The organism is Arthrobacter sp. efr-133-R2A-63 (assembly GCF_030209795.1).
GTDB lineage: Bacteria > Actinomycetota > Actinomycetes > Actinomycetales > Micrococcaceae > Arthrobacter > Arthrobacter bambusae_A.
Map to the genome: position 1 here is coordinate 1 of NZ_JARVRG010000019.1, position 84,583 is coordinate 84,583.

At 63.9% G+C, this 84,583-nt stretch carries 79 protein-coding genes and 1 tRNA gene; 33 read left to right on the forward strand and 47 right to left on the reverse strand.

Annotated elements, in window-relative coordinates; all coding sequences use genetic code 11:
- Positions 1-170: 170 nt before the first annotated feature.
- Positions 171-1,217 carry an FUSC family protein gene (locus tag QRN45_RS09880; RefSeq protein ID WP_284763195.1) on the forward strand — a complete coding sequence of 349 codons (1,047 nt, stop codon included), beginning with the start codon at positions 171-173 and terminating at the stop codon, positions 1,215-1,217.
- 1 nt (position 1,218) lies between these two features.
- On the opposite strand, the gene QRN45_RS09885 is transcribed toward QRN45_RS09880, so the two are convergent.
- On the reverse strand, positions 1,219-1,995 hold the full coding sequence (locus QRN45_RS09885; RefSeq protein ID WP_284763196.1) for an SDR family NAD(P)-dependent oxidoreductase: 777 nt from the start codon (positions 1,993-1,995) through the stop codon (positions 1,219-1,221).
- Positions 1,996-2,170: 175 nt separating this feature from the next.
- Between QRN45_RS09885 and QRN45_RS09890 the strand changes: the two genes are divergently transcribed.
- The gene (locus tag QRN45_RS09890) at positions 2,171-2,506 is read left to right on the forward strand and encodes a hypothetical protein (protein ID WP_078106911.1); all 336 of its coding nucleotides are present in this window, start codon (positions 2,171-2,173) and stop codon (positions 2,504-2,506) included.
- 345 nt (positions 2,507-2,851) lie between these two features.
- Here the strand turns inward: QRN45_RS09890 and QRN45_RS09895 are convergent, their stop codons facing one another.
- From QRN45_RS09895 to QRN45_RS09935, 9 genes are all read right to left on the reverse strand, one after another.
- Positions 2,852-3,061 carry a YegP family protein gene (locus QRN45_RS09895; protein ID WP_241707213.1) on the reverse strand — a complete coding sequence of 70 codons (210 nt, stop codon included), beginning with the start codon at positions 3,059-3,061 and terminating at the stop codon, positions 2,852-2,854.
- 62 nt (positions 3,062-3,123) lie between these two features.
- Positions 3,124-3,945 carry a class C sortase gene (locus QRN45_RS09900; protein WP_284763197.1) on the reverse strand — a complete coding sequence of 274 codons (822 nt, stop codon included), beginning with the start codon at positions 3,943-3,945 and terminating at the stop codon, positions 3,124-3,126.
- A gap of 233 nt (positions 3,946-4,178) precedes the next feature.
- Positions 4,179-5,672, reverse strand: coding sequence for a SpaH/EbpB family LPXTG-anchored major pilin (locus tag QRN45_RS09905; RefSeq protein ID WP_350309763.1), 1,494 nt, complete (start codon positions 5,670-5,672; stop codon positions 4,179-4,181).
- 19 nt (positions 5,673-5,691) lie between these two features.
- On the reverse strand, positions 5,692-9,075 hold the full coding sequence (locus QRN45_RS09910) for a DUF7927 domain-containing protein (protein WP_284763199.1): 3,384 nt from the start codon (positions 9,073-9,075) through the stop codon (positions 5,692-5,694).
- Between the two features lie 229 nt (positions 9,076-9,304).
- A complete protein-coding gene (locus QRN45_RS09915; protein ID WP_284763200.1) occupies positions 9,305-11,908 on the reverse strand; it encodes a SpaH/EbpB family LPXTG-anchored major pilin in 2,604 nt (867 codons plus the stop codon).
- A gap of 107 nt (positions 11,909-12,015) precedes the next feature.
- On the reverse strand, positions 12,016-12,372 hold the full coding sequence (locus tag QRN45_RS09920) for a GNAT family N-acetyltransferase (RefSeq protein WP_241707208.1): 357 nt from the start codon (positions 12,370-12,372) through the stop codon (positions 12,016-12,018).
- Positions 12,369-13,715, reverse strand: coding sequence for an acyltransferase family protein (locus QRN45_RS09925; RefSeq protein WP_284763201.1), 1,347 nt, complete (start codon positions 13,713-13,715; stop codon positions 12,369-12,371). Before QRN45_RS09925 ends, QRN45_RS09920 begins: the two co-directional genes overlap by 4 nt.
- A gap of 144 nt (positions 13,716-13,859) precedes the next feature.
- Positions 13,860-15,065: a M20 family metallopeptidase gene (locus QRN45_RS09930; protein WP_284763202.1), complete on the reverse strand. Its 1,206-nt coding sequence runs from the start codon at positions 15,063-15,065 to the stop codon at positions 13,860-13,862.
- Complete coding sequence (locus QRN45_RS09935; RefSeq protein ID WP_284763203.1) at positions 15,062-16,483, reverse strand: MFS transporter; 1,422 nt, start codon at positions 16,481-16,483, stop codon at positions 15,062-15,064. Before QRN45_RS09935 ends, QRN45_RS09930 begins: the two co-directional genes overlap by 4 nt.
- Before the next feature lie 131 nt (positions 16,484-16,614).
- Between QRN45_RS09935 and QRN45_RS09940 the strand changes: the two genes are divergently transcribed.
- On the forward strand, positions 16,615-17,616 hold the full coding sequence (locus QRN45_RS09940; protein ID WP_284763204.1) for an Lrp/AsnC family transcriptional regulator: 1,002 nt from the start codon (positions 16,615-16,617) through the stop codon (positions 17,614-17,616).
- A gap of 323 nt (positions 17,617-17,939) precedes the next feature.
- The gene (locus QRN45_RS09945) at positions 17,940-20,693 is read left to right on the forward strand and encodes an aminotransferase class I/II-fold pyridoxal phosphate-dependent enzyme (RefSeq protein ID WP_284763233.1); all 2,754 of its coding nucleotides are present in this window, start codon (positions 17,940-17,942) and stop codon (positions 20,691-20,693) included.
- A 50-nt stretch (positions 20,694-20,743) separates the two neighbouring features.
- On the opposite strand, the gene QRN45_RS09950 is transcribed toward QRN45_RS09945, so the two are convergent.
- On the reverse strand, positions 20,744-21,136 hold the full coding sequence (locus tag QRN45_RS09950; RefSeq protein WP_241707203.1) for a DUF1304 domain-containing protein: 393 nt from the start codon (positions 21,134-21,136) through the stop codon (positions 20,744-20,746).
- 62 nt (positions 21,137-21,198) lie between these two features.
- Between QRN45_RS09950 and QRN45_RS09955 the strand changes: the two genes are divergently transcribed.
- The gene (locus QRN45_RS09955; protein WP_241707202.1) at positions 21,199-22,017 is read left to right on the forward strand and encodes an alpha/beta fold hydrolase; all 819 of its coding nucleotides are present in this window, start codon (positions 21,199-21,201) and stop codon (positions 22,015-22,017) included.
- A 28-nt stretch (positions 22,018-22,045) separates the two neighbouring features.
- On the forward strand, positions 22,046-22,747 hold the full coding sequence (locus QRN45_RS09960; protein WP_241707201.1) for a FadR/GntR family transcriptional regulator: 702 nt from the start codon (positions 22,046-22,048) through the stop codon (positions 22,745-22,747).
- Between the two features lie 87 nt (positions 22,748-22,834).
- Here QRN45_RS09960 and mmuM read toward each other — a convergent pair whose 3' ends face one another.
- The gene (gene mmuM / locus QRN45_RS09965) at positions 22,835-23,815 is read right to left on the reverse strand and encodes a homocysteine S-methyltransferase (RefSeq protein WP_264637183.1); all 981 of its coding nucleotides are present in this window, start codon (positions 23,813-23,815) and stop codon (positions 22,835-22,837) included.
- Positions 23,816-23,965: 150 nt separating this feature from the next.
- Here mmuM and QRN45_RS09970 point away from each other — a divergent pair, with 150 nt between their 5' ends.
- From QRN45_RS09970 to QRN45_RS09980, 3 genes are read left to right on the forward strand one after another with little or no spacing between them, the layout of a single operon-like run.
- On the forward strand, positions 23,966-24,415 hold the full coding sequence (locus tag QRN45_RS09970; protein WP_241707199.1) for a YqfO family protein: 450 nt from the start codon (positions 23,966-23,968) through the stop codon (positions 24,413-24,415).
- The gene (locus tag QRN45_RS09975) at positions 24,412-25,164 is read left to right on the forward strand and encodes a cyclase family protein (RefSeq protein ID WP_241707198.1); all 753 of its coding nucleotides are present in this window, start codon (positions 24,412-24,414) and stop codon (positions 25,162-25,164) included. Before QRN45_RS09970 ends, QRN45_RS09975 begins: the two co-directional genes overlap by 4 nt.
- A gap of 31 nt (positions 25,165-25,195) precedes the next feature.
- Positions 25,196-25,963: an IclR family transcriptional regulator gene (locus tag QRN45_RS09980; protein WP_241707197.1), complete on the forward strand. Its 768-nt coding sequence runs from the start codon at positions 25,196-25,198 to the stop codon at positions 25,961-25,963.
- 9 nt (positions 25,964-25,972) lie between these two features.
- Here the strand turns inward: QRN45_RS09980 and QRN45_RS09985 are convergent, their stop codons facing one another.
- The 3 genes from QRN45_RS09985 to QRN45_RS09995 all read right to left on the reverse strand — a co-directional run bounded on the left by QRN45_RS09985 (position 25,973) and on the right by QRN45_RS09995 (position 29,444).
- Complete coding sequence (locus tag QRN45_RS09985; protein ID WP_241707196.1) at positions 25,973-26,752, reverse strand: IclR family transcriptional regulator; 780 nt, start codon at positions 26,750-26,752, stop codon at positions 25,973-25,975.
- A gap of 37 nt (positions 26,753-26,789) precedes the next feature.
- Positions 26,790-27,932, reverse strand: a complete 1,143-nt coding sequence (gene alr, locus QRN45_RS09990) for an alanine racemase (RefSeq protein WP_241707195.1) — start codon at positions 27,930-27,932, stop codon at positions 26,790-26,792.
- A 72-nt stretch (positions 27,933-28,004) separates the two neighbouring features.
- A complete protein-coding gene (locus QRN45_RS09995; protein WP_241707363.1) occupies positions 28,005-29,444 on the reverse strand; it encodes an amino acid permease in 1,440 nt (479 codons plus the stop codon).
- Between the two features lie 321 nt (positions 29,445-29,765).
- Here QRN45_RS09995 and QRN45_RS10000 point away from each other — a divergent pair, with 321 nt between their 5' ends.
- From QRN45_RS10000 to QRN45_RS10010, 3 genes are read left to right on the forward strand one after another with little or no spacing between them, the layout of a single operon-like run.
- Complete coding sequence (locus QRN45_RS10000) at positions 29,766-30,818, forward strand: homoserine dehydrogenase (RefSeq protein ID WP_241707194.1); 1,053 nt, start codon at positions 29,766-29,768, stop codon at positions 30,816-30,818.
- Positions 30,811-32,232, forward strand: a complete 1,422-nt coding sequence (locus QRN45_RS10005) for an aldehyde dehydrogenase family protein (protein ID WP_284763205.1) — start codon at positions 30,811-30,813, stop codon at positions 32,230-32,232. The genes QRN45_RS10000 and QRN45_RS10005 overlap by 8 nt, the downstream gene beginning before the upstream one ends.
- The gene (locus QRN45_RS10010) at positions 32,229-33,638 is read left to right on the forward strand and encodes an aspartate ammonia-lyase (protein ID WP_284763206.1); all 1,410 of its coding nucleotides are present in this window, start codon (positions 32,229-32,231) and stop codon (positions 33,636-33,638) included. Before QRN45_RS10005 ends, QRN45_RS10010 begins: the two co-directional genes overlap by 4 nt.
- An 11-nt stretch (positions 33,639-33,649) precedes the next feature.
- Here the strand turns inward: QRN45_RS10010 and QRN45_RS10015 are convergent, their stop codons facing one another.
- Positions 33,650-34,108 carry an Lrp/AsnC family transcriptional regulator gene (locus QRN45_RS10015; RefSeq protein WP_241707362.1) on the reverse strand — a complete coding sequence of 153 codons (459 nt, stop codon included), beginning with the start codon at positions 34,106-34,108 and terminating at the stop codon, positions 33,650-33,652.
- A 74-nt stretch (positions 34,109-34,182) separates the two neighbouring features.
- Here QRN45_RS10015 and QRN45_RS10020 point away from each other — a divergent pair, with 74 nt between their 5' ends.
- Positions 34,183-34,902, forward strand: a complete 720-nt coding sequence (locus QRN45_RS10020) for an HAD hydrolase-like protein (RefSeq protein WP_241707191.1) — start codon at positions 34,183-34,185, stop codon at positions 34,900-34,902.
- A 62-nt stretch (positions 34,903-34,964) separates the two neighbouring features.
- Positions 34,965-35,174: a dodecin gene (locus QRN45_RS10025; protein WP_241707190.1), complete on the forward strand. Its 210-nt coding sequence runs from the start codon at positions 34,965-34,967 to the stop codon at positions 35,172-35,174.
- A gap of 92 nt (positions 35,175-35,266) precedes the next feature.
- On the opposite strand, the gene QRN45_RS10030 is transcribed toward QRN45_RS10025, so the two are convergent.
- The 3 genes from QRN45_RS10030 to QRN45_RS10040 form a co-directional block, all read right to left on the reverse strand.
- Positions 35,267-35,539: a hypothetical protein gene (locus QRN45_RS10030; RefSeq protein WP_078106927.1), complete on the reverse strand. Its 273-nt coding sequence runs from the start codon at positions 35,537-35,539 to the stop codon at positions 35,267-35,269.
- On the reverse strand, positions 35,536-35,739 hold the full coding sequence (locus QRN45_RS10035) for a hypothetical protein (RefSeq protein ID WP_241707188.1): 204 nt from the start codon (positions 35,737-35,739) through the stop codon (positions 35,536-35,538). Before QRN45_RS10035 ends, QRN45_RS10030 begins: the two co-directional genes overlap by 4 nt.
- Before the next feature lie 146 nt (positions 35,740-35,885).
- Positions 35,886-36,788, reverse strand: coding sequence for a helix-turn-helix transcriptional regulator (locus QRN45_RS10040; protein WP_284763208.1), 903 nt, complete (start codon positions 36,786-36,788; stop codon positions 35,886-35,888).
- A 164-nt stretch (positions 36,789-36,952) separates the two neighbouring features.
- Here QRN45_RS10040 and QRN45_RS10045 point away from each other — a divergent pair, with 164 nt between their 5' ends.
- From QRN45_RS10045 to QRN45_RS10065, 5 genes are read left to right on the forward strand one after another with little or no spacing between them, the layout of a single operon-like run.
- On the forward strand, positions 36,953-37,798 hold the full coding sequence (locus QRN45_RS10045) for an aldo/keto reductase (RefSeq protein WP_284763209.1): 846 nt from the start codon (positions 36,953-36,955) through the stop codon (positions 37,796-37,798).
- Positions 37,799-37,827: 29 nt separating this feature from the next.
- Positions 37,828-38,799, forward strand: coding sequence for an aldo/keto reductase (locus QRN45_RS10050; RefSeq protein ID WP_284763211.1), 972 nt, complete (start codon positions 37,828-37,830; stop codon positions 38,797-38,799).
- Positions 38,793-39,800: an NAD-dependent epimerase/dehydratase family protein gene (locus QRN45_RS10055; protein WP_284763213.1), complete on the forward strand. Its 1,008-nt coding sequence runs from the start codon at positions 38,793-38,795 to the stop codon at positions 39,798-39,800. Before QRN45_RS10050 ends, QRN45_RS10055 begins: the two co-directional genes overlap by 7 nt.
- 19 nt (positions 39,801-39,819) lie before the next feature.
- Positions 39,820-40,650, forward strand: coding sequence for an aldo/keto reductase (locus tag QRN45_RS10060; protein WP_241707183.1), 831 nt, complete (start codon positions 39,820-39,822; stop codon positions 40,648-40,650).
- 7 nt (positions 40,651-40,657) lie between these two features.
- A complete protein-coding gene (locus QRN45_RS10065; RefSeq protein WP_241707182.1) occupies positions 40,658-41,728 on the forward strand; it encodes a lactonase family protein in 1,071 nt (356 codons plus the stop codon).
- Between the two features lie 76 nt (positions 41,729-41,804).
- Here QRN45_RS10065 and malQ read toward each other — a convergent pair whose 3' ends face one another.
- The gene (gene malQ / locus QRN45_RS10070; protein ID WP_413542296.1) at positions 41,805-43,997 is read right to left on the reverse strand and encodes a 4-alpha-glucanotransferase; all 2,193 of its coding nucleotides are present in this window, start codon (positions 43,995-43,997) and stop codon (positions 41,805-41,807) included.
- A gap of 323 nt (positions 43,998-44,320) precedes the next feature.
- Between malQ and QRN45_RS10075 the strand changes: the two genes are divergently transcribed.
- Positions 44,321-45,343 carry a PHP domain-containing protein gene (locus tag QRN45_RS10075; protein ID WP_241707181.1) on the forward strand — a complete coding sequence of 341 codons (1,023 nt, stop codon included), beginning with the start codon at positions 44,321-44,323 and terminating at the stop codon, positions 45,341-45,343.
- Positions 45,344-45,538: 195 nt separating this feature from the next.
- Here the strand turns inward: QRN45_RS10075 and QRN45_RS10080 are convergent, their stop codons facing one another.
- The 9 genes from QRN45_RS10080 to QRN45_RS10120 form a co-directional block, all read right to left on the reverse strand.
- On the reverse strand, positions 45,539-46,594 hold the full coding sequence (locus tag QRN45_RS10080) for a HoxN/HupN/NixA family nickel/cobalt transporter (RefSeq protein ID WP_241707180.1): 1,056 nt from the start codon (positions 46,592-46,594) through the stop codon (positions 45,539-45,541).
- A complete protein-coding gene (locus QRN45_RS10085; protein ID WP_502870707.1) occupies positions 46,594-47,574 on the reverse strand; it encodes an urease accessory protein UreD in 981 nt (326 codons plus the stop codon). Before QRN45_RS10085 ends, QRN45_RS10080 begins: the two co-directional genes overlap by 1 nt.
- Complete coding sequence (ureG, locus tag QRN45_RS10090) at positions 47,571-48,188, reverse strand: urease accessory protein UreG (protein WP_284763214.1); 618 nt, start codon at positions 48,186-48,188, stop codon at positions 47,571-47,573. Before ureG ends, QRN45_RS10085 begins: the two co-directional genes overlap by 4 nt.
- 16 nt (positions 48,189-48,204) lie before the next feature.
- Positions 48,205-48,873, reverse strand: a complete 669-nt coding sequence (locus QRN45_RS10095; protein WP_284763215.1) for an urease accessory protein UreF — start codon at positions 48,871-48,873, stop codon at positions 48,205-48,207.
- Positions 48,874-48,930: 57 nt separating this feature from the next.
- Complete coding sequence (gene ureE / locus QRN45_RS10100; protein WP_284763216.1) at positions 48,931-49,410, reverse strand: urease accessory protein UreE; 480 nt, start codon at positions 49,408-49,410, stop codon at positions 48,931-48,933.
- A 19-nt stretch (positions 49,411-49,429) separates the two neighbouring features.
- Positions 49,430-51,175: an urease subunit alpha gene (gene ureC / locus QRN45_RS10105; protein ID WP_284763217.1), complete on the reverse strand. Its 1,746-nt coding sequence runs from the start codon at positions 51,173-51,175 to the stop codon at positions 49,430-49,432.
- Positions 51,172-51,576: an urease subunit beta gene (locus tag QRN45_RS10110; RefSeq protein WP_241707176.1), complete on the reverse strand. Its 405-nt coding sequence runs from the start codon at positions 51,574-51,576 to the stop codon at positions 51,172-51,174. The genes ureC and QRN45_RS10110 overlap by 4 nt, the downstream gene beginning before the upstream one ends.
- 9 nt (positions 51,577-51,585) lie before the next feature.
- Entirely contained in the window at positions 51,586-51,888 is a 303-nt protein-coding gene (locus tag QRN45_RS10115; protein WP_078106942.1) for an urease subunit gamma, read from the reverse strand.
- A gap of 205 nt (positions 51,889-52,093) precedes the next feature.
- Positions 52,094-52,702, reverse strand: a complete 609-nt coding sequence (locus QRN45_RS10120) for a DedA family protein (protein WP_264637178.1) — start codon at positions 52,700-52,702, stop codon at positions 52,094-52,096.
- Between the two features lie 96 nt (positions 52,703-52,798).
- On the opposite strand from QRN45_RS10120, the gene QRN45_RS10125 reads away from it, so the two are divergent.
- Positions 52,799-54,190 carry a CoA transferase gene (locus tag QRN45_RS10125; protein ID WP_284763218.1) on the forward strand — a complete coding sequence of 464 codons (1,392 nt, stop codon included), beginning with the start codon at positions 52,799-52,801 and terminating at the stop codon, positions 54,188-54,190.
- Positions 54,191-54,244: 54 nt separating this feature from the next.
- On the opposite strand, the gene QRN45_RS10130 is transcribed toward QRN45_RS10125, so the two are convergent.
- Positions 54,245-54,317 (reverse strand) — tRNA-Lys (locus QRN45_RS10130).
- Between the two features lie 218 nt (positions 54,318-54,535).
- On the opposite strand from QRN45_RS10130, the gene QRN45_RS10135 reads away from it, so the two are divergent.
- From QRN45_RS10135 to QRN45_RS10145, 3 genes are all read left to right on the forward strand, one after another.
- Positions 54,536-55,195, forward strand: a complete 660-nt coding sequence (locus tag QRN45_RS10135) for a hypothetical protein (protein ID WP_078106945.1) — start codon at positions 54,536-54,538, stop codon at positions 55,193-55,195.
- A 238-nt stretch (positions 55,196-55,433) separates the two neighbouring features.
- Positions 55,434-56,051 (forward strand): DUF47 domain-containing protein, encoded by a 618-nt coding sequence (locus QRN45_RS10140; RefSeq protein WP_078106946.1) that lies wholly within the window; start codon positions 55,434-55,436, stop codon positions 56,049-56,051.
- Position 56,052: 1 nt separating this feature from the next.
- On the forward strand, positions 56,053-57,066 hold the full coding sequence (locus QRN45_RS10145; RefSeq protein WP_241707173.1) for an inorganic phosphate transporter: 1,014 nt from the start codon (positions 56,053-56,055) through the stop codon (positions 57,064-57,066).
- Positions 57,067-57,160: 94 nt separating this feature from the next.
- Here the strand turns inward: QRN45_RS10145 and pstB are convergent, their stop codons facing one another.
- From pstB to pstS, 4 genes are all read right to left on the reverse strand, one after another.
- Positions 57,161-57,940 carry a phosphate ABC transporter ATP-binding protein PstB gene (gene pstB, locus QRN45_RS10150; RefSeq protein WP_078106948.1) on the reverse strand — a complete coding sequence of 260 codons (780 nt, stop codon included), beginning with the start codon at positions 57,938-57,940 and terminating at the stop codon, positions 57,161-57,163.
- A 48-nt stretch (positions 57,941-57,988) separates the two neighbouring features.
- Positions 57,989-59,098 carry a phosphate ABC transporter permease PstA gene (gene pstA / locus QRN45_RS10155; RefSeq protein WP_241707172.1) on the reverse strand — a complete coding sequence of 370 codons (1,110 nt, stop codon included), beginning with the start codon at positions 59,096-59,098 and terminating at the stop codon, positions 57,989-57,991.
- Positions 59,098-60,030, reverse strand: a complete 933-nt coding sequence (pstC, locus tag QRN45_RS10160; RefSeq protein WP_241707171.1) for a phosphate ABC transporter permease subunit PstC — start codon at positions 60,028-60,030, stop codon at positions 59,098-59,100. The genes pstA and pstC overlap by 1 nt, the downstream gene beginning before the upstream one ends.
- Before the next feature lie 139 nt (positions 60,031-60,169).
- Complete coding sequence (gene pstS / locus QRN45_RS10165; protein ID WP_284763219.1) at positions 60,170-61,288, reverse strand: phosphate ABC transporter substrate-binding protein PstS; 1,119 nt, start codon at positions 61,286-61,288, stop codon at positions 60,170-60,172.
- 282 nt (positions 61,289-61,570) lie between these two features.
- On the opposite strand from pstS, the gene QRN45_RS10170 reads away from it, so the two are divergent.
- Complete coding sequence (locus tag QRN45_RS10170; protein ID WP_078106952.1) at positions 61,571-62,701, forward strand: FUSC family protein; 1,131 nt, start codon at positions 61,571-61,573, stop codon at positions 62,699-62,701.
- Between the two features lie 41 nt (positions 62,702-62,742).
- Positions 62,743-64,116, forward strand: a complete 1,374-nt coding sequence (gene radA, locus QRN45_RS10175; protein WP_284763220.1) for a DNA repair protein RadA — start codon at positions 62,743-62,745, stop codon at positions 64,114-64,116.
- A gap of 130 nt (positions 64,117-64,246) precedes the next feature.
- Here radA and QRN45_RS10180 read toward each other — a convergent pair whose 3' ends face one another.
- Positions 64,247-65,860, reverse strand: a complete 1,614-nt coding sequence (locus QRN45_RS10180) for a peptide chain release factor 3 (protein ID WP_284763222.1) — start codon at positions 65,858-65,860, stop codon at positions 64,247-64,249.
- A gap of 335 nt (positions 65,861-66,195) precedes the next feature.
- Between QRN45_RS10180 and QRN45_RS10185 the strand changes: the two genes are divergently transcribed.
- Positions 66,196-66,456 carry a hypothetical protein gene (locus QRN45_RS10185; RefSeq protein ID WP_284763223.1) on the forward strand — a complete coding sequence of 87 codons (261 nt, stop codon included), beginning with the start codon at positions 66,196-66,198 and terminating at the stop codon, positions 66,454-66,456.
- Between the two features lie 235 nt (positions 66,457-66,691).
- On the forward strand, positions 66,692-67,768 hold the full coding sequence (disA, locus tag QRN45_RS10190; RefSeq protein WP_078106957.1) for a DNA integrity scanning diadenylate cyclase DisA: 1,077 nt from the start codon (positions 66,692-66,694) through the stop codon (positions 67,766-67,768).
- On the opposite strand, the gene QRN45_RS10195 is transcribed toward disA, so the two are convergent.
- On the reverse strand, positions 67,765-68,484 hold the full coding sequence (locus tag QRN45_RS10195; RefSeq protein ID WP_264637176.1) for a hypothetical protein: 720 nt from the start codon (positions 68,482-68,484) through the stop codon (positions 67,765-67,767). The genes disA and QRN45_RS10195 overlap by 4 nt on opposite strands.
- A gap of 160 nt (positions 68,485-68,644) precedes the next feature.
- Between QRN45_RS10195 and QRN45_RS10200 the strand changes: the two genes are divergently transcribed.
- Entirely contained in the window at positions 68,645-69,613 is a 969-nt protein-coding gene (locus QRN45_RS10200; protein ID WP_284763225.1) for an iron-sulfur binding domain-containing protein, read from the forward strand.
- A gap of 22 nt (positions 69,614-69,635) precedes the next feature.
- Here the strand turns inward: QRN45_RS10200 and QRN45_RS10205 are convergent, their stop codons facing one another.
- Positions 69,636-70,304 (reverse strand): class I SAM-dependent DNA methyltransferase, encoded by a 669-nt coding sequence (locus QRN45_RS10205; RefSeq protein ID WP_264637174.1) that lies wholly within the window; start codon positions 70,302-70,304, stop codon positions 69,636-69,638.
- Between the two features lie 182 nt (positions 70,305-70,486).
- On the opposite strand from QRN45_RS10205, the gene QRN45_RS10210 reads away from it, so the two are divergent.
- Positions 70,487-70,975 (forward strand): hypothetical protein, encoded by a 489-nt coding sequence (locus QRN45_RS10210; RefSeq protein ID WP_264637173.1) that lies wholly within the window; start codon positions 70,487-70,489, stop codon positions 70,973-70,975.
- 48 nt (positions 70,976-71,023) lie between these two features.
- Here the strand turns inward: QRN45_RS10210 and dhaM are convergent, their stop codons facing one another.
- The 10 genes from dhaM to lysS form a co-directional block, all read right to left on the reverse strand.
- The gene (dhaM, locus tag QRN45_RS10215; protein ID WP_284763228.1) at positions 71,024-71,719 is read right to left on the reverse strand and encodes a dihydroxyacetone kinase phosphoryl donor subunit DhaM; all 696 of its coding nucleotides are present in this window, start codon (positions 71,717-71,719) and stop codon (positions 71,024-71,026) included.
- Positions 71,716-72,366, reverse strand: coding sequence for a dihydroxyacetone kinase subunit DhaL (dhaL, locus tag QRN45_RS10220; protein WP_241707164.1), 651 nt, complete (start codon positions 72,364-72,366; stop codon positions 71,716-71,718). Before dhaL ends, dhaM begins: the two co-directional genes overlap by 4 nt.
- Positions 72,367-72,368: 2 nt before the next feature.
- Positions 72,369-73,370: a dihydroxyacetone kinase subunit DhaK gene (gene dhaK / locus QRN45_RS10225; protein WP_264637172.1), complete on the reverse strand. Its 1,002-nt coding sequence runs from the start codon at positions 73,368-73,370 to the stop codon at positions 72,369-72,371.
- Between the two features lie 162 nt (positions 73,371-73,532).
- Positions 73,533-73,739, reverse strand: a complete 207-nt coding sequence (locus tag QRN45_RS10230; RefSeq protein ID WP_264637171.1) for a hypothetical protein — start codon at positions 73,737-73,739, stop codon at positions 73,533-73,535.
- A 120-nt stretch (positions 73,740-73,859) separates the two neighbouring features.
- Positions 73,860-74,369 (reverse strand): amino-acid N-acetyltransferase, encoded by a 510-nt coding sequence (locus tag QRN45_RS10235; protein ID WP_241707162.1) that lies wholly within the window; start codon positions 74,367-74,369, stop codon positions 73,860-73,862.
- 28 nt (positions 74,370-74,397) lie between these two features.
- Positions 74,398-76,500 (reverse strand): S9 family peptidase, encoded by a 2,103-nt coding sequence (locus tag QRN45_RS10240; RefSeq protein WP_264637170.1) that lies wholly within the window; start codon positions 76,498-76,500, stop codon positions 74,398-74,400.
- A gap of 153 nt (positions 76,501-76,653) precedes the next feature.
- A complete protein-coding gene (locus QRN45_RS10245) occupies positions 76,654-79,146 on the reverse strand; it encodes an ATP-dependent Clp protease ATP-binding subunit (RefSeq protein WP_078106967.1) in 2,493 nt (830 codons plus the stop codon).
- 380 nt (positions 79,147-79,526) lie between these two features.
- The gene (locus QRN45_RS10250) at positions 79,527-79,853 is read right to left on the reverse strand and encodes a histone-like nucleoid-structuring protein Lsr2 (RefSeq protein ID WP_078106968.1); all 327 of its coding nucleotides are present in this window, start codon (positions 79,851-79,853) and stop codon (positions 79,527-79,529) included.
- 161 nt (positions 79,854-80,014) lie between these two features.
- Entirely contained in the window at positions 80,015-80,191 is a 177-nt protein-coding gene (locus QRN45_RS10255) for a hypothetical protein (protein ID WP_241707160.1), read from the reverse strand.
- A gap of 2 nt (positions 80,192-80,193) precedes the next feature.
- Complete coding sequence (gene lysS / locus QRN45_RS10260; RefSeq protein WP_241707159.1) at positions 80,194-81,723, reverse strand: lysine--tRNA ligase; 1,530 nt, start codon at positions 81,721-81,723, stop codon at positions 80,194-80,196.
- 77 nt (positions 81,724-81,800) lie between these two features.
- On the opposite strand from lysS, the gene QRN45_RS10265 reads away from it, so the two are divergent.
- The 3 genes from QRN45_RS10265 to QRN45_RS10275 are packed head-to-tail and all read left to right on the forward strand — an operon-like array spanning position 81,801 to position 84,417.
- The gene (locus QRN45_RS10265) at positions 81,801-82,688 is read left to right on the forward strand and encodes an alpha/beta fold hydrolase (RefSeq protein ID WP_264637169.1); all 888 of its coding nucleotides are present in this window, start codon (positions 81,801-81,803) and stop codon (positions 82,686-82,688) included.
- Positions 82,689-82,697: 9 nt separating this feature from the next.
- A complete protein-coding gene (locus QRN45_RS10270; RefSeq protein ID WP_078106970.1) occupies positions 82,698-83,552 on the forward strand; it encodes an alpha/beta fold hydrolase in 855 nt (284 codons plus the stop codon).
- Positions 83,553-83,583: 31 nt separating this feature from the next.
- Positions 83,584-84,417, forward strand: coding sequence for an alpha/beta fold hydrolase (locus QRN45_RS10275; protein ID WP_241707156.1), 834 nt, complete (start codon positions 83,584-83,586; stop codon positions 84,415-84,417).
- Positions 84,418-84,583: the final 166 nt, after the last annotated feature.

Genomic DNA, 84,583 nt, shown 5'->3' on the forward strand with positions numbered 1-84,583 from the left:
ACATGCACCAATATTAACAGCCCACCTCTAGCTATTTTGGAGACACACCACTAGTTGGGTGGGGACGCACAGAGAAACGTTGTGACCCAGCTAATGGCGCGGATCTCGGGGTGCTGATAACTTCCCAATGATCGGCTGAATTGATTGGTGGTGTCCCGTTGCGATCAATCATGGCCCATTTCCGTGCGCTCAATACCGTTCCACCGGCAAGCAACGATCACCTGGCTGCCGTCCGCGTCGCACTGAGCGTCGCCGTGCCGGCGCTGGTGCTTCTTGCGGTTGGCCGCGCGGACCTCATCATCTACGCCGTGTTCGGCGCCCTGACCGGCATGTACGGCCGTGCCGAGTCGCACCAATTGCGGCTCAAGCACCAGGCCCAGGCTGCAGCGGTGCTCCTGGCCGGTGTCTCGGTGGGCACGTTCTTGTCCGTCTCCCATATCCACTCGTGGGGATTGGTAGTGGTCGAGACGCTCTTGGCAGGCGTGGGCTCGCTGTTCTCGGACAAGGTGCGGCTCAAGCCCAACGGGCCCTTCTTCGGAATTCTGACATTGGGGGCATGCGCTTCCGTCCCCGCGCACATTCCATTTTTCGCTGCAGTCCTGATCTGCGCGGCATCGGCTGCGTTCTCGATGGTGGTTGGCTTCGCCGGATGGCTTCGGTACCGGGGGTGGGAACGCGGCGCCATCCGGGACATTCCGGCATTCAACACTCAGCTGCGGCAGGCAGCCGGGCTTCACGCGGCAAGGTATGTGCTCGCCGTCGGCGCGGCAGGTGCTTGCGGAGTGCTCACGGGCAGCGGGCACCCGCACTGGGCCATGTTCGCGGCAGCTGCCCCGCTGGCCGGTGCCGACACCCCGGGGCGGCTGCACCGCGGCATCCACCGCATCGTGGGGACGTTCCTCGGATTGGCGATTGTCGCCGTCGTACTCTTTCCGGGACCGCTCTCTCCGCTGCACTATTTCCCCGGGCAAACCACCATCATCCTGGCCCTGCTGGTGATCGGTTTCCAGTTCCCCACCGAGTTGTTCATGGCTCGGCACTACGGCTGGGCCATGGTGTTCTTCACTCCGTTCATCTTGCTCATGACTCAGTTGGCGGCGCCCGCGGATCCTGGAGTGCTCGTCCTGGAACGCGGAGTAGAGACGCTCGTGGGAGCCGTGATCGGGATCGCCGTGGCCGTGCTGGTCCAAGCGCCCCGGCTTACTTCGCGGGGCTGATCTATTTCAGGGGCCTCCGGGGCGGACCCGACGTAAGCTTCGTCGGCAGGAAACGCATGACGGCGGTGATCGCTTTGTACCGCTTCGTCGGGATGGATACCCCTTTGCCCTTGGCGTTGTCTTCCAGTCCTTCCCGGACAACGCGCTCGGCCTTGAGCCACAGGAAACGCGGAGCCACCGATTTGTCCATGCCCATGCGATCGTGGAATTCGGTGTGGGTGAACCCCGGGCACACCGCGGTGACCTTCACACCGCTGCGGGCATAAGCAGTGTTCGCCCAACGGCTGAAGCTGACTTGCCAAGCCTTGGCTGCCGAATAGCTTCCCCGGTTCGCGAACGCCGCAACGCTCGCGACGTTGATGATCCTCCCGGACTTGCGTGCCAGCATCACTTCCAAGGCCGCGTGGCACAGCTCCAGGGGTGTCTGGACATGCACTCGCAAATGCCGCTTTTCGTCTTCCACATCGTTCTTCTCGAAAGAATTCAGCAATCCGATTCCAGCATTGTTGACCAGCACGTCCACCGGCCGCGAAGCGTCACGCAGCCTGGCTGCAACAGCCGCAACCCCGACGTCGGAGGTCAAGTCCGCGGGCAGGACCTCCACCGAGATACTGAAGTCCCGCTCAAGCACCTCAGCGCTTGCCCGCAGCCGCCCCTCGTCGCGCGCCACGAGGACGAGGTGATGGCCGGATTCGGCCAGTTGGCGCGCGAATTGGGCGCCGAGTCCTGCAGTAGCCCCGGTGACCAAGGCGGTGAGTTCGTTGGCACGAGTTGTCATGCGCCCAGACTAGCCCCGTTAACCCTCCGTGTGGTGATGTCCGCCCCGGCCGTCAAGCGGCATCTTGACGGCGGTACTCGTTCGATTCCTGTGCTCGCGGTAGAGTGCCTCAAAATGCGCCCGTATAAACCGCCGAAGGGCGGGGCAGCGGCTGCCCAAAAAGGGGGAACAGACAGTGGACGAAGCTCATGCCAGGATTGAATTCCGCGAAATCGACGAGCACGGTAATTCACTGGAGCATCACCTAGAGACACCTGAGGCCGTCCGAGGGGGCTCGGTGAATCCGTTCATCATCGGGCTGTGGGCACTGGAGGTGGCGCTCGTCATAGGCATCATGGTGATCATCAACGAGGCTATGACCCCGTTCACCCCCAGTCCGGGAAATACGATGCCCCCCGCGTACTTCTTGACAATCATGATCCCGCAGCTTCTCCTGGCCGCAGCCCTGATCTTGGCGACGCTGCTGTTCTGGCACGCTTGGCAATGGCAGAAACGGAAGGCACAAAAGTAGGCACCTTCCCGGGATGGCAGGAAAGACGCCGCGCATTCGTCTCGCTTCAGCTAGGACTGAGGTGGCGTGCGGCTGGGGTCTCAGATCCAGCCGCACGCCGTGCAAGGATCCATTGATCCCCGCACGCGCCCCGGGCCGTGAGTCGCATGGGGGCGCACGGCCCCATGGGCACGGCCTGGCATGCGGTCCATCGGGAACGAGCTCCTTCGTTGCGGCCCCACAGGTCCGCCAGGAGTCTCATTCCATCCCATGCCAGGCACTAACTATGTGTCGCGGGGACATGAATCGTGTCGCGAACGTCGCAAGTTCTTTCCGAAAGAACCGTCGAAATGCCGGGTTCATGATTTATTCGGCGGGCCGGTCTTCCGGCATCGAAACGGTGAGATCAACGATGCGTCCCTTGGCCGCGGCTTCGCGCACTGACCAGATTGCTGCGATGGCCGCATCCTCGTCCTCAAAAGCCTTGGAAGTGAGCAGGACGTCTCCATTTTCAGTGACGAGTTGGAACCGGAGGTGGGCGTCCGCGTCAACGTAGAGTTTGAATTGTGAGGCCATTGCAGTGCTTTCTTGTCGGGGGGTAGGTGCGCTTCAGGCCTTGCGTTCCTCAAGCGTTTGAATCATCGGCTTGGCCGGCGGTTCCAAGCCCGGGAAGCCAGGTAGAAGGCGAGCAAGCCGCCGATGAAATAGACCACCCAGAACGGGAATCCGATGTTGGATTGGCGTCCCGCGAGGGTTTTCTGTTCCGGCGCGTCTTTGGGGATGTCCGCGATCCGGGAGGCGTGAACAAGGAGCCGGTGCGAGTTGACTCCAATGGGTGTGCACGTGACCAAGGTCACGGAGTCCTGGCCAGGGATGATTTTCAGTGAGGAGATGTCATCCGGCTTGACCACTTCGATCCTGTCCACTTTGTAGAGGAACGTGTGGTCCATGACTTCGGTGGAAAAGATGTCACCCGTTTTCGCGCTGTGGAGGGGATTGAAGAGTTCCGCGTTCGGGATTCCCGAGTGCGATGTGAGCACGCTGTGAGTGCCGGGGCCGCCGACGGGAAGGGAAGAACCATAGAGATGGCCGACTCCTTTGGCAAGGACGTCGTCGCTGGTTCCGTGGAAGATCGGCAGATCGATGTTCAGGGACGGGTAGCGGAATCTTCCGATCACCTCGTCGTTGGCGACGTTGAGCTGGCTCTGATAATCCCGCAGCTGCCCTTCCAAAGCCGGGGCCGGGGCGTGGGCGGAGTACGGGTCCCGCAGCTGTCCGGCAGGGATCCGGGAGTTGTATTCGCGTGCCCGGTCCAACACTTTCGTCCGGGCAGAGGGTTCAAGCTGTTCGACTTCCTGCGCGTAGCCGGAAAGTTGGTTGTTGTGGGATATCGAGCTGAACCAGTCGGCTGCCTGAGGGTAGAGGACCAGGCCCAGACCGATGGCGGCAACGACCATCATGGTCACAAATCTCCGGTCGGCATGGCCACGCCTGATGTTTGTGCGTCCACGCGTCCCTTTTTGGGGGCGCCGACGGCCGCCGTCCGGACCGGTTTCGGAACCCTCCATGAATTCTTTGAGGGTTTGGGGCATTGGGGCCTCTTGCTGTGATGGACGGGAGAGGTATGGGGCATCCACCATGCTGGCGGATGCCCCATACCCTGCATCAAGGGATGCGGGTCACCGAGGGGTGTTTACTTTGCCTCGTTGCGCTTCCGTCGGCCGGTGACCATGAAGAGACCGGCGCCTGCCAGCACGAGGATCCCTCCGGCGGTCAGGGCCCAGGTTCCCACACCACCGGTGAGGGGCAGCTGGAACCCGGCGTTGTGCGGGACGTTGTTGATCGTCACTGTGACCACTGACGGGTCGTTGCTGGTGACCATGGTCTCGACGGGCTGGGCGAGCAGCTCGTAGCCGGACGGGGCCTTGGTCTCCACAAGCCAGTAGCTCTGGTAGCCGGGCTGGCCCGGGGTCACTGTTGCCCCGTTGGCCCAGTTGGAGTAACGCAGTCCGGAGATCACCAGGTTGCCGCTGGCATCGGTGGTCCAGGAACTGGCACCTCCGACGCTGATCGCGTTCGTGCCGGCCAGGGCATCGGCCTGGGTCGGGTAGACCGCGAACACGGCACCGGCCAGGGCCGCGGAGCTCTGGGAATCCTTCTTGTGCAGCACGATGTCGCCCCACTTGGTAATAACTGGAGGAGTGACGACCGGACCGTTGGGCTGGCCCGGGGTGATGGTGAAGCTGGCCGCGTTCGGGTAGACAAGAGCCGTGTTCGCGATCTCACCGACCGTACTGACGGTGGAGTTCACCGTCACCAGGACCTTGGCCGTGGGGTTGGCCGCGAGCACGGCCCGGCCGGTGGCGGTGAAGTCGACCGTGAGGGTATTCGTGGCCGTGTCGAACACGACCGTGTAATCGGTGTTCAACACCAGTGCCGCGTTGTTCGAAAGCGCCACTGTCGAGCTGGTGTAGCTCAGCTTCGAATCGAGCTGGTCGACAATCCGGTATCCATCGATCGGGTTCACGTTGGGAATGTCGGACGTGATGGTCCACGTCACCGCGTCACCAAGCTTGATCGCGGAGGCGTCGTTCACGGTCTTCGTCGCTGTAGTCACGGCGTTCTTGGGATAGACGTTCACGTCATACAGCCAGCTGTTCCCGCCCGCGGGGTCCGTCATCGGAAGGGTCACCAGGAACGGGGCCGAGGGAGTGACACCGGCAGGATAGCCGGTCTCCGTCACCAGATACAGGCCCAGGGGAAGGTTCCCCAGGCTCGCCGTTCCGTTCGCGTCCGTCGTGGTCGTGGAGCCCGGGGTGGCCGCCTGCGCCGCGGCCTGGGCCGGCGTCAAGGCTGACGCGGCAGTCCAGCCCGCGTTGGTCGTCAGGTCAATGTTGTTGACCTTCTGCACTGTGAACGTCACCCCGGCCATCGGGGTCAGTGCCGCGGTCTGGGCCGGGGTCAGTGCCGTTCCATCGTTAGGCAGGTTCGTCGGCGTCGCCGGCTTCTCGTACTTATGGATGGTCAACGAACCCGTCTTGGACGGATCGATGTTCGCGGTGTTCGCCGCGTGTGCACCTCCGGCTCCGAGGGCGAGCATCCCAGCTGAGGCTATTGCGGCGAAAGAGGCTATTATGCCGCGCCTCACCTTCGATGATTTCATCGTGTTCCTTTCTTGTTCCCCCATTGATTTGCGCGGAGCTGCGCTAAGGAGTTTGGGTTTGTGGGGTCTTGTTCGCTCGCCTGAAGACGATGAGGGCGAGGGAAGTCATAAGGGCGAGGATCCCGAGAACCGTTCCGCCGAAGATGTCGGCAGTGCCTGGCCCACCGGCGAATGGAAGCTTGACGGACGCCATATCCAGAACGGTGATGGTCTGGTTGTTTGCTGTTACTGACGTTCCTGCGGTGGCCGGGTCCAAGGCGATGCTGCCGTTCGGCGCAATAGTGAACTTCACGGGGGTGGCCAGAAGCGAGTAGCCGTCCGGGGCTTTGGTTTCGAGCAGCCAGTAGGTCCCAGGAAGCAAATTTTTGACCTCGACCAGTCCGGGTGACCCGGATACTGGGCTGTTCACTCCGACGACGGTGGGGCCCATTTGCCCGGCGGCATCGTTGTGGATTTCAAAGGTCGAGCCGGTCAGCGGGACGGTGGAACCCTGGGTTGCCCCGGGTCCTGCCTTTTGCAGGAACAGGTGGCCAGTAGTGGGATTCGTGGTGAAACATGCAGGGTCAAGTGGCGCCGAGCCTCCGGTGACGCATCGTGCCGGAGGGACGATCCCGTTGCCGGTTGCCCCGTTCTTCACGATGACGAGCCATGCATTCGTGTTGACCGTCACCGAGTAGGTCAACACTGCCGTGCCGTTGCCGGGCAGAGTAAATGAAGGAGTCGCCAACGTGCTGCCGGTACCCGGATCCGGGACTGCGAGGGGTGTACTGCCATTGACGGTCAGGTTCGCGGACCCCGCGGTGAACGTGGCGTTGTTCAGTACCTGGCTCAGGTCATCGGTGAGGATGACACCTGTGATGGGGTTGGCGGTGGAGTTGGTGGCCGTCACCGCATACGTGATCACCCTGTTTGCGCTTGGATCGCCCGGGTTGATGGAGGTTCCGGAAGCAGGGGATGCTGTCTTGCCCAGGGTCCACACGCCCACGGGATTGACCGTGCAGGTGGCACTTCCAGCCGGGCAGCTCGTTGGCGGAGTGATGGTGGTTGATGGTGTCAGGTAGTTCTCGAGCGAAGCATCACCCAGATTGCCGGCGCTATTGACCTTCACCTGATACGTGACGACGCTCTTCGCGCCGGCAGCCACGGTGCCCGTGACGGCCAAGGTTTTCGGCGTTGCGCCCGAGTTGTTCGTGACAAGCAAGGGGGTCCCGCTCGTGGAGGTTGCGGTGATGGAGTTGGCCACGAAGCTCGAGGCGTCCAGAACGTCTCCGAGCCAGTCGGTGAAACTGACAGCGGCCGGGGCAGTACCGGTCGTGTTATCGAAGGTCAGCGAGTAGCTCAGAACCTGCCCGGGCTGGACCATGGTGCCGGCCACGGGGTCCACGCTCTTGGAGGCCACTAAATTGGGGGTGAGGGCGTCGCAGGCGGAGTTGTCCGTCGTCGGACCTTGCTCCTGGCCAGGCGGCAAGGCAACGGAGTTGAACAGACCCGTCCCCGGGCCGGCGCACGCCGGCACTGGTGTGGTGTTCGTGTAGTGGAACGTCACCGCGAGGTTGAAGGTCTGCGTGACCCCTGGACCGATGGCAGAACCCGCCGGAGCCAGGGTGTAAGGGCCGGCGGTCGACGACGATCCACCAGCAGGAGCGCCGGTCCCGGTAGTCGTCCAAGCAGCACTCGTTGCAGCCAGGTTCGGGGCGAACGCCGGAGTGTCGGCCAGGGTGCCGTAGGTCCCGGCCACCGAGCCGGTGTTGGCCACGGTGACGGTGTAGTTGGCGACCAAGTCGCCGTTCGCATCCGGACCGGTGACCGTGCCGGGCTGCTTGGCTACGTTGATGATCGGCTGGGCGGTGTTTGACAAGGTGCAGGTAATGTTCGCCCCGGCCACCGGGGTGATGGCCAGCGAACCGCTGAACGCGGCACCGACGGGCAAACCGGGCTGAAGGCCGAACGAGTCCGTACAGGTAATGGAGCCGGCATAGTTTGCAAGGTTGGCCGTACCGGCGGCCGCTTCGGTCAGGGTATACACAGTTCCAGCCGTGGCCACGTAGGCGCCGGTGGTGCCGGTTCCCGCAGTTACTGACGATCCCGTACCTGTCGTGGTCGAGTTGGTGGGGTTGTTGACTACCGCGCCCGCCGCCCCGCCGGTGCGGATCTGCACGGTGAACTGGTCCGTTGCCGCCTGACGCGGCGCTCCGAGAGCCTTGGTGAGTGCGATCCGCGGAGCTCGGACGGTCAGCGTGGCGTTCGCGGGCGGGTTGAGGTTGGTCACGATGTTCGCGGGACCGTTGACATACGTCCCCTCTCCAGCTGCCGTCACATTGAACGTGATGGTGCAGGATGCCTGCCCTACGGCAAGATCACCGCCCGTGGCCGTGAAGGTGTTCGATCCGGCGACTCCCGTTTTGACGAATGCGGCACCGGCCACCTGGGCACACGTCCCGCCGATCGTGGGGTTAGGGGCGATCACGACGCCGGCGGGCAGCGTATCGGTGATGCTCCAGTCGTTCTTCGCCTTCAGGTCGCTGGTATTGGTCACCGTGAGCGTCACGGTGGAGGCCTGGCCGGGGGCGATGAGCGCCGGACTGAACGACTTGTCCAACTGCGGGGTCACGTCGACGATCTGGGGCAGGTCGAACGCCACGTCGTTACCCGAGCCACTGGTCTGGGCGTTGTACAGAGACAGCCCGAGGTTCGCGGTCGTTCCGTTCGGAACCATGTACGCCGCCGACTGCAATTTGGTCACCTGGGTCGACCAGTCAGTGGAACTGGTGCATGGGTTCAGTCCGGAGCTCAGCACGATCGGAGTGCCGTTCACGAGAAGACTGAATGTCTCCTGCGGTTGACTGGCGCCGCCCTGGGCAGGACAGTTCACAGCCGCGAAATAGGCCGACACAGCGTAGTAGTGCCCGGCGATCGCGGGAATGGTCTTCACTGTGCGGAATTCCGTGCCGGCTGTGATGGAACCGCTCAAGGCATTCGTGTACTCCGTCAGAGCCTGATTCGTTTGTGCTTGCGCCGGGCTCTGCCCCTGCGCCACGCCGAGTGCTTGGGCCATGCTCCGTAGCGAGGGCCACGTGGTGCCGAGATTGCGCTGGCAACCAGCGTCTGAGGCCGGAGGGTTGGGCGTGGTCCAACTCATGATCCAGCCGTTGCACTGGTTTCCAGCCGGCGTCCATTGCGGGTCCGCCGTGTACGTCGAGAACGCGGCTGCCGCACCGCCGGTGTAGTTCAGGATGTTGATGGCAGCCGCCGAAGCATCCTGATTGCTGAAGTCCTCGGTGTAGACCGGCGTACCAGCCTGTGGCACTCCCGGGGTTCCGGGCGTCGTCGCATATGCGGGTGAAGGCACGGTGCCGCCTAAGCCAAGGCCGACAATCGTTGCGGTGAGGAGAATTGCCAGTAGCTTGGCTGGAAGGGACTGCTTCATAGGCTTTTCTTGCATCACTTTCGGGAGCGGGCACACAGGTGGTCTCTAGCCATCAAGTACGCGCTTCCCGCGATTCGTGTCGCAGAAAACAGATTCAAATTTTTGAATGAAGGAGGGAGAAACGGCCACCCACTGAAACAGTGGGAGCAATTCTCAGATCGTGACGCGGAAACGGGAACAAATTTTCGGAACGTGTCATCGGCGGGTCACGTTCCGGGCGGACCGTCGCCTATTTCGCTTCGGTTGGCCTCCGGCGCCCGGTGGCCATGAACAGGGCTGCGCCAGCCAGCACAAGGATCCCGCCCGCGGTCAGTCCCCAGGTTCCCGTGCCCGTGAGCGGCAGCTGGAATCCGGCATTCTGCTTGACATTGCCGATCGTCACCGTGACAGCGGAGGGGTCGTCGCTGATCACAGCGGTCTCGACCGGCTCGGTGAGGAGCGCGTACCCGGACGGGGCCTTGGTCTCGACCAGCCAGTACGACTGGTAGCCCGGCTGACCTGGGCTGACGGCCTTTCCGTTCGCCCTGTTGGAGTAGCGCAGGCCGGAGATCACCAGGTTCCCGCTGGCATCGGTGGTCCAGGAACTGGCACCTCCGACGCTGATCGCGTTCGTACCCGCCAGGGCATCGGCCCGGCTCGGGTACACCGAGAACACCGCACCGGACAGGGCAGCCGAACTCTGGGAATCCTTCTTGTGCAGGACGATGTCGCCCCACTTCGTCACCGCGACCGGAGGCGTGACCACCGGACCTCCGGGCTGGCCCGGAGTGATGGTGAAGCTGGCCGCATTGGGATACACGAGGGCGGTGTTCGTGATCTCACCGACCGTGTTCGCGGCGGTGTTCACCGTGACCAGGACCTTCGCCGCCGGATTCTCAGCCAGGACCGCCCGGCCACGGGCGGTGAAATCGACCGTGAGGGTGTTCGAGGCCGCATCGAACACGATCGTGTAGTCCGTATTCAACACCAACGCCGCGCTGTTCGAAAGCGCCACCGTCGAGTTCGTGTAGCTCAACTTCGGATCCAGCTTGTCCACGACCCGGTATCCATCAATCGGGCTGACATTGGGAATATCGGAGGTGATGGTCCACTGCACGTTGTCACCGAGCTTGACCACGGACGCATCGCTCACGGTCTTCGTGGCTGTCGTCACCGCGTTCTTCGGATAGACGTTCACGTCATACAACCAGCCCGTCCCGCCCGCCGGATCCGTCATGGGAAGGGTCACCAGGAACGGCGCCGAAGGAGTGACACCGGCCGGGTAGCCGGTCTCCGTCACCAGATACAAGCCCAAAGGAAGATTCCCCAGAGTCGCGGTTCCCGCGGCGCCGGTCGTGACCGACGAACCGGGCCCAGCCTGCGCCGCGGCCTGGGCCGGCGTCAAGGCAGCCGCGGCAGTCCAGCCCGCGTTGGTCGTCAGGTCAATGTTGTTCACCTTCTGCACTGTGAACGTCACCCCCGCCATCGGGGTCAGTCCCTCCAGCTGGGCGGCGGTCAGTGCCGTTCCGTCATTCGGCAGCTTGCTCGGAGTCGCCGGCTTCTCAAACTTATGGATCGTCAACGAGCCCATCCGCGAAACGGGGTTCGTGATGCCGGTCCCGGAATCAACCACCCTGGCCGTCTCGTGCGGCACGGGAACTGCTTCGGGAGCCATTGGCGCGGGCGCTGCGGGTTGCAGTTCGGCAACGGCCGGCGGGTCCGACGTCGGCACCGGGCTTGGCGGGGGTGCCGTCGGGGCGCGTTCCGGCGCGGACTGCTGGGCTGACGGTGGCGCGATGCTCGGGACTTCGGCTTCAGCGATGGGCGCCGGGCCGGTTTGTCCAAGCCACATGAGGATGCCTGCAATCGCGAGGCCCCCGAGGACCAGCGCGGCGACCGCAATCTTCCAGAATTCCCCCACCGAGCGCAGTCCGGCTGCGGCCGGTTCCGACTGTCCCGGAAGGAACGGCTCGGAAAGAAAAGGCTCCGGAAGAACCCCGCCGGGAAAAAGCGACTCCAGCAGCGCGGTTCCGGGGAGGAATCCGGCAGTCACCGCCGGCGTGAAGACCACTCCGACCACCAAGGGGAAGACAAGAGCCCTCATGCCCGCCTGGACATCGTTGAGTTCGACGAGCACAGCCGTGCACTTCGAACACTCATCCAAATGCGCCTTGACTTTTTCGTACGACGCACGTTTCAGGCCGCCGCGTGCGTACTTTCCGAGCTGGCTCGAAAATTCAACGCATGAGTCGTCGCTGACCACCGTGATGTGGTTTTGCAAGTAGGCCTGCCGGAGCCCTTCACGCGCCCGGATCACGAGCGAGGAGACGCCGTTGGGGCTCAACCCGATGAATGGTGCGGCTGCCGCAGGTTTCAGGCCCTCGATGTCCACATGCCAGAGGGCGGCCTGCCAGCGTTCCGGAAGCGATCTGAACGCCTTCGCCATGGTGCTGGACTCGAAGGCGTCCAATACGGTGTCCGCATCGACGGAAACCGTATCCAAGACGTCGACGTCGCCCACGATCTGGGTACGCCTGGCCTTCCGGTTCCGGTCGTAGGCAATTCGCCGGACGGCGGTCAGAAGATAGGAACGGAAAAACTGGTCAGGTCCTTTGCCCTCGATGAGGGCTTGGAAAATCGAAGCGAACGCCTCGGCCACTACGTCGTCGGCGTCACTGACATTGTCCGTCTGGGCGCGGGCAACAAACTGGGCCGCTGCCACATGTCGCCGGAACAGTACATCGAATGCGGAAGCGTCGCCTTCACGCACCATGGCCATGATTTGAGGGTCGCTGTGCCCGACAGCCAACGACGCGTCCCCGCCATTCGAACCGTCTTCTGAAACTTGCCCCATAGCAATCCAGTGTGACAGCCGAAATTGCATGTGACTTGAATCTTACGAAGGCCCGCCACAAGCAGCGATAGTTCCAGCACTCCGCCCTAGGTAGCTAGGCGGGCCCGCTACTCGTTGTCCGCTTCCCCTACGGGCGGTTCCGGCGGCCAATCGACGTCGAGCTCGTAACCCTCGTGCTTGCGCAGATAGGCGGCAATGAACGGGCAATGCGGGATGATCCGCTTGCCGGAGGCGACGACGTCGTCCAAGGCAAAGTGCGCGAGGACCTTGGCCAACCCGCGGCCTTTGAACTGCGGGCGCGTTTCGGTGTGGAGGAAATCAATGTGGCCGGGTTTGTCCATGAACTGTGAGATCACGGCTACTTCACCGTCAACCAGAAGCTCGTAACGGTGGAATTTGTCATTCCTGACCGTTGTCACGCCCGGGCTGAACGACTCTTCGGTTGAATCCGTGAACTCAGTCATGAGTCGAGATTCGCACGTAAACCGGGCTCTGGCAATGGCACCGCAGGCCCGTCGGGAACCGCCGCAGCAAGGACGCCGGCCGGCACCCGTCCCAGCAACAACACTCCCAGCGCGAAGCACGCGGCTCCCCCGCCGAGGAGGGTCAGCGTGAGTCCGTTGAAGGCGGCGTCCACCACCGGGATGAAGACCACGACGGCGGCAGTCACCACCGCGACGTGCGTCCTGCCGCGCGCGTGGATGGCCGCCGTCGGGCGCTCTTCGAGCCTGCCGCACAGGAGCAGGACCGGAAGCAAAAGCAGGAGGACGCCGAGCAGGACCAGCGGGCGGGCCCACCACCATTCGGCGGTACCGGCCGCCGGCTTGGGGAAGTCCGTGAGGAGAAGCAGCCCGGACATGCCCGCGAGTAGCGGCAAATGCCACAGATAGACCGTCATGGACCGCCGGCCCGCCACCGCCACTACCCATCGGATCCAGCGCACGCCGGCCGCCCAGTCAAGTCCGGGGCGCAGTAATTGCAGGGTTGCTGCCTGGGACAGGCCGAGTAGAAGCATGCAGAAGTTCGGCGGGTTGAGGTCGACGATCATGTTTCCGGAGTAGACCCCGATTCCGGTCACGAGCCCCAGCAGCAGGTTGCTGCCGACGATCAACCCGACGAACCAGCCCCGGCTGCGTCCGGCGAAGATGCCGTCGGCAATGAAGAAACCGAATTGCTGGACCGCGCACCACACAAAGAGCATGTTGACGAAGGCGAGCATCGGAAACGCCCCGCGCAGCGAGTCCAGGGTGATCACGGCCGCCACGAGCCCGCCGAGGGTCAACCACGGGGAATGTCCATGCAGCCGGGCCAGGACCGGAACGCTCAATTGCGTAGCGAGGTACGCGGCCAGGAACCACAAGGGCATGCCCGCGCCGGTCGCGATGAGCTGGACTACCTCCGGGTCGACGCCGAGGAGCCTCGCGGCCCACAGCCCGACGAACATTGAGGCCAGCAGCGCGGTTGCCGGACGGATGAGGCGCAAGAGCCGCAATTGCGCGTAGTCGATGCCGGAGCCGCCGCGCGAGCGTAACCGCCGCCAAGACTCCAGTCCCGTGATGCCGCCGAGGACGAAGAACAGCGGCATCACTTGGAACACCCACAGGACGGGTTCGAACCAGTGCTGTTCCATGAGCGTGTTTTCGGTGGTGACAGTGCCGTCGGGGTGCAGGACCGGGCTGACCATCATGCAGTGCGAGAGCACCACCAGGATGAGGCAGAAGAACCGGGCGAGATCGATCACGGGATCACGTGGGCGGCCAAATGCGGCCATGCCCGCCGACGTCTTTTGTTGCCCCGAGAATCCCATCGCGCTCCCTCGTGAACTGCTGAGATCATTGTCCCCCCGCTCGACGGCGGGAACCAGAGCATGCGAGGGTGTGAATTCGTGGGTGCGGCCCGGGGGCCTGCGTGCCGGTACGCAGCTGTGGAGCCGCACCCACGATCACGGCGTTTAGCGAAGCAGCCGTTCCCGCTGCCGCGGATCGCCCGCCGCTGCGCAGGCCGCCAGTGCCAGGCCGAAAGCGCCGTCCAGAACCGCACGATCCGCGGAGGCCGATGAGCCGTGGGCAGCAAACTCGGCGGTGTGGTGGGCGGCCCCGTGGACGTCGTAGCCGAGCAGCGGATGGATGCTTGGGACCAGTTGCGAGACGTTGCCCATGTCTGTTGAAGCCACTGGTTCTTCGTTGAACGCAACAGCCCTCCCCCGGGAGGACATCGCTTCCCGGTAGGCCTCGGAAAGGTACCGGTCCTGCCTAAGTTCTGCGTAGGCATTGCCCGTGGGCGTGACCTTGAGTGTGCTCCCGCTGGCAAGGGCGCCCGCTTCCAGACAGCGCCTCACGCGGTCCTCTATGGTTCGCAGGTTCTTGAGGCTCGGCGAGCGCATTTCGACGCTCGCCCGGGCCCGCTCCGGTATGACGTTGACGGCGCTCCCGCCTTCCGTCACTATCAGCGAAACAACCGAGCCGGGCGGAAGCTGTTGCCGCCCCAAGGCAATGGCCGTCTGTGCAATCACGAGTGCATCGAGAGCGTTGACCCCTTCGGACGGGGCGGCCGCGGCGTGGGCCGCGCGGCCTTCATAAAGCACGTCCCACATCCCCATGGCCAACGATGAGCCGCCGATGACGTCCTCGGCGCCGGCATGGGCCATCATCGCCAGGGATACGTCGTCGAAGAAGCCCTCGCCAATGAGATCGACCTTGCCGCCGCTCGTCTCTTCTGCCGGGGTGCCGAGGACCTTGACGGTGATCCCCAGCTCTTCAGCGACGGGAGCGAGCGCGAGTGCAGCGCCCACAGCAGACGCGGCGTTCACGTTGTGTCCGCAGGCGTGCCCGATGGTCGGCAACGCGTCGTACTCAACGCACAACGCGACCACCAGCTCTCCCGTCCCGAACCTCGCACTGAAGGAAGCGGGGAGCATCGGCTGCGGACCGTCAAAGCTGAAGCCCGCGCTCCTGAGCAGCCGGCTAACCCGCTTGGCTGCCCGGAACTCCTGCCCGCTGAGCTCCGGATCAGCGTGGATCGCGTGGCTCAGGCCTAGGATTTCCGATTCCCAGCGCTCAAGCGCGGCAGAGACGGAGCGCCCGACGGCGGTGGAGGAGGAGGCAGTGACGGGGATTGCGGTTTCCAGAGCCACGGCATTCGAGGCGGCGGCTTTCATACGGCGATTCCTGCGGTTGCGTGGCGCTTCGGGTAACGGGCTGCTAACGCAGCCGCGATCAGGGCCGCGATGGCGAGGGCAATCCAGATCGACAGGAGGCCGCCCTCGCTGATGTGGCCGGACTGGACCGAAGACGAGGAAATGAGCTTCACGACGGCGGCACCCACCGCGATGCCAACGGACAGCGCCAGCTCATTGAGTCCGGCCGCCGTCGAGGTTTCCTCGAGCGGAACGCCCTCAACGGACAGTGCGCGGGTCCCCGCCTGGTACATGCCAAGGCTGAGGTTGAACATGGCGAATCCGGTGCAGTAGCCGGCCAGGGAGCCGTGCGCAGCTGCCATGACCACGAAGCCGCCCGCCAGCAGGACGCCCGCAAATACCAGGGTGGCACGTTCGCCGAACAGTCTGAGGGCCTTTGAGGTCAGAAGCGAGGAGAGCAGCGAGAGCACCGATGCGGCGGCCAGGACGACGGCGATCATGAGAGGGCTCAGCGCGAAGCCGTAGCCGGTCTTGTCCGGGTTTGAATACAGGAAGATCCCATTGGTGCCGAAGTAGCTGATGGAGGCGAAACCGAAGAAGAAGGTGGCCAGCGAGACCGTCCGGATCCGCGGGATGGCAAGCATCCGCAGGTCCATGAAGCGCTTACCGTTCACGTTTCGAGAGTCCAGGACCGCCCAATAGGCCAACAAAGCGAGGCCGAGGATTCCGGAGCCGAGCGTCTTGGCATCCAACCAACCCCAGTCAGGGCCCATCGAAAGTGCCACTACGAAGCCGATCAGTCCGAGGGAACACGCCATGAGCGGCACCAGGGCGAGTCCCTCGCGGGTGGGGGTTCCGGCGTCGGGCAGGACGAAGGAGCAAAGCAGCCCCACGACCGCGAACGGCACCGCTACCCAGAATCCGAGGGTGGGATCGTCGACGCCGATGATCCCGCCGAACAGACCGCCTGCACCAACCATGATCATGAGCATGCCGATCATCACGCTGACTCCAGTGCGCGTCTGCGCCGGGCTGGTCACCCGCAAGATGCCCATCATGAGCGGGATGAAGCCTACAACGCACGTGAGCATAACGACGCCGATCGTCACCGTCCACAGCGACGGCCACAACGCCATCATGAGGACGCCTGCCGCGACGACCGCCGTCGACCAGCGGAGGACGAGCCGGTAGCCGTAGCTGTCGCCGAGCCGCGAAATGATCGGCGTGAGCACGGCAAAGCTCACGTTCGAGATCAGGAAAATACCGTTGATGGTGGGGTCGTCGATCGAAAACGCCGGCCCCAAGGCGGGGAGGATCGGGTTCAGGTAACCCTGGGTGACTCCGCTGAGCGATTCGATCAGGGCCATCGCCACGATCATTCCCGTGATGGTCCGGCGTGCGACTGCCGCCGTTGCTGGAGGTGCTGTCTTGCTTGCCATGTGCTTCCTTGAGTGGTGGGGGCTTTGGATGCGAGTGGGTGATGCGAGTCACAACGTTAGGTCTGCCGTCTACACTGGCTAGGAATTTGTTTGAAATCGTCTGAGAATCGTGAATTTTGAAGGAATCAGCCATGATCTCCGAAACTGATCTTGAAATCGTCAATGCCCTGCAGATCAATCCCCGCGCGGACTGGAGCCGTATCGGGGACGTCCTGGGGTTGTCCGGGCCTACCGTCGCGCGCCGCTGGAACGCCCTTGCTGAGCAGGGACTGGCGTGGATCACCCCGGCCCCGGGTCCGCGCTATCTGAGTGCGGGCTGGTCGGCGTTCATCAGTCTTTCTTCGCTGCCGAGCGAGAACGAAGCCCTCGTCCAGCGACTGTGCGTGGAGCCGGCATTCGGCACCGTGTCGCTGGTGTCCGGCTCGCACGACCTCTTCATCGACTGCTTCGCCTCAAGCCACGAAGAGCTCATGGATATCGTGACCGGCTCCTTCGCGGGCCTCCCCGGAGTGACGCACCGGGAGGTCGTTTTCGTCACCAAGCTGTACCGGCAGGCTTCCGATTGGCGCAGCGGCACCCTCGAACCTGTGCGGGCACGGCTCATGTCTGCAGAACCCCTGCCCGCGCCGGCCGCCTACGCGCCCGATCGGCTCGACGCGTCCCTCCTGGCGGAACTGGCCAAGGACGGACGCGCCAGTTGGGCGGAACTGGGGGCAGCCTGCAACGTCTCACCCCAGACGGCACGACGGCGGGTGGAGCGGTTCCTCGCGTCCGGCTACATGACGCTGAGGTGCGATACGTCCGTTTCCGCACAACAAGGATTAAGGGAAGTCAGTCTGATCCTGAACGTGCCCGCCCACCATGTTGACGCCGTCGGGCGCTATTTCGCGGCCCTGCCGAATTGCAGGCTCAGCGCCCAGGTTCTGGGCGCCCAGAATCTGCTCGTGACACTGTGGGTCCGCGACTATCTGGAGGTCCAGGGACACGAGCGCGAACTGGCGGAGCGCGCGTCGGGGAGCGCCGTGATCTCCCGGCAAGCCGTTGTCCGCAACTACAAACGCCTCGGGCACGTCTTGGACGAGTCCGGACGCAGCCGCAGTGTGGTCCCGTTGCCGCTGTGGCGTGAAGGATAGCTGCCCGCCCCGTTCCCAAACCCTCGCTCACGTATAGCGGGCATTTCCCAAACCCTCGCTCACCAGTGATGGGAAGTGCCGCTCCCATCTGGACACCCAGACGGCAACCCGGACAATTGCCGTGCGCCGGGACGGCTCGCGGCGTTTAGTAGAGAGTGCTATCAATCCATGACAAAGGAGTCATCGTGGCACGCGCCGATTTCGCGACAGTGCAGTCAGCCCCAATTCCGCCCGCTCCAGCCGCACTCCCCGGCGGCGCCTCGCTTGGCATCGCCTTGGCGGCAAGGCCAAACGCCGACGACGATTCAGGGTCCGGCGGCGAAGTGCCCAGCAGCGCGTGGCGGGTGCGTGCCGACGCCTGGGAATTCCTTGGGTATGCCGTCAAACAGCTGGCCGCCGCCACGTCGCGTTCCGGGGGCGCCGGCCGGACGCGCGAACTGCCGCGGGACGTCCGAAGGTTGTTGCCGCTGCTTGAGTCCCTCGAAATGTATTGGGCATCTCCGGGGCAGCAATATGTCATGGAATTGCGGCGAATCCTGGAGGCTGGAGAATACCTCGAGGCGCTGAACCTCATCGAACCGGTCGCGCGACGCGTCGCCGGCCACAACCACCACGCCCAGGAACCCGCACAGGACCCCGAACGCGAAACGGAACGGGTGGAAGAACCCTCCGAATCGCGCAAGCGGTTCGAGGTCCTCGTAATCGACGACGTCTCAAACGCCGATCGTGAAGCCCTTCAAACGGAACTGCATAGCCAGCGCCGCCCCGCAGACGCCTTCAATTACGAGCTCGCGTTCGTGCCGAGCTTCGAGGACGCCATCGTGGCTATCCTGCTCAACCCCGACATCCAGGCGTGCGTGCTGCGTCCGGGATTCGTCCCCAACAGCAGGCAGCGCTTCAGCCGGGACGTGCGCAGCTTCCTGGACCGGCTCATGGGGAAGTCGCTCCCCCAGCGTCCCTTGGACCGCATCTTGAGCTTGGCGGACAAGTTGGGCCAACTCCGCCCCGAACTTGATCTCTACCTCGTGGCGGGAGTCGGAATCGAAGAACTCGCCGGTTCCTTGACCCGCCAATTCCGTCGGATCTTCCGCCGCCAGGATGGGCTGGAGCTCCACTTGTCCTTGCTCGCCGGCATCGCTGAGCGATATGAGGCGCCGTTCTTCCACGCGGTCCAGCAGTACAGCCGTAAACCCGCGGGCGTTTTCCATGCCCTGCCGGTGTCCAGGGGCGGATCGGTCATCCATTCCAAGTGGATCAACGATCTTGGCGAGTTCTATGGCCTGAACCTGCTTCTCGCCGAAACCTCGACCACGTCCGGCGGGCTCGATTCGTTGTTGGATCCGCATGGTTCCCTCAAGCAGGCCCAGAAGCTGGCGGCCCGGGCATTCGGTGCCCAGAAGTCGCTCTTTGTCACCAACGGAACATCCACTGCCAACAAGATCGTGCACCAATCGATCCTGGCACCCGGCGATGTTGTGCTGGTGGACCGGAACTGCCACAAATCGCACCACTACGCCCTCATGCTGGCCGGCGCCAGGGTCTCCTATTTGGACGCCTACCCCTTGAATGATTTCTCCTTCTATGGCGCGGTTCCCTTGGAAAGCATCAAGCGGATGCTCCTGGATTACCGCCGGGCAGGGCGGCTCCACGAGGTCAAGATGATTGCCCTCACCAACTGCACGTTCGACGGCATTGTGTACGACGTCGAACGGGTGATGGAAGAGTGCCTCGCCATCAAGCCGGACCTGGTGTTCCTGTGGGACGAGGCCTGGTTCGCGTTCGCGGGCTTCCACCACATCTACCGCCGCCGTACGGCCATGGCTTCGGCCCGGGCGCTCGAGGCAAAGTTCGCGGATCCGGCCTACGCCCGGCGCCGCGCCGAGCAGTTGCGCGCGCTTGCGGCGGCGGGCGGGGCGGCCAACTCCGGTTACGACGGCGGCGGCGAGCCCGACGACGGCGGGCCGCGTTCCGGCGTCGGGCCCGTCAACGATGAGCTGCTCCTGGAGACGAGGCTGCTGGCCGATCCGGCAAGGGCCCGTGTGAGGGTCTACTCAACGCAGTCCACCCACAAGACCCTGACCTCGCTCCGGCAGGGATCCATGATCCACATCCATGACCAGGACTTCGGCCAGTTGAACGAGGAGAGCTTCCGGGAGGCGTACATGACGCACACCTCCACTTCGCCCAACTACCAGATCCTGGCTTCCTTGGACATGGGACGGAGGCAGGTCGAGTTCGAAGGCTACGAGCTCGTGCAGCGGCAGGCGGATCTCGCCGTTAGCATCGCCCAGGCCGTGGCGAGGCATCCCTTGCTGAAGAAGTACTTCCGCGTCCTCGGCACCAAGGACCTCATACCGGCGCAGTACCGCGAAACCAACCGGCAAATGCCGCTCCGCGACGGGCTGGCGGCCATGTCCGAAGCTTGGGATCGCGACGAATTCGTTGTTGATCCGAGCCGTTTGACCCTGCACATCGGCCTCACCGGCGTGGACGGCGATACCTTCAAGCATGACTACCTGATGGACAAATATGGGATCCAGGTCAACAAAACCTCAAGGAACAGCGTGCTTTTCATGACCAACATCGGCACCTCGCGGAGTGCCGTTGCTTACCTCGTCGAGGTCCTGGTCAAGCTGGCCGAAACCTTCGAAGACGAGCAATCCGGCCTGAGCGGCTTGGGGCAGCGGGCCCGCCGTGCGCGCGTCGCGGCTCTGACCAGCACGCCGCCGCCCTTGCCGGACTTCAGCCGCTTCGCGGAACGGTTCCGGGTAGATGCGCAGACGCCGGACGGCAACATGCGTGCGGCCTACTTCGAGAGCTACAAGGCCGGATCCTGCGAATACTTCAGCGCGGCCGAACTTGCGCGGAGGGTCGCCGCGGGAGAGGAAATGGTCTCAGCGTCCTTCGTCACTCCCTACCCGCCGGGCTTCCCTGTCTTGGTTCCCGGGCAGGTGATCACGGAGGAGATCCTGGCCTTCATGTCGGCGTTGGACACCCGGGAGATCCATGGATTCAATCCGGAACTTGGCTTCAGGGTGTTGACGGGTGAGCTAGCGTCACGCCAAAAGCCTGCATAAGTGAGCGAGCGACGGGATTGGAAGGCGCATACGTGAGCGAGCGTCCGGGTTCAGCCGAGCGCCACGGCCAGGATGCCGAGCACGACGGCGAGTAGCGGCGTCGTGCCCTGAAGAACCGCGGGGCGGAGATACTTTTTGCCGCTCAAGGCAAGCACGGTTGCCGCCAGCAGCATGGAGCCGCATGACGAGAAGACGAGGGTCCAGCCCACTTGCGGATGACCTAGTGCCACAAAGACGATCCCGGCGAGCGCCCCGACGGCAAGGAAGAGGTTGTAGAAACCCTGGTTGTACGCGAGGGGCTTGGTGGTTTCGGCGTCCGACTGGGAAGCGACGCTGAAGCGCTTCCACGTGGCCGGACGGGTCCACGTGATGGACTCCATGCTGAAGATGTAGACGTGCAACAAGCCGGCAATGAGGGCGAAAATCAGGGAGGCCACGATCATGTGCTGATCGTAGCCTCCCTGCATCGCTTCGAGCTGCCAGCGGGCCTCACTATGCTTGGCGCATGCTTCAAGAGCCTCCCGCCGTCGCGGCATTAAATGTGGACATGCGCCTTCCAGCGGCCGTCGCCAGCATGGATTTTCGGCCCGAGCCTCCCATTCTCTTGCTGCACGGTTGGGCCTCGACATCCGCCTATTGGGAGCCACTCGCCACCGAATTGCTCGACGCCGGGCGGACCGTATGGACCGTCGATTTGCCCGGGTATCACTGCGGGGATGTATTGCCTCAGGGGTTCAAGTGGACCTTGGAATCGGCAGCCGATGCCGTGGCTGCAGTTGCCGCCCGGAACTCATCGCCGGTCCACATTGTTGGCCACTCAATGGGCGGAAGCGTGGCGCTGACACTGGCCGCGCGGCACCCGGGGCTTGTGGCCAGCGTGGCCTTGATCGGCATGGTTCCGGCCCCGCCGAACGAAGGCTTCAAATCGATGCTCGAATCCCAGCTACGGCAAGGTTTCATCGACGACGCGACGCGCATCAAGTGCATGAAGGCCTGGTTTGGCGCGTTGCCCCCGGAGGAGCATCGCTTGCTGAGTCAAGGATTTGAACTGCCTTTCGAAGTCCTTGGCCCGAGCGGCCTAGCGGCGATGGCCGGCGTGGCCGCAGATGTCCCCGCAAAGGTGACTGCGCCGACGCTGGTGATTGCCGGCGTCGGGGACCGCTTGCGTTCGCTGGACCAAGCGGAAGCTTTCGTGGCGGCCAGTCCGCTACGGAGGCTCGTGGCAATCCCCGAGGCCGGACATAGCGTGCATTGGGAGCAACCGCGCGCTTGCGCCCTGGCGCTCCGCGCGTTTTGGAACGAAAGCCGGCAACCGCCAGCGTAAGATGTCGGACATCTAAGAACGGAGCACCATGGCACGCAAGTCGCTGGTCGGCATCGTCGCCGACGAGCTGCTGGACCGCATCGTCGCGGGCGAATTTCCGCCGGGCACGGTGGTTCCCGGCGAACTCGAGCTGAGCGCCAAGCACGAAGTCAGCCGGATGACCGTCCGCGAGGCCATGAAGACCCTCGAGGCCCAGCGAATCCTGAGCGTGGAGCGCGGCCGGGGAACGTTCGTCAACCCGCTCAACCGCTGGGCGTCCCTTGAAGCCGTGCTGCGTGCGGCTTCGGAAGGAAAGAACGACGCCGCAGCGGCCGTCCAGCTGATCGAGCTGCGCCGCATGCTTGAGACCGGCGCCTGCGAACTCGCAGCGTCACGGGTCTCCCCCGAAGAAATCGAGCAGCTGCAGGTTCTCGTGTCCGCGATGCAGGAGGCCCACGATTCCAACGACCTGAGCGCCTTCGTCGAGGCGGATCTCGGGTTCCACGATGCTATCCTTCACGCCTCGGGCAACGTCTTCGTGGCCGTACTCTTCGAACCCCTGCACCGCGTCCTGGAAACCCGGCGCACCCAGACCGCGCAAATCCCCGATATCCAAGGGCGCGCGATCGGACATCACCGGGCCATCCTGAAAGCCCTCGAAGCCGGAGACGCGCCCCGAGCCCGCGAGGCCATGAACGCACACATGCAGCAGACCCTCGACGACCTCAGGACCTACGTCCTGGAGGCTTAGGCCGGCGCTCCCTTCAGACGCCCGCTCACATATACGGGCCATCTCCCGAACGCCCGCTCACATATACGCGAAAACTGCGAGCGGGCATCACTGCAGAGTTCCTCGGTCCCGGTTTTGCGCGGACAGCTCGGCGACGGCGGCAATATCGCGCGGCGTCGTCCTGCAGCACCCGCCAATGAGCCGAGCACCGAGCGCTTGCCAGGCGGCGACATTTTCCGCAAGGCTCGAATGCCGCTTGCCGTCCGCGCCGTTCTCAGCCGCACCAGGCGCCCAAGTCTTGGTAACTGCGTCGTAGCTTTCTCCCGAATTCGGATACGCGATCAGCGGGATTGGGGTGACTTTGCTCAAGGCCTCGAGTGATGGGGAGACCAATTCCAACGGCACGCAATTCACCCCGATGGCAACTACGCGCGGCTGCGAGGAACAAAGCGTGGCCACCTCGGACAGTGGCGTGCCGTCGCTTATGTGCTCCCCGTCCCGGAGCGTGAACGAAAACCAGGACTCGACGTCGAATTCTTCCACGAGTGCCAACAGTGCCTCTGCCTCCGCGAAGGAAGGCAACGTCTCAATTGCGAGCAAGGCCGCTCCGGCCTCCACCAGCGCAGCGATCCGAGGCCTGTGAAACTCCATGAACTCGCCCCGGCCGAGGATGTAGTCACCGCGGTATTCCGATCCGTCGGCGAGGTAGGCGCCATAAGGGCCCACGGAGCCGGCAATCAGCAGGGGAACCGCATCCGAGTTTTCGTCCAGGTGCTCACGCCGCGCTTCGTCGGCCAACCGCACGCTCAAGGCCACCAAACCCAAGGCTTCTGCCTCACCAATCCCCCGCTGGACAAATCCTTGGGGCGTGGCCTGATAGCTCGCAGTGATGGCGATCGTGGCCCCCGCGTCGAAGTAGTCGCGGTGAATCTGTTTGATCAAGTGCGGCTCTTCCAGAAGGACTCTTGCCGACCACAGAGGGTCTTGCAAATCGCAGCCGCGCGCCTCAAGTTCAGTGGCGAGTGCACCATCCAGCGTCAGGTGTGAACCGGCGTCGAGCATGCGAGACAGCGTAGTACTAGCGGACATGTTTCAGGTCTCCAAAGCAGTTCGGTCTCACTCTTGCTTGTGAAGAGTGTGTGATCGTAATACGCATTTACTAATGCTTGTAATGATCATCACTCTATGTCACCATGGCAGTCAAGCAATCTGCGAGATCCGCAAGGAAGAGGCATTCCCGTGAACATTGAGATGAAATCAGTACGTAAGTTGCGCGTACATTGGCCCGTTACGTCCGAGACCTTCTCGCGGCTCGCTGCGGGCGAAGCCGAGGCGTTTAGGGATGACCAGGGCATCGCGGCGCTGCTCCGGGCTTTGACCGAATCCGGGGACCTGGGGGACTTCGGGAAGTACCGGCACGTCTTTGAGTCCGGCTTGGGTTTCGAAGGGTTTACCGTGACCGAGCACGCCAATCCCACGCTGGGCAAGGTGGGCCAGCAGACAATTTCGCCGACCTTCGTTTTCACGACGTATTTCGACGCAGCGCTGGACGACGCCGCGGTGGACCGGTTCACCCGTCGCATTATGGAAATCCACCCTTGGGAAGTTCCGGTCATCGAATTGTCCGGGCCCATCAGTGTCTCCAGCACCGCGCTTGCGGCAGCCTTCGGGACCGCGGCCGCGTCATGATCGAATCCACCTCCGCTGGTCTTTGGGACGGCCTGGGGCCCTTGCTTGCCGGACGATCATTTACCGACCTGACGCACGCGTTCCATCCAGGCCAACCGCACTTTCCTGCCTTCCCCGACGAGACACGGGAAGCCTTGTTCGACCTGGAAAAAGGCGACGGTTTCACAGCCCACCGCTACTCGATCGTCGGGCAATGGGGGACGCACGTTGATCCGCCCTCGCACTTCATCCGCGGCGGTCGGACCTTGGACCAAGTTCCCGTAGAGGACATGCTCCTTCCACTGGTCATCCTGGACATCGCCGAACGGGTCAAGGTCAACGCCGATGCCACCCCCACGCTGGAGGACATCCAAGCGTGGGAAAACCGAAACGGCGACATCCCCAAGGGCTGCTTTGTAGCATTGCGGACAGGTTGGAGCCAGCACTGGCCCGACGTGGCGGCCATGACGAACAAAGACAGCGACGGCGTCAGCCACACCCCGGGTTGGTCGCAGGAGGTGCTCACTTTTCTGATTGAACGGCGATCGGTTGCTGCCGTTGGTCACGAACAGACGGATACGGATCCGGGACTAGCTACCTCCCGCCACGATTTCAGCTTGGAGACCTACGTTCTCGCGCAGGACCGGTGGCAGATCGAGCTCCTGGCGAACTTGGACGGACTTCCCGAAAAGGGCGCCGCCCTCATTGCCACCTGGCCGAAACCTCTGGGGGGTAGCGGTTTTCCTGCAAGGGTCTTTGCCATCCATTAAGACGGACGCGCCCGCCGCTAGAATCGGATCCATGTCCAAGACATCCAGCATGGGCCGGGGAATCATGGCCCTCCTTGCAGTCGGCTCCCGCACCAAAGAAGGCCTTCCGGGCGGAACAGTCGCCGACGTGGCAGCCGATCTAGGCAAAGACCGCAGCCAGGTTTCGCGTAGCCTTCGGGGTGCGCAGCAAGAAGGCTTTCTGGAACGCACGGAACAGCGGTCGTACACCCTGGACTGGTCGCTCTTTACCGACGCCCAGCTATTGACCGAACGGCGGCTGCAGACCGACGGCGCCACGGCGCTAGAAGGCCTGGCGGCCGAGACGGACGAAGGCTGCTTCCTTGGAGTGCTCAACGGGGACAGTACGGTCACCGTCGGCGAGCGGGTCCCGGACGGTAGCGATCTGGTGGGTTCGTGGCTGGGCCGGCCGTACCCCGCTTACTGCAGTGATGCTGGCCAGGCACTGCTATGGCAGGCGTCAGATTCCGAGGTTCGGACCATCTTGGCGGATGTGGCATTCGTTGGCCATGGACCCAACACGCCTGTTGACATCGAGGACTTCCTGACCCGCCTGCATGCGGCTAGGCGGCGCGGGTATTCCATCGTTGATGAGGAGGCCGAGCCGGGCTTGTATTCCTTGGCCGTTCCGGTCCGGGACTTCAAAGGCGAAGTGGTTGCCGCGCTGCAGGTCGTGGGTCCCAAGGCACGCTTGGAGCCAAGAAGGGAGGCCAGCGCAGCAGCCCTGGTGTCCTGGGGAAGGTGGCTTGAGTCAGCCCTGGGTCACTCCTCGTCGCAGTAGCAAGGCTGGCTAGGACCGGTCCGCTGAACTGAGGTGACTGGTCCCGAGCCGATTTGCGGCCTCCATCAGAACTTTGGCGATTTTCCCTGCCCTGGGCTCGATCTCTGGCCGGCCGTCCAGGACACTAAGCGACGCGAGTATAGTTCCCTCGGGGTTGCGGACGGGAACGGCCAACTCGTAGACGCCGTGCTCGAACTCTTCCGCCGCCAGAATGAAGCCGCGGGCTCTGTCTCGGTCCATCAATTCGCAAACTTCCCCAGGCGAGTGGGCCGCGCCGGGGCCGCCGACTCCGATGAAGTTCACGTCCTTGAGCAGTTCTTGGAGGGCGGCCTGGTTGTGGTCCCACAAGAGTGCTCGGCCGGATCCGGTGCACCACGTAGGCGTCACCATCCCAGGTTTCACAAAGCTTCCGGGGAGAGCGTCATTGCTGGACGCGCGCAGGAGGGTTACCCGGAAGCCGCTCCGGACAGAAACCCTTGATCGGAGGCCGAACGAGGCGACCAAAGCCTCCAACTCGGTTCTTGATTCGCGAATCCACCCAGTATTGAGCGAAGCCGCGAGGGAGAAGAACCGTTGGCCCGTCCTGAACGGACCCCGTTCGACCCGTTCCAGAAGTCCCAGATCACATAATTCCTGAGTCAGGCGCGATACGCGACTTTGTTCCATGTCCAGCTCGGATGCGAGCTGGGAAACGCCGAGAAGCCGCCTGCCCCACTTCTCCCGATCCGCGACCAGCCGCACAATCCGGAGTCCTTGTGCCATGGACGACGCTTCCGAAGAAGTATCCATTCTCAATTCTCCTTCCGCCCGACAACCACGCCTATTCTCACACGCCCTTGTGGTTGGCCAAGATCCGGTTCCCACGGGCCCACACCGTGTAAAGGTCCGCGAGGATCGCCGAGTTCGCCGTTTCCATCTCCGTAATGGTGATTTCTTCGCTCCCCTGCTTTCCAAACAGCACCACTTCGTCTCCGGGAGAGACGTCCGCAATGTCGGTCACGTCCACAACCATGGAGTTCATTGAGACAAGGTCGACGACGGCGGCCCTGCGGCCCCGGACGAGGACGCCGCCTTCGCGGGCCAGGACGCGCCGGTAACCGTCGCCATAGCCTGCGGTCACCGATGCCAGCCTGGAATACCGTTGCAGGGTGTGAGTGAGCCCGTAGCCCACTTTGCTGCCGGCGGCATAGCTGTTGACGGAGGCCACCCTGGCCTTGAAGGCAAGGCACCGTTGAAACTGGCCTGCTGCCGGATCGGAATCACCGTAGAGCACAGCCCCCGCCCGGACCATGTCCAGCCAGGAGCCGGGTACGTGCAGCACCGCATAGGAGTTGGCGCAGTGAATCAGGACATCTTCCCGGGGCGTACCGGTGATCCGGAGCAGTGTCATCGCTTGGCTTTGAAAGCGACGGAGGGCTTGCTCGATATGCCGGTTGTCATCTTTGGGGAAGTGGGTCATGATTCCGGCCAGCCGGAGCCTCGGGTGGCTGAGGATTCCGGCCGCGCACGCCCGGCCGGAATCGGAAGAGACATCGAGGCTGTGCCTGCTGATTCCCGAAGAATTGATGTCGAGGTGGATCTTTATCGTTTTCCCCGCCTCGGCGGCGATATTCTGCATCTCCCAGGCGCTCTGCGGGTCGCAGACAAGTTCTTCGATGTCATGGTCCAAGCCGGCGGCAACCTCTTGGGGTGCGGCCGCACGGACGCGAAGGATCCTGCCGTCGAAACCGCAGCGACGCGCGACTGTCGCCTCCTCGTTGCTTCCGATTCCGAGGAACGGAACGCCAAGGCGAACAAGGGAGGGAACTAGGAGATCAGCGCCGTGGCCATAGGCATCAGACTTCACCACGGCGCAGAGAAGCGCCCGCTGGTCAATCATCCCCAGGACATTGCGGACATTCGACTCGAAGGCGTGGGCATCAATCTCCAACCAGTTGCCCACTTGTTGAATCAGGTGTTGTGAATTCATGAATTTTCCGTTGGACGGCTTCGCGGCCGGGATACGAAGGTCCCCGGCCGCGAAGCTGAATGGAAGATGCTGCTATGCCAACCCGGCTGCGCGTGCCTTGCGTCCGTACTTGAAATGGAAGAAGGCGTAACAGGCTCCCACAAAGGGGACTCCAAAGTAGAGCGCAGCGATCTGGTTAGGGTCGAACGCAATGCCGATCAACGAAATGAAGCAGAGCGAAAACGCCAAAATCGGAATCAGGGGGAACAGCGGGGCTTTGTAGGGCAGGCTGGCGACGTTGCCGCCGTTCTTGACGAAAGCCCTTCGGTGGAAGAAATGTGATGCGGCGATGGACATCCACACGCCGACGACGGCGAACCCTGCTACCGACACGAGGGCCAAGTACACCGTCTCGGGCGCGGCCACGCTGCTGATGAGTGAGGCTAGTCCACCCACCATGCTCACGGAGAGCGCAACCATGGGGATCCCCCGCCGGGTCAGCTTTCGCAAAGCCTTGGGCGCATGTCCCTCGTCGGCGAGCGAGTACAACATGCGCGCACAGGAGAAGAGCCCGCTGTTGCCGGCGGAAAGAAGGGCGGTGATGATGACAAAGTTCATCGCGTCGGCGGCAAAGGGGATACCGATTGAGGAAAAGACCGTCACGAACGGGCTCTGGTCCAGGCCGACTTGGTCGAACGGGATGGTGGCGGCGATGACCGCGATGGCTCCGACGAAGAAGATCAGCAGGCGGACAACAGTGCTGCGCATGGCTTTGGGAATGGTCTTGGCTGGGTCCGCCGTTTCGCCTGCGGCAACGCCGATGAGTTCTGAACCGGAGAAGGCGTAGAACACTGCAAGCGCCGTGACAAGAACACCGGTAAATCCGTTGGGGAAGAGGCCGCCTGTGGTGTTGAAGTTCTCAAGGAGGAAGGGATGATTGCCGGTCTCGCTCAGCGGGTGGAAACCAAACAGCGCAGCGCCGCCGAGCACGATGAGGACGATGATGGCGCCGACTTTGATGATGGCGAACCAGAATTCCGATTCTCCGAAGAATCGCGAAGAGACGGCGTTGAGACCGAAAAGCACGGCCGCAAAGATCACGCACCAAACCCACACGTCGATGCTTGGAAACCAACGCTGCATGAGGAGGCCTGCCGCCGTAAATTCAGACCCGATGGCCACTGCCCAGCAAAGCCAATAGAGCCAGGCCGTGGTGAAGCCCGTGGCTGGCCCGATCGAGCGCGATGCGTAGATGTGGAAAGCTCCCGAGACGGGGTATGCAATGGCAAGTTCGCCAAGGCACGCCATCACCAAATAGACCACGAAGGAGCCAATCAAGTAGGCGATGACCGCGCCGAGCGGCCCGGCTTGGGAGATCGTGTAACCGGAACTCAAGAAGAGCCCTGAGCCGATCACGCCACCCATGGCGATCATCACCAGATGCCGGGGTCCCATGGACCGGCGAAGCCCGGATTCGGACGACGGCGGGGCTGGGCGCTGCTGTTCTAGCGTGACGGGTGATGAGGATTCCATGGTGTCTCCCGGGTCAGTGGTCATTGGTCATTGGTCAGATCAAAATGCGAAGGTGCGCGTGACCTCAAGGGGGGATCGAAAGGTCATCCGGATGGCCGGAGCCGCGCAAGGCGATGGTGATGAAGATAACACAGCTGGGCTCATTTGGTCATTAAAAACATTTGACCATGCATATATTGCACGCATGTTACTGCATGTGTGCATGTCGAAACGGCATGTGGATGGTCACTTCGCCCTATTCTTCGGCCGGAATCACATGCCCCGACTGACATGGAAAGCAGTGAACATTGGAACACCGATGTAACTGACTGAAGGAGCACCATGACCAGCTATGACATTGCCCTGATCGGCTTTGGCGGCGTCAACAGGACCCTGGCCGAACTGATAGCAACACGCGGCGAGGCACTTCGATCCGAACTGGGCTTCGGCCTTCGGGTCGTTGCCATCACCGACCTCCGGCTCGGATCCCTGGTCCGGCCCGAAGGCATTGACCTCTCCATGGCCCTGGCCCTCGGCGGCGGGAGCGAGACCTTCGCCGAACACGGAGGATCTGCGGACACCAACAATGAGTCGGTCATCCGCACCTGCACCGCCGACATCATCTGCGAAGCCACCTTCACGAACCCCGACGACGGCGAGCCGGCAGTCTCGCACGTGCGCTGGGCACTCGAATCCGGTAAGAGCGTCTGCACCACGAACAAGGGCCCCGTTGCCCTTCGCGGTGCCCTGCTCACTTCCTTGGCCGAACAGAACGGCGCTCACTTCGAGTTCGAAGGAGCCGTCATGAGCGGCACACCCGTCATCCGCTTGGCCAAGAAGATGTTCGCGGGCCTCAAGCTAAACGGTTTCGAAGGCATCCTCAACGGCACGAGCAACTATGTCCTCGGGCGGATGGAAGCCGGCCTTGATTTCGAAACGGCCGTCAGCGAGGCGCAGGAACTTGGCTACGCGGAGGCAAACCCTGCCGCGGACATCGAGGGCTACGATGTCCAGCTCAAGGTCCTCATCCTCGCTAACGAATTGCTCGACGCGGGCATCGAACTCAAGGACGTCCAGCGGCAAGGGATCTCGACCGTCACGGCCGAAGATGTCCGGAAGGCGTCCCAGGACGGACGCCGCTGGAAGCTCGTCGGTTCGGCCCGGCGGAATCCTGACGGGACCATCACCGCAGGCGTAGCCCCCATCGCACTCCCCCTCGACCATGGACTCGCCGGGGTTTCAGGCGCGACGAACGCGGTGTCTTTCGACACTGACCTCCTCGGTCCGGTCACCGTCTCCGGACCCGGAGCCGGTCGCGTCGAGACCGCCTATGCCTTGCTATCGGACATCATCGCGATGCACGCAGCCAAGGCAGGGGCACCCGCACATGTCTAGCACCACGCTTTGCGCCCAGGAAACCAAAATGCCGCAGTTCCGTGAAGTAACGAGTCCCTACGACGGCAAGGTTGTCGGTGCAGTTCCGCTGAGCGATGCCACCGCCGGCGAAGAAGTGCTCAACGTGGCCCGGACCGGCGCACGGAAGGCACAAGCCCTCTCCCGCAACGCACGCGGAAAAATCCTCGATGCCGCGGCTACGGACATCGAGCACAGAAACGATGAGTTCGCACAGACCATAGTTGCCGAGTCCGGAAAAACCATTCGCCAGGCACGAAAGGAAGTGCTGCGAGCTGTCAACACACTAAGGCTTTCCGCCGTCGAAGCACGCAGGAACGCCGGCGAAGTCATCCCCTTTGACTCCTATGAGGGTTCGGAGGACCGGACGGGGTGGTACTCGCGGGAACCGCTTGGCATCATCGCAGCGATCACGCCCTTCAATGACCCCCTCAACCTGGTGGCGCACAAGATCGGTCCGGCCATCGCTGGGGGAAACGCCGTCGTCCTCAAGCCCTCGGCCCTGACTCCCCTGTCGGCGCAGCTGCTCGCGGACGCCCTGGTGGACGCCGGGCTCCCCCAAGAGGTCCTGACCGTGATTCACGGTGACCGGGAGGTGGCCGAAACCATCATCCGGTCCAGGGATGTGAGAATGGTGTCCTTCACTGGCGGGTTCTCCACTGGAGAAAGCATTGCCCGCGCCGCCGGCCTGAAGAAGCTATCCATGGACCTCGGCGGAAACGCGCCAGTCATCATCCTGAGCGACGCCGACATCGACGACGCCGTGGAATCCTGTGTCTCCGGAGCGTTCTGGGCCGCTGGCCAGAACTGCGTAGGGGTACAGCGGATCCTCATAGCCACATCGTTGTATGCTGACTTCCGCCAGCGCTTCCTGGACGCGACGGCCCGCCTGGTTGCCGGAGATCCGTCGGATGAGCGGACGGACGTCGGCCCGATGATCAGTCGGGCCGCGCTGGACCAACTCCAAGCCAAGCTGGATGAGGCGATCCAGGAGGGCGCAACTCTTCTCGCTGGCAACGTGGCGGAGGGCAATGTGCTTCGGCCGACTGTCCTGGAGGCCGTCCCGGCGGACAGCAGGCTCTGGAAAGAAGAAGTGTTCGGGCCTGTAGTCATGCTGCACGCCTTCAACACCTTCGAAGACGCCATCGACGTCGCAAACGCCATCGACTTCAGCCTGCATGCCGGCATTTTCACGGATTCCCTGGGCAACGCGATGGAAGCGGCCAGGCGGCTCGATGCAGGCGGGGTGATGATCAATGATTCTTCGGACTACCGCTTTGACGGCATGCCGTTTGGAGGGTCCAAGTACGGAAGCATGGGCAGGGAAGGGGTCCATTTCGCCTATGAAGAGATGACCCAGCCGAAAGTTGTCTGCATCAGAAACGCGAAGCCATGAAAACCCGCAACGAAGCTGATTCGCTGGGAAAAATTCTTGTACCAGAGAGCGCATACTGGGGGGCGCATACCGCCCGCGCGCTGGGAAACTTCACCATTAGCGGCATCCCCATCTCCTCCCACCCTCACTTGGTTCGCGCTCTGGCAATGATCAAGAACGCCGCAGCGCAGGCCAACTGCGAACTCGGCGTGCTCTCGCCCCGGCAAGCAGCAGCAATCCGTGAATCCTGCCAGGAAATCCAGGACGGGCTGCACCACGAACAGTTCTGCGTCGACGTCATTCAAGGCGGCGCGGGAACGAGCACCAACATGAACGCCAACGAAGTGATCGCGAACCTTGCCCTGGAAAGACTGGGCCACCGCCGCGGCGAATACCAGCACTTGCACCCCATTGACCATGTCAATCGATGCCAATCGACCAATGACACCTATCCAACAGCAATTAAACTGGCCCTCATTTTCGCGGCTGCGGAGCTCAATCAGGAACTCGGCCACCTCGCTGAAACCGCCAGAAGCAAGGGTGCCGAGTTCGGCGCGGTCGTGAAGATGGGCAGGACCCAGCTTCAGGACGCTGTCCCGATGACCCTTGGCCAGGAGTTCAACGCCTTCGCCGCCACCTTGGAGGAAGATCGCTCAAGGCTCCTTGAGTCCACCGAGCTGATGCGTGAGTGCAGTCTGGGCGCCACCGCCATCGGCACCGGCATCACGGCCGAACCCGGCTATCAGCGATTGGCGCTGCGGGCACTCTCTGAGATCTCCGGCGTCGCACTCCTTCCTGCCGCCGATCTGGTCGAGGCGACGTCCGACGTCGGGGTTTTCATGCACATGTCGGGCATGCTGAAAAGGACGGCAATCAAATTGTCCAAAATCAGCAGCGACCTTCGCTTGCTGTCCAGCGGCCCGCAAAACGGCTTTGGTGAAATCACTTTGCCTCCCCGCCAAGCCGGGTCGTCCATCATGCCGGGGAAGGTCAATCCTGTTATTCCGGAGACGGTGAATCAGATCGCGTTCGCCGTTGCGGGAGCCGACACAACGGTCACCATGGCGGCAGACAACGGCCAGCTCCAGCTCAATGCCTTCGAGCCGGTTATCGCGCATGTCCTCCTTCAAGGCGTTTCGTGGCTCAAACAAGGAGCACACATTCTCCGGACGCACTGCCTGGACGGCATCGAAGCGAACGTGGAGCGTATCGCGGGCCAGACAGCAGCGTCCGCCGGCCTTGCAACAGCACTGGTACCGGCCATCGGCTACGTAGCGGCAGCTGAAGTAGCCAAGGAAGCCCTCCGGGACCGATCAACCATTCTCGACGTGGTCACGGAAAGAAAACTCCTGGACCGGGCCGTTGCTCGATCGATCCTTGAATCCGCTGCGTTTCCAGCCAAGGGCACCCACATGAAAGCGGTTTGACCACTAAGTGGTCACGCGGTCGGATCCACATCACGTCGGATGAGACTGGAAAGCGTCATGGCCGTCACCGTATCCGTGACACCTGGAAGGGCGGCAATTTGCTCCCAAATCTCCTGGACTCTCTCCAAGGACCGGGCTTCAAGCCTTACCAGAAGATCAAAGTCACCACTGACGACGTCGCACAAGACCACTTCCGGAATCGAGCGCAAAACGGTGACGACGTCTGAACCACGCACTCGGTCTTTCCTGTAAACCATGAGGAAAGCCGAGACAGGACTTTGCCCCGATGTGCCCGCAACCACGGTATATCCCTGGATATATCCTTGCCGTTCCATCCGGTCGACCCGCTGCCGCACGGCATTCCTTGAAAGCAGGACTTTGGTCGCCAGTTCGGCATGACTAATGCGTGCATTCTTGGTGAGCTCCGCGAGGATCCTCTGGTCTATCTGATCAAGACTCACTCGGCCGATGTCCACCCTTCAAAAAGTAAATTCTCGTGCACAACCCAAGCAGAACCAGATCCACGACCGAAAGCTCCAAAAAGATGATACTTCCGCATCACACACGCCCGCCGTTCGGCGGCATCACCTGCGTCCTGTTCGACATGGACGGAACGCTCATCGACTCAGCCTTAGGTGTTACTTCGAGTGCCGCCCAGGCCTTGGAATCCGTAGGAGCGACTCTCCCGTCACCGGATGAACTGCTCAGGTTCGTCGGCCCACCGATGGTGGACTCATTCAGAACAGTCTCCGGGCTGGATGAAGCGACTGCCCAGAGAGCCCTCCAACATTACCGCAAGGCATACGCGGATCACGGCGCGGAGCAATCCAGTCTGTACGAAGGGGTCATCGAGTTGCTGGAGCAACTGCAGCTGGCCGGAATCCCCATGGCTGTTGCTACCTCCAAAGTGGAAGATCAAGCACTGCGACTCGCGCGACGCTTTGGAATCGAGAGCAACTTCATCAACATTTGCGGGGCATCGGACGTCGAAAGAAGATCGACCAAGCCAGAAGTCATCGGTGAAGCGCTGCTCCGCCTTGCCTCCGAGGGCGTTGACATCTCCACTCCGGTAATGGTCGGCGATAGAAGCTACGATGTCGCGGGCGCAGCCGAACACGGAATTTCCACGTTATTCGCGCTCTGGGGATACGGGGGAAAAGAGGAAGCGTTGCACGCTGCCGCCGTTGTCACCTCACCCGCAGCCTTGCTACCGATGATCCTGGCAGCAGCGCCACCCCTAGTCCCCCGGCCCCGCGTCCGCTAGTCTGCTTTCACGGCCTGCCAGGCCCGCAGTTCAGGCATCAAGGACGATCATGAGGAGCAAGAATGGCTGACCACACATATAGCGTTTCCGAAATTGTCGGAACTTCGTCCGAGGGCGTCGACGCCGCCATCAGGAACGGAATCGCGGCTGCGAGCCAGACCCTCCGGAACCTCGACTGGTTCGAGGTCAAGGAAATCCGGGGCCACCTCAACGAGGGCGCCGTCGCCGACTGGCAGGTAACCATCAAGCTCGGCTTCCGCCTCGAACGCTAGAAACCTCGAGCGTTAGCCCGCTAACCCCAAAACGACAATGGCCGTCAGCCTTTCTGTGGAAAGGCTGACGGCCATCGGTTGCGAGGCTGGACTCACCCGCGGGTCCAGACTTGGACGGGGTCACCGCCACAGAGGAGTCGCCGGCCACGGCCGGCAAAATCGATCCATAGGAATTCGTGGTCGGAAGAAACTTCGTCCACAAGGCCGGCGTCGAAACCCCATTTGTCCTCGTGGATCCAGACGGTTTCGCCGCGGCTGAGCTCCGACCATTTCGACGGCGGCAGGCGCAGTGCCGCTCCAACGGGCCGTTGCGCCGACGTCGTGAAGTGGCTTGGGCCCCAAGCGCCCAAGGTTTCGGGGCTCATCGGGACTCGACGACCAGGTACTGGCGGTGCCACACCGTTGCCGCACCGTTGTGGGCCGGGAAGACGTGGCCTTCGAAGAACGTGTGCACCACGTGGGGTTCACCTTCGGGGCTCCACTGGCCGGATGCCGGGCAATGCGAGCCCGTGGATCCCGCGGACCCGGTGGTTGCCCGCTCCCTCAGCAGCGCGATGCGTTTCATCGTTGAATTCCATCCTTGATATGCGAAAAGGTCTGGATTCAGCGTAAACGCGATTCAAAAGCCGCCCAATGGGCACATAGACAAAATCACGCCGATTCACTATGCAGCAGCACAGTGACGTGGAGCACTTTTGGTTGAAACCCGTTTCAGCTCTCGTCCATAGCGTGGCGTTCGGACAGCTCCGCGCTCGTCGTCGTTCCCGCACCAAACGCCGTTCCAGCACCGTAACTGCCCAGCAACTTCAGGGCATCGTCCGACGGCGAACCCGCCTTCGCGGAGTAGACCCGCAGGACCTGGTCCGGGTCCTCCGGCAGGGCCAGGTTCTCGAAATTCAGTTCCAGGTCCCCCACCGTGGGGTGGTGCAGGCGGACCGTGCCGGCCGAGCGTGCCGCGACTCGATGCCCTGCCCACCATTGACGGAAATGTTCGCTGTTCACTGCCAGTTCGCCTACGAGCTGGTTGGCTTGGGGGTCGTCGGGGTGCCGCCCGGTATCCGCCCGCAGGGAACCGGCGGCTTCTGCGGCGACCGTCTTCCAGTCCCGGAACAGTTCGCGTGCGTGGGGGTCCAGGATCAACCAACGCGTGAGGTTCCGCTCAGCGGGCGGCATGGACGGGAAGTCGGCAAACAACAGGACTGCCATGCGATTGGCTCCGAGCACGTCGCTGCGCCGACCAAGCAAAAGCGCCGGAACGTCGCCCACGGCGTCCAGAAGTTGGCGCAAGGCCGGCCGCACCCGTGGTGCGGGAGTCGGCACCTTGGCAGTCGACGCGCAGTGCTCCAGCAGGTCCATCATGTGGGTGTGCTCGCTTGAATCCAGGCGAAGTGCCCTCGACACCGATTCAAGGACTGCCCGGGACGGATGGATGTGGCGCCCCTGTTCGAGCCGCGTGTAGTAGTCCGTGCTGACGTCGGCCAAGCGCGCAATCTCTTCCCTGCGCAGCCCGGGAACCCGGCGCGCGCCGGACGCTTCCGGCAACCCTGCATCCTCCGGCGACATCCGGGCACGCATGGCTTTGAGGAACTTTCCGAACTCGGCGCTTTGACCCATGTCCCTATTCTTCCTTCCGGAGGGCCCTGTTTCTACGGCCAAGGTAGGACTGCGAGTCCTAGGAAAAACAGGGGGCGTCAAAACTACTGCTTGTTGTGCCGAAACTGCATAGGCTCGAAAAAGCCAGCCAGGCAATCCACCCACCAGCGGCGAAAGGGCCGGACATGTCCAACGCTCAGAATTCCACCGTTCCCGGGCTCGTCCTGAATAACTCGGTCACCATCCCCCAGCTCGGCTTCGGCGTCTTCCAGGTCCCGCCTGCCGAGACCCAGAAGGCCGTCGAGGACGCCCTTGAAGCCGGGTACCGGCACATCGACACCGCCGCGGCGTACCGGAACGAAGCCGGCGTCGGCGCGGCAATCAAGGCTTCCGGCATCGCCCGGGAAGAACTCTTCATCACCACCAAACTCCGCAATGGCGAGCAAGGCCGTGCCGCGGCGGCATTCAACCACAGCCGCCGCGAACTCGGCCTCGACGTCATCGACCTCTACCTGATCCACTGGCCCGTGCCGTCCCAGGGCCTGTTCGTGGACGCGTGGAAGGCCCTGGAAAAGATCCATGCCGACGGCGGCGCCCAGGCAATCGGGGTGTCCAACTTCCTGCCCGAACACCTCGATACTCTCCTGGCATCGGCCGACGTCGTTCCCGCCGTCAACCAGATCGAACTGCACCCGACCTTCCAACAGCGGGAACTGGCCGCGAAGAGCCGCTCCTACGGAATCGCCGTCGAGGCCTACAGCCCGCTGGGGCAGGGAGCAGACCTTGGGTCGGCAACAGTCACCGAGCTTGCCGAAGCGCACGATGCCACCCCGGCCCAGATCGTGCTGGCCTGGCACCTCGGAACTGGCAACATCGTCATCCCCAAGTCCGTCCACCCGGAACGGATACGCCAGAACATCGCGGCGGCGGCGCTGCAGCTTTCCCCCGAGGAATTGGCGGCCATCAGCGCGCTCGACGGCGGTGCCCGCCTCGGCGCCGACCCCGCCGTCGCGTCCTTCAGCCAGATGTAAACCCACCACAGCGTAAGGAAACCTAAACCATGCAGTACACCCACTTGGGCCGCTCAGGCCTCAGCGTCTCCCGCCTGTGCCTCGGAACCATGAACTTCGGCCCTCAGACCGAGGAATCGGCAGCGCACTCCATCATGGATTCCGCGCTGGACTCCGGCATCAACTTTTTCGACACCGCCAACGTCTACGGCGGCACGCAGCACCGGGGATGGACCGAGGAAATCCTGGGCCGCTGGTTCGCCAAGGGCGGCGAGCGCCGCGAGCGCGTCGTCCTGGCCACCAAGCTCTACGGAACCATGACGGACCGCCCCAACGAGTCCAAGCTCTCCGCCCTCAACATCCGGCGCGCCTTGGACGCAAGCCTCAAGCGCCTTCAGACGGACTACATCGACGTCTACCAGTTCCATCACGTGGACCGGAACACGCCGTGGGACGAGATCTGGCAGGCCATCGAGGTTGCTGTGCAGCAGGGCAAGATCCTGTACTCCGGAAGCAGCAACTTCGCTGGCTGGCATATCGCCCAGGCCCAGGAGGCTGCCGCACGGCGCAGCTACAACGGACTCGTGAGCGAGCAGTCGATCTACAACCTGCTCACGCGGAACGTCGAACTGGAAGTCATCCCGGCCGCCCGGCAATACGGCCTCGGGTTGATCCCGTGGTCGCCTCTACACGGCGGCCTTCTGGGCGGCGTGCTGAAGAAGGAGCGCGACGGCGTCCGTCGCCTTGAGGGCCGCGCGGCCGAAACGCTGAAGAAGCACGAAGACCAGATCCGCCAGTACGAGGACTTCGCCGACGATCTCGGCCAGGAACCCGGCGACGTCGGCTTGGCCTGGTTGCTGCACCAACCGGCCGTGACCGCACCGATCGTGGGTCCACGCACGCAAGAGCAACTGGATGCCGCCATCAGGGCTTTGGATGTCACCCTCGACGCCGATGCCCTCAAGCGGCTCGACGACATCTTCCCGGGCCACCGGACGGCGCCCGAGGACTACGCGTGGTGACGTCGGCACCGTTGCGCCTGCTGTTCATCGGCGGGACCGGGACCATCAGCGCGGCGGCGGCGGAGCGCGCCGTCGCGCTGGGCCACCGGCTCACCATTCTCAATCGCGGACTGAGCTCGGAACGGCCGGCTCCCCCGGGCACGGAACTGCTCCAGGCAGATATCCGCAACCCCGCCGAGGTGGCGGGGTTGCTGAGCGGCCGCGAGTTCGACGCCGTCGCGGACTTCATCTCCTTCACGCCGGAGCATGTGGCCACCGCCGTGGAGTTGTTCCGCGGCCGGACCGGCCAGTACGTGTTCATCAGTTCAGCGTCGGCCTACCAGAAGCCGCCCGCGCACTTGCCGATCCTCGAGTCGACCCCGCTCAGGAACCCGTTCTGGAAGTACTCGCAGGACAAGATCGCGTGCGAAGACCTGCTAGTCCGGGCCTACCGCGACGAGGGATTCCCCGTCACCATCGTTCGGCCCTCGCACACTTATGACCGCACGCGGATCGCCCTCCTGGGCGGCTGGACGGACATCCATCGGATGCGGGAAGGCCTGCCTGTGGTAGTCCACGGCGACGGTACCTCGCTGTGGACCCTCACCCATGCAGATGACTTTGCTGTCGCTTTCGTTGGTCTCCTTGGCCGGCCGCAGGCTGTGGGTGAAAGCTATACCATTACCTCGGACGAGGCACTCCCGTGGGACCAGGTCTACCGGCTCTTCGCCACCGCGGCAGCGGCGCCGGAACCCGAACTGGTGCACATCGCCTCGGACACCATTGCCGCGCACTCCCCGGAGCTAGGCCCCGGGCTTCTCGGGGACAGGTCGCATTCCGTGGTCTTCGACAACACCAAGATCAAGACCCTGGTGCCCTGGTATCGGGCAGAAATTCCCTTCGCCGCGGGCGCACGGGAGATCGTCCGGTGGCATGATGAACATCCAGGCATCAAGCACGTGGACCAGGACTTCATGAAACTCAGCGATCAACTGGTCCAATGGGCGCGGAGGCCGATCTAGCAACCGAAAGGACAGGACCATGGCACTTGCTCCGACCGTCAGGCTCAATGACGGTAATGCCATTCCGCAGATCGGCCTCGGAACCTGGCCGCTCGACGACGCCCAGGTCGCCGCGGCGGTGGTGTCCGCCGTCGGGCTTGGCTACCGGCACGTCGACACGGCGTACCGCTACGGTAACGAGGCCGGCGTCGGGCAGGGCGTGCGGGATTGCGGCCTCCCGCGCGAGGAACTGTTCATCACCACCAAACTGGACGGCACGCATCAAGGCCGCGATCGTGCCGTCGAGGGGCTCGAGGGATCCCTCAAGCGGCTCGGACTGGACTACGTGGACCTCTTGTTGATCCATTGGCCGCTCCCCCAACGGAATGAATTCGTGTCCACTTGGGAGACTTTCGAGCGGCTCCAGGCTGAGGGGAAGGTGCGATCGATCGGCGTGTCCAACTTCAAGCCCTCGCATCTCGAGCGGCTCCTCGAGGAAACATCGGTGGTGCCGGCCGTCAACCAGATCCAGATCTCGCCGTCCATTACCCGGATCAACGAGCGGGCATTCAATGGCAGCCATGGCATCGCCACGGAATCGTATAGTCCGTTGGGGGCCGGCCGCGATCTCCTGAACGCGCCGGTGTTGGCCGCGATCGGGAAGAAACACGGAAAGACTCCGGGTCAGGTGGTGCTGCGCTGGCACGTCCAGGAAGGGCTCGTTGCCATCCCGAAGTCCGCCAATCCGCTGCGCATGAAGGAAAACCTGGACGTTTTCGACTTCACTTTGGATCACGACGATCTGTCCGCGATCGCTACTTTGGACGCGGGTGCCGATGCCGGAGTCGACTCGGACGTACAGGGACACTGAGGACGGCATGGCAGAGGACATCGAGGGAACGCTCATCTGGACAGGTGCGTACACCGTGGACAGCGACGGGATCGGAACGGGCATTGGGGCGGTTTCGGCCCGGGGAGGTGGCCACCTGAGTTGGCTCGGCACTGCCGTCGAAGCACCGTCGCCGTCGTTCCTTGCCGTTCACCCCGCGCTGCCCGTGGTCTATGCGGTAGCCGAGGCCGCCCAGACGGTCCGGGCATACCGGCAGGCGGGGCCCTTCGTCCTTGAACCCTTGGGCGAGGCCTGGCCGGCTGGGTCTGCGGCCTGCCACGTCGCCGTCGACCCTTCCGCCCGTTTCATCGTGGTCAACTGTTGGGGCGACGGCAACGTGCTGCTGTACGGGCTCGACGACGACGGCGGCATCACCTCGCGCTTTGCCGCGCCGCCGGCGAAGGACCCGTACGCCGGCGTCGACGGAGGCATCGACATCGCCACAGGCGGCCCCAGGGTGAGCCGCGCCCACGCAAGCCTCATGCTCGAGGACGGCCGGATCATGACCACCGACCTCGGGTTCGACCTTGTGCGGGTGTGGAACTACTTCCCGGACAGCGGCCTGCTCCCGGACCACCAGGTGGCCCTCCCCATGGGCAGCGGTCCGCGGCACTTGGTCCAGCACCCCTCTGCCGACGCCGTGTTCGTCCTGACCGAATATTCCATCGAGGTCGCAGTGCTCTTGCCCGGCGGGGACGGCCGCTTTGCGCTCCACCATCGCGGTCCTGCGACGGCGGGTGGATCCGCGGACGGCGACGCAGCAGCGGAAATCGCGCTGTCCCCGGACAATCGCTTCGTCTACGCGGGCATCCGCGGCTCGAACCGGATCTCGGTACTCGCCGTCGAAGGCAGCGGAACCCGGCTCCGGCCCGTGGCGGACGTGCCCAGTGGTGGTGACTGGCCCCGACACCACCTGGTCCGCGACGGCTGGCTCCACGTGGCACACGAGCGATCCAACCAAGTCACAACCTTGGCCTTGGACCGTGCCACGGGCATCCCGGGCGAAGTCCTCGAGCAGCTGAGCGTAGGTTCACCCACCGCTTTGGTCATCGCGACCTGAGTTCACCCATCCATGCGTGAGATCTCGGCGTTTTCGCGACCCGAAAGAGGCGAGATCTCACGCCTCGATGCGGTGCCTAACCCCGCACAGCCTCGTCCACGGCAGCCAGCAGGGAGTTGAACCGCGGGTTGGCATCAAGGTCATCAATCAGTACCGCGCGGCCGTGGTCGTCGGCCAGCGGCACTTGCCAGTTGGGGTAGACCTCCGACGTCGTTCCCGGCTGGTTCTGCACGCGCCTTTCGCCCACGGCATCCACCAACGCAACGCCCAACAGGACTGAGGGCGCGAGGGCCAGCAAGCGGTGGAGCGCCTCAATGACTTGCTCTTCGCCCAGCGCTTTTCCGTCGGCCGGCAAGAGGCCCTTTTCCTGCAGCAACCCCATCATCTTGTCCAGGCCGGCCTCGTGCTCGGCCCGTTCCTCGGCCACGCTTCGTTCGAGCAAACCCAGTTTGCTCCGGAGTTCCACGTGATCGCCGGCGAGGTACCCGGCAGTCGGCGGGAGGTCGTGGGTGTTGACGCTTGCGAGGGCCCTCGTTCGGTACCGTTCGGGCGGGAGAGGCGAGTCGCCGTCGTACTCGAACCAGAGGATCGACGTGCCCAGGATGCCGCGGGCCGCAAGGTAGTCCCTCACCCACGGCTCGAAAACGCCCAAGTCTTCGCCGATGACCACCGCGCCCGCGCGGTGCGCTTCCAGAGCGAGGATGCCGATGAGGGCCTCGTGGTCATAGCGGACGTAGGCGCCGTCGCGGGCGGAGTTGCCAGCGGGCACCCACCACAAACGGAACAGCCCCAGGATGTGGTCCACACGGATTCCGCCGGCATGGCGGAGGACGGTGGAGAGCATCGCGCGCAGCGGCGCGTAGCCCGCCTCGGCCAAGCGGACCGGGTGCCATGGCGGCTGGTTCCAGTTCTGGCCCAACTGGTTGTACATGTCCGGCGGTGCGCCCACACTGACGCCCGGCGCGAAGCTGCTGCGCAGGGTCCAGGCGTCGGCGCTGCTCAGGTCCGCCCCGACAGCGAGATCGTGCACGACTCCCAGCCTCATGCCGGATCGCTTCGCCGCGGCCTGGGCCGACTCGAGCTGCTCATCGCAGATCCACTGCAGCCAGCGGTGGAAACCAATCCGATCGGCCAAGGCCTGCCGCATCGCCTCAACCTCGGGCGAGCCAAGGGTGGCCTCGGGTTCCTGCCAGAAGGGGTCGTCCGGCGAGCGGTCCTCGCGGATGGCGCACCAAAGGGCGAAATCGTCCAGGCCCGCACCGGACTCCCGGCAGAACTCCTCGAAGGCGCGCTGCCGGGCAGGAGAAAGCTTGACGGTGTGAAGGAGTTCCAGTGCAGCGAGCTTCGCGGCGAAGATCTGGTCCCGGTCCAGCCGTTCCGCGTCCTTGTTGAGCGCGTGGACGTCATCCAACAACCGGTCCACCGTGGCGCGCTTGCGGGGCTTTACATATGCCAATTCGGGAATTGCTTCAATGCGAATATAAATGGGGTTGAAGAACCGCCTGGTGGACGGAGAATACGGCGACGCTTGAACCGGAGGCACAGGGTCCGCGGCGTGCAGCGGATTCACCAGGATGTAGTCGGCCCCGCGCGCCCCGGCCAAGGACGCCAGATCAGCCAAGTCCGCGAAGTCCCCGATACCCCATGAGCGCTTCGAGCGCACCGAGTACAGCTGCGTGGCGAGTCCCCAGCCCCGCCGCTCTTCCAGCTGTGCTGCCGTCTGCAACGTGGCCGGAACCACGGCCAGCGCCGCGGTGGCCGTCACGCCGTCGGACTCGGCCGTGAGCGAGTGCCAGCCGAGCGGCAACCCGGCGGGCACCTCAAACGTGGCACGGCCTGTGGGCACTCCATCCACGTCGCGCGAGGGCGCCCAATCCTCCTGCTGGGTGGCTTCGCGTTCCGTTCCGTCCTCGAGCGAGATCGACAGCCGGGCCGGCGAACCGTCGCGGACGTGGACGTGCACAGCCGCGGTCGTTCCCTCTTGGACGACGACGGCGGGCGGCAGCATCCGCCGCCACGGCGCCACTTCTGCGTCCACGAGGGCCGCCTCGATCTGCTCGTTGGAATGGGCCGTAACCCCGAGGGCGCCCAGCACTTGAATCAACGTGGTGGGCGAAACGTCGTGTTGCAGCCCATCCCAGCCATGGAACGACGTCCCGACGCCGTGAGCATCCGCGAGCCGGTGAAGCAGGTCCTCGTCAGTGGCGGGGTTCATAGCGATGGGCTTCGCCGTGGTGTCGGTGTCCTGCTGGATGGGGGTGTTGGTCATGTCCGCCTCGTCTGCGATGTGATTCGTCCGAACGTTCATACCGCCCCGCGTGCAACTCGAGCGAGGCAACTGGTTCCGATTATTGCAGGGCAGTGCGGGCCGTCCCAGTAATTCCGGCAGCATGACGCCCCACCCCGGGACGCCCGCTCACATATACGCCCCCAAACCCAGACCCCCGCTCACCTCATGTGAGCGAGCGTCGGTCGTGGAACCGACATAGGTGAGCGAGCGTCTGAAATCTCAAACGCTCGCTCACCTATCGGCACCCGAATCCAAACCCTCGCTCACCTACGTCTGGGCGCGGTGTGGTACATGATTGAGCCATGGACGCCATCGACGCGCTCAACGAAACCGCCTTCTGGCTGGAACGGGAACTGGCGGACAGCTTCAAGGTCCAGGCCTTCCGCCGGGCCGCGGGCGTCATCGCCGGCCTGAGCCAAGAGGAACTGGCTGCCCGGGTCAAAGATGGCCGCCTCAAGCGGACCAAGGGAATCGGCAGCCGGACCTTCGAGGTGATCAGCCAAGCCCTGAGCGGCGCTGTTCCTGACTACCTCGAGAATCTCCGCCGTCGTGGCGCCGAGCCCTTGGTCAACGGTGGGCACGAGCTAAACGCCGAGCTCCGGGGTGATCTGCACAGCCATAGCAACTGGTCCGACGGCGGCTCGCCGATAGAGGTCATGGTGACCGCTGCGAATATTCTCGGACGGGAATATCTCGCTTTGACCGATCATTCCCCCAATCTCACCATCGCCAACGGACTCAGCCCCGAGCGTTTGATGGAGCAGCTCACGGTCGTGGATGGGATCAACAACGGGCAATCGTCCAGCTTTCGGCTATTAACCGGAATCGAAGTGGACATTCTTGAAGACGGCGAGTTGGATCAGTCCGCGGAACTGCTGAGCCAACTCGACGTTGTGGTGGCCAGTGTCCACTCGAAGCTCCGATCAGACAAACGGTCGATGACTCGACGCATGCTCGCCGCTATCGAAAACCCCCATACGAACGTCCTTGGTCACTGCACCGGCCGCTTGGTCAAAGGATCACGAGGAACACGGCCCCCATCGGAGTTCGACGCAGAAGAAATATTCGCGTCGTGCGCGGAACACTCAGTCGCGGTCGAGATCAACTCGCGGCCTGAACGCCAGGACCCGCCGGACGAATTGATTCGTATTGCCCTCGATGCCGGCTGCCTTTTCAGCATTGACAGTGACGCGCATGCCCCGGGCCAGCTCGATTTCCTGCAATATGGTGCCGAGCGCGCGGGAGCCAACGGCGTACCCGCCGATCGGATCATCACAACATGGCCGGTCGATCGGCTTCTCGAGTGGCTCCAGCCCAAGCCGTAGCCCGCCGTCGCCGCCAACTATTTAATGCCCGACGGCGACTTCCGCACCCAGTGCCGACCCCCGCCGTCGACCCCCGGCGATACAACTGCAGGAGGGTTGACAAAAATTGCCCCAAAAGAGAGCGAGCGTCGTCGATTTTCCCGGCATAAGAGAGCGGGCGTCGTCAGAATTCGGGTTATAAGTGAGCGGGCGTCGTCAGGGCTTCCCACGGAGCGCTGCGCGGACCCGGAACCGCACGGCTGCGACCACCCAAACGACGACGAATAGCCCAATCAGCACCAGCCCGGCGTCGCCGAGGTCTATTTCGCCCAACCACGTGGTGACCGGATCGCGCAGCCCGAAGGCCGCGTTGAGGAAACCACCCAGCGTGATGACCGAGATGAAGAGCGCCGAGAAGGCCGAGATGCCAGTGATGATCGCATTGAATCCAAGTTTGCGCCGGGGATCGTTGATAGCCGACTTGTACATACGCATCATGGCCACCCCGTTGACGGAATCGCAGAGGGTCATTGCCGCGGTGAAAGCCAGCGGTAGTGCCAGGAGGGCGAGCACGGACACTCCCGCAAGCGAGGCCGCCGTCGTAAGCACCAGCAGCCCGATGGTGGTGGCGGTGTCGAATCCGAGGCCGAACAAGAACCCGATCACGTAGATGCTCCGCGGACGCTGGACCTTGGACAGCGGCTTGGCCAGGAGGCGCGCGATGAACCCTTTGGTTTCGAGGTCGTCGACGGCGATCGCGCCACCGGCCTGGGCGGCGCGGTACAACTGCATCGTGCGAAGGAACGCAGACCCGTTGAAGATACCCATGGCCAGGAGGAAGATCCCGGAGACGCCGCTGCCGATCAGCCCCAGCACGAGGTGTCCGGTGGTGCCGTCCTCCATGAGCTGGCCCACGAGGCTGGCGCCGCCGACCACCATTACACCGGCCAGGATCACCACGGAGCTGTGGCCCAGGCTGAAGGCAAAGCCGACGCTTACTGGGTCCTTGCGTTGCGCCACGAATTTTCGCGTGGAATTGTCGATCGCGGCGATGTGGTCCCAGTCGTAACTGTGCTTGATGCCGGCCACATAGGCCGTCAGCACGAGGCCCAGCGCCAGCGGCTGCCCGCCACCGGCGCCACCCACCAACAGGAGCACAACGGCGCCAAGGTGCAGGAGGACGACGGAGCCGAACATGAACGCGAGGCGCGATTTCATCGGGAGGTGCTCACGCCGGCGGTACATCGAGGCAAGTTCCGCGAGTGACGTCATCAGTACTTCCTGAGGTTCATCGGGGCCCTGCCGTACCAGCGTTCGCGCAAGAGGCCGGTACAGGCGCCCAGCAATCGATTCAGTTCCTCGGTGCTGTTCGAAAGGGACCGCAGGACCAGGCCCGTTGTGCCCGCGATGCTCCGACTCAGGGACAAGCCGGAGTACGCGTCATACCCTGCCGTCAGCCGGTGCAGTTGATCGGCGAGCGCCTGATCAACCCGCGGATCCACCACAACGAGCGAACCCAGGTGGCTGTACCCCTCCATGAAGCCCAACCCGGTCACATCGCCCAGGGGCGGCCGGATCAGGAGGTTGTCGAGCGCGAGCAGCGCCGCGCCGTCGTCACCCTCCACCCGGATCTCGTTCCGGAGGCGCAGTTCCCGGTACTTGAAAGAAGCACCGTCCGGCGACCAGCCCGGAGTGATGACTTCCGCCATGACCAGGCTCGACGTCGGGCGCACAGTGATGCGCGTATTCTGCCGATAACTGGCCTCCCGGTAGGCGATGAGCTGGTCCGGAGCCAACTCCAGCTCCGCCCCCTCCCCCAGCCGGATTGTCATCCGCTGCTCGGCAAACGATTCCGGCGTCCGATAGATCTTCGTGGCCGACTGCGTCGTCAAGAGCAGAGAAGCCCCATCCTCGACCTCGACATCCACAACATAGAGATCCGCCCCCAAATACGCCCCGCCCGGATTGACCACGACATAACAAACCTGTCCCGACCCATCCAAGTAATGCGGCCTCAACACCCGCAAGGCACCCCGATGAAACTGCTGCACGGCCACGGACCGACCAGCACGCAAGGCGACCCGCAGGCTGAGCTCGCCCCGCGGCGAGTTGCTCGAAGAGGCGGCGAAGCCGGATTTGGGGGCCGCGGCGTGGCGGGCACCGCGAAGCGGGCACGGCCCCAAATCCGGCCGAGCCGCCGGAGGTGACCCATCCGCCGGTGAGAGCTCAGCCGCCGTAGCCGTCGTGCTCATGGGGCCAGGTCGAGCATCAGGACATCGTGCCGCATCCATGCGATGACCTTGTCGAGCCCTTCGTCGGTCTTCAGGTTGGTGAAGCAGAACGGCTTGTCGCCGCGGAATTCCTTGGAGTCCCGCTCCATCACTGACAGGTCTGCGCCGACGAACGGGGCGAGGTCGGTCTTGTTGATGATGAAGAGGTCCGACTTGATCATGCCTTGGCCGGCTTTGCGGGGTATTTTTTCGCCCTGTGCGACGTCGATGATGTAGATCGAGAAGTCCACGAGTTCGGGGCTGAACGTTGCGGAGAGGTTGTCGCCGCCGGATTCGACGAAGATGACCTGCAGGTCCGGGTGGCGTTTCTTGAGTTCCTCGATGGCGGCCGTGTTCATGGAGGTGTCTTCGCGGATGGCGGTGTGCGGGCAGCCGCCGGTTTCGACGCCAATGATGCGGTCCTCGGGCAGGATGCCGTTGGCCGCGAGGATTTTGGCGTCTTCGATCGTGTAGATGTCGTTGGTGATGGCGGCCATGGAGATTTCCCGGCTCATGTGGCGGGTCAGGCGCTCTACGAGCTGCGTTTTGCCGGCACCTACCGGGCCGCCGATGCCGATCTTGATGGGTTCAGACATGTGTCCTCCTTTGGTTCTAGCTCATGAACATGCGTGCACGTTGCCATTCGTGCCGCATTTGCGAAATTTCCAGGCCGGGGCTGACGGCTCCGAAGTCGTCCCAGCCGAGGTGCCGGGCATGTTCGACGGCGGCAGCGACGTCGTCGTGCGCTTTGCGCAGCAGCCGCTGCCCGGAGTTCTGGCCGAGCGGGATGGCGCGCACGGCGTTCTGGGTCAGGGAGGTGACCGCCGCGAAAAGGTAACCGGCCAGCGCTTCTTCGAACGGCACTCCTAGCGAGCGCGCGACGACGGCGAACGCCAGCGGCTGATGGCCGGCGGCCCGGCCCGTGGTCACCAGAGTCCGGTACGCCTCCAGCTCGGCCGACGGAAAGACTTCGGTCCCGATCTCGATCAGCCGCCCGCCCATTTTGGTACTGGCCTCCCGCAGCTGCCGAGGCAAGAGCTGGGCGCTCAAATGAGCATCCAACTCCCCCGCACTGACCCCTTCATAAAGGAACCGAATGCCCAAACCATCGGAATAAGTCAACTGCTGCCCCACAAACGCAGATAGCCAGGTGCCGAACGAGGCTTCGTCGTGAACCAACCCGCGGTCAATGTACGTCTCGAATCCAAGAGAATGCGCAAACGCCCCAGTAGGCAACGCGGAGTCAGTGAGCTGCTGCAACGCAAGCTGATAAGAAGTCATGCCACCCCCTCAAGGCGGGACGACAAAGCAGCTGGCCGAACGCGTCGGCGAACGGAATCAGTGTGTGTGTTCAGCATGGCGGAAAGGCACCGGCATGACGCGTTCCTGGCGGTCGTAAGGCACACCGACGTGCTTGAGGTAGTCCTCGACCGTGTGGTCGTACTGGCACACCATGACTTCGGCCCCGTACTCGGAAGACCCGTCGAAGAACTGGGCCTGGAGGTGCCGGTTGCCGAGGGAGTGCGCCACTACGCCCATTTCGTAGATGCTGCGGGCGGCGATGACCAGGACGTCGCTCGGCAGCACGGACACCACGATCAGGTTCGCGTCCTCGACAACGAGGATGTCGCCGTCGCGCAGGTCGCCGGATCCGGCCGGGAGGCGGATGCCGAGCTCTTTCCCGTGGTCCGTGGTGACGCGCTGGATTCGTTTGACCAGTCGGGCGCTGGGTAGGACGACCTTCTCCTTGTGGTGGCTGGCGTACTGTTCGGGGTCGGGCAGTTCGTGCAGGTTGCCGAGGATCTTTTCGATGATCATGTGTTTCTCCTCGGGCGATTTAGAAAAGGAAGTAGCGCTGGGCCATGGGCAGCACGTCGGAAGGCTCACAGGTGACGTCTTCGCCGTCGACCGTCACTTTGTAGGTTTCGGGGTCGACGGCGATATCGGGCGTCTCGCCGTTGAACTTCAGGTCCGCTTTGCGCAAGTTCCGGATGCCGGACACGGGCCGGATGACGCGTTCAAGGCCAAGCACTTCCGGTACACCGGCATCGATGGCGGCCTTCGACAGGAAAGTGATGGAGGACTGCTGCAACGCCTTGCCGTGGGTGGCGAACATCGGGCGCATGGTGCGCGGCTGCGGGGTGGGGATGGAGCCGTTGGAATCGCCCATGAGGGCGTAGGCAATCTGGCCGCCCTTGAGGACCAGTTCCGGCTTCACTCCGAAGAAGGCTGGATTCCAGAGGACGAGGTCGGCGAACTTGCCCACTTCCACGGAGCCGATGGAGTCCGCCATGCCCTGCGCGATGGCGGGGTTGATGGTGTATTTGGAGATGTAGCGCTTGATCCTGAAGTTGTCGCTTTCCCCGCCAAGGCCGTTTGCAGCGCCGTGGCTTGCACCTGACGGATCCTTGAGCACACCCCGCTGCCGCTTCATGGCGTCGGCCACTTGCCACGTGCGGATGACGACTTCGCCCACGCGGCCCATGGCCTGGGAATCCGAGGACGTCATGGAGAAGATACCCAAGTCCTGGAGCACGTCTTCGGCGGCGATGGTTTCGGCCCGGATGCGGGAATCGGCGAACGCCACGTCTTCCGGGATGTCCGGGTTGAGGTGGTGGCACACCATGAGCATGTCCAAGTGCTCTTCGATGGTGTTGCGCGTGTAGGGGAGCGTGGGATTGGTGGACGCCGGGAGCACATTGGTCAGTCCGGCGATCTTGATGATGTCCGGGGCGTGCCCGCCGCCCGCGCCTTCCGTGTGGAAAGTGTGGATTACGCGGCCGTCGATGGCCTTGATGGTGTCCTCCACGAATCCGCACTCGTTAAGGGTGTCGGTGTGGATGGCTACCTGGACGTCGTATTCGTCGGCTACGCGCAGGGACATGTCGATCGACGACGTCGTGGCGCCCCAGTCCTCATGGACTTTGAGGCCCACTGCTCCTGCGCGGATCTGTTCGGCGAGCGGCTCGATGGCGGACGCGTGGCCCTTGCCGAAGAGGCCGATATTGATCGGCAGCCCTTCCGCGGCTTGCAGCATCCGTGAAATGTGCCATTTGCCAGGCGTGATGGTGGTCGCCTTGGTGCCTTCTGCGGGCCCCGTGCCGCCGCCCACCATGGTGGTGATGCCGCTGCACAGGGCCGTGGGGACCTGGTCCGGGGAAATGTAGTGGATGTGGGTGTCGACGCCGCCTGCGGTGAGGATCTTGCCCTCTCCGGCGATCATCTCGGTGCTGGCCCCGATCACGATGTCCACGCCGTCGGCGATTTGGGGGTTGCCTGCCTTGCCGATCTTGAAGATGTGGCCGTCTTTGAGCGCCACGTCGGCCTTGTAGATTCCCGTGTAGTCGAGGACCACCACGTTCGAAATGACGGTGTCCGGGACGTCCTCATCCCGGGTCACTTGGCCGTTCTGCCCCATGCCGTCGCGGACCACCTTGCCTCCGCCGAACATGACCTCTTCGCCGTAGACCGTGTAGTCCTTCTCGATCTCAAGGAAAAGCTCGGTGTCCGCCAAGCGGATGGAATCGCCCGTCGTCGGGCCGTAGAGGTCTGCGTACTGCTTGCGCGAAATTTCGAAGCTCATTGGGCTGTCCCTTCCTTGCTGGCCCCGGGCCCTTCGGTGGCGGCAGACCCCCCGGTGGAAGCGGCAGCGCCGCCGTCGTTCTTTCCGGCGTCCGCGTCAAGGGGACCATTGACGGCGTTCCGCAGTCCGTAGACTTCGCGGCTGCCCGCAAGGGCCACGAGCCTGACGGTCTTGGAATCGCCTGGTTCGAAGCGCGCGGCCGTTCCCGCGGGGATGTCCAGCCGGCGGCCATAGGCGGCTTCGCGGTCGAAATCGAGCGCGGGGTTCGATTCGGCAAAGTGGTAATGCGAACCCACCTGGACGGGGCGGTCGCCACGGTTGACTACTTCGACGGCGATTGCCTCGCGTCCGCTGTTGCAAGCGATGGGCTCCGATTGGAGACGGTATTCACCGGGAATCATGTTGGCCTCCTAGCGGATCGGATCGTGGACGGTGACGAGCTTGGTGCCATCAGGGAAAGTCGCCTCGATCTGGACATCATGGATCATCTCGGGCACTCCCTCCATGACATCCTCACGGCGAAGCAGGGTGGTTCCGTAACTCATCAGTTCGGCAACGGTCTTGCCGTCCCGGGCGCCCTCGATCAGTTCGTAGCTGATGATCGCCACGGCTTCGGGGAAGTTGAGCTTTAGGCCGCGGGATTGCCGACGGCGGGCGAGGTCTGCCGCGACCACGATCATGAGCTTTTCCTGCTCACGGGGCAAAAGATGCATCGGTTCTCCTTAAAAGTTCTGTGCTGCGGAAGCGGACATCAGATCACTCGAGGCTCAGATAAAGCCGAGGACGTCGGGGCAGCTACTACGGTTATAACGCCAAACGTCAGACATATCCAGTTCGACCTTTCACCACCCCTCCCGAACGAATTGTGACCAGCCTAAAGCCCTGAGGTTTCGGCGGGATTTCCACGCTCCTGCGGCATCACGCCTTCTTGGCGCGGTGCCTCCTGAGCTGCCACACAAGCAGGATCGCCACTACGATTACTGCCACCACAGCCGCGGCGCCCCGGCCCACCACGCGCGCCACTTCTTCGTACGAATTTCCGGCCACATAGCCGAGCGTCACGAACAAGGACCCCCAGATAATGCCGCCGCTGAAGTTCCAGAACGCGAAGCGCCGGTAGGGCATGCGGCTGAGTCCTGCGAGCGCGGGCATGACGGCACGAAAGAAGGCGGTAAACCTGCCCAGGAGCACCGCTACGCCGCCTTTGTCTTTGAGGAAGTCTTCGGCCCTCTGCAATTGGGCGCGCCTCTTGTCCAGAATTTTCAGCGCCATCACCCGCGGGCCGAGGTGCTTGCCAATCTCGTAGCCCACGGTGTCTCCCGTGATCGCGGCAGTCACCACAATGAGGATCATGGCCCACAATTCGAAGAGCCCCCGGCTTGCAATCACGCCGCCGACCACCGCTGCCGTTTCACCGGGGATCACAAAACCCACAAAGATTGCATCCTCAGCGAACACGAGGGCAAAAACGATGCAGGCGATCACGAGCGGGCTGGTATTCAGGAGTCCGTCCAAAAGCGCTTGCATGAAGAACAGTCTGGCAGTTGAAGGCCCACTTGGGCAGGAAGCGTTGGATCCGGCTGCCATTGCTCGTTTCGTGTTGGCCCGTCAAGAATGGTGAGTGTGAACGACAGTTTCGCTGATGTGGCCTCCCGGATGTGGCACGCAATCGGTGCCGATGATGCTGATTGGCCGGCCACTCAGCTAACGACTACCGGACCGAGGTCGGTTCTCCCGGCGGCGTTCGACGTGACAGGACTCGCGACGGGAGCGGTCGCCGTCGCGACAGTGGCCGCTGATCAGTTCCTCGCAGCCCGCCGCCAGCCAGGGTCGCGAGCGGTGACGATAGACAGTCGGGATTCGTGCGCGGCGTTCGCCTCCGAGAGGCTGTTCGCCCCGATCGGCTGGACCCGCCCACCTTTGTGGGACCCCATCGCCGGCAACTACCGCGCGGCCGACGCCTGGATCCGGCTGCACACCAACTACGCGAGCCACCGTGCCGCCGTCGAGCGCGTTCTGGGCGCCCATGACCGCGACACGGTTCAGGCCGCGGTGGCAGGGTTGCGCGCCGAAGAGTTGGAGACGGCGATCGTCGACGCGGGCGGATGTGCCGCCGTCATGCACCACCGCGGGCAATGGCTCGCTTCCGCTCCAGGGATGGCGACGGCGGACGCGCCGCCCATGTCCGTCGTCGAGCGCCCCTCGCCGGGCACCGGGATGCCGAACGCCGTCGGGCGTCTGCCCTTCGACGGGGTGCGCGTGCTGGACCTGACGCGGGTGATCGCTGGACCGGTGTGCACCAAGTTCCTCGCTGGTTACGGTGCCGACGTGCTGCGGATCGACCCGCCAGGCTTTGACGAGGTGCCCTCGTTGCTCCCTGAGACGACGCTCGGCAAACGTACGGCCGCTTTGGATCTCACTGCCCCAAGCGACCGCTCGACGTTTGAGAAACTGCTCGCGGGTGCCGATGTGCTCGTATCGGGGCTGCGGGCCGACGCCCTGAAACGCTTGGGTTACGACGACGAGGCGCTGGCCGCCGTGAACCCCGGCCTGATCATCGCCAGCCTGGACGCGTACGGCTGGGAGGGACCTTGGCGCAACCGCCGCGGCTTCGACAGCCTGGTCCAGATGAGCTGCGGGATCGCTAACGACGGAGCGACGGCCACAGGCGAAGCGGAGCCCACTCCCCTTCCCGTTCAAGCGCTCGACCACGCGACCGGCTGGCTATTGGGTGCGGCCGTTGCCCGTGCCCTGACCCGGCGGCTCACCCACTCGATGACCGCCCGCATCCAGGGCTCACTCATTGGCACGGCCAACCTGCTGTACTCGCTGACCCCGCCGGACGACCACCTGGCCGTAGCTACACCGACAGACTTCACCCTGACCGCAACCACCACTCACTGGGGGCCGGCGCAACACGTGCCTCTCCCCGGTCGCATCGACGGCATCCCCGCGCGGTGGTCGCAGCAAGCCGGACCGCTCGGCCGCCACCCGGCCACGTGGGCCACGCCGTAGTTTCGCCTGGCACAGGTAAACCCCCGGAACCGAGCGGTTCCGGGGGTTTAAGGGTGGGCCCTGTGGGGATCGAACCCACGACCCACGGATTAAAAGTCCGATGCTCTACCAACTGAGCTAAAGGCCCCTGCCGACTGTAGAAACAGCCATAAATACTGTACCTCAAGCTCAAGGCCGTTTTGACACGGGCAGCACCCGCGCCGTCCTGACCTCTTTTGATCCAAACCCCGCCGACGACACACGCCCACAACGGCGAGTCGCGGTGCCCACGGATTCAAAGAAGGTCAGGAAGGAACGCCCCCAGTCAAGAGTGCACGAGCGAAAACACAGGAGTAGCGTTGGGGCATGAGCGAACAATCGGGACCTCCTGTGTACGGCGGAGCAAATAGGCACCACAAGCCGAAACCCTTCGCGCCGGTTGACTTCGAGCCTTTTGCCGGTGGAGCGGACCCCGCGCGCGTGTCCGAAGCAGCGCACCTTGCCGCCCAGGCCCTCGTGCGCCGAGGCAGGGACAGTGACGATCCCAAGATCACCAGGCGCCTCGTGAAGCTCGCCGACGAGCAAGGCCTTGAAGCCATCGCCGAAATGTGGGCCGAGAGTCCCGCGCGGTCCTTGCCGGGCGCCTTGTGGCGGCTCTATGCGTTGCGCGCGGCCACCATGCAGAACTCCGAGCGCATTTCCGTGTACTTCAAAGCAGGCCGGGACACCGCCCAGGTGTCGCACGTTGTGGCGGGGGCCGCCGAGCCGCCGGGAGCCGACGAGATGAAGCAGATGGCGGATGCCATCCTTTCGGGAGCGTTCGACGGCGATTTCGACGTCGCGCTGGAACGCTCAGCCGCGTTTTGCCGCGTCGTCGCGCTCGGCCAAGCCACCTTGGCGGACAGCGCCGAGCATTCGAACGAAGGCCACGCAAGCAAGCTGACCCGGAACTCCCACCAGCTCGTGAAGACCGCCGAAGATCTGGAGCACGCGGCCAATGCATGGCGCCTCGGAGAGCTGGACTGACGTGAAATATAAGGGCGACGGGCCGTCACAACCACCCCGACCGCCAGCTGTCAATGTTGACTTAGCTCGGACGACGTAGAAAACTGAAACTGGTGTCGAACCGCGAAACCCCCGGGCTTCAACTTATAGCCGCTTCGAGCGGCCTACCGCCGAGAGGCGTATCCGGTTCGGCACCATTTTTATGCCCTTCGGCGAAGACGCCGCCCCATCCCGATCCCTCCCGCCTACCGGAAGCCAAATGAAGCTGCGTCTCTTCCCTCAAGAACCCGCCGGGTTGCAATTGTTGTCGCAAATGGCCCGCCAGATTCTTGAGGCAACAGGGACGCTTTCTGAGATCTTCGGAGCTCCTGTCGCGGAGCACGAACGGCTTGTGGAGGAGATGCACGAGCACGAGGCGAAATCCACGGATCTGCATTTCGCCCTCCTGACCCATATGCGCACGAGTTTCGTGAACCCGCTCCCCCGCGAAGACATGTATGCCCTTTCCCGTTTCCTCAACGAGGCCATGGAAAAGCTGGATGCCGCGGGTGAGCTCGTGGCCCTCTACAAACTGGACCGGGTGCCCAAGCGTGCGGCGGACCAGTTGGAGATCATCAGCCGCCAGGCGGAACTCACGGTCGATGCCATGCGCCAGCTGGACGATCTTGACGAACTCGAGGACTACTGGATCGAGGTCCTGCGGCTGGCGAAGCGTGCGGAACGCAGCCACCGGACCTGGGTGGCCGAGATGCTCCGTGACATGAAGTCCACCCAGTTTTCCAGGAATCGCGACGTAGCCAACCAACTGGTCGACGTCACCAAGGACATGCGCCGGGTCGCTACCCAGGTAGGCAGCATCATCGTCAAGGAAGCATGAGGTGGCGGTCGCGTTCTACGCCCTTGTGGTGGTACTGGCGGCTGGCTTCGCATTCCTGAACGGCTTCCGCGACGTCTCCACCGCCGTCGCACTCTCTGTGCGGACGCGTGCCCTCACTCCGTCTGTAGCGGTCGTGTTGGCGGCTGTCTTCAACTTTGCCGGTGTACTGCTCAGCGGCGGATTCGCACTGATTTTCAGCCAGTCGTGGGTGGTCCTCCCCCCGGGAATGACCGGCCTGACTGTGCTCACCGCAGGGCTGTGCAGCGCCATCCTTTGGGGAATCTACGCTTGGTGGCGCGGTGTGCCGCTCTCGTCAACCCACGCTTTAGTGGGAGGCCTGGTGGGCGCCGGAGCCGCAAGCGCCGTGATGGGTGGCAGCTCCGTCAACGGGGTAGACGATATCCTGCTGGCACAAGTGGTCTTGCCGCTGCTGCTGTCCCCCGTGATTGCCTTCCTCGGCGCCTACCTGCTCGTGTGGCCTGTCACGTGGGCCGCGCGCTACACCCAGCCCGACGTCGTGCATAGCCGCTTCCGTCATGCACAATCCGTCTCGGCCGCTGCCGTCGCGTTCGGCCACGGACTGCAGGACGGGCAGCGATCCGTAGCGGTGATCCTGTTGGGCGCCGTTGCGGCCGGGGTGTCCGGCCCCAACGACCTCCCAGTCTGGGTCATCCTGCTGACGGCTGTCATGCTCACGGCGGGAACGCTTTGCGGCGGCTGGCGCATCTCGTACACCCTCGGCTACAAGCTCACGAGGGTAGACCCAATGCGGGGATTCATCGCCCAGAGCCTGACCTCGCTGATGCTGTTCGTCGGCGCCATCGGATTCCACTTACCGCTTTCCACCACGCACACGGTCACGTCGGCAGTGCTTGGCGCAGGAACCAACCAGAACTTTTCGGTCACCAACCGCCGGATGGTGCTGCGCATACTGGGATTCTGGGTCGCGACGCCGATCGTCACCGCCGTGGTGGCGTTCGTCGTCGGGCTGGCGCTCTCGCCGCTGTCGCACTGACTTGAGGAGTCGTCCAGGCACGCGAAAGCCCGACGCCGGCAGTCACCTCGGAAGGTGACCGTCGCCGTCGGGCTTTTAGGGAGCCGCTGGGGCCTTATCCGAACCGGCCGGAGACGTAGTCCTCGGTGGCTTTCTGGGACGGGTTGTTGAAGATGGTGGTGGTGTCAGCGAACTCGATGAGCTTGCCCGGCTTGCCGGTGCCGGCGATGTTGAAGAACGCCGTCTTGTCGGAAACACGTGCAGCCTGCTGCATGTTGTGCGTCACGATCACCACGGTGTATTCGTCCTTGAGCTCGTTGATGAGGTCTTCGACGGCCAAAGTGGAGATGGGGTCCAGTGCGGAGCAGGGCTCGTCCATGAGGATGACCTGCGGTTCCACTGCGATCGCACGGGCGATGCAGAGCCGCTGCTGCTGGCCGCCTGAGAGGCCGGAGCCCGGTTTCTCGAGGCGGTCCTTGACCTCGTTCCACAGGTTGGCGCCGCGCAGGGACTTCTCCACGAGCGCGTCGGCCGCGCCCTTGCTGATCTTCCTGTTGTTCAGCTTCACGCCGGCCAGCACGTTGTCGCGGATGGACATGGTGGGGAACGGGTTGGGCCGCTGGAAGACCATGCCAACCTGGGTGCGGACCGTCACGGGGTCCACGCCGGGGCCGTAGAGGTTGTCGCCGTCGAGCAGGACTTCACCTTCGACGCGCGCCCCGGGCAGTACTTCGTGCATGCGGTTGAGGGTGCGCAGGAAGGTGGACTTTCCACAGCCGGACGGGCCGATGAACGCCGTCACCGATTTGGCTTCAATGTTGATGTTGACGCCTTCAACAGCCAGGAAGCTGCCGTAGTAGACGTTCAGATCCTTGACGTCGATCCGCTTAGACATGGTGTTCCTTCGGTGCTGTGGTTGGAAGTGTGCGGGTGGCCTGGCGGGTCAACGGCCGGCCTTGGGGGCGAAGATCCGGGCGATCAGCCTGGCGCCGAGGTTCAGGAGCATCACCAGGATGATCAGGACCAGTGCGGCACCCCATGCCCGCTGGCTCGACGGGTCCGGGTTGGACGGCGAGGTCGGGTTCAGGATCTGCGTGTAGATGAACGTAGGCAGCGAGGCCATCCAGCCGCCGAACACGTTGTTGTTGATGGTGGTGGCGAAACCGGCGGTGACGAGGATCGGGGCAGTCTCGCCAATCACGCGGGCGATCGCCAAGGTGACGCCGGACGCGATGCCGGAGATCGCCGTCGGGATGACCACCTTGAGGATGGTGCGCCACTTGCGGACGCCCAGCGCGTAGGCAGCCTCGCGGAGCTCGTTCGGGACGATCTTGAGCATTTCCTCGCTGGAGCGGACCACCACCGGGATCATCAGTACTGAAAGCGCGACGGCGGCGACCGCACCGGTCTTGGTGCCGGGGCCGACCACGGCGAAGAAGAACGCTGCAGAGAAGAGGCCTGCCACGATGGAGGGGATTCCGGTCATGACGTCGACGAAGAACGTGATGGCGCGGGCGAGGGCCCGGTCATTGCCGTATTCCACCAAGTAGATCGCGGTCAGCAAGCCCACCGGAACCGAGATGACCGTGGCGAGCAGCGTGATCTGCACCGTGCCCAGGACAGCGTGGTAGATGCCACCGAGGACCTTCGTGCCGTCGTCCACGCTCTTGTTGTCCAGGGAACCTGTGACGCCGTTCATGGATGTGGTCAGGAAGCCGGGGGTGATGATGCCCGGGATGCCGTTCACAAGGACGGTCCAGATCACCGAAATCAGGGGCAGCAGGGCCACCAGGAACGAACCGACGATGAGGCACGTGGCGAGCTTGTCGCGCGCCTTGCGGCCGCCTTCGACCACTGCGCTCCAGCCGACCAGGCCGATCGCGAAGAGGATGGCGGACACGAGGCCCCAGCCGAAGGCGTTGAAGCCGATCAATGCAAGGATCGCTGCGCCGAGAACCAGGGCGACGGCCAGGACGACGTACGGTGCGAACGCGGGCAACTGGCCCTTGGTAAGTGCGGAGCGTTTGCGCGCTACGGGGGCTGTGACAGTCATTAGTTGGCTCCCGAAAATTCTTTGTGCCTGGAGATGATCCAGCGTGCAATCATGTTGACACCGAGCGTGATGACGAACAATACCAAACCGGCTGCGATCAACGTGCTGACCTTGAGTCCGCTGGCTTCAGGGAAGTTCAAGGCGATTTCCGCGGCAATGGTCTGGTTGCCGGTCTGGATCAGGCTTGCGGTCAGGGCACCGGAGGACAGGACCAGCGCGACGGCCATGGTCTCGCCAAGTGCACGGCCGAGGCCCAGCATGATCGCGCTTACGATACCCGGGCGGCCGAACGGCAAAACGGCCATCTTGATCATTTCCCAGCGGGTCGCGCCGAGGGCCAGGGCGGCTTCCTCGTGGAGCTTCGGGGTCTGCAGGAAGATCTCACGCGACAGGGAAGTGATAATCGGCAGGACCATGACGGAGAGGACGATGCTCGCGGTCAGGATGGTCTTGCCGGTAGCCGAGGCGGGGCCTTGGAAAATCGGCAGCCAGCCCATGTAGGTGGCCAGCCAGCCGTAAGCCGGCGAAATTTGGGGGGCAAGGAATGCCGCACCCCAGGCGCCGTAGACCACGGAAGGAATGGCCGCGAGAAGGTCCACGACGTAGCCAAGACCCGAAGCAAGCCTGCGGGGCGCGTAGTGCGAGATGAACAGGGCAACGCCGATGGCGACGGGGGTTGCAATCACAAGAGCGATGACGGCGGCAATCAGGGTGCCAACCACGATCGGCCCGATGTAGGCGAAGAAGCCCTGGCCGCCTTGGATGTCTGAGGGCGGAGCCACGAGCGCCGGAATGGCCTGGATGACGAGGAAAAGTGCGACGCCGAAGAGAACCACGAGGATCAGGCATCCCGCAGCCAGGGTGGCTCCGGAGAAGACCTTGTCCCCGGCGCGTCCGGCACCTTGGGAAGTGGTCAAGGAGTTGGTGGTCACTTCACGATCCTTCAGATTCACTCAAAAATGGCCAAGTTCCCCGCCCCGCCCGGTGATGTTTCACCAGCGCGGGACAGGGAACCTCGATATTCAGGGTAGTGGTGCTGCGGTCCGCGGCACCACTACTCCATTGCGGTCCTTAGGCCTTGGCCTTGATGGAGTCAACAGCAGCCTTTGCCTTGTCCTGCAGCGCCTTGGAGAGCGGAGCGGACTTGGCGGAGCCGGCAGCGGCCTGCTGGCCGGCGTCGGAGACTACGTAGCTCTCGAATGCCTTGACCAGGTCAGCGGTTGCCTGCTTGTCGTAGGTGGTGCAGACGACGTGGTACGAAACCAGGACGACCGGGTAGGCCGAGGAATCCGTGGTGGTGCGGTCGAGCTTGATGGAAAGGTCGCCGGTCGGGCGGCCTGCAACGGGCTTGCCCAGTTCAACGGCCTTGGCGGCAGCGTCGGCGGAGATCTTGACGAAGTCCGAGCCAACCTTGATCTGCGCGGTGCCGAGCTTGCCGGAAACTGCGGAATCGTCAGCGTAGGTCACGGCACCAGGGGTGTCGGTGACGGTCTTGACGACGCCGGAGGTGCCCTTGGCGTTCTCGCCCTTCAAGGATGCAGGCCACAGGCCGGCAGCCTTGTCGGTCCAGACGGAGGGAGCGGCGGATGCCAGGTAGTCCGTGAAGTTCTGGGTGGTTCCGGAGTCGTCAGAGCGGTTGACCGGGGTGACCTTGAGGTCCGGAAGCGTGACGCCGGCGTTCAGGGCGGCGATTGCCGGGTCGTTCCAGTTGGTGATCTGGCCACGGAAGATCTTGGCAACCGTGGTGGCGTCGAGCTTCAAGTCCTTGACGTTCGGGATGTTGAAGGCTACGGCGATCGGCGAGATGTAGACCGGGATGTTGATGGCGCCGTCGGTGCCGCACTTGGTCTTGGAGCTGGCCAGCTCAGCGTCGGTCAGGTAGGCGTCAGAGCCTGCGAACTGCGCGGAGCCGTCGAGGATGGCCTTGCGGCCTGCGCCCGAGCCGTCCGGGGAGTACTGGACCGTGGCACCCGGGTTCGCGGAAGCGAAGTTGGTCTTCCAGGCGTCCATTGCGGCGCCCTGCGCCGAGGAGCCGATGCCGGTCAGGGTGCCGGTGACCTTGATGCCTGCGGCGCTCTGGGTAGCTGCCGGGGCGCCGGTTGCGTTGTCTGAACCGCAAGCGGTCAGCGCAAGGGCGCCGACTGCGAGGACCGCGATTGCCGCGTTGCGGCCGAAGCGAGTTGCCTTCACTGGGATGTACCCCTTCCAGGGATTCTCTGATGCGTACCGAGGGAGAAAGTCGGCATACGAAAGATTTGCGTACGTGTTTGTACCTTTATTGACGGTATGAGCCGCAGGTAACGGGATCGGCGGTCCAAAGTGAACGGCAGATGAACGGCTGTGGACCATTGGCTTACAAGTGCAGCGTCGCCCTTGCGCTTGGCACGCCGTGAGGGATTAAGTGACGCCCCTCACTTTCCGGCTCCCTCGGCGTGCCGCACCCCGCACGCCGCTCCTGAATAGACTTGAGCCATGACCGCCCCACAAGGACTTTCAACAAGCAAGAAATTCCTGCGGGCGCGGCTGCGCACCGGCTTCGTCCGCAGCAGGAACTCCCTGGTTCCGGCCGTCCAGATGACCGTCTGCGCGGTGGGCGCCTACGCGTTCGCCGAATACATCCTGGGGCACACAGGACCCCTTTTCGCCGCAACTTCGTCGCTGATCGCGCTCGGCTTCTCGCGGGATCCGCGGCTTCGCCGGGTCGTGGAGGTCGGGCTTGGCTGCACCCTCGGGATCGTCATCGGCGATCTGCTGCTCCACTGGCTGGGTTCGGGGATCTGGCAAGCCGCCGTCGTGCTCCTCTTCTCCATCCTGCTGGCCCGGTTCCTGGACAGCGGCACCATCTTCACCACCCAACTTGGCCTGCAATCGCTCCTCGTGGTCTTGCTGCCCGCGCCGGCCGGGGGGCCTTTCACCCGCAGCATCGACGCCGTGGTGGGCGGGGTTTTCGCGCTGCTCGTCACCATGCTGGTACCGAAGGACCCGCGACGGGAGCCGCGCCAGGACGTCCGCAAACTCCTCCACGAACTCTCGGAGGTCCTCCGTGAGTGTGCCGACGCATTGATCAACAGCGATTCGACCCAGGCCTGGCATGCGCTCATCCGTGGCCGGAATTGCCAGCCCCTCGTGGACCGGATGCGCCAATCCCTCAAAGCCTCGGGTGAGGTGGCGACGCTCGCCCCGGCGTACCGGCGGCACCGCGACGAATTGACCATGCTGGAGGAATCGCTGGATTCCATCGACCTCGCCCTCCGCAACGGCCGGGTGTTCGCACGGAGGCTCACGAGCGCCATCAACCATGCAGCATTGACGGACGAGGCGACGGACAGCATTTCCGAGGTCCTGCAGGACACTTCTGCCGCCGTCGAGGAATTGTCGCTCGGCCTCGCGGAAGTGCACGACGGCGCCCGCCGCGCCCACCTGCGCGGCGCGCGGCAGGACTTGGCCGACATTGCCACCCGGCTGCACCCCAAGATCCTTCATGTGCAGAAGCTCGAGGGCGAAACAGTGGTGATGCTCTTCCGTCCGCTGATGGTGGACCTGCTCGAAGCCGCGGGCATGGATCCCCGGGAGGCAAGGGACGTGCTTCCTCCCTTGCAGTGAGGCGTGCCTGACTGTCCTACCCCTCCACTAGCCTTGTACGCATGGCTTCCAAGACCTCACGCACCTCAAAGACACCCGCGTACAAATGTGCCGAATGCGGGTGGACCACGGTCAAGTGGGTGGGCCGCTGCGGTGAATGCCAGGCGTGGGGCACCGTGGAAGAATCCGGCGCCACAGTTGCGCGTACGACGGCGGCAACAACAGTTTTGGAGCCGGCCCGCCGGATTGCCGAGGTAGACGGGACCACGGCCGCGTTCCTGCCCACCGGCGTCGACGAACTGGACCGCGTCCTGGGTGGAGGGCTGGTTCCGGGCGCTGTGATCCTGCTTGCGGGGGAACCCGGCGTCGGGAAATCCACCCTCCTGCTGGACGTCGCGGCGAAGTTCGCCCGCACGGGCCAGGACGTCCTGTACGTCACGGGCGAGGAATCGGCGGCCCAGGTCAAGCTCCGTGCGGAACGGATCGACGCGGTGGCGCATACCCTCTATCTCTCCGCGGAAACGGACCTCGGACAGGCGCTGGGGCAAGTGGAGAAGCTTGAGCCGAAGCTGCTGATCGTGGACTCGGTGCAGACACTCAGCAGCGCCGACGTCGAAGGCAGCGCTGGCGGCGTTTCACAGGTCCGGGAGGTCGCGGCGTCCATCATCGCAGCCGCAAAGCGACGCAACATGACTACCCTGCTGGTTGGCCACGTGACCAAGGACGGCTCCATTGCCGGTCCTCGCCTCCTGGAGCACTTGGTGGACGTCGTGTGCCAGTTCGAAGGCGAGCGCCATTCCCGCTTGCGTTTGTTGCGCGCGGTCAAGAACCGCTACGGCGCCACGGACGACGTCGGCTGTTTTGACCTGAACGAAACCGGCATTGAAGGCCTCGCCGATCCGAGCGGCCTTTTTGTGTCGCGGACGCGCGAGCCGGTGTCCGGCACCTGCATCACCGTGACCATGGAAGGGCGGCGCCCGCTGCTGGCCGAGGTGCAGTCGCTCTTGGCCGAAAGTGCCAGCTCGCAGCCGCGCAGGGCGACGAGCGGCTTGGACAGCTCGCGTGTCGCCATGCTCCTGGCAGTGCTCCAACAGCGGGGTGGCTGCATCCTGCACAAGGACGACTCCTACGTGGCCACTGTCGGAGGGGTGAAACTGAGCGAGCCGGCAACCGACCTGGCGGTGGCGCTTGCCGTGGCCTCGGCAAAGGCGCGCAAAGCACTGCCGCAGCGGCTGATTGCCTTCGGCGAGGTTGGCCTGGCCGGCGAGGTCCGGCCGGTTCCGGGGATCAACCAGCGCATCCACGAGGCGCAGCGGCTTGGTTTCACCCACGCGGTGGTGCCCGCCAGCCCCAACGGACCGGGGCCCGTCCCCGAGGGTTTCTCGGTCCGGGAGGTGGCACACCTGGCGGAGGCCTTGGAGCTCCTGATCGTCTAGCGGGTGGCTTGGCTTCGGAGTGTCAGGCTTCGACGTCCCACGGGACATGCCCCCTGCTCGAACCAAGCACTGGACATAACGGCATTATGTCCAGTCCTCGACCGATTCGAGGGGCATGTCCGGTGGATTACTATTTCGCGGGGTTGTGCGTGCCGATCGGGACCAGTGTGAGCTTCGGGTGGTTCTTCTCGATGCGGCGGAGAGCCCAGACATCGTTGAACAACGCGAGGTATTCCCCGTCGGACCTCAACAGCACCTCAGCGCCCGGGACGTTGGCGAGCGTCGGCATGGCGTCCGCCGTCGAGATCCTCGCCATCGAGTACGGGAGCCGCTCCAAGCGCATAGGTGCGTTGAAGTCGTGTGCCATGCGGTCTTCCACCACCTCGAACTGCATCGGACCGACTGCGGCGAGCACGGGTGCCTGATCGCCCCGGACGTCGGAACGGAGCACCTGGATGACGCCTTCGTGCTCAAGCTGTTCGATGCCGCGGCGGAACTGCTTGAAACGGCTGGGGTCCTTGGACCGGGCCACTTGGAAATGCTCGGGCGCAAAGAGCGGAATGGCGGGGAATTCCACGGGTTCGTCCAGGAACAGGCTGTCTCCCACACGGAGCGAGGACGCGTTCACCAAACCCACGACGTCCCCGGGGTAGGCCTCGTCGATGACTTCCCGCTCACGCCCGAAAACCTGCTGGGCGTACTTGGTGGCGAAGGACTTGCCGGTGCGTGTCTGCGTGACCACCATGCCGCGCTCGAAAACGCCGGAGCACACGCGGATGAATGCGACGTGGTCGCGGTGGGCCTTGTTCATGCCGGCCTGGACCTTGAAGACGAACCCGGCGAAAGGAGCATCAACGGAACGGGGTTCGCCGTCGACATCCGGACGGGGTGCTGCCGGAGGCGCGAAATCCACCAAGGCATCCAAGATCTCCTTGACCCCGAAGTTCAGGGCCGCCGAGCTAAAGAGGATAGGGGTGGCCGTTCCGGCGTGGAAGCTCTCCACGTTGAATTCGAGGTTGGATTCGATCACCAATCCGGCTTCGTCGACGGCGTCGTTCCAGTTGTTGCCCTGGGTTTCGGCCGCTTCTTCCGGGGTGAAGTACTCGGTGATGGCGATGTTGGCGCCGGCGTTGTTGCGTGCGAACCGCGCGAAGCGGTCGTTCCGCAGGTCCCAGACTCCGCGGAAGTCGCCCGAAATGCCCACGGCCCACGTCAAGGGCATGGGCTGGAGGCCGGTGCGCTCGGTGATCTCGTCCATCAGGGCGAGGGCATCCAGGCCCGGACGGTCCCATTTGTTGATCACCGTAATGATCGGCAGGTTCCGCTGCTTGCAGACCTCGAACAGCTTCATGGTCTGTGTTTCCAGGCCCTTGGCGGCGTCCACCAGCATCACTGCGCAATCGACGGCCGCCAGGACGCGGTAGGTGTCCTCTGAGAAGTCGGCGTGGCCCGGGGTGTCCAGCAGGTTGATGACAGTGTCCCGGTAGGAGAACTGCAATGCCGCTGAGCTGATGGAAATACCGCGGTCCTTTTCCATCTGCATCCAGTCGGAAACGGTTTCCTTGCGGTTAGCCTTGCCGCTCGACGCACCCGCGGTGCCGATGACTTTGGCGTGCAGTGCGAGGGCTTCCGTGAGCGTGGACTTGCCGGCGTCAGGGTGCGAAATGACCGCGAAAGTCCGACGCCGGGAGGCCTCATGGTGAATTTCCTGGACTCGGGCGGGGCTCAGGACTTCTTGGGACACGGTGCTACTTTCGCTGCGATCGGGGCGTAGCCCGCACTGGAATGACGGGCCGAACGTGGATTGGAGGCTGGATACGGGCCCCGTGCCGGCCGGGAGCCAGCTCAGGAAGCGGCACGATTTGTGCGCAGCCAAGATACCAAGTTTATCGCAGGCCGGGCCCACGCCGGCGGCAGGGTCCAAGGCCGGCGCTTAACAGGATCGAAACGAGGTGCACAAACCACCGAAACGACCCGCCGATAGTTTGAGTCAATGGTGGACATGTCCGGCCCGCGTTGGGGCCGATCGCCAGGAAGACACCCGAGCTGCCGGCTTGGCATGAAAGGAACAGGGCATCAATGAAACCAGGGAATGACTTGTTCTACGATCCCCTCGGACCCTCCCCCGCGGCGGACTCCACCGGGTTCGCCGAAGCGACCTCCACGGCCGCCAGGAGACGGCCCCGGCAGGCACACCACCCGGACGCCGGCACAGGCGGAACCCACGCTCCCGCGAGGCAGTCGCATCCGGACGCGGGAAGGGCTGCGGCCCGGGAAGCCGCGCTGCAAAGCGTACGACGCGACCTTGAGCGGCTCGCACGCCTCCGGACGGCTCCGTGAGGGCCCCGGGATGCGAGCCCAAAGTGGCCGTGCGCCGTCCGCCGTCGAACGCGTTTCGAAGCACTCGCCACATAACCCTCTTTGGGGCACTTTAAGGCTTGCCCGTGCGGTTGTTGCCGGTCTATACCTCTATCATTGAGCTTGCGGGAAACCTGGCATTTTGATCCCGTCGACTGATTGCTGAAAACCGGCACACTTGCGGACGCGCCTGCGTGCACCTTTGAAGGGAACACCTATGGCTCGGAGCCCCGAAGATTCGCTCAAGGCGACTCTGGGCAGGGTGGCCCCCGGAACACCGTTGCGCGACGGCCTGGAACGCATCCTCCGTGGGCGCACCGGCGCATTGATTGTGCTGGGAACGGACCGGACCATCGAGTCCATCTGCTCCGGCGGTTTCGAAATCGGCATCGATTTCTCCCCGACGCGGCTGCGTGAGCTCGCGAAGATGGACGGTGCCATCATCTGCGACAAGGACGCCGGAAACATCCTTCGTGCCGCAGTCCAGCTTGTGCCGGACTCCAGCATCGAGACGCAGGAATCCGGAACCCGTCACCGGACCGCCGAGCGTGTGGCCATCCAGACCGGAGTACCGGTGATTTCGGTCAGCCAGTCCATGCAGATCATCGCCCTCTACGTCAACGGCCTCCGGCACGTCCTCGAGGGTTCCGAGAAGGTGCTCGCCCGCGCCAACCAGGCTCTCGCGACCCTTGAACGTTACAGCGCCCGCTTGGACCAGGTCACCAGTGCCCTGTCGGCCCTCGAAATCGAGGCCATGGTCACCGTCCGCGACGTTGCTGTAACCCTCCAGCGCCAGGAAATGGTCCGGCGCATCGCCGAGGAAATCGCACAGTATGTCCTGGAGCTCGGTGAGGACGGCAGGTTGCTCTCACTGCAGTTGGAAGAGCTCACAACGGGCCGCGGCCCGGGCAGCGACGTGATCATCCGCGATTACGCCGGCACCAATGCCTCGCCGGAAGACATCGACGGCGCCGTGCAGGCTCTCTTGGATCTTGGCCCCACGGAGCTGATTGACCTCAGCAAGATTGCCGGGATCATCGGTTTCGCCGGGGGCATGGATGTGCTCGACGCCGGTGTGCAGCCGCGCGGCTACCGCCTCTTGTCAGGGTTGAAGTCGGTTCCGAAAGCCGTGGCCGACCGCTTGGTGGAGCATTTCGGCGGACTCCAGTACCTCATGGCCGCCACTATCGACGACCTCATGACGGTGGACGGCATCGGCGACCAGCGCGCCCGGACAGTCCGCGAAGGGCTCAGCCGCATGGCCGAAGCCAGCCTGCTGGACAGGTTCCTCTAGCCGAGCTGGAAGACGGTTTTCGTGCTCGCCTTGTTTCCCAGGATGGCCTTGAACGTGTAGGTTCCGGTGGCCGGTTTGGCCGAGATGACGCCGCAGCCCTCGGTCGTCCGGTTGCGCTGCCACGGGAAGTTGGCGGTCTCGCTCTTGCCCGGATCGATCTGCTTCACGAGGTCATCGCCCTTCGCCTGGCAGTCCTTCGAGGAGAAGATCCGGTCCTCGCCGCTCATCACCAGAAACTCCATCTGGGAGGTGCCGACGTTGACCTGGCACGGTGCTGCTCCGCCGTTGGTAATCTTCATGCTCAGTACGGGGTTCTGCCCGGCCGCATAGGCAGGCTGGTCCGTGGACGCCGTCACCGTCACAAGGTTGAGATCGCACACCGGGGTGGGCGTTGGCGTTGTGGTGGCCGCAATCGGATCCGCCGAGGGCGTCTGGCTCGCAGGGGTGGCTCCGACCGCCTGGGGGTTGGATGCGCCGGAGTCGGCCTTGCTTGCAAGGGTTGAGCTCATGGCGGCGACCCCCGCCACGAGCATCGCCAGGACCGTCAGGAGGGCACCGAAAACAACCAGCCTTCGACGCCGGTAAACGGCAGGGCTCGTCCGTCGCCTTTGGGGCCGGCCCCCATTTGCAGAACCGCTGTCGCTTGCCGTCCGGGCAGCGCTTTTCGCCGGAGGCGACGTGCGCGCCCTCGGCGGTTGCTTGCCCTTGTTGACCATGCTTCTAGGCTAGGCAACGCACTGCCCGGATGGCGCCGCACCACGCCGCCGGGGCCCGATCGGAGCCAGTGTGACCTACATCATCCCCGCGACTCCACTACAGTGGATGGCAGGAATCGGCCGCCATCAGGGCACGCCACGAACCGCAGCGAGGATCTCCATGTCACTGCCAGGCGCCTCTGAACTTGCCGGCATCCACCACCTCACGGACCTGCACCAGTCCATGGACCGCTGGTTCTCCGAGGTGGCCCGGGTGTTGCCGTGGAGATCGGCGGACTGCAGCCCGTGGGGGATCCTGGTCAGCGAAGTGATGCTGCAGCAGACTCCGGTGGTTCGCGTCCTGCCGGTGTGGGAAGACTGGATGGAACGCTGGCCGGAACCTGCGGATCTCGCCAAGCAGCCCTCGGGTGAGGCCGTGCGGCATTGGGGCAGGCTCGGTTATCCCCGCCGCGCGCTGAGGCTGCACGCGGCCGCCGTCGCAATCGTCGAGCAGCACGGCGGCAGGGTGCCGGACACGCACACGTCGTTGTTGAGCCTCCCCGGCGTCGGCGACTATACGGCCGCAGCCGTGGCCGCTTTTGCCTTCGGGCGCCGCGAAACCGTAGTGGACACGAATATCCGGCGCGTGCATGCCCGGCTCGTTTCGGGGCTTGCGTTGCCGGCTCCATCGCTGACCGCCTCGGAGATGCGTCTCGCCGAATCGCTCATGCCCGACGACGTCGGGCTCTCCGTCCGCTGGAACGCCTCCGTGATGGAGCTCGGAGCGCTCGTGTGCACCGCCCGCTCCCCCAAGTGCATGGATTGCCCCGTCCGCGACTTGTGCGCGTGGCTCGCGGCCGGTGAACCGCCCCCGACGTACACGCCCAAGGGGCAGGCGTGGCACGGCACCGACCGGCAGCTGCGGGGTGCCGTCATGGCCGTATTGCGCGTGGCCGATTCGCCGGTAGCCCCGGAGCTGTTCGAACGCCCCGCGGCCGACCTCGGTTTCGACGGCGAAGGCGCGGCCGTGCCGCTGGCTGCCCTGCACCGCCTGAACTCGGCCCCGGAACAGCTGGAACGCGCCCTCGAGGGGCTCCTGCGCGACGGTCTGGCCGAGATGCACGACGGCGGGCTGCGGCTTCCGGCCTAGGCTTCCGTCTGCGCTGGTTCCGCTACGATCTGGCCGGGTTGCGGGCTGGCTTGCGGGCTAAGAGATACGCCTGCCGGGTTTTCTCGTATCTGTCGTCCGGTTCGCGGAGCAGCTGCGCTTCCACAGCAAAGCCCGCCTGAAGGAGCAGTTCCGTGATGCGCTCAGGCGGCAAGCGGTAGGCCTCAAGGTCGATTTCGTGGCCATAGGCGAAGCCCAGGTGCCTCGGCTCGTCACCGGCCTGGAACGCGAGCAGCAGCAAGCCGCCATCCCGCAGGCTCCGGTGGAATTCCGCGAACACCCCCGGCAAACGAGCCGGCGGCGTGTGGATGATCGAGTACCAGGCGACGATCCCACCCAAGGCGCCGTCCGCGAGCTCCAGCGATTCGATCGACCCTTCATCGAACCGCAGGCCGGGGTGGTCCCGGCGAGCGACCGCCACCATCTCGGGCGACAGGTCGATGCCGAAAGGCGCCAGGCCAAGTGAATGCAGGTGGGCCGTAATCCGTCCAGGTCCGCAACCGAGGTCGGCAACCGGCCCGTCTCCCGCGGACTCCACGAGCTCGGCAAAGGTACCCAGCATGGCCCGGTCAAAGGGTTTGCCGTCGAGCTCGTTGCGCAGGAGTTCTGCGTAATCGGCAGCTACCGTGTTGTAGGCGGCACGGGTGGCCTTCACGTCCGAGTGTTCAGTCATGCAAAGAACCCTAATGTTTGCGGTCGGCCTCGTCCTTGCGCCGGGCCGAAACCGGCGGAAAGCCGGCCGTGACCTTCGCGTGAGGTCGCGGAGCAGCAACGATCCGTGGGTGTCGGTAACGATGTGCCTGCCAGTTGCAAGCGTGCCGTTCCGGGCCTTGGCTGCGGGATTATCCTCAAAATATGCGCAGGTTGTGGGCCGCCATCGCTTTGACTACGACGGCGGCGCTCTGCTCGGGATGCGAACCTCAAGTCACCGTTTGCCCGGCAATTGCGATGGCACCCGTGGTGTCCCTGACAATCACGGCTGAATACGCGCCAACGGTGAGGACTGTCCATTTGAAGGCATGCCAGGACGGGAAATGCCGCGAAGGCGATGTGGACCTGCGCCCGGGAAGCGTGTCGGTACCGCAATCCTGCAGTCCTGAACCCGAAGGCTCATGCTCTGCCGTCACGTCACCGGATGGCACCCGCTACGGCTTCCTGAACATGGGAACACTGACGTCCTCGCCCATCGATGCCGAAGTGACTGGCACGGACACAACCGGCGGGACCTTGCCGGTCAGGACAATCAACTTCACGCCAAGAACCGCCAAACCCTGGGGCGAGCAGTGCCAGACCACCATCACGGCAAGCCTCCTGCTCGATGCCCACGGCCTGCGGCAGTCCTGAACCCCCATGCGGCGTCAAACCGGTGCGGCGTCAGACCCCGGAGCAGCGTTAGATCTCGCCGAACCCCTGTTCCACCAGCCGCCTGACGTAATCTACGGCTTTCGATGAATCCTTGCCCCAAGCCTCGATCCTGAGCTTGCCGCCCTTGCCCACGGCAAGGCTCATGAGTTCCATGATGGATGTTCCGTCGGCTCCATTGACCGTTGCCTCGACATCCATGCCGGCCAGTCCGCCCGCAATCTTCGCTGCGGGCCTGGCGTGCATTCCCATCGGGTTGATGAGTTCGAACTCGCCGCTCTCCTCCGGTTCGCCCCGTCCTTGCGGTTCAGCGGATCCCCCCATATAAATAGCGGGCTCAGGACCGAATCGAACCGCCTCCGCGGCGGCCTTCACCGCGGCCGCCGACGCGCCACCTTGGGTGGCCACCGCCGCGGCAACCAAGCCTTCCACCAGCGGAGCATCGGCAAGAAGGACTTTGTCCGCCTCGCTGCAGAAATCGGCCGCTGATTCCGCCGTCATGACCGCGGAACCGAGGTCCGTCAGAACCACCACGCCATCCCCGGCAGCCTCCGCAAGTCCTGCCTCGAATGCGGCGATGGCTTTCTCCAGGTCCGTTCCAATCCGGCCGTCGTCCGTGCCGCCAACGGCGTAGAACTTCACGTCGGGGGCCATCTGCGCGGCCAATTCCACCGCACCTTCCGCGATCTTCCGGCTGTGCGAGACCACCACCAAGCCCACCGTCATTCAGCGGGCCCCTCGGGGAATCCTGCGGCGGTAGCGGCGGCGCGCAACAACAGCGCAGAAGACGCTGCCCCGGGATCGCGGTGCCCGGCACTGCGTTCACCGAGGTAGCTTGCGCGCCCCTTGCGCGCTACCAACGGATCAGTCGTGACGGCCCCGACCTCTGCAGCCTCGGCCGCTGCGGCCAGAACGGCCACAGCATCTCCACCGGCCACCAGGACCTCGTCCGCCGCTTCCACAGCCGGAGACCAGGCATCCACCATGGTTTTGTCACCCAGCTCGGCCTTGCCGCGGGCAACAATTCCGTCCCGGGCCGCAGTGAGTGCTCCGGCGAGCGCCGCCGCGTCAAGATCCGCGTTCTCTCCCAGCGCCGTGCCTGCCCGAAGATACGCGGTCCCATACAGCGGTCCCGCGGCCCCGCCCACTTTGGACATCAGGGCCATCGCAGCCAGCTTCAGGGCCGCGCCGGGGGTTTCGGGTGGAGTCTGGGCGAGTTTCTCCATGACGGCCTGGAATCCCCGGTCCATGTTCTCGCCGTGGTCCGAGTCGCCTATCGCGCGGTCCAAGGCAATCAGTTCTTCCCGATGCTCGGCCATGAGCCGTGCAGAGAGCGTCAACCATTGGACCGCCCACTCGACCCCCAGGCCCACCGTCACATCCCCCAACGCAGTGCCGGAGTGTGGACGGGTGCGTCCCACAGGGCAGTGAGCTCGTCATCGAGCCGCAACACCGAGATGGAGCATCCCTGCATCTCCAGCGATGTGACATAGTTGCCCACCAATGAGCGTTCCACCTTGGCTCCTCTTTCGGCGAGGATCTGGGCCGCCCGGCGGTAGACAATATAGAGCTCACTGAGCGGCGTACCACCCATGCCGTTGACGAAGAGCAGCACTTCCTCGCCGGACTTGATCCCGAGGTCCTCAAGGACAGGGTCCAAGAGGCGGCTGGTGATGGCGTCGGCGCCTTCCATGGCGATCCGGTGCCTGCCCGGTTCACCGTGGATGCCAATGCCGATTTCGATTTCGTCCTCAGCGAGCTCGAAGCTGGGTACCCCGGCATGCGGCACGGTGCAGCCCGACAATGCGACGCCCATAGTGCGCACGTTGCGGACCACGCCCTCCGCTACACCCGCGACAGCTTCCAGGGAATCCCCGCGCTCCGCGGCGGCGCCGGCAATCTTTTCGACCAGCACGGTGCCACCCACGCCGCGCCGACCTGCCGTGTACAGGGAGTCCTCGACAGCAACGTCGTCGTTGACGAGCACCGAACGGACGCTGATTCCTTCCGCTTGGGCCATCTCTGCCGCGGTCTCGAAATTCAGCACGTCACCGGTGTAGTTCTTCACGATGTGTATGACGCCGGCGCCGGAATCGACGGCCGCAGTGGCCGGAATAATCTGGTCCGGGGTGGGCGAGGTGAAGACGGCGCCCGGCACGGCGGCGTCGAGCATTCCGTGCCCCACAAAGCCGGCATGGAGCGGCTCATGGCCGCTCCCTCCTCCCGATACAAGCGCCACCTTGCCGGCCACGGGCGCTCCTTTTCGGACGACGAAGACGGGGTCCATATGGACGTCCACGAGGTCGGCATGGGCCATGCCGAATCCCTCGACAGACTCGTCCACCACCGAGCGGGGATCGTTGATGAGCTTTTTCATGGCGCGCTCCTGGGGCGTTGCTGGTAGGTGATTTGACCCTACTACCAGCGCCCCGGGCACGGTAGGGGAATGGGCCTCACGTGGAAAGTCCGGAACGCGGAAACACAAAAGGGACAGCCCCCAATGGCTGTCCCTTCAGAAAAACGTTCCGTATGCGCCTGTTCAGTGCGGCGGGCCGCCCGCCGTCAAACGGCCGACGCTGAAGTCTTGGACTGTTGCGCCCTTGGCCATCGAATCCGGCCACAGATCCGTGCACGCGGACCGCATGCACCCTCCGGTTCCCTGCTTGCGCGACTCCGGCGCAGAGCCGGGACGCGGCATGTCGATCTGGAAACCTGAAAAGTCCGGAAACATAACGTGGTACTTCATTTCTCGCCTCCACAGTATGGTTGGCTCGCCGCAACCGAGCCTCGATTAGTTTATCCATCAAGTTGATATACGTAAAGACCGAGGCTTGGAATATTCAGCAACAGGGAGAAGAAACCCGGGCTAAAGGACCTTGATCATGCGGGTATTGCCCAGCGTATTGGGCTTCACCCGGGCCAGGTCGAGGAACTCCGCCACGCCTTCGTCATGTGATCGCAGCAATTCCGAGTAGACCTGGGGATCGACGGCGGTTTGGTCCGCCATGACTTCGAATCCGTGGCGCTTGAAGAAGTCCACTTCGAACGTCAGGCAGAAGACCCTGGCGACGCCCAACGCGCGGGCGTCCTCCAGGAGCTGCTGGACAAGGACGTGGCCCACGCCCTTGCCCCGCCAATTGTCATCCGCCGCCAGCGTGCGCACCTCGGCCAGGTCCTCCCACATGACGTGCAAGGCACCGCAGCCGATCACCTCGCCGTCGGACGATTCGGCAATCCGGAACTCCTGAAGGCTCTCGTAGTAGGCCACGGTCTCCTTGGCCATCAGGATTCGCTGCTCTGCCAACGGGGCTACAAGCCTCTTGATCGCGGCAACATCGCCGGTGCGGGCAGGGCGGATACTGAAGGCGGAAGTCACAGCCCCAATCTTACGAGGCGAAGCGCGCCTAAATACCCAGGTCCTCCGGAACCGGAACCTCCTGTCCCATGACCTGCCTGGCCAGGAAGTGCTCCACGACGCCGTACCAGACCTTGGCGTGCTGCGGCTGCAGGATCCAATGGTTCTCGTCGGGGAAGTACAGGAAGCGGTGCTGGGTCTCGCCGTTCTCGTCGGCGGGCAGCCCGGAACTGGAAAGAAGTTCGTACCAAAGCCTCAGGCCCTCGCCGATCGGCACCCGGTAGTCCTTGTCACCGTGGATAACCAGCATGGGTGTGGTGATTTTTGCGACGTGGAGATGGGGCGAATTGTCCATTGCCATCTCGGGGGTCATTTCCTTGAGCCAATACTGCGAGGCGTCCGTGGTGGGCCCGAACTGGTCCATGGCCCACAAACTGGCGTGCGTCACGATCGCCTTGAAACGGTCCGTGTGCCCGGCCACCCAGTTGGCCATGTAGCCACCGAATGACCCGCCCATAGCTGCTGTCCGGGACGCGTCAATGTCCGGCCGCTGGACCACTGCGTCGGTGATGGACATGAGGTCCGTGAACGGCGCCTTGCCCCATTGGCCCCAACCGCGCTGGATGAATTGCTGGCCGTAGCCGGTGGATAGTGCAGGGTCCGGCAGCAGCACGGCATACCCCTTCGACACGAGCAGCCACGGATTCCATCGCCAGGTCCAGGCATTCCACGAGCCCAACGGCCCGCCGTGGATCCACAACAACAAGGGCGCCGGATTTGCCTCCGACGCGCCTTCCGGGAGCGCAAGGTACGCCGGCACCCTCGAACCATCGGCCGCACTCGCCTCCACCCGCTCGAGCGAGCCTTTGATCCTGGGGCGCTCAGCCGGGGCGGGGAGCCGCTCCACGTCGCCCGAGGCGAGGTGGATCCGGACGGCTTCAGCCGGGAATTCATACGAGCTGCGCAGTGCATATGCGCTCAGTCCATCCGGGGAAACCACGACGTCGGTGTACGCCGCCGCGTCTTGTGTCACCCGGGTGACCGTACCGTCGGCGACGGCGATCCGGAAGACCGGCGTGGCGCCGTCGTCGTCGGCTGTGACGAGGAGCGAACTCCCGTCCGGAAGCCAGGCCCCCGGGTTGCCCCAGCGGTCCCAAGTGGGCGCGAGGGGCTCGAAGTCAAAGGTCTCGCCGGACCCGACGTTCAAGAGGTGGAGTTTGACCTGGGGTGCCCGCTCCGGGGTGCTGTCGCTTTCGCTGACTACGGAGAGCAATTTGTTGTCGGGGCTGACCGGGCCGGGGAAGTAGCTCATTCCCTCGTGGTCGAGGAGTACCTTGAGCGAGCCGGAAGCGACGTCGACGGCGGCGAGCACAAAGCGCGTGTCGGCCTTGGCGAGCGGCTTGGCCATGCTCGTATAGATCGTCTTGCCGTCCGGACTGACCACCGCGTGGGTGTTGCGGAGACTGGCGCCGACGTCGGGGGTGAGGTTGCGCAGCTTCAGGGGATCGGTCGCGTCCACGGTGGCGGGCTTGCCGGATTCAGCCGCCTCTCCGTTTTCCACGGCAAACAGCCGGGGCTGCGCCGGGCCCAGATCTGCGTCCCAGTAGCGGACCGGGTAGCCCGTGTGCAGGATGGCCGCTACTTTGTTGTCCTTGCGGCTCTTGCGCCGCTCCTCGTCATTTTCCTCGTCCGTGGAACCGGCGAGGACCGAGGCCGTCACGAAGGTGGCATCCGCGGCCGACGCGGTCATGACACCTCCGACCCCTCCGGCGCGGGAGTGCACCACGCGGGCCTCGCCGCCGTCGGCAGGAAGGAGCCACAATGCGCTCACGGGATCTGCTTCGGGGCTGTCGGGATCGGGCCGCGCCGAGGTGAAGTAGAGGTCCCCGTTGGAGGCAAACACCGCGCCGGTCTCTCCCTTGGCGCTGCGTGTGATGCGACGGGCGCGCTTCTTTCCGGAAGGATCAAGCTCCCAGAGGGCAGTGACGTATTCAGTGCCCTTGGCGTTGAGGGTGGAAACCGTAGTGACCAGGCGGCTTCCGTCGGCGCTGAGAGCCAGGCCACCGACCCGGGGGATGGCCAGGTAGTGGTCGAGATCGTGGAAAGGAGTTTCGGGTTGCGTGCTCGGGGTCTCTGAGGCATTCGAATCCATGCTCTGATTCAACACGAGATGTGCCGCAGATCACAGAAGGTTCACTGAGAGTGAAACACTTATTTCAGATATTGCGCACCCGGAACGCAAAACCCCGCCCACTCCTTGTGGGAGCTGGCGGGGCCTTTAGCGGGGACTCGGCCGAACCGGAGCCTAGGCGCTCGGAGCGATTTCCGGAATGCGAGGCTTGGCGTTGCCGGCAAAGGTGAACTTGGCTTCGTCGCCTTCGCCGTCCACGTCGACCACCACGATGTCACCCGGGTGCAGTTCGCCGAAGAGGATCTTCTCGGAGAGCTGGTCCTCGATCTCGCGCTGGATGGTCCGGCGCAGCGGCCGCGCACCCATGGCGGGATCGTAACCCCGGGTCGCAAGGAGAACCTTGGCGGCCGTGGTGAGCTCGATGCCCATGTCCTTGTCCTTGAGGCGGCCCTCGAGACGCGTGACGAACAGGTCCACGATCTCGATGATCTCGTCCTGCGTGAGCTGCGGGAACACTACGACGTCGTCAACGCGGTTGAGGAACTCGGGACGGAAGTGCTGCTTGAGCTCCTCCGTGACCCGTGCCCGCATCCGGTTGTAACCGGTGGTGGTGTCCGTGCCGGACTGGAAGCCCGTCGCCACGCTCTTGGAGATGTCGCGGGTGCCCAGGTTGGTGGTCATGATGATCACCGTGTTCTTGAAGTCCACCACGCGGCCCTGGGAGTCGGTCAGGCGCCCGTCTTCCAGAATCTGCAGCAGCGAGTTGAAGAGATCGGCGTGGGCCTTCTCCACCTCGTCGAACAGGACCACGGAGAACGGACGACGGCGGACCTTCTCGGTCAGCTGCCCGCCCTCTTCGTAGCCGACATAGCCCGGAGGGGCACCGAAGAGACGCGAAACCGTGTGCTTCTCGGAGTACTCGGACATGTCCAGCGTGATGAGGGCATCCTCTTCACCGAACAAAAATTCCGCCAGCGCCTTGGCGAGCTCGGTCTTGCCGACGCCGGTGGGTCCGGCGAAGATGAACGAGCCACCCGGACGCTTGGGGTCCTTGAGGCCTGCACGCGTGCGGCGGATGGCCTGGGAGAGGGCACGGATGGCCTCGTCCTGGCCGACGACGCGCTTGTGCAGCTCGTCTTCCATTTTGAGGAGGCGGCTGGATTCTTCCTCGGTGAGCTTGAAGACCGGGATGCCGGTGGAGTTCGCGAGAACTTCGGCGATCAGCTCCTCGTCTACCTCGGAGATGTCGTCCATGCCGCCGGACTTCCAGTTGCGTTCCTTCTCGGCCCGCTCGGCAATGAGCTTCTGCTCCTTGTCGCGCAGCGACGCGGCGCCTTCGAAGTCCTGGGCGTCGATGGCCGACTCCTTCTCCATCTTCACCTCGGCGATGCGCTCATCCATGGCCTTGAGCTCCGGCGGAGCGGTCATCCGGCGGATGCGCAACCGGGCACCGGCTTCGTCGATCAGGTCGATCGCCTTGTCCGGCAGGAAGCGGTCCGAGATGTAGCGTTCAGCCAATGTTGCGGCAGAGGCAAGGGCGCCGTCGGTGATGGTCACCCGGTGGTGCGCCTCGTAACGGTCGCGCAGGCCCTTGAGGATCTCGATCGCATGCGCGACGGAAGGCTCCTTGACCTGGATCGGCTGGAAGCGGCGCTCCAACGCGGCGTCCTTCTCGATGTGCTTGCGGTACTCGTCCAAAGTGGTGGCACCAATGGTCTGGAGTTCACCACGGGCCAGCATCGGCTTGAGGATGGACGCGGCATCGATCGCACCCTCGGCAGCGCCGGCACCCACGAGCGTGTGGATTTCGTCGATGAAGAGGATGATGTCGCCACGGGTGCGGATTTCCTTGAGGACCTTCTTCAGGCGCTCTTCGAAATCACCACGGTAGCGGGAACCGGCCACCAGGGAACCGAGGTCAAGCGTGTAAAGCTGCTTGTCCTTGATGGTCTCCGGGACGTCCCCGCGGACGATCGCCTGGGCGAGGCCCTCGACGACGGCGGTCTTGCCGACGCCGGGCTCACCGATCAGCACCGGGTTGTTCTTGGTCCGGCGGGAGAGGACCTGCATGACGCGTTCCATCTCCAGCTCGCGGCCGATCACGGGATCGAGCTTGTTCTCCCGCGCGGCCTGGGTCAGGTTGCGGCCGAACTGGTCCAGCACCACCGAACCGGCCGGGGTGCCTTCCTGCTGGCCCGGGCCTGAGCCGGGACCGGCAGTTTCCTTGCCCTGGTAGCCGGAGAGCAGCTGGATGACCTGCTGGCGGACGCGGTTGAGGTCGGCGCCAAGCTTGACGAGGACCTGCGCGGCAACGCCTTCACCCTCACGGATGAGGCCAAGCAGGATGTGCTCGGTACCGATGTAGTTGTGGCCGAGCTGCAGGGCTTCCCGGAGCGAGAGCTCAAGCACCTTCTTGGCGCGCGGGGTGAAGGGGATGTGGCCGGACGGGGCTTGCTGGCCCTGGCCGATGATCTCCTGTACCTGCTCGCGGACGCCATCGAGCGAAATGCTCAGGGACTCAAGCGCCTTGGCGGCAACGCCTTCACCCTCGTGGATCAGACCCAAGAGGATGTGCTCGGTACCGATGTAGTTGTGGTTGAGCATGCGTGCCTCTTCTTGGGCAAGCACAACAACGCGACGGGCACGGTCCGTAAATCTCTCAAACATTTCGCCACACTCCTAGCTACGACGTACTTTGATGCTACGTGCCAATGCTGGAATTTTGGGGCGTGTTCGCCACAGGGGAAACATGGCCACACCGGGAATAAGTTCACCCGACTCGCCCGTGGACCCCAGGGTCACGGCGGAGACCAGATCCGGGGCTTCCACCATGGGGCGGACCTTCTGCCGCCACCCGCGTCTGCTGCACCCGCGCGGGCCGGCCGGCCGCCGTCGTTCTTCTCAGCAAACGTCGCGATTGCCCACCGGGCATTCCCAGTCTGCTCCAAGTCTTCCAGGGAATAGTGGCGCACCACACCGTTAACCGCCTAAACAGGGGGTTAAATGACAATACCCCGGCCCTGGGGCCGGGGTATTGATACTTGGTGTCAGGAATTGGCCTTCTGGTACGCTTCCTGAATTTCGGCCTGAATACGGCCACGGCTGTTTACGGTATAACCGTTCTCGCGCGCCCATTGACGGATCTGTGCGGAGTCCTGGTTTCTCCCAGAGGCAACGCGGCTACGCGTTGCACGGCCGGTCGATGTCTTGCGCGCCTTCGCTACAAATGGCGCAAGAGCGTCGCGGAGCTTCCCAGCGTTGGCACTGGACAGGTCCATTTCGTAACTGACGCCATCAAGGCCAAAGCGGACAGTTTCATCCGCGGAGCCCTCATCCAGGTCGTCAACGAGGATAATTTTGACTTTCTGTGCCATGAAAAGACTCTCTTTTGGAGGGGCCGGATATGCAGAATAGCTAGACTACTAATTAACGATTATCGTCCAGCGGATGGCACCCCGTCAAAGGGACAGTCAAAGACATAGTCAAAGACGCCGGCAAGGAACTATTAAATCCCAGGGGGCGGCCTGAGAAAGAGCTATTTGGCAGGCGTCGGGCCGTCGTCCGCCGGCTTGGCAATTCCGAATCCAGCTTCTTCCTGGGCGCGGGCTTCTGCTTGGCGCTCTGATTTGTCCGCGTTGAAGATAGCCTTCATGGCAAACCAAAAGAGAAGTCCGACGACGACGGACGGTGCAAGAACGGCAATGTATTCCATGGTCAGTGCCCTTCGGGCTTGAGGAGTGGGAACAAGATGGTTTCCCGGATGCCTGCTCCGGTGAACAGCATGACCAAACGGTCGATGCCCAAGCCGATGCCGCCCATGGGCGGAGCACCGTACTCAAGGGCGCGCAGGAAGTCTTCATCCAACTGCATGGCTTCGACATCGCCGGCGGCCGAACGACGCGACTGCTCCGTAAGGCGTTCGCGCTGGATGACCGGGTCGATCAGTTCGGAGAAGGCCGTGCCGCGTTCCATGCCCCCGATGATGAGGTCCCAGGCCTCGATCAGGCGGCCGTCCTCCCGATGCGGGCGGGCAAGCGGCTGCGCGGAGGGCGGGTAGTTATAGACAAAGGTCGGGTTGAGCAGCGTGGGCTCGACGATCTCGCCGAACAATTCGACCACAAGCTTTTCGGCGTCCCACTTGGGATCCACCTTGACCCCGTGCTTCGCGGCAATCGCCTGCAGTTCCGCCACCGTGGTGTCCGGAGTGATCTTCTCGCCGATCGCCTCGGAGAGTCCCGGGTAGACAGCGACCCAAGCCCATTCGCCGTCGAGGTCGATCTCTCCGGCGTCAGTCTGGATGGTGCGCGTGCCCACGACGTCTGCGACGTTCAGGATGATTTCCTTCATGCGCTCGGCCATGACGAACTGGTCCGCCCACGCCTCGTAGCATTCCAAGGTGGTGAATTCGGGGCTGTGCGTGGAGTCGACGCCTTCGTTGCGGAAGACGCGGCCCATGTCGTACACGCGGTCGATTCCGCCCACCACGGCGCGCTTGAGGAAGAGCTCGGTGGCGATACGCAGCGTCATCTTCTGGTCGAAGGCATTCATATGCGTCTCGAACGGGCGGGCCGTGGCACCACCGTGGACGAGCTGCAGGATGGGGGTCTCCACCTCAACATAGCCGCGGCGGTCCAGGGTGTCGCGAACCGAGCGGGTGATCGCGGCGCGGGTGTAGACCATTTCGCGGGCCTCGTCGCGGACCATCAGGTCCACGTAGCGTTGCCTGACGCGGGTTTCCTCGTTCAGTTCGGCGTGCAAGACCGGCAGCGGGCGCAGGGCCTTGGAGGCCATGGACCAGGAATCGGCCATGACGGAGAGCTCGCCACGCCTGGAGGAAATGACTTCGCCCTTGATGAAGACGTGGTCTCCGAGGTCTACCAGCGCCTTCCAGTCCGCGAGGGTTTCCTCGCCGACGTTCGCCAGGCTGAGCATCGCCTGCAGGCGCACGCCCTTTCCGTCCACACCGCCCTCCTGGAGGGTGGCGAAGCAGAGCTTGCCGGTGTTGCGCACGAACACCACGCGGCCGGTGATGCCCACGATGTCGCCGGTGGTCTCGTCAGCCTGCAGATGGGCGTACTTCTCGCGGATCTCGGCGAGGGAATGCGTCCGCTCAACACCCACCGGATAGGCCTCGGTGCCGCGCTCGATCAGCTTGCTGCGCTTTTCCATGCGGATGCGCATCTGTTCGCTGGCGTCTGCGGGCTCGGCGGCGTTGTGCGGGGATGGGGTGTTTGCGGAAGTCACAATCCACAAGTTTACCGGGGATTCCTTAGAGTTCCCTATCTTCCCCTCCCGCCCCCGCGGCAACATAGACTCGGGCTGTGGAGACATGGACAGTTGAAACCGACGACGACGGCGGCCACCTTGAGGTGCACTCCTTCCGGCCGGCGGCCGAGGGGTCGATTCCCGGCGCCTCGAGCGATACGGAGGCGCCCGGCGTCGTGCTTGTTCACGGCACCTTGGTGACCGATTCCCTCTACTGGCCATTCGCCCGGAACCTGAGCGTCCTGCTTGGCCGGCCGGTGCATTCCTACAACCGGCGCGGCCGTGGCCGTTCGGCACCGCAGCCCCCTGACTACTCCGCTGCGACGGAGACCAGCGACCTGATTTCCGTGATGGAAGCCAGCGGATCCACGGATGTTGTCGGGCATAGCTATGGAGGATTCGTCGCGCTCCAGGCAGCCCTGCGGGCGCCCATTTCCCGTCTCGTCACTTACGACGCCGCGGTTTCCCTCTCCGGGAACTTGAACGAGCGCTGGCGGCCGCAACTGGAAGCAGCCGTCACTGCCGGCCAACTCGACCATGGGTGGGCGCATTTGGTCCAGGGGCTGGGTACGGCCGGCCCGATTTCGTATTTGCCGCTCGGGGCGCTGCGGATGATCAGCATCCTCTCCGCCAAGACGAGGCTGGGATCCGAGATGAGGGACCTGCTGCCGACGGCGGTGCTGGAGATGCGGGCGATCATCGACACCGACTCCCATATCCAAGATTATGCGGAGCTGAAAACGCCAACCCTGATGCTCAGTGGTGGGTGGAGCCCGGCATACTTTGCCGAAATCGCCCGGCAGCTCGCAGCTGCCGTTCCGCTAGTGGACTTCGCGGTGGTCCCCTTGCAGTTCCACGAGGGGCCCCTCCGGCCGGGGAAGCAGCTCGCGGTGAGAACTGCCCGCTACCTGGCACAAGGAACGGCGAAGGCTCCTTCACCCTAGGATGAAGCGGTGAGAGAACGTGAGGTCCCTACGCCCGACGGCGGCAAGCTCGCCTTGTACAGCTACGGCGCGGTGGATGCGCCCGGGGAGCGGCGCGTGGTGCTCGTTGGCGGCGCTTTCCTGACCGCGCTCATCTACCGGCCCTTTTCCATGGCGCTGGCCAAGGGACTCGGCGAAGGCTGGGCAGTCGACGTCTACGATCGCAGGGGTCGCGGCAGTTCGACAGAGCTACCGGCGAATTACTCCATGGCCACGGAGATTGCCGACGTCCGCAGCATCATGGACGCCACGGGCGCCAGGAACCTCCTTGGCCACAGCCTCGGCGGCTCGGTGGCACTGAACGCTGTCCAGGAGTTTGCTGGAACAAGCTACGAGCCGGACAAGCTGGCCGTGTACGACGCCGCCGTGAACATCGACGGAAGCATGGACACAGGCTGGCTGGATGGTTTTGCCCGATCCGTCGATAGCGGGAAGGTGGGCCATGCCCTGGCCCGGATGAAGCGGGGCATGCAGCCAGGCACCGCCATGGCGCGGATCCCCGAGCCCATTCTGGCGGGACTCATGGCGCTCGTTTCCCACACGAAGGTCAACAAGGTCCTCAAGGAACTCATGCCAACCGGCGTCGCCGAACTCAAAGCGGCCTACGACGAAGCCGCGCTCCCCCGGGATTTCTCGGTGCTCCCTCGAAACACCCGGTTCATGGTGGGCAGCAAAAGCCCCGAATATTACAAGGTCACCGCCGAACGGCTGTACGCCGCCGTCGCCGGAAGCACGCTGGTGGTGTCGCCAAAAGGCTTCCACGGGTCCATCCCCGCCGCGGTCAAGGAACTCGTGACGGATATTTCCAGCTACTTCAAGGACTGACGGAATCCTGCGGCTCCGTTAGGCTCGAAGCATGACGCGCGAGAACATCACAACGGCCGACGGCGGAACCCTCGAGCTCTTCACGACGGGCGGTGAGCTTGCCGCTGCCGGCTCAGGCGTCGTCGTCGTGCCCGCCTCCATGGTGACCGCCGCAGACTACTCCAAGTTTGCCCAGAAACTCAGTGCAGCCCTTGGCCGCCCGGTCCACACCTTCAACCGCCGCGGACGCGGTGAGTCATCGCCGCAGCCCGAGGACTACACCCTCGACGTCGACATCCGTGATCTGTCCGAGGTCATGAAGCACACGGCCAGCACCGACGTCTTCGGGCACAGCTTCGGAGGCGCAGTGGCCCTGCACGCGGCACGCACGCTTCCGGTGGAACGCCTGGCGGTCTACGACCCCGCCGTGTCCGTCAACCACAGCGTGAAGGCCGAGTGGACGGGCGAATACGAACGCGCGACGGCGGCCGGAGACTTCGACCGCGGGCTCGCCGTGCTCGTGAAGGGGGTCGAGACGGAGGGCGCCTTCGCGCGGATGCCGCTGTCCATGCTGACCCTCGTCACCAAGCTGGCCTCGGGCACTCCCATGGGCAAGCAGATGCGCGAGCTCATGCAGGCCGGCGTGCGCGAGATCAAGGCAGTCATCGCCGCGGACATGCCCGCTGAGCCGTTCCTCGAGCTACCGCTTGAGACGCTCATTGTGGTCGGTGAAAAGAGTCCTGCCTACTTCGGGGTTGCGTGTGGCCAAATCCACGACGTCCTCTCCGGATCGAGCTACACCATCCTGCCCGGCCACGGCCACGACGGAGTGATCCGCGCGCCCGACAAGCTCATCTCCGAGCTCTCCGAATTCTTCGCCGGCTAAGACCCCCGCTCACCTATGGCGCGTTCTGACGGGACGCCGGCTCACATATGGCGGGTCCGGGCCGGACGCGCGCTCACGTCAGGTGGGGTGGGGTGGGGGTCCGGGGCCGGGGGGTGTTGGTGGTGTTTGTTTTTTTAAGTGGGTCAGGCCCCGACAGTGTGTGTCG

What these genes read in the sequence shown, in the direction of transcription:
- QRN45_RS10000 (WP_241707194.1), top strand. Translation starts at nt 29,766, where the DNA reads ATGACCAGCTATGACATTGCCCTGATCGGCTTTGGCGGCGTCAACAGG.
- QRN45_RS10030 (WP_078106927.1), bottom strand. Translation starts at nt 35,539, where the DNA reads ATGAGCCCCGAAACCTTGGGCGCTTGGGGCCCAAGCCACTTCACGACG.
- QRN45_RS10095 (WP_284763215.1), bottom strand. Translation starts at nt 48,873, where the DNA reads ATGACTTCTTATCAGCTTGCGTTGCAGCAGCTCACTGACTCCGCGTTG.
- QRN45_RS09885 (WP_284763196.1), bottom strand. Translation starts at nt 1,995, where the DNA reads ATGACAACTCGTGCCAACGAACTCACCGCCTTGGTCACCGGGGCTACT.
- QRN45_RS09930 (WP_284763202.1), bottom strand. Translation starts at nt 15,065, where the DNA reads ATGAAAGCCGCCGCCTCGAATGCCGTGGCTCTGGAAACCGCAATCCCC.
- dhaK (WP_264637172.1), bottom strand. Translation starts at nt 73,370, where the DNA reads ATGAAAAAGCTCATCAACGATCCCCGCTCGGTGGTGGACGAGTCTGTC.
- QRN45_RS09900 (WP_284763197.1), bottom strand. Translation starts at nt 3,945, where the DNA reads ATGATGGTCGTTGCCGCCATCGGTCTGGGCCTGGTCCTCTACCCTCAG.
- QRN45_RS10185 (WP_284763223.1), top strand. Translation starts at nt 66,196, where the DNA reads ATGAAACCAGGGAATGACTTGTTCTACGATCCCCTCGGACCCTCCCCC.
- QRN45_RS09980 (WP_241707197.1), top strand. Translation starts at nt 25,196, where the DNA reads ATGTCCAAGACATCCAGCATGGGCCGGGGAATCATGGCCCTCCTTGCA.
- QRN45_RS10040 (WP_284763208.1), bottom strand. Translation starts at nt 36,788, where the DNA reads ATGGGTCAAAGCGCCGAGTTCGGAAAGTTCCTCAAAGCCATGCGTGCC.
- QRN45_RS10210 (WP_264637173.1), top strand. Translation starts at nt 70,487, where the DNA reads ATGCGCAGGTTGTGGGCCGCCATCGCTTTGACTACGACGGCGGCGCTC.
- QRN45_RS09905 (WP_350309763.1), bottom strand. Translation starts at nt 5,672, where the DNA reads ATGGGGGAACAAGAAAGGAACACGATGAAATCATCGAAGGTGAGGCGC.
- ureC (WP_284763217.1), bottom strand. Translation starts at nt 51,175, where the DNA reads ATGAGCTTCGAAATTTCGCGCAAGCAGTACGCAGACCTCTACGGCCCG.
- QRN45_RS10035 (WP_241707188.1), bottom strand. Translation starts at nt 35,739, where the DNA reads ATGAAACGCATCGCGCTGCTGAGGGAGCGGGCAACCACCGGGTCCGCG.
- QRN45_RS10060 (WP_241707183.1), top strand. Translation starts at nt 39,820, where the DNA reads ATGGCACTTGCTCCGACCGTCAGGCTCAATGACGGTAATGCCATTCCG.
- mmuM (WP_264637183.1), bottom strand. Translation starts at nt 23,815, where the DNA reads ATGTCCGCTAGTACTACGCTGTCTCGCATGCTCGACGCCGGTTCACAC.
- ureE (WP_284763216.1), bottom strand. Translation starts at nt 49,410, where the DNA reads ATGATCATCGAAAAGATCCTCGGCAACCTGCACGAACTGCCCGACCCC.
- QRN45_RS10230 (WP_264637171.1), bottom strand. Translation starts at nt 73,739, where the DNA reads ATGAAGTACCACGTTATGTTTCCGGACTTTTCAGGTTTCCAGATCGAC.
- radA (WP_284763220.1), top strand. Translation starts at nt 62,743, where the DNA reads ATGGCTTCCAAGACCTCACGCACCTCAAAGACACCCGCGTACAAATGT.
- pstA (WP_241707172.1), bottom strand. Translation starts at nt 59,098, where the DNA reads ATGACTGTCACAGCCCCCGTAGCGCGCAAACGCTCCGCACTTACCAAG.
- QRN45_RS09975 (WP_241707198.1), top strand. Translation starts at nt 24,412, where the DNA reads ATGATCGAATCCACCTCCGCTGGTCTTTGGGACGGCCTGGGGCCCTTG.
- QRN45_RS10075 (WP_241707181.1), top strand. Translation starts at nt 44,321, where the DNA reads ATGGACGCCATCGACGCGCTCAACGAAACCGCCTTCTGGCTGGAACGG.
- QRN45_RS10245 (WP_078106967.1), bottom strand. Translation starts at nt 79,146, where the DNA reads ATGTTTGAGAGATTTACGGACCGTGCCCGTCGCGTTGTTGTGCTTGCC.
- QRN45_RS09940 (WP_284763204.1), top strand. Translation starts at nt 16,615, where the DNA reads ATGATCTCCGAAACTGATCTTGAAATCGTCAATGCCCTGCAGATCAAT.
- alr (WP_241707195.1), bottom strand. Translation starts at nt 27,932, where the DNA reads ATGAATTCACAACACCTGATTCAACAAGTGGGCAACTGGTTGGAGATT.
- QRN45_RS10085 (WP_502870707.1), bottom strand. Translation starts at nt 47,574, where the DNA reads ATGAGCACGACGGCTACGGCGGCTGAGCTCTCACCGGCGGATGGGTCA.
- QRN45_RS10025 (WP_241707190.1), top strand. Translation starts at nt 34,965, where the DNA reads ATGGCTGACCACACATATAGCGTTTCCGAAATTGTCGGAACTTCGTCC.
- QRN45_RS10045 (WP_284763209.1), top strand. Translation starts at nt 36,953, where the DNA reads ATGTCCAACGCTCAGAATTCCACCGTTCCCGGGCTCGTCCTGAATAAC.
- QRN45_RS10010 (WP_284763206.1), top strand. Translation starts at nt 32,229, where the DNA reads ATGAAAACCCGCAACGAAGCTGATTCGCTGGGAAAAATTCTTGTACCA.
- QRN45_RS10065 (WP_241707182.1), top strand. Translation starts at nt 40,658, where the DNA reads ATGGCAGAGGACATCGAGGGAACGCTCATCTGGACAGGTGCGTACACC.
- QRN45_RS09985 (WP_241707196.1), bottom strand. Translation starts at nt 26,752, where the DNA reads ATGGATACTTCTTCGGAAGCGTCGTCCATGGCACAAGGACTCCGGATT.
- QRN45_RS10255 (WP_241707160.1), bottom strand. Translation starts at nt 80,191, where the DNA reads ATGGAATACATTGCCGTTCTTGCACCGTCCGTCGTCGTCGGACTTCTC.
- QRN45_RS10135 (WP_078106945.1), top strand. Translation starts at nt 54,536, where the DNA reads ATGAGCGAACAATCGGGACCTCCTGTGTACGGCGGAGCAAATAGGCAC.
- malQ (WP_413542296.1), bottom strand. Translation starts at nt 43,997, where the DNA reads ATGACCAACACCCCCATCCAGCAGGACACCGACACCACGGCGAAGCCC.
- QRN45_RS09910 (WP_284763199.1), bottom strand. Translation starts at nt 9,075, where the DNA reads ATGAAGCAGTCCCTTCCAGCCAAGCTACTGGCAATTCTCCTCACCGCA.
- QRN45_RS10205 (WP_264637174.1), bottom strand. Translation starts at nt 70,304, where the DNA reads ATGACTGAACACTCGGACGTGAAGGCCACCCGTGCCGCCTACAACACG.
- QRN45_RS10195 (WP_264637176.1), bottom strand. Translation starts at nt 68,484, where the DNA reads ATGGTCAACAAGGGCAAGCAACCGCCGAGGGCGCGCACGTCGCCTCCG.
- QRN45_RS09950 (WP_241707203.1), bottom strand. Translation starts at nt 21,136, where the DNA reads ATGATCGTGGCCTCCCTGATTTTCGCCCTCATTGCCGGCTTGTTGCAC.
- ureG (WP_284763214.1), bottom strand. Translation starts at nt 48,188, where the DNA reads ATGTCTGAACCCATCAAGATCGGCATCGGCGGCCCGGTAGGTGCCGGC.
- QRN45_RS10120 (WP_264637178.1), bottom strand. Translation starts at nt 52,702, where the DNA reads ATGCAAGCGCTTTTGGACGGACTCCTGAATACCAGCCCGCTCGTGATC.
- QRN45_RS10275 (WP_241707156.1), top strand. Translation starts at nt 83,584, where the DNA reads ATGACGCGCGAGAACATCACAACGGCCGACGGCGGAACCCTCGAGCTC.
- QRN45_RS10200 (WP_284763225.1), top strand. Translation starts at nt 68,645, where the DNA reads ATGTCACTGCCAGGCGCCTCTGAACTTGCCGGCATCCACCACCTCACG.
- QRN45_RS10140 (WP_078106946.1), top strand. Translation starts at nt 55,434, where the DNA reads ATGAAGCTGCGTCTCTTCCCTCAAGAACCCGCCGGGTTGCAATTGTTG.
- QRN45_RS09960 (WP_241707201.1), top strand. Translation starts at nt 22,046, where the DNA reads ATGGCACGCAAGTCGCTGGTCGGCATCGTCGCCGACGAGCTGCTGGAC.
- QRN45_RS10050 (WP_284763211.1), top strand. Translation starts at nt 37,828, where the DNA reads ATGCAGTACACCCACTTGGGCCGCTCAGGCCTCAGCGTCTCCCGCCTG.
- QRN45_RS10110 (WP_241707176.1), bottom strand. Translation starts at nt 51,576, where the DNA reads ATGATTCCCGGTGAATACCGTCTCCAATCGGAGCCCATCGCTTGCAAC.
- QRN45_RS09895 (WP_241707213.1), bottom strand. Translation starts at nt 3,061, where the DNA reads ATGGCCTCACAATTCAAACTCTACGTTGACGCGGACGCCCACCTCCGG.
- QRN45_RS10080 (WP_241707180.1), bottom strand. Translation starts at nt 46,594, where the DNA reads ATGACGTCACTCGCGGAACTTGCCTCGATGTACCGCCGGCGTGAGCAC.
- QRN45_RS09955 (WP_241707202.1), top strand. Translation starts at nt 21,199, where the DNA reads ATGCTTCAAGAGCCTCCCGCCGTCGCGGCATTAAATGTGGACATGCGC.
- QRN45_RS10250 (WP_078106968.1), bottom strand. Translation starts at nt 79,853, where the DNA reads ATGGCACAGAAAGTCAAAATTATCCTCGTTGACGACCTGGATGAGGGC.
- disA (WP_078106957.1), top strand. Translation starts at nt 66,692, where the DNA reads ATGGCTCGGAGCCCCGAAGATTCGCTCAAGGCGACTCTGGGCAGGGTG.
- QRN45_RS10020 (WP_241707191.1), top strand. Translation starts at nt 34,183, where the DNA reads ATGATACTTCCGCATCACACACGCCCGCCGTTCGGCGGCATCACCTGC.
- QRN45_RS09925 (WP_284763201.1), bottom strand. Translation starts at nt 13,715, where the DNA reads ATGGGATTCTCGGGGCAACAAAAGACGTCGGCGGGCATGGCCGCATTT.
- QRN45_RS10170 (WP_078106952.1), top strand. Translation starts at nt 61,571, where the DNA reads ATGACCGCCCCACAAGGACTTTCAACAAGCAAGAAATTCCTGCGGGCG.
- QRN45_RS10115 (WP_078106942.1), bottom strand. Translation starts at nt 51,888, where the DNA reads ATGCATCTTTTGCCCCGTGAGCAGGAAAAGCTCATGATCGTGGTCGCG.
- QRN45_RS09935 (WP_284763203.1), bottom strand. Translation starts at nt 16,483, where the DNA reads ATGGCAAGCAAGACAGCACCTCCAGCAACGGCGGCAGTCGCACGCCGG.
- QRN45_RS10005 (WP_284763205.1), top strand. Translation starts at nt 30,811, where the DNA reads ATGTCTAGCACCACGCTTTGCGCCCAGGAAACCAAAATGCCGCAGTTC.
- dhaM (WP_284763228.1), bottom strand. Translation starts at nt 71,719, where the DNA reads ATGACGGTGGGCTTGGTGGTGGTCTCGCACAGCCGGAAGATCGCGGAA.
- QRN45_RS10240 (WP_264637170.1), bottom strand. Translation starts at nt 76,500, where the DNA reads ATGGATTCGAATGCCTCAGAGACCCCGAGCACGCAACCCGAAACTCCT.
- pstB (WP_078106948.1), bottom strand. Translation starts at nt 57,940, where the DNA reads ATGTCTAAGCGGATCGACGTCAAGGATCTGAACGTCTACTACGGCAGC.
- QRN45_RS09880 (WP_284763195.1), top strand. Translation starts at nt 171, where the DNA reads ATGGCCCATTTCCGTGCGCTCAATACCGTTCCACCGGCAAGCAACGAT.
- QRN45_RS09915 (WP_284763200.1), bottom strand. Translation starts at nt 11,908, where the DNA reads ATGGGGCAAGTTTCAGAAGACGGTTCGAATGGCGGGGACGCGTCGTTG.
- QRN45_RS09920 (WP_241707208.1), bottom strand. Translation starts at nt 12,372, where the DNA reads ATGACTGAGTTCACGGATTCAACCGAAGAGTCGTTCAGCCCGGGCGTG.
- QRN45_RS09995 (WP_241707363.1), bottom strand. Translation starts at nt 29,444, where the DNA reads ATGGAATCCTCATCACCCGTCACGCTAGAACAGCAGCGCCCAGCCCCG.